Source organism: Pseudomonas sp. MWU347 (assembly GCF_017947305.1).
GTDB lineage: Bacteria > Pseudomonadota > Gammaproteobacteria > Pseudomonadales > Pseudomonadaceae > Aquipseudomonas > Aquipseudomonas putida_A.
The window spans coordinates 115344-230686 of record NZ_JAFGZB010000001.1; the positions used below are offsets into that span (position 1 = coordinate 115344).

The 115343-nt window shown below is 61.0% G+C and carries 99 protein-coding genes, 1 pseudogene and 1 riboswitch (2 of these 101 cut by a window edge); of the genes and pseudogenes, 43 read left to right on the plus strand and 57 right to left on the minus strand.

What is annotated here, in order from left to right:
• The 7 genes from purU to KCG87_RS00540 all read right to left on the minus strand — a co-directional run.
• Positions 1–730, minus strand: the 5' portion of a protein-coding gene (gene purU / locus KCG87_RS00510; protein ID WP_003228959.1) for a formyltetrahydrofolate deformylase. 128 nt of this gene lie to the left of the window's left edge; only the first 730 of its 858 coding nucleotides appear in the window; its start codon is at positions 728–730; its stop codon lies off the left edge, out of view.
• Positions 731–946: 216 nt separating this feature from the next.
• A complete protein-coding gene (soxG, locus tag KCG87_RS00515) occupies positions 947–1579 on the minus strand; it encodes a sarcosine oxidase subunit gamma family protein (protein WP_008086919.1) in 633 nt (210 codons plus the stop codon).
• Between the two features lie 160 nt (positions 1580–1739).
• Positions 1740–4757, minus strand: a complete 3018-nt coding sequence (locus KCG87_RS00520; RefSeq protein WP_210556481.1) for a sarcosine oxidase subunit alpha — start codon at positions 4755–4757, stop codon at positions 1740–1742.
• Complete coding sequence (locus KCG87_RS00525) at positions 4754–5083, minus strand: sarcosine oxidase subunit delta (RefSeq protein WP_007962600.1); 330 nt, start codon at positions 5081–5083, stop codon at positions 4754–4756. Before KCG87_RS00525 ends, KCG87_RS00520 begins: the two co-directional genes overlap by 4 nt.
• Before the next feature lie 14 nt (positions 5084–5097).
• Entirely contained in the window at positions 5098–6348 is a 1251-nt protein-coding gene (locus KCG87_RS00530; protein ID WP_003206307.1) for a sarcosine oxidase subunit beta, read from the minus strand.
• 20 nt (positions 6349–6368) lie between these two features.
• Positions 6369–7622 carry a serine hydroxymethyltransferase gene (gene glyA, locus KCG87_RS00535; RefSeq protein ID WP_027610662.1) on the minus strand — a complete coding sequence of 418 codons (1254 nt, stop codon included), beginning with the start codon at positions 7620–7622 and terminating at the stop codon, positions 6369–6371.
• Positions 7623–7907: 285 nt separating this feature from the next.
• Entirely contained in the window at positions 7908–8618 is a 711-nt protein-coding gene (locus tag KCG87_RS00540) for a TraX family protein (protein ID WP_210556479.1), read from the minus strand.
• A gap of 126 nt (positions 8619–8744) precedes the next feature.
• Here KCG87_RS00540 and KCG87_RS00545 point away from each other — a divergent pair, with 126 nt between their 5' ends.
• Entirely contained in the window at positions 8745–9785 is a 1041-nt protein-coding gene (locus KCG87_RS00545) for a low specificity L-threonine aldolase (RefSeq protein ID WP_016772826.1), read from the plus strand.
• A 165-nt stretch (positions 9786–9950) separates the two neighbouring features.
• Positions 9951–10775, plus strand: a complete 825-nt coding sequence (locus KCG87_RS00550; RefSeq protein WP_210556478.1) for an NAD(P)-dependent oxidoreductase — start codon at positions 9951–9953, stop codon at positions 10773–10775.
• 210 nt (positions 10776–10985) lie between these two features.
• Here KCG87_RS00550 and gbcB read toward each other — a convergent pair whose 3' ends face one another.
• A complete protein-coding gene (gene gbcB / locus KCG87_RS00555; protein ID WP_095187122.1) occupies positions 10986–12086 on the minus strand; it encodes a glycine-betaine demethylase subunit GbcB in 1101 nt (366 codons plus the stop codon).
• A 281-nt stretch (positions 12087–12367) separates the two neighbouring features.
• Between gbcB and gbcA the strand changes: the two genes are divergently transcribed.
• Positions 12368–13663, plus strand: a complete 1296-nt coding sequence (gene gbcA, locus KCG87_RS00560) for a glycine-betaine demethylase subunit GbcA (protein WP_027610658.1) — start codon at positions 12368–12370, stop codon at positions 13661–13663.
• A 96-nt stretch (positions 13664–13759) separates the two neighbouring features.
• Here the strand turns inward: gbcA and KCG87_RS00565 are convergent, their stop codons facing one another.
• From KCG87_RS00565 to KCG87_RS00605, 9 genes are all read right to left on the minus strand, one after another.
• Positions 13760–15004 (minus strand): metallophosphoesterase, encoded by a 1245-nt coding sequence (locus KCG87_RS00565; RefSeq protein WP_210556477.1) that lies wholly within the window; start codon positions 15002–15004, stop codon positions 13760–13762.
• Between the two features lie 25 nt (positions 15005–15029).
• The gene (locus tag KCG87_RS00570) at positions 15030–16898 is read right to left on the minus strand and encodes a hypothetical protein (protein ID WP_210556476.1); all 1869 of its coding nucleotides are present in this window, start codon (positions 16896–16898) and stop codon (positions 15030–15032) included.
• 208 nt (positions 16899–17106) lie between these two features.
• A complete protein-coding gene (locus KCG87_RS00575; protein ID WP_210556475.1) occupies positions 17107–20559 on the minus strand; it encodes an alpha/beta fold hydrolase in 3453 nt (1150 codons plus the stop codon).
• A 1125-nt stretch (positions 20560–21684) separates the two neighbouring features.
• A complete protein-coding gene (locus KCG87_RS00580; RefSeq protein ID WP_210556474.1) occupies positions 21685–22455 on the minus strand; it encodes an electron transfer flavoprotein subunit beta in 771 nt (256 codons plus the stop codon).
• Positions 22456–22465: 10 nt separating this feature from the next.
• Complete coding sequence (locus KCG87_RS00585) at positions 22466–23686, minus strand: electron transfer flavoprotein subunit alpha/FixB family protein (protein ID WP_134787510.1); 1221 nt, start codon at positions 23684–23686, stop codon at positions 22466–22468.
• On the minus strand, positions 23686–25635 hold the full coding sequence (gene dgcB, locus KCG87_RS00590; protein ID WP_210556473.1) for a (Fe-S)-binding protein: 1950 nt from the start codon (positions 25633–25635) through the stop codon (positions 23686–23688). The genes KCG87_RS00585 and dgcB overlap by 1 nt, the downstream gene beginning before the upstream one ends.
• Before the next feature lie 154 nt (positions 25636–25789).
• On the minus strand, positions 25790–27850 hold the full coding sequence (gene dgcA / locus KCG87_RS00595; RefSeq protein WP_007962624.1) for a dimethylglycine demethylation protein DgcA: 2061 nt from the start codon (positions 27848–27850) through the stop codon (positions 25790–25792).
• A 15-nt stretch (positions 27851–27865) separates the two neighbouring features.
• The gene (locus tag KCG87_RS00600) at positions 27866–28396 is read right to left on the minus strand and encodes a DUF5943 domain-containing protein (RefSeq protein WP_008083165.1); all 531 of its coding nucleotides are present in this window, start codon (positions 28394–28396) and stop codon (positions 27866–27868) included.
• A 106-nt stretch (positions 28397–28502) separates the two neighbouring features.
• Positions 28503–29480, minus strand: coding sequence for a dipeptidase (locus KCG87_RS00605; protein WP_007962626.1), 978 nt, complete (start codon positions 29478–29480; stop codon positions 28503–28505).
• 234 nt (positions 29481–29714) lie between these two features.
• On the opposite strand from KCG87_RS00605, the gene KCG87_RS00610 reads away from it, so the two are divergent.
• From KCG87_RS00610 to KCG87_RS00625, 4 genes are all read left to right on the plus strand, one after another.
• Complete coding sequence (locus KCG87_RS00610; protein ID WP_027610649.1) at positions 29715–30116, plus strand: lysozyme inhibitor LprI family protein; 402 nt, start codon at positions 29715–29717, stop codon at positions 30114–30116.
• Positions 30117–30328: 212 nt separating this feature from the next.
• Positions 30329–30583 carry a type II toxin-antitoxin system RelE/ParE family toxin gene (locus tag KCG87_RS00615; RefSeq protein ID WP_210556471.1) on the plus strand — a complete coding sequence of 85 codons (255 nt, stop codon included), beginning with the start codon at positions 30329–30331 and terminating at the stop codon, positions 30581–30583.
• Positions 30567–30890 carry a helix-turn-helix transcriptional regulator gene (locus KCG87_RS00620; protein ID WP_096795712.1) on the plus strand — a complete coding sequence of 108 codons (324 nt, stop codon included), beginning with the start codon at positions 30567–30569 and terminating at the stop codon, positions 30888–30890. Before KCG87_RS00615 ends, KCG87_RS00620 begins: the two co-directional genes overlap by 17 nt.
• A gap of 28 nt (positions 30891–30918) precedes the next feature.
• Entirely contained in the window at positions 30919–31335 is a 417-nt protein-coding gene (locus tag KCG87_RS00625; RefSeq protein WP_098965993.1) for a DUF3010 family protein, read from the plus strand.
• 139 nt (positions 31336–31474) lie between these two features.
• Here KCG87_RS00625 and KCG87_RS00630 read toward each other — a convergent pair whose 3' ends face one another.
• Positions 31475–32419 (minus strand): GlxA family transcriptional regulator, encoded by a 945-nt coding sequence (locus tag KCG87_RS00630; RefSeq protein ID WP_095121415.1) that lies wholly within the window; start codon positions 32417–32419, stop codon positions 31475–31477.
• A gap of 192 nt (positions 32420–32611) precedes the next feature.
• Here KCG87_RS00630 and KCG87_RS00635 point away from each other — a divergent pair, with 192 nt between their 5' ends.
• The 6 genes from KCG87_RS00635 to KCG87_RS00660 all read left to right on the plus strand — a co-directional run bounded on the left by KCG87_RS00635 (position 32612) and on the right by KCG87_RS00660 (position 38171).
• Positions 32612–33556 (plus strand): choline ABC transporter substrate-binding protein, encoded by a 945-nt coding sequence (locus KCG87_RS00635; RefSeq protein ID WP_098965995.1) that lies wholly within the window; start codon positions 32612–32614, stop codon positions 33554–33556.
• Positions 33557–33674: 118 nt separating this feature from the next.
• Complete coding sequence (locus tag KCG87_RS00640) at positions 33675–34562, plus strand: 3-keto-5-aminohexanoate cleavage protein (RefSeq protein ID WP_139055228.1); 888 nt, start codon at positions 33675–33677, stop codon at positions 34560–34562.
• Between the two features lie 142 nt (positions 34563–34704).
• Positions 34705–35670: an L-carnitine dehydrogenase gene (locus KCG87_RS00645; protein ID WP_210556469.1), complete on the plus strand. Its 966-nt coding sequence runs from the start codon at positions 34705–34707 to the stop codon at positions 35668–35670.
• Between the two features lie 204 nt (positions 35671–35874).
• Positions 35875–36351 carry a thioesterase family protein gene (locus KCG87_RS00650; RefSeq protein WP_098966000.1) on the plus strand — a complete coding sequence of 159 codons (477 nt, stop codon included), beginning with the start codon at positions 35875–35877 and terminating at the stop codon, positions 36349–36351.
• Between the two features lie 23 nt (positions 36352–36374).
• Complete coding sequence (locus KCG87_RS00655; protein WP_210556467.1) at positions 36375–37538, plus strand: gamma-butyrobetaine dioxygenase; 1164 nt, start codon at positions 36375–36377, stop codon at positions 37536–37538.
• A 369-nt stretch (positions 37539–37907) separates the two neighbouring features.
• On the plus strand, positions 37908–38171 hold the full coding sequence (locus tag KCG87_RS00660) for a hypothetical protein (RefSeq protein ID WP_003228989.1): 264 nt from the start codon (positions 37908–37910) through the stop codon (positions 38169–38171).
• Positions 38172–38285: 114 nt separating this feature from the next.
• Here the strand turns inward: KCG87_RS00660 and KCG87_RS00665 are convergent, their stop codons facing one another.
• Both KCG87_RS00665 and KCG87_RS00670 read right to left on the minus strand, forming a co-directional pair.
• Entirely contained in the window at positions 38286–39389 is a 1104-nt protein-coding gene (locus tag KCG87_RS00665) for a GlxA family transcriptional regulator (protein ID WP_007949927.1), read from the minus strand.
• Between the two features lie 550 nt (positions 39390–39939).
• The gene (locus KCG87_RS00670; protein WP_007962642.1) at positions 39940–41316 is read right to left on the minus strand and encodes an L-serine ammonia-lyase; all 1377 of its coding nucleotides are present in this window, start codon (positions 41314–41316) and stop codon (positions 39940–39942) included.
• A gap of 436 nt (positions 41317–41752) precedes the next feature.
• On the opposite strand from KCG87_RS00670, the gene KCG87_RS00675 reads away from it, so the two are divergent.
• The 3 genes from KCG87_RS00675 (at position 41753) to choV (ending at position 44787) form a co-directional block, all read left to right on the plus strand.
• Complete coding sequence (locus tag KCG87_RS00675; protein WP_027610641.1) at positions 41753–42700, plus strand: choline ABC transporter substrate-binding protein; 948 nt, start codon at positions 41753–41755, stop codon at positions 42698–42700.
• Between the two features lie 66 nt (positions 42701–42766).
• Positions 42767–43612, plus strand: a complete 846-nt coding sequence (choW, locus tag KCG87_RS00680) for a choline ABC transporter permease subunit (RefSeq protein ID WP_007962645.1) — start codon at positions 42767–42769, stop codon at positions 43610–43612.
• Positions 43609–44787, plus strand: coding sequence for a choline ABC transporter ATP-binding protein (gene choV / locus KCG87_RS00685; RefSeq protein ID WP_007962646.1), 1179 nt, complete (start codon positions 43609–43611; stop codon positions 44785–44787). The genes choW and choV overlap by 4 nt, the downstream gene beginning before the upstream one ends.
• Positions 44788–44986: 199 nt before the next feature.
• On the opposite strand, the gene betT is transcribed toward choV, so the two are convergent.
• The gene (betT, locus tag KCG87_RS00690) at positions 44987–46984 is read right to left on the minus strand and encodes a choline BCCT transporter BetT (RefSeq protein ID WP_210556465.1); all 1998 of its coding nucleotides are present in this window, start codon (positions 46982–46984) and stop codon (positions 44987–44989) included.
• Between the two features lie 428 nt (positions 46985–47412).
• On the opposite strand from betT, the gene betI reads away from it, so the two are divergent.
• The 9 genes from betI to yccS all read left to right on the plus strand — a co-directional run bounded on the left by betI (position 47413) and on the right by yccS (position 61653).
• Positions 47413–48006, plus strand: coding sequence for a transcriptional regulator BetI (betI, locus tag KCG87_RS00695; protein ID WP_025108530.1), 594 nt, complete (start codon positions 47413–47415; stop codon positions 48004–48006).
• Between the two features lie 89 nt (positions 48007–48095).
• Positions 48096–49568, plus strand: coding sequence for a betaine-aldehyde dehydrogenase (gene betB, locus KCG87_RS00700; RefSeq protein WP_027610639.1), 1473 nt, complete (start codon positions 48096–48098; stop codon positions 49566–49568).
• Between the two features lie 236 nt (positions 49569–49804).
• On the plus strand, positions 49805–51508 hold the full coding sequence (gene betA, locus KCG87_RS00705; RefSeq protein WP_210556463.1) for a choline dehydrogenase: 1704 nt from the start codon (positions 49805–49807) through the stop codon (positions 51506–51508).
• Positions 51509–51794: 286 nt separating this feature from the next.
• Positions 51795–53237, plus strand: coding sequence for a TldD/PmbA family protein (locus KCG87_RS00710; protein ID WP_135296734.1), 1443 nt, complete (start codon positions 51795–51797; stop codon positions 53235–53237).
• Positions 53237–54574 carry a TldD/PmbA family protein gene (locus KCG87_RS00715; protein ID WP_134787519.1) on the plus strand — a complete coding sequence of 446 codons (1338 nt, stop codon included), beginning with the start codon at positions 53237–53239 and terminating at the stop codon, positions 54572–54574. The genes KCG87_RS00710 and KCG87_RS00715 overlap by 1 nt, the downstream gene beginning before the upstream one ends.
• Before the next feature lie 202 nt (positions 54575–54776).
• The gene (gene mdtD / locus KCG87_RS00720; RefSeq protein WP_210556460.1) at positions 54777–56216 is read left to right on the plus strand and encodes a multidrug transporter subunit MdtD; all 1440 of its coding nucleotides are present in this window, start codon (positions 54777–54779) and stop codon (positions 56214–56216) included.
• 299 nt (positions 56217–56515) lie between these two features.
• On the plus strand, positions 56516–57901 hold the full coding sequence (gene dbpA / locus KCG87_RS00725) for an ATP-dependent RNA helicase DbpA (protein WP_007962660.1): 1386 nt from the start codon (positions 56516–56518) through the stop codon (positions 57899–57901).
• A gap of 152 nt (positions 57902–58053) precedes the next feature.
• Positions 58054–59232 carry an NAD(P)/FAD-dependent oxidoreductase gene (locus KCG87_RS00730; RefSeq protein WP_210556458.1) on the plus strand — a complete coding sequence of 393 codons (1179 nt, stop codon included), beginning with the start codon at positions 58054–58056 and terminating at the stop codon, positions 59230–59232.
• 228 nt (positions 59233–59460) lie between these two features.
• The gene (gene yccS, locus KCG87_RS00735) at positions 59461–61653 is read left to right on the plus strand and encodes a YccS family putative transporter (protein WP_210556457.1); all 2193 of its coding nucleotides are present in this window, start codon (positions 59461–59463) and stop codon (positions 61651–61653) included.
• A gap of 112 nt (positions 61654–61765) precedes the next feature.
• Here the strand turns inward: yccS and KCG87_RS00740 are convergent, their stop codons facing one another.
• Positions 61766–62503 carry a transporter substrate-binding domain-containing protein gene (locus KCG87_RS00740; RefSeq protein WP_027610632.1) on the minus strand — a complete coding sequence of 246 codons (738 nt, stop codon included), beginning with the start codon at positions 62501–62503 and terminating at the stop codon, positions 61766–61768.
• Positions 62504–62759: 256 nt separating this feature from the next.
• Between KCG87_RS00740 and KCG87_RS00745 the strand changes: the two genes are divergently transcribed.
• Positions 62760–63212 (plus strand): GNAT family N-acetyltransferase, encoded by a 453-nt coding sequence (locus KCG87_RS00745; RefSeq protein ID WP_210556455.1) that lies wholly within the window; start codon positions 62760–62762, stop codon positions 63210–63212.
• 115 nt (positions 63213–63327) lie between these two features.
• Here the strand turns inward: KCG87_RS00745 and KCG87_RS00750 are convergent, their stop codons facing one another.
• The 3 genes from KCG87_RS00750 to KCG87_RS00760 are packed head-to-tail and all read right to left on the minus strand — an operon-like array spanning position 63328 to position 66331.
• On the minus strand, positions 63328–63624 hold the full coding sequence (locus KCG87_RS00750; RefSeq protein WP_096795726.1) for a winged helix-turn-helix domain-containing protein: 297 nt from the start codon (positions 63622–63624) through the stop codon (positions 63328–63330).
• A 51-nt stretch (positions 63625–63675) separates the two neighbouring features.
• Positions 63676–64164 (minus strand): M48 family metallopeptidase, encoded by a 489-nt coding sequence (locus KCG87_RS00755; protein WP_202369047.1) that lies wholly within the window; start codon positions 64162–64164, stop codon positions 63676–63678.
• 43 nt (positions 64165–64207) lie between these two features.
• Positions 64208–66331, minus strand: coding sequence for an EAL domain-containing protein (locus tag KCG87_RS00760; protein ID WP_210556453.1), 2124 nt, complete (start codon positions 66329–66331; stop codon positions 64208–64210).
• Between the two features lie 334 nt (positions 66332–66665).
• Here KCG87_RS00760 and KCG87_RS00765 point away from each other — a divergent pair, with 334 nt between their 5' ends.
• Complete coding sequence (locus tag KCG87_RS00765; RefSeq protein WP_210556452.1) at positions 66666–67340, plus strand: polysaccharide lyase family 7 protein; 675 nt, start codon at positions 66666–66668, stop codon at positions 67338–67340.
• A gap of 219 nt (positions 67341–67559) precedes the next feature.
• Here KCG87_RS00765 and KCG87_RS00770 read toward each other — a convergent pair whose 3' ends face one another.
• From KCG87_RS00770 to tkt, 7 genes are all read right to left on the minus strand, one after another.
• Positions 67560–68006 (minus strand): hypothetical protein, encoded by a 447-nt coding sequence (locus KCG87_RS00770; protein WP_127646195.1) that lies wholly within the window; start codon positions 68004–68006, stop codon positions 67560–67562.
• Positions 68007–68400: 394 nt separating this feature from the next.
• The gene (fba, locus tag KCG87_RS00775) at positions 68401–69465 is read right to left on the minus strand and encodes a class II fructose-bisphosphate aldolase (RefSeq protein WP_003229012.1); all 1065 of its coding nucleotides are present in this window, start codon (positions 69463–69465) and stop codon (positions 68401–68403) included.
• A gap of 265 nt (positions 69466–69730) precedes the next feature.
• Entirely contained in the window at positions 69731–70063 is a 333-nt protein-coding gene (locus KCG87_RS00780; protein WP_210556450.1) for an MliC family protein, read from the minus strand.
• 57 nt (positions 70064–70120) lie between these two features.
• Positions 70121–70342 carry a hypothetical protein gene (locus tag KCG87_RS00785; RefSeq protein WP_007961876.1) on the minus strand — a complete coding sequence of 74 codons (222 nt, stop codon included), beginning with the start codon at positions 70340–70342 and terminating at the stop codon, positions 70121–70123.
• A gap of 34 nt (positions 70343–70376) precedes the next feature.
• Complete coding sequence (locus KCG87_RS00790) at positions 70377–71540, minus strand: phosphoglycerate kinase (protein WP_027610625.1); 1164 nt, start codon at positions 71538–71540, stop codon at positions 70377–70379.
• A gap of 26 nt (positions 71541–71566) precedes the next feature.
• Positions 71567–72625 carry an erythrose-4-phosphate dehydrogenase gene (gene epd / locus KCG87_RS00795; protein WP_135296740.1) on the minus strand — a complete coding sequence of 353 codons (1059 nt, stop codon included), beginning with the start codon at positions 72623–72625 and terminating at the stop codon, positions 71567–71569.
• Between the two features lie 180 nt (positions 72626–72805).
• Complete coding sequence (gene tkt / locus KCG87_RS00800) at positions 72806–74803, minus strand: transketolase (RefSeq protein ID WP_210556448.1); 1998 nt, start codon at positions 74801–74803, stop codon at positions 72806–72808.
• Positions 74804–75061: 258 nt separating this feature from the next.
• Here tkt and KCG87_RS00805 point away from each other — a divergent pair, with 258 nt between their 5' ends.
• The 4 genes from KCG87_RS00805 (at position 75062) to KCG87_RS00820 (ending at position 79667) form a co-directional block, all read left to right on the plus strand.
• The gene (locus tag KCG87_RS00805; protein WP_134784847.1) at positions 75062–76057 is read left to right on the plus strand and encodes a metalloregulator ArsR/SmtB family transcription factor; all 996 of its coding nucleotides are present in this window, start codon (positions 75062–75064) and stop codon (positions 76055–76057) included.
• Between the two features lie 18 nt (positions 76058–76075).
• Positions 76076–77266 carry a methionine adenosyltransferase gene (metK, locus tag KCG87_RS00810; RefSeq protein WP_027610621.1) on the plus strand — a complete coding sequence of 397 codons (1191 nt, stop codon included), beginning with the start codon at positions 76076–76078 and terminating at the stop codon, positions 77264–77266.
• 234 nt (positions 77267–77500) lie between these two features.
• Positions 77501–79177 carry an NAD-dependent DNA ligase LigB gene (ligB, locus tag KCG87_RS00815; RefSeq protein ID WP_210556446.1) on the plus strand — a complete coding sequence of 559 codons (1677 nt, stop codon included), beginning with the start codon at positions 77501–77503 and terminating at the stop codon, positions 79175–79177.
• Between the two features lie 94 nt (positions 79178–79271).
• A complete protein-coding gene (locus KCG87_RS00820) occupies positions 79272–79667 on the plus strand; it encodes a DUF1090 domain-containing protein (protein WP_134784849.1) in 396 nt (131 codons plus the stop codon).
• A gap of 126 nt (positions 79668–79793) precedes the next feature.
• Here KCG87_RS00820 and KCG87_RS00825 read toward each other — a convergent pair whose 3' ends face one another.
• Complete coding sequence (locus KCG87_RS00825; RefSeq protein ID WP_210556444.1) at positions 79794–80243, minus strand: cytochrome c; 450 nt, start codon at positions 80241–80243, stop codon at positions 79794–79796.
• Positions 80244–80371: 128 nt separating this feature from the next.
• Here KCG87_RS00825 and KCG87_RS00830 point away from each other — a divergent pair, with 128 nt between their 5' ends.
• Positions 80372–81556, plus strand: coding sequence for an MltA domain-containing protein (locus KCG87_RS00830; protein ID WP_210556443.1), 1185 nt, complete (start codon positions 80372–80374; stop codon positions 81554–81556).
• Between the two features lie 140 nt (positions 81557–81696).
• Here the strand turns inward: KCG87_RS00830 and KCG87_RS00835 are convergent, their stop codons facing one another.
• Both KCG87_RS00835 and KCG87_RS00840 read right to left on the minus strand, forming a co-directional pair.
• Positions 81697–82080, minus strand: coding sequence for an MAPEG family protein (locus tag KCG87_RS00835; RefSeq protein WP_027610617.1), 384 nt, complete (start codon positions 82078–82080; stop codon positions 81697–81699).
• A gap of 39 nt (positions 82081–82119) precedes the next feature.
• The gene (locus KCG87_RS00840) at positions 82120–82953 is read right to left on the minus strand and encodes an EamA family transporter (protein WP_134784851.1); all 834 of its coding nucleotides are present in this window, start codon (positions 82951–82953) and stop codon (positions 82120–82122) included.
• 156 nt (positions 82954–83109) lie between these two features.
• Here KCG87_RS00840 and KCG87_RS00845 point away from each other — a divergent pair, with 156 nt between their 5' ends.
• Positions 83110–84372, plus strand: a complete 1263-nt coding sequence (locus tag KCG87_RS00845) for a sodium:proton antiporter (protein ID WP_098966029.1) — start codon at positions 83110–83112, stop codon at positions 84370–84372.
• A 30-nt stretch (positions 84373–84402) separates the two neighbouring features.
• On the opposite strand, the gene KCG87_RS00850 is transcribed toward KCG87_RS00845, so the two are convergent.
• Positions 84403–85266, minus strand: coding sequence for a LysR family transcriptional regulator (locus KCG87_RS00850; RefSeq protein WP_134784852.1), 864 nt, complete (start codon positions 85264–85266; stop codon positions 84403–84405).
• Positions 85267–85357: 91 nt separating this feature from the next.
• Here KCG87_RS00850 and KCG87_RS00855 point away from each other — a divergent pair, with 91 nt between their 5' ends.
• Positions 85358–85771, plus strand: a complete 414-nt coding sequence (locus KCG87_RS00855) for a VOC family protein (RefSeq protein ID WP_134784853.1) — start codon at positions 85358–85360, stop codon at positions 85769–85771.
• Positions 85772–85810: 39 nt separating this feature from the next.
• On the plus strand, positions 85811–87100 hold the full coding sequence (locus KCG87_RS00860; protein ID WP_246881621.1) for a cation:dicarboxylase symporter family transporter: 1290 nt from the start codon (positions 85811–85813) through the stop codon (positions 87098–87100).
• Between the two features lie 2 nt (positions 87101–87102).
• On the opposite strand, the gene KCG87_RS00865 is transcribed toward KCG87_RS00860, so the two are convergent.
• Together KCG87_RS00865 and KCG87_RS00870 are read right to left on the minus strand one after the other, a co-directional pair.
• Positions 87103–87999 carry a formate/nitrite transporter family protein gene (locus KCG87_RS00865; RefSeq protein ID WP_097089006.1) on the minus strand — a complete coding sequence of 299 codons (897 nt, stop codon included), beginning with the start codon at positions 87997–87999 and terminating at the stop codon, positions 87103–87105.
• A gap of 175 nt (positions 88000–88174) precedes the next feature.
• Positions 88175–88582, minus strand: a complete 408-nt coding sequence (locus tag KCG87_RS00870; protein ID WP_095137509.1) for a hotdog domain-containing protein — start codon at positions 88580–88582, stop codon at positions 88175–88177.
• Positions 88583–88778: 196 nt separating this feature from the next.
• Positions 88779–88877, plus strand: a riboswitch (S-adenosyl-L-homocysteine riboswitch).
• Positions 88878–88900: 23 nt separating this feature from the next.
• On the opposite strand from KCG87_RS00870, the gene ahcY reads away from it, so the two are divergent.
• The 4 genes from ahcY (at position 88901) to KCG87_RS00890 (ending at position 94362) form a co-directional block, all read left to right on the plus strand.
• Positions 88901–90310: an adenosylhomocysteinase gene (gene ahcY, locus KCG87_RS00875; RefSeq protein ID WP_096795737.1), complete on the plus strand. Its 1410-nt coding sequence runs from the start codon at positions 88901–88903 to the stop codon at positions 90308–90310.
• 160 nt (positions 90311–90470) lie between these two features.
• Positions 90471–91316: a methylenetetrahydrofolate reductase [NAD(P)H] gene (gene metF, locus KCG87_RS00880; protein WP_003229047.1), complete on the plus strand. Its 846-nt coding sequence runs from the start codon at positions 90471–90473 to the stop codon at positions 91314–91316.
• Between the two features lie 146 nt (positions 91317–91462).
• Positions 91463–92275, plus strand: a complete 813-nt coding sequence (locus tag KCG87_RS00885; protein WP_098966033.1) for a transporter substrate-binding domain-containing protein — start codon at positions 91463–91465, stop codon at positions 92273–92275.
• A gap of 221 nt (positions 92276–92496) precedes the next feature.
• Complete coding sequence (locus KCG87_RS00890) at positions 92497–94362, plus strand: DEAD/DEAH box helicase (protein WP_108591838.1); 1866 nt, start codon at positions 92497–92499, stop codon at positions 94360–94362.
• Between the two features lie 267 nt (positions 94363–94629).
• Here KCG87_RS00890 and KCG87_RS00895 read toward each other — a convergent pair whose 3' ends face one another.
• From KCG87_RS00895 to KCG87_RS00905, 3 genes are all read right to left on the minus strand, one after another.
• Positions 94630–95223, minus strand: a complete 594-nt coding sequence (locus KCG87_RS00895) for a YceI family protein (RefSeq protein WP_096795740.1) — start codon at positions 95221–95223, stop codon at positions 94630–94632.
• Between the two features lie 31 nt (positions 95224–95254).
• Positions 95255–95806 (minus strand): cytochrome b, encoded by a 552-nt coding sequence (locus tag KCG87_RS00900; RefSeq protein ID WP_047596555.1) that lies wholly within the window; start codon positions 95804–95806, stop codon positions 95255–95257.
• Positions 95807–96151: 345 nt separating this feature from the next.
• Positions 96152–97939 (minus strand): flavin monoamine oxidase family protein, encoded by a 1788-nt coding sequence (locus KCG87_RS00905; RefSeq protein WP_098966037.1) that lies wholly within the window; start codon positions 97937–97939, stop codon positions 96152–96154.
• Positions 97940–98163: 224 nt separating this feature from the next.
• Here KCG87_RS00905 and KCG87_RS00910 point away from each other — a divergent pair, with 224 nt between their 5' ends.
• Positions 98164–99570, plus strand: a complete 1407-nt coding sequence (locus tag KCG87_RS00910; protein WP_135296747.1) for an adenosylmethionine--8-amino-7-oxononanoate transaminase — start codon at positions 98164–98166, stop codon at positions 99568–99570.
• A 143-nt stretch (positions 99571–99713) separates the two neighbouring features.
• The gene (locus KCG87_RS00915; RefSeq protein ID WP_096795744.1) at positions 99714–100433 is read left to right on the plus strand and encodes a 16S rRNA (uracil(1498)-N(3))-methyltransferase; all 720 of its coding nucleotides are present in this window, start codon (positions 99714–99716) and stop codon (positions 100431–100433) included.
• 121 nt (positions 100434–100554) lie between these two features.
• Here KCG87_RS00915 and KCG87_RS00920 read toward each other — a convergent pair whose 3' ends face one another.
• Complete coding sequence (locus KCG87_RS00920) at positions 100555–101457, minus strand: transporter substrate-binding domain-containing protein (RefSeq protein WP_210556442.1); 903 nt, start codon at positions 101455–101457, stop codon at positions 100555–100557.
• 41 nt (positions 101458–101498) lie between these two features.
• Entirely contained in the window at positions 101499–102740 is a 1242-nt protein-coding gene (locus tag KCG87_RS00925) for a D-amino acid dehydrogenase (protein WP_135296749.1), read from the minus strand.
• A 108-nt stretch (positions 102741–102848) separates the two neighbouring features.
• On the opposite strand from KCG87_RS00925, the gene KCG87_RS00930 reads away from it, so the two are divergent.
• Positions 102849–103766 carry a LysR family transcriptional regulator gene (locus KCG87_RS00930; protein WP_027610598.1) on the plus strand — a complete coding sequence of 306 codons (918 nt, stop codon included), beginning with the start codon at positions 102849–102851 and terminating at the stop codon, positions 103764–103766.
• Positions 103767–103768: 2 nt separating this feature from the next.
• Here the strand turns inward: KCG87_RS00930 and KCG87_RS27600 are convergent.
• Both KCG87_RS27600 and KCG87_RS00935 read right to left on the minus strand, forming a co-directional pair.
• Positions 103769–103873: pseudogene (locus tag KCG87_RS27600) on the minus strand (metal ABC transporter ATP-binding protein); the annotation flags it as partial.
• Between the two features lie 5 nt (positions 103874–103878).
• Positions 103879–104496: a hemolysin III family protein gene (locus tag KCG87_RS00935; RefSeq protein WP_007964065.1), complete on the minus strand. Its 618-nt coding sequence runs from the start codon at positions 104494–104496 to the stop codon at positions 103879–103881.
• A gap of 142 nt (positions 104497–104638) precedes the next feature.
• On the opposite strand from KCG87_RS00935, the gene KCG87_RS00940 reads away from it, so the two are divergent.
• Entirely contained in the window at positions 104639–105553 is a 915-nt protein-coding gene (locus KCG87_RS00940) for a LysR substrate-binding domain-containing protein (RefSeq protein WP_134784861.1), read from the plus strand.
• A 111-nt stretch (positions 105554–105664) separates the two neighbouring features.
• On the opposite strand, the gene madM is transcribed toward KCG87_RS00940, so the two are convergent.
• The 12 genes from madM to KCG87_RS01000 all read right to left on the minus strand — a co-directional run.
• Positions 105665–106429, minus strand: coding sequence for a malonate transporter subunit MadM (gene madM, locus KCG87_RS00945; protein WP_123588956.1), 765 nt, complete (start codon positions 106427–106429; stop codon positions 105665–105667).
• 1 nt (position 106430) lies between these two features.
• A complete protein-coding gene (madL, locus tag KCG87_RS00950; RefSeq protein WP_210556441.1) occupies positions 106431–106847 on the minus strand; it encodes a malonate transporter subunit MadL in 417 nt (138 codons plus the stop codon).
• A 66-nt stretch (positions 106848–106913) separates the two neighbouring features.
• Entirely contained in the window at positions 106914–107834 is a 921-nt protein-coding gene (gene mdcH, locus KCG87_RS00955; RefSeq protein ID WP_210556440.1) for a malonate decarboxylase subunit epsilon, read from the minus strand.
• Positions 107831–108451: a malonate decarboxylase holo-ACP synthase gene (locus KCG87_RS00960; protein ID WP_134784864.1), complete on the minus strand. Its 621-nt coding sequence runs from the start codon at positions 108449–108451 to the stop codon at positions 107831–107833. The genes mdcH and KCG87_RS00960 overlap by 4 nt, the downstream gene beginning before the upstream one ends.
• Positions 108445–109230 (minus strand): biotin-independent malonate decarboxylase subunit gamma, encoded by a 786-nt coding sequence (gene mdcE / locus KCG87_RS00965; protein WP_210556439.1) that lies wholly within the window; start codon positions 109228–109230, stop codon positions 108445–108447. Before mdcE ends, KCG87_RS00960 begins: the two co-directional genes overlap by 7 nt.
• Positions 109227–110078 (minus strand): biotin-independent malonate decarboxylase subunit beta, encoded by an 852-nt coding sequence (locus KCG87_RS00970; protein WP_210556438.1) that lies wholly within the window; start codon positions 110076–110078, stop codon positions 109227–109229. Before KCG87_RS00970 ends, mdcE begins: the two co-directional genes overlap by 4 nt.
• Entirely contained in the window at positions 110071–110370 is a 300-nt protein-coding gene (locus tag KCG87_RS00975; RefSeq protein WP_103522464.1) for a malonate decarboxylase subunit delta, read from the minus strand. Before KCG87_RS00975 ends, KCG87_RS00970 begins: the two co-directional genes overlap by 8 nt.
• Positions 110370–111242 (minus strand): triphosphoribosyl-dephospho-CoA synthase, encoded by an 873-nt coding sequence (locus KCG87_RS00980; RefSeq protein ID WP_210556437.1) that lies wholly within the window; start codon positions 111240–111242, stop codon positions 110370–110372. Before KCG87_RS00980 ends, KCG87_RS00975 begins: the two co-directional genes overlap by 1 nt.
• On the minus strand, positions 111242–112912 hold the full coding sequence (gene mdcA / locus KCG87_RS00985; RefSeq protein ID WP_210556435.1) for a malonate decarboxylase subunit alpha: 1671 nt from the start codon (positions 112910–112912) through the stop codon (positions 111242–111244). Before mdcA ends, KCG87_RS00980 begins: the two co-directional genes overlap by 1 nt.
• Positions 112913–113207: 295 nt before the next feature.
• Entirely contained in the window at positions 113208–113573 is a 366-nt protein-coding gene (locus KCG87_RS00990; RefSeq protein WP_134784869.1) for a hypothetical protein, read from the minus strand.
• Between the two features lie 531 nt (positions 113574–114104).
• On the minus strand, positions 114105–114575 hold the full coding sequence (locus KCG87_RS00995) for a chemotaxis protein CheW (RefSeq protein WP_003229084.1): 471 nt from the start codon (positions 114573–114575) through the stop codon (positions 114105–114107).
• A protein-coding gene (locus tag KCG87_RS01000; protein ID WP_210556596.1) for an Hpt domain-containing protein crosses the window boundary here: on the minus strand, positions 114568–115343 show its final stretch. It continues 5125 nt past the right edge of the window; the window shows 776 of its 5901 coding nt (coding positions 5126–5901); its start codon lies beyond the right edge, outside the window — the gene reads right to left on this strand; its stop codon occupies positions 114568–114570. Before KCG87_RS01000 ends, KCG87_RS00995 begins: the two co-directional genes overlap by 8 nt.

Here is a 115343-nt window from a genome sequence, read left to right on the forward strand (position 1 = left end):
GATCCACCGCCTCGACGCCCTGGGCAATGATCGGCCCTTCATCGAGGTCGTTGTTGATGTAATGCGCCGTCGCGCCGACCAGCTTCACGCCCTTGTTGTAGGCCTGGTGATACGGCTTGGCACCCTTGAACCCCGGCAGCAGCGAGTGGTGAATGTTGATCGCCTTGCCATCGAGCTTGCGGCACAGCTCCGGTGACAGCACCTGCATGTAGCGGGCGAGGATCACCAGTTCGGCGCCGGACTCTTCGATCACCTGCCACACCTGACGCTCCTGCGCCGGTTTGTCGTTGGGGTCGAGGGGGAAATGGTAGTAGGGAATCTGGTGCCAGTCGGCCAGCGGCTTGAGGTCCGGATGGTTGGACACCACCGCCGCCACGTCCATCGACAACTGGCCGATGCGCTGGCGGTAAAGCAAATCGTTGAGGCAGTGATCGGCCTTGGAAACCATGATCACCACTTTTGGCCGGTAGTTCGGCGCGGTCAGCTCGAAGACCATGCCGAACGCCTGACCGCGCTCGGCAAGGCCGGCGCGGAAGGATTGTTCGTCGAAACCGTCAGGCTGACGGAATTCCACGCGAATGAAGAAACGGCCCGAGAGCCGGTCATCGAACGAATGGTGCTCGGTGACGTAGCAACCCTGCTCGAACAGAAAACGCGTCACCGCGTCCACCGTGCCTAGCACGCTGGGGCAGTCGGCGGTCAGAATCCATGTGTCTGGGGCGCGGCTCATGGTGCGGTGACTCCTGTTCTTTTGTGCGCGGTGTCTGGGGGATTTTTGCCCCTCACCCTAGCCCTCTCCCGGAGGTAGAGGGGACTGACCGAGGTGTTCTTTCGAGCTACGCCGACCTGAAATATCGCGGCGAACTCAGGCTCGAAAACCACACAAATCTGCTCCCTTTCCCCCTCTCCCCCCTGGGGGAGAGGGCTGGGGTGAGGGGGTAAGCTTTTAGGCTTGTACGCTCAACCCGTATTCAGCCGACGCATCCTGCAACCACAACCACCAGTAGTCCGAGAAGCTGCGGCGGATCAGCAGTTCCCAGGTGTCTTCGGCGGTGTGGCGAATCATCAGCTGCGACTTGGCGAACACCGTGCCCACCGCTTTGCCGACCGGGAAGTTGTTCGGGTGCACGTCGTAGCTGGTGGATTTCATCAGCACCTGACGCACGTTCGGCCCGCTCAGTTCGAGCACTTGCTGGCCGCCGCTGACGTTGACGATCGCGATGTGCAGGTCGCCCAGCGCTTCGCGCAGTTTCTGCTCGGCGGCGAATTCTTCACCGCTTGGCACGATCAGCAGCCACTCGTCCGGGCCCATCCATTGCAGGCTGGTTTCGCCTTTGACGATCACGCTCAGGGCGCCCGGCAACTCAATGCCGAGGGCCTTGTGCACGCCGGCTGCGAACGCTGCATCGTGGCCATCGCCACGAATGGTCAGGTGACCGAGGAGTTTCTTTTCACGCACGATGACGCCGGCGTTCTTGCGACCCTTGCCGACCAGGCTGGCGAGGTCGGCATGGTGCAGCGACGACTCGGCCTTGGCCCCGGTGGTCGGGCGTTGTTGGTATACGTTGGCTGTGGTCATAAAGCACCTTCCTTAATTCTGACTTGAACCCTTTGCAAGCAGATCTACCGCTATCGCGAGCAGGCTCACTCCTACAAGGGGTACGCGATCACCTGTAGGAGTGAGCCTGCTCGCGATGAAGTCACCGCGGTGCGACTGGCACTCCACAGGAGCCGAACCCTCAAATATTCTGCCGATCACCCTTCGGATCGAAGAACACCGAAGACACAATCTCCGCCTCGATCACGCTGCCATCGGCCAGCGGCGCGAACACCCGCTCGCCCATGCGCTTCAGACCGCCCTTGACCACGCCCATGGCAAACGAATAGCCGAGGGAGTTGTGCGCGTAGCTGGAGGTCACGTGGCCGACCATGGTCATCGGGATCGCCTGCTTGGTGTTCAACACCAGTTGCGCACCTTCCGGCAGCCAGACGTTCGGGTCGATCGGCTTCAGGCCCACCAGTTGTTTACGCTGATCCTTCACGCAGTCTTCTCGGTTCATGCCGCGCTGGCCGATCCACGAGAACGGTTTGGTGCGACCGACGCACCAGCCCATGTTCAGGTCGTCCGGGGTCATCGAGCCGTCAGTGTCCTGACCGACAATGATGAAACCCTTCTCGGCGCGCAGCACGTGCATGGTTTCAGTGCCGTACGGCGTCAGGTTGTACTGCTTGCCAGCCTCGACGATTTTCTCCAGCACGCCCATCGCGTAGTCGGCCTGCACGTTGACTTCGTACGACAGCTCACCGGTGAACGAGATACGGAACACCCGCGCCGGCACACCGCCGACCAGACCTTCTTTCCAGGTCATGAACGGGAAGGCTTCGTTGCTCAGATCGATGTCGGTCACGGCGCTGAGCAGCTTGCGGCTGTTCGGCCCGGACAGGGTCATGGTCGCCCAATGGTCGGTGACGGAAGTGAAGTACACCTTCATCTCCGGCCATTCGGTCTGGTGGTACAGCTCCAGCCATTGTAGGACGCGCGCGGCGCCGCCCGTGGTGGTGGTCATGACGAAATGGTTGTCGGCCAGACACGCCGTCACGCCGTCGTCGAAGACCATGCCGTCCTCTTTGCACATCAGGCCGTAACGGGCCTTGCCCACGTCGAGCTTGGTCCAGGCGTTGGTGTAAACGCGGTTGAGGAACTCGCGGGCATCCGGGCCTTGAATATCGATCTTGCCGAGGGTCGAGGCGTCGAGCAGGCCGACGCTGTCGCGCACGGCTTTGCATTCGCGCTTCACCGCGGCGTGCATGTCTTCACCGTTTTTTGGGAAGTACCACGGACGTTTCCACTGGCCGACGTCTTCAAACTCGGCGCCGTTTTTCAGGTGCCATTGATGCAGTGCGGTGTAGCGCACCGGTTCGAAAATGTGCCCACAGTGACGACCGGCTACCGCGCCGAACGTTACCGGCGTGTAGTTCGGGCGGAACATCGTGGTGCCCATCTGCGGGATGGTCACGTTCAGCGAGCGGGCGGCGATGGCCAGACCGTTGACGTTGCCGAGCTTGCCCTGATCGGTGCCGAAGCCCAGCGCGGTGTAGCGTTTGACGTGCTCGACCGACTCGAAACCTTCGCGGGTCGCCAGTTCGATGGCGGCGGCGGTGACGTCGTTCTGCAGGTCGACGAATTGTTTCGGCGCACGCGAGGTGCCCTTCTCGTGCGGCACCTGGAACAGCGCCAGGGTCGCCTCTTCGAGACGGCTCAGAGCCTTGGGCAGCGTGCCTTCGACCACCCCGAAACCGGCTTCACTGGCAGCGCGTGCGCCACCTTCGAAACCATCGGCCAGCGAATCTCCGAGGCCGTAAACGCCGTTGATGCCGCCGACGCACACACGCTTCTGCGGTGCTTCGCCCGGTACGAAACCGAGGATGTCTTCACGCCAGATCGGCTTGCCACCGAGGTGCGAAGCCAGGTGCACGACAGGGCTGTAACCGCCGGAACTGGCGATCACGTCGCAGTCGAGCCATTCGCCCGGGCTGGTCACGGTGTGCGCTTTGACGTCAATCGCGGCGATGCGGGCAGCGGTGACGCGCTTGCTGCCACGGGCCTCGATCACGGCGCTGCCGGTGAGGATGCGAATGCCTTTGGCGCGGGCTTCTTCCACCAGCGCACCACGCGGATTGCTCCGTGCATCGGCGATGGCCACCACTTGCAGGCTGGCGTCGAGCCAATCCAGCGCCACGCGATAGGCGTGATCGTTGTTGGTGGTCAGCACCAGCTTCTTGCCCGGTGCCACACCGTAACGGCGCACGTAAGTCGAGACCGCACCGGCGAGCATGTTGCCCGGCACGTCGTTGTTGCCGTAGACCAGCGGACGCTCGTGGGCGCCGGTCGCCAGTACTACACGCTTGGCGCGAACCCGGTGGATGCGCTGACGCACCTGACCGATTGGCGCACGGTCACCGAGGTGATCGGTGAGGCGTTCGTGAATGGTCAGGAAGTTGTGGTCGTGGTAGCCGTTGACCGTGGCGCGCGGCAACAGCAGCACGTCCGGGGTGTTTTTCAATTCAGCGATAACGCTGGCCACCCACTCGATCGCCGGTTTGCCATCGAGGCTTTCGCGGGAATCGAGCAGACTGCCGCCGAACTCTTCCTGCTCATCGGCGAGGATCACCCGCGCACCGCTGCGTGCAGCCGCCAGGGCCGCGGCGAGCCCGGCAGGGCCGGCGCCGACGATCAGCACGTCGCAGTGCTGGTTCATGTAGTCGTAGGTGTCCGGATCGACTTCGGTCGGCGAACGGCCAAGCCCTGCAGCCTTGCGAATGTACTTCTCGTAGGTCATCCAGAACGATTGCGGGTACATGAAGGTTTTGTAGTAGAAACCCGGCGGCATCAGCTTGCCGCCGACCTTGCCGAGAATCCCCATCATGTCGTTGTTGACGCTCGGCCAGCCGTTGGTGCTGGTGGCGACCAGGCCTTGATACAGCGCCTGTTGCGTGGCGCGCACGTTGGGAATCTGCGTGGCTTCGGTGGCACCGATCTGCAGCACGGCGTTCGGCTCTTCGGCACCGGCGGCGAAGATCCCGCGTGGACGCGAATACTTGAAGCTGCGGCCGATGATGTCGACGCCGTTGGCGATCAGTGCCGAGGCCAACGAGTCGCCCTCGAAGCCTTTGTAGCTCTGACCGTTGAAGGTGAAGCTCAGCACTTTGTTGCGGTCGATCCGTCCACCGTTGGACAGGCGATTGGTCTGGCTCATACCTTCTCTCCCAGCGCCGTCGTGGCTGTTTTCGCCGTATCAGCCTTGTCGGTGAATTGCGGCTTGGTGCCGATCTTGTAGGTTTCGAGAATCTCGTAGGTCACGGTGTCGCGGGTGACGTTGAAGTACTGGCGGCAACCGGCGACGTGATCCCACAGTTCGTGGTGCAGACCACGCGGGTTGTCGCGGAAGAACATGTAATCGCCCCACTCTTCATCGGTGCAGGCGGCAGGATCCAGCGGACGCGGGATGTGCGCCTGACCGGATGCATGGAATTCCTCTTCGGAGCGCAGTTCGCCGCAGTGAGGACAGAAGATATGCAACATGGGGATTTCTCCTGTTAGTGGGCGACGGCAGCAGCGCCGTGTTCGTCGATGAGTGCGCCGTTGTGGAAACGGTCGATGGAAAACGGTGCAGCCAATGGGTGCATTTCACCCTTAGCCAGGCTGGCGGCAAACACGTTGCCCGAGCCAGGTGTGGCCTTGAAGCCACCGGTGCCCCAACCGCAGTTGAAGAACATGTTCGGCACCGGGGTTTTCGAAATGATCGGGCAGGCGTCCGGGGTGGTGTCGACGATGCCGCCCCACTGACGGTTCATGCGCACCCGCGACAGCACCGGGAACATCTCGACGATGGCCTGGATGGTGTGCTCGATCACCGGGTACGAACCGCGCTGACCATAGCCGTTGTAGCCGTCGATACCGGCGCCGATCACCAGGTCGCCCTTGTCGGACTGGCTGATGTAACCGTGCACGGCGTTGGACATGATCACGCTGTCGATAATCGGTTTGATCGGCTCGGACACCAGCGCTTGCAGCGGGTGGGATTCGATCGGCAGACGGAAACCGGCGAGCTTGGCCATGTGCCCGGAGTTACCGGCGGTGACCACACCGACACGCTTGGCGCCGATGAAACCCTTGTTGGTTTCAACGCCGATGCACACGCCGTTTTCCTTGCGGAAACCGATCACTTCGGTCTGCTGGATCAGATCCACGCCCAAGGCGTCGGCGGCACGGGCAAAGCCCCAGGCCACGGCGTCGTGACGAGCGACGCCACCACGACGCTGAACGGTCGCGCCCATCACCGGGTAGCGGGTGTTTTTCGAGCAGTCGAGGTACGGAATCTCGTCGGCCACTTGCTTGGCATTGAGCAGTTCGCCATCGACGCCGTTGAGGCGGTTGGCACTGACCCGACGCTCGGAATCACGGATGTCCTGCAGGGTGTGGCAAAGGTTGTAGACACCGCGCTGGGAGAACATCACGTTGTAGTTCAGATCCTGCGACAGACCTTCCCACAGTTTCATCGCGTGTTCGTACAGGTGCGCCGACTCGTCCCACAGGTAGTTCGAGCGAACGATGGTGGTGTTGCGCGCGGTGTTACCGCCGCCCAGCCAGCCCTTCTCGACCACGGCGACGTTGGTGATGCCGTGCTCTTTCGCCAGGTAGTAGGCGGTCGCCAGACCGTGCCCGCCGCCGCCGACGATGACCACGTCGTAGACCTTCTTCGGCGTCGGCGTGCGCCACATGCGCTGCCAGTTCTCGTGGTGGCTGAGGGAGTGTTTGAAGAGGCCGAAGCCCGAATAGCGTTGCATAGTCATTTACTCCAAACCGCTCAGCGATAAACCGGGTAGTCGGCGCACAGTGCCGCGACGTTCTTGGCCACATTCGCTTCAACGTCGGCGTCACCGAGGTTGTCGAGGATGTCGCAGATCCAGCCGGCCAGCACTTCGCACTGGGCGACCTTGAAGCCGCGGGTGGTGACGGCCGGGGTGCCGATACGCAGGCCCGAGGTCACGAATGGCGACTGCGGGTCGTTCGGCACGGCGTTCTTGTTGACGGTGATGTGCGCACGGCCGAGGGCAGCGTCAGCATCTTTGCCGGTCAGGCCCTGACGGATCAGGCTGACCAGGAACAGGTGGTTGTCGGTGCCGCCGGACACTACATCGTAGCCACGTTTGATAAACACGCTGGCCATCGCCTTGGCGTTGTCGATCACTTGCTGCTGATAGGCCTTGAAGCCGGGCTCCAGCGCTTCCTTGAAACACACGGCTTTACCGGCGATGACGTGCATCAGCGGGCCGCCCTGGGCCCCGGGGAATACTGCGGCGTTGAGCTTCTTCTCGATCTCTTCGTTGGACTTGGCCAGGATCAGCCCGCCACGCGGACCGCGCAGGGTTTTGTGGGTGGTGGTGGTGACCACGTCGGCGTACGGCAGCGGGTTCGGGTACAGGCCAGCAGCGACCAGACCGGCAACGTGGGCCATGTCGACGAACAGCAGCGCACCGACCTTGTCGGCGATCTGACGGAAGCGCGGGAAGTCCAGGGTCTTGGAGTAGGCGGAGAACCCGGCAACGATCATCTTCGGCTTGCACTCGACGGCCAGACGCTCGACTTCGTCGTAATCGATCAGCCCGGTATCGGTGTTGATGCCGTACTGCACCGCGTTGTACAGCTTGCCCGAGGACGACACTTTGGCGCCGTGGGTCAGGTGACCGCCGTGGGCCAGGCTCATGCCGAGAATGGTGTCGCCCGGCTGGATCAGCGCCAGGTACACGGCGCTGTTGGCGGAGGAGCCGGAGTGCGGCTGGACGTTGGCGTAATCGGCGCCGAACAGCTGCTTGGCGCGTTCGATGGCCAGCGCTTCGACTTTATCCACATGCTCGCAGCCGCCGTAGTAGCGCTTGCCCGGATAACCTTCGGCGTATTTGTTGGTCAGGCCGCTGCCCTGCGCTTGCATGACGCGTTTGCTGGTGTAGTTCTCCGACGCGATCAGCTCAATGTGATCTTCCTGACGTTGCTCCTCGGCATTCATCGCCGCCAGCAGTGCATCGTCGTAACCCTGGATCTGGTCTTGCTTGCTGAACATCGCGTCTCTCCCAGCGGCGGCAGTGCGCCATTCGTCTCGGTAAGGCACTGGCAATCAAGGCAGTGCCCTTTGATGCGATGGTATGACCGGTGCAGACAGCTCAAATGCCTGCGGACGCCACGCAAAGGTGCGTTTACGACATGGCCGGAAATGGTTGGTCGGACACATCATCCAAAACTGCGGAGATCCCCTGTGGGAGCGGGCTTGCTCGCGAAGAGGTCGTGTCAGTCGACATCAATACCGCCTGACACACCGCTTTCGCGAGCAAGCCCGCTCCCACAGGGGTCAGGTGTATGCCGTGCGGATGGCGAGCAACAGGAGGAAATGCAGGGGGTAGAGTGCGTACGCCCAGCGGCGCATGGGCAGGGGATGGGTAGACCCGAAGTGTCGCAACAGGAACATGCCGAGCAATGGCGCACCCAGACACGCCGCGATGCCGATTACCGCGACGGCGTTACCGAATACGGCAGCCTCATACAGCACCTGCCACTGATTCCCCGCCAGACACACCAGCCCCGGCAGCAGGCCGAAATACCAGGGACGACGGATCACCCACAGCAGCGTCAGCGGCAACAACACGCCAAATAGACCAAACATCAGCCATTGCGAAAACAGCGCCGCCAGCAGCAAGGCGCTCACGCCCAAAAGCCGCGACAACAACGTGCGATCCTGCCAGCCCCGCGCCACCAGCAACCCCAGCGCCAGCGTAGGCATCACGTTCAAGGTGTCGGGATCAGGAATGTACAAGCGGTAGGGAATTTCGCTGACCGCACTGAACAGCAGCAGCCAGCCCAGATAGCGCCACTCGGCCTTCTGCGCACCGGCCCTGGCAAGATTCGCCGCCATCGCCAGGCAGAACCACGGGAACGCCAGACGTCCCGGCACATACAGCCAATCGGCGCTGATCCCGACATATCGCAGGTGATCGAGCAGCATGCTCAGCAGCGCCAGCCACTTGAGCAGATCCAGCGCGCCGTCGCGTTTAGTCACGTGCATAATCGGGTAACAAACTGGTAATTTTCTGACAGCGACATCCCGTGTGCTCCCCGGAAGATCTTCGGTAAAGTGCGCACCCTCATTGACCACGAGCCTTCACAAGAGTCTCGACCACGGAAGCCGGCCATGACCGACAAGAGCCAACAATTCGCCAGCGACAACTACTCCGGTATCTGCCCTGAAGCCTGGGCCGCCATGGAACAGGCCAACCACGGCCACCAGCGCGCTTATGGCGACGATGAATGGACCGCACGTGCGGCCGACCATTTCCGCAAGCTGTTCGAAACCGACTGCGAAGTGTTTTTCGCCTTCAACGGCACCGCCGCCAACTCGCTGGCGCTGTCGTCACTGTGCCAGAGTTACCACAGCGTGATCTGCTCGGAAACCGCCCACGTCGAAACCGACGAATGCGGCGCGCCGGAATTCTTCTCCAACGGCTCGAAACTGCTGATCGCTGGCACCGAAAACGGCAAGATCACCCCGCAGTCGATCCGCGAAGTCGCGCTCAAGCGCCAGGACATCCACTACCCCAAACCGCGCGTCGTGACCCTGACCCAGGCCACTGAAGTCGGCAGCGTCTACACCCCGGAAGAAGTCCGCGCCATCAGCGCCACCTGCAAAGAGCTGGGCCTGCACCTGCACATGGACGGCGCGCGTTTCTCCAACGCCTGCGCGTTCCTTGGCTGCTCGCCGGCCGACCTGACCTGGAAGGCTGGCGTCGATGTGCTGTGCTTCGGCGGTACGAAAAACGGCATGGCAGTGGGTGAAGCGATCCTGTTCTTCAACCACAAACTGGCCGAAGACTTCGATTACCGCTGCAAGCAGGCCGGGCAACTGGCGTCGAAAATGCGCTTCCTTTCGGCACCGTGGGTCGGCATCCTCGAAAACGACGCCTGGCTCAAATACGCTCGCCACGCCAACCACTGCGCGCAACTGCTGGCCGAGCTGGTCAGCGACATTCCGGGCGTGGAACTGATGTTCCCGGTACAGGCCAACGGCGTGTTCCTGCAACTCTCGGAACCGGCCATCGCCGCGCTGACCGCGAAAAACTGGCGCTTCTACACCTTCATCGGCAAGGGCGGCGCACGCTTCATGTGCTCGTGGGACACCGAAGAAGAACGCGTACGCGAACTGGCTCGTGACATCCGCGAAGTGATGTCCGCCTGATTCCCCTGTAGGAGCTGCCGCAGGCTGCGATCTTTTGATCTTGATCTTAAAAAACAAAATCAAAAGATCGCAGCCTGCGGCAGCTCCTACAGGGATGGCGATGACTCTTGGTCTACATTGTCTGTCGAGCCCTCCGCTCACATAACAATAAGCAGGAGCATCGGCATGTCGCTACAAGGCAAAACCCTGTTCATCACCGGCGCCAGCCGTGGCATCGGGCGTGAGATTGCTCTGCGGGCCGCGAAGGACGGGGCCAATATCGTGATTGCGGCCAAAAGCGCCGAAGCCCACCCCAAACTGCCTGGCACCATCCACAGCGTAGCCAAGGAAGTCGAAGCCGCTGGCGGCAAGGCATTGGCCCTGCAAGTCGATGTGCGTGATGAAGACGCGGTGCGCACTGCGCTGGCCCAGGCCAACGAGCATTTCGGCGGCATCGATGCGCTGGTCAATAACGCCGGGGCGATCAAGTTGACTGGCGTGCAGCACATCGAACTCAAGCGTTTCGACCTGATGCACCAGATCAACACCCGCGCGGTACTGCTGTGCAGCCAGGCCGCCCTGCCCTATCTGAAGAAATCCGCCGGACACATCCTCAACTTGTCGCCACCGCTGAACATGGCGAACAAGTGGTTCGCCCAGTTCAGCCCCTACACCGTGACCAAGTACGGCATGAGCATGCTGACGATCGGGATGAGCGAGGAGTTCGCCAGTTACGGCATCAGCGTCAATTCACTGTGGCCGCAGACCATGATTGCCACCGCCGCCATCGAATTCCAGTTGGGCAACCGCGAGTCGTTCAAGCATGCGCGCACGCCGGCGATCATGGCGGATGCGGCGCATGTGATCCTGAGCAGCAGCGGGCGGAAGATCAGCGGGCGGTTGTTGATTGATGAGGAGATTTTGCGGGAGAGCGGCGTTAGCGAGTTTGAGCATTACCGGTTCGAACCGGGGAGTGATGCGGCGTTGATGACGGATTTGTTTATCGACTGAAAAGCCCCTCACCCTAACCCTCTCCCGGAGGGAGAGGGGACTGATTGGGGGATATTTGAGAATTACCCCGACCTGAATCTGCTTTACCGAATCCATAATCGATAAGGTCTTTCAGGGTCGATGTATAGCGCCAGACACCTCGGTCGGCCCCCTCTCCCTCTGGGAGAGGGCTGGGGTGAGGGGCAAGCCGTACGCAAAATTCGCCCCAGCTCAGAATTCGATTCTGACGTCGCCCTTCGGCACGCTGCAGCACGACAAGATAAACCCTTCCGCCTCGTCGTCCTCGGTAATCCCGCCGTTGTGCTCCATCTCTACTTCGCCCCCAAGCTTCATCACCTTGCACGTGCCGCAGATACCCATGCCGCAAGCTTTCGGGATCATCAGGCCAAGCTTGGCCGCCGCCGCGTGCACGGTTTCGCCCGGGGCCACGCGGATGCTCTTGCCGGAGGCGGTGAATTCGACCTGATGTAGATCCGCCGCATCGATTTCCGGCGCATCGGCGGCCTGCTCGGCTTGCTCCACCGCATCGGCACGAGCTTCCGGTGGCGTGGCGCCGAAGGACTCCTCGTGATAACGCGACATGTCGTAACCGGCCACTTCCAGCAGGCGCTTGACCGCGTTCATGTACGGCGTCGGGCCGCAGCAGAACACTTCGCGCTCGAGGAAGTCGGGCACCATCAGTTCGAGCATCTTGTGATTCAGATAGCCACGATAACCGGCCCACGGCTCGCCCAATCCATGTTTCTCGCAGATCAGGTGCAGGCTGAAGTTGTCGATCCGCGACGCCATGTGTTCCAGCTCGCGGTGATAAATGATGTCTTTCGGCGAGCGCGCGCTGTGGATAAAGGTCATGTCGACGTTGGCGTTGGTGTCGTAGAACCAGCGCGCCATCGACATGCACGGGGTGATCCCCACGCCACCGCTGAGATACAGCACTTTCGGGCTCGGGAAGTCGATGGCGTTGAACAGTCCGACCGGGCCGTGCACCGCCAGCTCCTGGCCTTCATGCAGGGTGTCGTGCAGCCAGTTGGATACCTTGCCCCCCGGCACACGCTTGATGGTCACCGAGAAGCTGTACGGCACCGACGGCGAACTGGAAATGGTGTACGAGCGCATGATCGGCTGGCCGTCGATTTCCAGCTCCAGGGTCACGAACTGCCCGGGCTTGAAGAAGAACAGGATCGGCTGGTCGGCCATGAAACAGAAGGTGCGCACGTCCCAGGTTTCCTGGATGACTTTGACGCAACGGACGATGTGTCGGCCATTGGCCCAGGTCTGGGTGGTGACCGGATTCAGGAAGCTGTTGGACATGCTGTTCTCCACGGCCGACTGTCGGCCTTCATGTGGCGATTCTGCGTATAGCGTGAACCGTCCGTTTACCTATCCGCGACATCGGCATACTTATCGCGACCAGCCCCCAACCGCCGGGGGTTGCGCGTCGGGAACAGATTGCACCATGTCGCCCATGGATAAGGTTCCGGCCAGCGCCGGCCCCACACTCGCCCCACACCAAGACGAATTCTTTACACCTTGCGTAGCAACCCTGATCAGCCACTTTCGCGGCCACGCAGATGGCCTTGAGGAATACATCGATGGACGTCACCGCAAAAATCAGCCTGGGCGATCCGCTGGAACCCGCACGCAAGGCCACCGCACAGATGCTGCAGGAGCGCGAGCGCACTTTCTCGCTGCCGCAGCCGTTCTACAGCGACGAACGCCTGTTCGATATCGACATGCAGGAGATCTTCCAGAAAGAGTGGTTGATCGCCGGCATGACCTGCGAGATCCCGGCCAAGGGCAACTACCTGACCCTGCAGGTCGGCAAGAACCCGATCATCGTCATTCGTGGCGCCGACGGTGTGGTGCATGCCTTTCATAACGTCTGCCGCCACCGTGGCTCGCGTCTGTGCACCAGCGAAAAGGGCAAGGTCGCCAAACTGGTCTGCCACTACCACCAGTGGACCTACGAACTGGACGGGCGCCTGCTGTTCGCCGGCACCGAGATGGGCGCCGACTTCGACATGAAGCAGTACGGCCTCAAACCGGTGAACGTGAAGACTGCCGGCGGCTACATTTTCATCAGCCTGGCGGAGAATCCGCCGGCCATCGATGACTTCCTGTCGACGCTGAACCACTACATGGAACCGTACGACATGGAGAACACCAAGGTGGCGATCACCACCACCTTGATGGAAAAGGCCAATTGGAAACTGGTGCTGGAAAACAACCGCGAGTGCTACCACTGCAACGCGTCGCACCCGGAACTGCTGAAAACCCTGCTGGAATGGGACGACGTCACCGACCCGCGTGCCGATCAGGCGTTCAAGGATCACGTCGCCGCCTCCGCCGCGGCGTGGGAAGCCGAGAAAATTCCTTATGCACACGCCAGTTTCGGCCTGCGCAACCGTATCGTGCGCATGCCGCTGCTCAAGGGCACCGTGTCGATGACCCTGGACGGCAAACAGGGCTGCGCCAAACTGATGGGCCGGATCAAGAACCCGGATCTCGGTTCGATGCGCATCCTGCACCTGCCGCATTCGTGGAACCACTGCATGGGCGACCACATCATCGTCTTCACCGTATGGCCGATCAGCGCCCAGGAAACCATGGTCACCACCAAATGGCTGGTGCACAAGGATGCGGTCGAAGGCGTGGATTACGACGTCGAGCGCATGCGCCAGGTGTGGGACGCGACCAACGATCAAGACCGGCGTCTGGCCGAAGAGAACCAGCGCGGGATCAACTCCACCGCCTATCAGCCTGGGCCGTACTCGAAGACCTATGAGTTTGGCGTGGTCAACTTCGTGGATTGGTACAGCGAGCGGATGCTCAACAACCTTGGGGCCGAGCCTGCGCCGTACCTCAAGGGCGTCCCGGTTCAGGGCTAAAAGCAAAAGCATCGCGAGCAGGCTCACTCCTACAGGGGAATGCATTCCAATTGTAGGAGTGAGCCTGCTCGCGATGACGTCATCACATTCACCGCCTCACTTGGATGACCACCTCACACTGCCATCCTCACCAATAAACTCCTCAAAAATATCCTCCCCCACCAGCCTGATTTTCGCGTAGCCATTCAACACCCGCAGCGGATACGCCGGGTCGTTGGCATCCTGCGTCTCCGACCACAATACCCGCGAATGCCCGTCCAGCTCGCTGGCGTTGCCGTATGGAATCGCCCCATGCCCGGCGCAGCGCGCATGCAAACCGCCCTGTTGTGCGTAGACGATGCCGTTGTGCAGATGTCCCCAGTACCAATAATCCGGCTCGCGCCCCAGTGCATCGCACACCGGTTGATACAGCGCGGTCTTGTTGTGCCCGGAAATGTCGAAGCCCTGGTGATGGCTGAGCACCATGATTTTTTTGCGTTTCGGCAGGCCTTTCATCCAGACGATCTGCGGCTCATTCAGCGTGCCATCCATGTACAAGTTCATCGCATCCGAGGCGTAGGCCGAATCGAGGCCGACCACCAGCCAGTCGTCATTGATCAAGGCGAAATAACTGGTGCCCTGCTGCCCCGGAAAGCGCTTGGCCAGTTCCTTGAAATAGCCGTGGGCGCCGCTGTACATCTCGTGGTTGGAGTTGAGGGTGAACGAGCCGTGGCTGCCCATCGGCCAACCGGCCATGTCGACGTCTTCCTGCGAATGGCTGCCGGCGTAGTAAACATCGCCCAGATGGATGGTGAAATCCGCTTGCGCCAGTTGCATCTGGTTGGCGACTGAAACTGCCGGCGCATGACTGTCGAAGGGGCCGGTGCCCCAGTCGCCGGCAATCGCCAAAGTCACGTCGCGCTCCATCTGCACCACCGCCGGGTCAGTGCCGAAGGTCGCGTGATGGCGCAGGTTTTCAATCCACTTGAGCAATGCCTCGCTCCACAGCAGATCAAGCAATTCCCACTTGCGACAGCCGAGCAGGCTGCCGTCCTGCAACACCCGGGTTGCCAGTTGATCCGGCGATTGCGGCAACGGTGTGGCATTGCCGATACGCAGGATCGACAACCCGTGGGACAACTCCCACGGCACCGCCGGCTCGTCGCCCGGCAACTCACCGTTTTTCAGCACGTACTGCGCCTGATCGTGACCGCGCTGCAGCAGCTTGATGATCGCCTGAAACTCCTGCGGTTCCAGCTCGCTGATGAGCTTCATCCAGGCCATTTCCATGCGCGTGAACAAGCCGTGAATGCGCAGTTTGACCTTGTCGTACTCGTGTTCCCAATGACTGACCAGTGACATGGCGTAATCCTCTATCCGTAAGGGTTCACAGGGTTTTCATGAATTCGATCAACGCACGTTTGTCGTCGTCCGACAGCGTGGTGCCATACAGGTGACCGCTGTTGTGGTTGCCCTCCAGTCGGGTGTCGTATTTGAAATCCGCCGAGGCTTTGGCCTGAGCGCCCGTGGTGACGAAACCGACGTTGACCGGGTCGTAGACGTCGGAGCCGGTGATGAACACCACCGGACGTTTTTCCGGCGGTTGCAGCAGATCCCACAGGGTCGGCACCGAACCGTTGTGCAGGTACGGCGCGCGCAGCCAGATGCCGTCAGTCGGCGTGTTGCTGTAGCTCTGGGTCTTGCGATACGCGCCGAAGTCGAACGGCGGTTTCTTGAAGGTGTGGAACGCCGTCACCAGACCGGTGGTGAACGAGTCGAGCCGATGCGGATCGGTGCCCAGTTGATCGATGTTGGTGGTCACTTGCCCGGTGTCGGCGCGCCCGAAGTCGTGGCAAGCGGCGCAATTGGCATCCCAGATCGGCTTGCCTTGCGCGACTTTCGCCTGATCCAGCGCCCACGGCCATGCCGGCGCCTTGTGCCCGAGCAGCCAGTTGGTCACCCGGTTGAAGCTCGGTGGCAGCACCGATTCCGGGGTCGCGCCCACGGCCATGGCGGCGGCGTAGTTGCGCTCATGGATCTTGTTGTTATTGCCGTCCCAGTGCAGGTACATCGACTCCCGCGGCTTCTGGTTCCACACTTGCGGCAGGTCGACGGTGCCGATGGTCGAGTCATCCGGGAAGCCGAACACCACCATTTTCGTCGGGTTGAAGGTGTCGGTGCGGCCCGGCCCCTGAGCGGGCCGCAACTTCTGCCAGGCATAGGCCTGCTTCTGTTTGAGCAGCGCGCTCTTGGCCATCGGGATGATCAGGTAGCGGTTGTAGAGCTTCTCGAAAAAGCCCAATTGGAACTTGCTGTTGATCGCCGCCATCACCGCGCCGGTGGTGAATTTCGGATCGCTGGCGCAATCGTAGGCGAACCACTGGAAGGCTTGCAGTTGCAGGGTGTTGGCCGGTGCGCTCGGCACGTTGACCGCGACGTCGCTGGCATTGGCCCGGTAGGAGCCGGTGTGGCACAGCGCGCAGTTCGGCTCTACGGTCGGGTAACCGATCTGCCGCTTGGCCATGCCGATCGGCAGGTCCTTGCCGTTCTCATAGAGAAAGCCGAAGACTTCCCAGCCGCCGGGTTTGGGCAGTTTTTCCGGGCACATCTGCGGCAGCACGGCGAACAGGTAATACGGGATCCGCGCCTCGATACCGAGGCCGATGGCGGCGTATTTGTAGTGGTCTTCGTCGGAGGCGTATTCCTGCTCCGGCACCACCCGCAGCATCTGGTACCAGGTCTGGTAACCGATGAAACCGAGCAGCGCCAGCACGACCAAGGTACCGACCTTGAAGGCATGACTCTGCCATTGCCGCGCCCAGGCCGCGCGCCACTCGCGCCAGCCGTCGCACAGCAGCGCCCATGGCCGGTTCGCGGGCGTGGTGCCGAGGTACAGCAGAATGCCGAGGATCAGGAAGAAGCTCAGATCGCCCATCAGCATCGGCACGAACACCGAACCCTGAATGCTCGTATTGATCAGGTAAATCCAGAACACCACGGCGATCAGCCGCGTCAGCACGCACAGCCAGGAATGCACCACATAGCGCGGCGCGTTGAAGCCCGACGGCATGTAAAACACGCTGATGCCCACCAGCAGCATCCCGGCGTTTTCCAGCCACGGGTCGGAGAGTTGCGGCGGCAGACCGACCACCGATGTCAGCAACCCCGGCGCGAACAGCGCCGGGATCGCGAACACCATGTTCATCGCAATGCCGATCCAGATGAAGCGTTGAAACCAGCGGATGTAGCTGTCCATATCATCCATTTCCTTCTGACCACCAACCAGCGATGTCCCCTGTGGTGAGGGGATTTATCCCCGATGGGTCGCGAAGCGGCCCCAAACCCTGCCGGCGCGGTCTGTCAGGATGATCGCGCACTCAGGTTTTACGACTGCTGCGCAGCCGATCGGGGATAAATCCCCTCGCCACAGAGAATCTCCTCAACACAGAAATCAGTAATCGATCTCAGCCGAGGGCCGTTTTCTCCAGGTGCTCAAGGATGAGCGGATACACATCCACCACCGCGTTCTTGCCGAACATGCAGTCGATGTGGCCGTAACCCGGCACTACGTGCCGGCTGTAGCGCTCCGGCCCGTGGACTTCGCAGACTCGCTGGTAGGTCTTGAGCGTGCTTTCCGGCAGATAGCACTGGTTCTCCGCGCCGCTGATAAAGCAGATCGGCATCGTCAGCCGCTGGAAGTGCGGCATGTACACATCGTTGCCTTTGAAATCCACCAGATGCCCTTTGCGCACGATCAGCGCCAGGTGCTCGAAGGTCTCGATGTTCGATTCGCCGAACAGTTCGTGCAGGTTGTCGTGCAGGGTTTCGTTGAGCGTGTCGTGGCGATACAGCGAGGCGTACATGAAGGTGATGCGGTGGCACACCGGGTTGGTGCAATAGCCCTGCGCCTCGATCCGCGCGTAGCCGTTGAGGGCCTTGTCGTAGAGGCGGTTGAACCAGTTCTCCTTGCTGTCGGCGTAAGCCGTCATCGATTTGATGCCGATCGCATCGAGCATTCCCGGCAAGTGCAGACCAGCCTTCAATCCGGTGGCTGTGGCGACCACGGTGTCAGCGGCAATCTGCGAGCAGACCACCGAACGCACACCCTGCAGCCCTGCCAGCAACGACATGAAGAACGTCGTCGCGCCGTAGCAATGCACCACGCACTGCACGTCCTTGGCCTTGGTCGCTTGTTGAATCTGCGCGATGGCAGCCTTGAAGTCGTACTGGGCGATCTGGTCGCCATTCCACTCTTTCTTGCTCGCCGGCAGCAGAATGCTCACCCGGAAATCCAGCAGCCACACGTCGTAGTCGTGCTTGCACAGGTACTCCAGCAGGTTGGTCTGGATGGTGTCGGTGGAAAAGATATTCGAGCCGACGCCCAGGCCATGCACCAGCATCACCGGGCCTTTGCTACCGGCCTGATAACGGGTCAGGCGCAGCTCGACGCCGTCCTCGGTGGGGAAGAAATGCACTGCCGGGGTCGGCGCATCCAGTGGCCGTTTCAGCCGTGGCGGCGCGTCGGGGTTGAAGTAGATATCGCCAGCGAAGACCCCGCCGTAACTCTCCCAGAGAATCCCGGCGAAGAACTTGCCGAAACGCGCCAGGCCTTCGATGCGCTCGCGCTCGTTACGCGCGTTGAGCACTTTCATGGTGGTCATCTGCTTGGCGAAATCGGTCGGATGAATGTGCATCACCCCGGAGCCGATCACCTCGCCCGACTTGTCCGGCCCGCGGTACAGCGTCACGTACAGGGTGCTGGTGTCGTGCCAGATGTTCAGCACGCCGTTGTCTTCCGGCACGGTTTTGAAGGCGCTGAAGAAATAGTCGTTGCCGTCCTCGGCGGTCAGTTTCATGTCGTATTTCATGTGCCGTGTGTCGACCTGCTGCTCGAATTGTTCGAACAGATTGAACACGCCGTTGCTGGCGGTCAGCGGTTGCGGCGACAGCGCCGGGGCATTGACCGTACCGACAATGGTCGCGGCGTGCTCCGGTTCCTTGATCATCCGGTTGAGGTCGTTAGCGGTGATGGTCAGGGTAAAGTCGATCGGCGAATTATCTGCCTCACCGCGTTTGGCCGCCGCTTCGTAGACTTTCAGATCGGTGCTTTGCGCGGCGGTGAAGGCGCGGGAGAAATAGCCTTTCATGGTTTCGGTGAACTGCACGCCGAGAGTCGGTGGTGCCACCTGTTTGCGCGGTGCCGACGGCAGCGTGTAGTCGATCTGCCAACCACGGTCGGCGGCCAGCAGGCCCATGTTGCGTTCACTCACAGCGGAGATGGTCAGCAGCGGATTGACCGCCAGCGAAGTCGGAATCACCGCGCCATCGGTCACGTAGAGGCTGGCGTAGACATCAGTGCCGTTGGCGCCGCTGAACACCTGGCCCTTGTGATTGACCACGCCTTGCGCGGCGTCCTCGCCCATCACGCAACCGCCCAGCGGATGCACCGAGACGATGCTGTGCTTGAGCAGTTGGGTCCAGATCGGATTCTCGACCCAGACCCCGCCCAGTGCCTTGGTACTCTGGTACAAACGTTCGTTGCCAAGCTTGAAGTTTTCCTGCTCGCCGACACCCGGCCAGTCGATGCGCAACTGGTCCTTGTTGTCGAGAATCATCCGGCCCTGGCCGCTGTCGTGGCTCATAATCAGGTAGGTCTGCATATTGTGCAGCGCGCCGTAATACGGCCCGCGCAGGAAACTCTCGGCCTCGCGCTCCTTGTAGCCGAGCTTGCCGCTGAAACTGTCGTCGGTGGCCACGCCGATCATTTCGGCGAACCCGGCCATCGCCGGCACCATCGGCCGGCCGAGGGCGCCGGGGATCGAGCCTTCCTCGATGACCATGCGGCTGCGCCAGTCACCTTCGGTGCGCATGTCGATGATCGAGGTGATGCACGGGCCGACCGGGTGCAGTTCCTTGGCCGAATGCGCACCGAAACCGATGCCGTTGATGGTCTGCTCGCAGTTGTGGCCGAAACCGAGGATGTCGCCGTTACCGCTCATGTTCTCGCCGAGCTGACCGGACATCACCAGACCCTTGTCCCGCGAACGCAGCAGAATTTCGGTAGAGCCGAGGGTGCCGGCGGAGACCACGACGATATCGGCCTTCACGAACAGCGTCGGCGCGTCGAATTTCTCGCGCCCGCTGTCGAGGTACTGGAAGTGCACGATCCAGCCATCGCCGTCGCGCTCCAGATGCCGCACCTCAGCCTGGCAGAAAATCTCCGCGCCATGGTTCCAGGCATCCGGCAGATAGTTCATCAGCGTGGTGTTCTTGGCCTTGTTGTTACAGCCCGAGACGCAGTCGCCGCACTGGTTGCACGGCAGTTGCTCGACGCCGACGTGGTTGAGGTTGTTCGGCAGTTTGTCGAAGGTCACGTTGATCGGTGGCTTGTAGAAATGCGCGCCTTGCTTGAGGTAGTCCGCAGACTTTTTGTTGGCGTCGAGCTTGGGCAGGTTCGGCGCGTTGTTCGGGTACGGATTGGGCTTGAGCATTTCCCGGGCGCGGGCGTAACCGTCCTTGAGCAGCGTATCGCGATGATCGCGTACCGCCTGCGGCCAGCGTGGATCCTCGAACACCCCGGGTTCCGGCTCCAGGGCAACGTTGGCGTTGATCAGCGATGTACCGCCGAGGCCGCAGCCGACCACCACGTTCTGCTGGGCGTTGACGTGCAGATCGAACAGCCCGGTGCGCGAGCCGATGTGGCCGTCCGGGTCATGCACCTGCAACTCTTCGGTCGCGGCGATCATGGTGTTGGGGTATTCACCGGGCTGGATTTCCCGCCCGCGTTCGAGCAGGCACACCTGCTTACCGGCCCGGGACAGGCGCGACGCAGCAATGCCGCCGCCATAACCGGAGCCGATGACGATCACGTCGTAGTGTTCCTTGATCTCGCTGATGGGCGTTGCGATGCGTGTCATGAGGGTGTTCCTCTCTCAGGCAGATGGGGCAACTCTGCGGTTGCCTGCAATCAATGGGCGAACGGGCACCTGGCCTCCGGGTCGAGCCCGGCGACAGCACAGCGGTTAAAGCAGGAGGTCGCTACAGACGAGCGCGTTGATTGGCCGCACGACGTAACGTGCGCTTGCGTGGCGAGGGGGGATGGCGGTGTGGGCGGCTATCCATCATGCGTTCTCCCAGAACCTGATGTGGATAAGTGACGGCTGTCCTTGTGCCATTGCAGTGAAGACAGCGCAGGAATCGAAGTCAAGGCAACGCTTTAGAACTGTATGAAATCTGATCAATTGCGGTTTGGACTATGCCCGGCGGGGCCTGCAGGGTTTGGCGAACAAGTTATCCACATAGCCATGCACAGCAAATGGGGGTAACTGTGGATGAATGGAAAAATAACTGCCTGATTTGTGAAGAAAAATCGTGACTTATCCAGAAGGATGGTTTGCAGGAGTGATTGGCTGTTTTTTGATCAAATATCTACACGTCACGTTTCACATGGCCTGTAGAGGATGGCGAACACGTTATCCACAGAAGCACCAACAGAGTTCGGGGGTAAATTTGTGGCTGCTGTGGAAAAGTGCTGAGGACTGTGGGAAATCGGGCGTAGCGCAGGGATTATCAGCCTGAAACGCTTCATCGATCATTTATTGATCAAATCCCTGCAAGCCACGGTTTATATACCTTGCAGCGAACAGCGAACATCTTGTCCACAGAAGCGCCAACAGAGATTGGGGGCAACTCTTGAAGTTATTCAGGAGAAAAAGCCCGGTAAAACCGTGACTTAGGCTGGTTGTTTTTTGAGCTGGGGCCTGGAGGGCTTGATTGGCGTGGGGTACAGGGATGGGCGAACACGTTATCCACAGATCCGCCAACAGGGATTGTGGGTAAACACTACCCCTCACCCCAGCCCTCTCCCAAAGGGAGAGGGAGCCGACCGCATCGCCTGTTCAAACTCCACCGACCTGAACGAACATTGTGATCTCAGGCTTGGCCAGACCAAGGTCACTGCGCAATCGCAGGTCGATGTAATTAGCCAATACCACTCGGTCGGTCCCCTCTCCCTCCGGGAGAGGGCTAGGGTGAGGGGCTTTTCAGCGAACAACCCCTTCTTCGATCAGTAGTTTGAGGATCGCTTCAGCGCCGGCCTGCGCGGTGACACCCTTGAGCACTTGTCCACCGCCGCCACTGGCTTTGGCGGTGGCAGCTTTCATGCGGTCCGCACCGCTCTTGGCCTTGATCACCTTCAAACGTTTCGGCCGTGGCTTGGCCGGCTGCAACGTGGCAACCGCCAGCAGTTCATCGTCGAGCACCTCCACGTCTTCGGCATTCAACACCCCGCGTCGCGCCGGGCCGTAGGCACTCTGTCGAGGTTTGGGCGCGGCGTTATCCACAGTCGCCAGAAACGGCAGCTTCACCTTCAACCGCCGTCGCTGCCCACGCGGCAAGGCTTGCAGCACCAGCGCCGAACCATCATTGATCGACTCGACCTGCGCCAGCCCCACCACCAGCGGCCAGCCCAGCCCCTCGGCCAGCAGGAACGGCAACATGCCCGAACCTTCGCCGGTTTCCGCCTGACTGCCGGTCAGCACCACTTGGGCGCCGGCCTCGCGCAGATACGCGGTCAGCCCCGGCAAGGCGTCGGCGCCAGCGGGTTGTTCCAGCACATGCAGCTGTCCCAGGCCCATGCCCAGATAGGCGCGCAGCGCCGGTTCCGCAACGTCCCCGGCATGCAGCACTTGCAGGTTATCCCCAGCCAGTTGCAGGCCCAGTTCCACGGCGCGGGCGTCCTGTTCGGCGCGGCGTGGCCGGCCCGACGTCGGGTGGGCACCGATGGAAACCAGACTGATGATCTTTGTGCTCATAACCCGTTCCTTAAGCCGCATCGCGCTTGGCTTCGTTGCGGTAAGCCGCTACCGCCGCGATCAACGCCTGAAGAATTTCCGCGCTCTCGCCAATCACCGAAAGATCGGCGCGTTTGATCATGTCGCAACCGGGGTCGAGGTTGATCGCCACCACCTTGTCGCAGGCACCGATGCCTTGCAGGTGCTGGATCGCCCCGGAGATACCCACAGCCACATAAACCCGTGCGGTGACCCAAGTGCCGGACGCACCGACCTGCCGATCACGCGCCATGAAGCCATCGTCCACCGCGACCCGCGAGGCGCCTTCGGTGGCACCGAGGGCGGCAGCGGTTTCGTGGAACAGCGCCCAGTCCTTGACCCCGTTGCCGCCGGAGAAAATGAACTCGGCTTCGGCCATCGGAATCGCCGCCGGGTCCACCGCGACCGCGCCAAGATCCTCGATCCGCGACAGGCTGCGCGCCACCGTTGTGGATAACTCCACCGGCAGTGCCTCATGACGGGTTTCGCTGACCGGTTCGGCGCATTCGGCTGCGGCCAGAATCAAGCGTGCAACCGGACGCGCCAGGTCTTGCAGGCCTGCGCCAGCGCGACCGATGCATTCCTGATCCTTGACCTGCCAGACCCGCGTTGCCGGGCGTTCGCCCAGTGCCGCGGCAAAACGCCGACCGAGTTCACCACCACCGCTGCGGCTGTCCGGCAGCAGCCAGTGGCGCGGATTGAACTGGTTATCCACAGCCCGCAGGCCTTGCACCCGTTGCTCCGGTGCATAACCGCTGAATTGGTCGCCCTCCAGTACCAGCAAGCGATCCACGCCGGCCGTGGCGAAGGCGCTCTCTTTGTGTTCGCCAAACACCACCGCCAGCACCGCACCGTCGTTGCCGGCCAGTTGATGAGCCAGGCCCAACAGGTCACGGTCGTGGCTGCTCAGGCGGCCGCCGACCATGTCCGGCACCACGCTGATATAGAACGCCGGGGCTGGCACCTGATGCAGCGGCAACTGCACTTCAACCGTGGCCGAGCGTTTGACCGCCCCGCCCTGTTGCGCGCCGCTGCGATCGATACGCTTGATGCCGTTGGGGCCGATGAATCCGATGCCGTGCAGGTTCTTGCGGATGACGCCATTGGGGCCCATCCAGCTGTGTTGCGCCGGTTGCATCGCCGCGTGCAGCGGATGCAGACGGTTACGCGCAATCCATTCGGCGCGCGGGTCGCGGCGGATAATGTCGCTCATCAGTGGGCCTCCGCAGGTTCACGTTTGGCCGGTGCAGTCGGCTTGTTCGGCGCGGCGTCTTCGAGCAGCGCGTCGGCCACCAGTTCGGCGATGTCCTTGATCAGCGGACGCGGTTCGACCACGCCCTCGAGCATCGCAGTGCACTGTGGACAACCTACTGCCACCAGCTCGGCGCCGGTCTCGCGGATGTCATCCATGCGCATGTCGGGGATCCGCTGCTTGCCGGGAATGTCGGTGATCGGCGCGCCGCCACCGCCGCCGCAGCAGCGCGAGCGGAAGCCGGAACGTTGCATCTCTTTGACCTCGATGCCGAGGGCGCGCAGCACTTCGCGCGGTGCCTCGTACTCGCCGTTGTAGCGACCGAGGTAGCACGGGTCGTGGTAGGTCACGCTGTTGCCTTTGTGCTGACCGAGGTTCAGCGCACCGGCCTGGATGATTTCCGCCATGTAGGTGCTGTGGTGCTGCACCAGGTAGTTGCCGTCGAACGCGCCGTACTCGTTTTTCAGCACATGGAAGCTATGCGGATCGCAGGTGACGATGCGGTTGAAGCTGTATTTGGCCAGGGTCTGGATATTGCGTTTGGCGAGCAGCTGGAAGGTTGCTTCGTCGCCTAAACGCCGGGCCACGTCACCGCTGTCACGTTCTTCGAGGCCGAGTACGGCGAAGTCGACCTTCGCGGCTTTCAGCACTTTGACGAACGCACGCAAGGTGCGCTGGTTACGCATGTCGAAGGCACCGTCGCCGACCCAGAACAGCACGTCGGTGGATTTCTTCTCGCTGAGCAGATTGAGGTTCAGATCCGCCGCCCAGTTCATCCGCCCGCCCGGAGCGAAACCGCCGGGGTTGTCAGTGGCGATCAGGTTTTCCAGGACCTCGGCACCCTTGTTCGGGGTCGCGCCTTTTTCCAGCGTCAGATGGCGGCGCATGTCGACGATGGCGTCGACGTGCTCGATCATCATCGGGCATTCCTCGACGCAGGCGCGGCAGGTGGTGCACGACCACAGGGTTTCGGCATCGACCAGACCATTGACGATAGGTTGATGCGGATTGCCGCTGTGCTCACCGATTGGCTTGCCCGGATAAGGGCTACCGGCAAACTTCGCGTCAGTGCCGCCAGCCAGGCCGACGACCATGTCCTGAATCAGCTTTTTCGGGTTCAGCGGCTGGCCGGCAGCGAAGGCCGGGCACGCCGCTTCGCACTTGCCGCACTGCACGCAGGCGTCAAAACCGAGCAACTGGTTCCAGGTGAAATCCTTGGGTTTTTCCACGCCGAGCGGCGCGCTTGGATCATTCAGATCCAGCGGTTTCAAACCGGTGGAACGACCGCCGCCAAAGCGCTCGGCGCGGCGGTGCCAGGCCAGGTGCAGGGCGCCGGCGAAGGCGTGCTTCATCGGCCCGCCCCAAGTCATGCCGAAGAACAGCTCCGACACGCCCCACAAAACGCCGAGCCCGAGAATGGCCGCGAGCAGCCAGCCGCCGAAGTTTTCCGGGAGGATCCCGGCCACCGGCAGGGTCACCAGGAAGAACGAGGCGGAGAAAGCCAGCAGGCTTTTCGGCAGGCGCATCCACGGGCCTTTCGACAACCGTGCCGGCGGGTTGAGCCGGCGCCGGTAAACGAAGAGCGCACCGACGAACATCACCGCCGTCATCAGCAGCAGCGCATAGCCGAGGATACGGTTATGCAGGCCGAAACCGTGCACCAGAATCGCCAGCACGATCGACGCCACCGCACCGCCCGCCGTGGCGACGTGGGTGTTGGCGATGTATTTGTCCCGCGCCACCACGTGGTGCAAGTCGACCATATAACGCTTGGGCATGGCGAACAGGCCGCCGATCAGATCGACCTTCGAGGCCCGGCCCCGACGCCACATAGCCACCCGCCGCAACGCCCCCAGCACCGCAAGGGCCAGAGCTGCGAACAACAGGATTGGAAGAAGGGTGTTCAACATGGTGAAGCTCCCACCAGTACAGCCTGGAGAAACACGGTCTGCATTACTGTGGGAGCGGGCTTGCTCGCGAAAGCGCTGGATCAGTCAACTCATGCAGAACTGACAGAATGCATTCGCGAGCAAGCCCGCTCCCACAGGGGTCATGTGCAAGTCCTTAGAAGTCTTTGCACAACCGCAGGGCGTCGTAGATGGCGGCGTGGGTATTACGCTGCGCCACGCAGTCGCCGATGCGGAACAGCAAGTAGCCGTCACCGGTGCTGCTCAACGATGGCTGCGGCTGGATCGCGAACAGCGCTTCCACGTCGATCTGGCCCTTGTTGCGCGAACCCTCTTTGAGCGCGTAGTAGATTTCCTCATCCGGACGCACGCCGTTTTCCACCACCACCTGATCGACCACCCGCTCCTCTTTGGCGCCGGTGTATTCGTTCTCAAGCACCGCCACCAGCTTATCGCCTTCGCGGTAGACCTTTTCCAGCATCATGTCGCCGGTCATGATCACTTCTTTCGGGTACATGCTGCGGTAGTAGGTCGGGAACGATGTACCGCCGATGGCCACACCCGGCTTGATGTCGTCGGTAACGATCTCGACCTGGCTGCCCTTGTCGGCGAGGAAGTCGGCAACCGACATCCCGGTGAATTCGCAAATGGTGTCGTAGACCAGCACGTTCTTGCCCGGCGCGACCTTGCCGTCGAGCACGTCCCAGCTGCTGACCACCAACCCTTCGGCGGCGCCCCAGTGTTCGTTCTGCTCAAGGAACGGATGCCCACCGACTGCCAGCACCACCACGTCCGGACGCAAGTCCATGATGGTGTCGGCATCTGCAGCAGTGCCAAGACGCAGGTCGACTTTCAGCCGCGCCAGCTCCAGCTGGAACCAGCGGGTGATGCCAGCGATCTGGTCACGTTGCGGCGCTTTCGACGCGGTAGTGATCTGCCCGCCGATGAATTCTTTCTTCTCGAACAGGGTCACGTCGTGGCCACGCTCGGCAGAGACGCGTGCTGCTTCCATCCCGGCCGGACCGGCACCAACGATCACCACTTTGCGTTTGACGCCTGTGGACTTTTCGATGATGTGCGGCACGCCCATGTATTCACGGGAGGTCGCGGCGTTCTGGATGCACAGCACGTCCAGACCTTGATACTGACGGTCGATGCAGTAGTTGGCGCCGACGCACTGTTTGATCTGGTCGATCTGGCCCATCTTGATCTTGGCAATCAGGTGCGGGTCGGCGATGTGCGCACGGGTCATGCCGACCATGTCGACGTAACCGCCTTCAAGGATGCGCGTGGCCTGGTTCGGGTCCTTGATGTTCTGCGCGTGCAGCACCGGCACCTTGACCACTTCCTTGATCCCGGCCGCCAGATGCAGGAACGGCTCCGGCGGATAGCTCATGTTCGGAATCACGTTGGCCAGGGTGTTGTGGGTGTCGCAACCCGAGCCGACGACGCCGATGAAATCGAGCATCCCGGTGTCGTCGTAATACTTGGCGATCTGCTTCATGTCCTCGTGGGACAAACCGTCCGGGTGGAACTCGTCACCGCAGATACGCATGCCCACGCAGAAGTCGTCACCGACCTCGGCGCGCACGGCTTTCAGCACTTCCAGACCGAACTTCATCCGGCCTTCGAAGCTGCCACCCCATTCATCGGTACGCTTGTTGACGCGCGGGCTCCAGAACTGGTCGATCATGTGCTGGTGCACGGCCGACAGCTCGACGCCGTCCAGACCACCGGCTTTGGCGCGGCGCGCCGCCTGGGCGTAATTGCCGATCACCCGCCAGATCTCTTCCGGCTCGATAGTCTTGCAGGTCGCACGGTGCACCGGTTCACGGATACCCGACGGCGACATCAGGGTCGGCCAGTGGAAACCGTCCCAACGTGAGCGTCGGCCCATGTGGGTAATCTGGATCATGATCTTGGCGCCGTGCTTGTGCATGGCGTCGGCCAGGTTCTGGAAGTGCGGAATGATCCGGTCGGTGGACAGATTGACCGAACTCCACCATTGCTGCGGACTGTCGATGGCGACCACCGACGAACCGCCGCAGATCGCCAGGCCAATGCCGCCCTTGGCTTTCTCTTCGTAGTATTTGACGTAGCGCTCGGTGGTCATGCCACCGTCAGTCGCGTAGACCTCGGCGTGCGCGGTGCTGAGCACGCGGTTGCGGATGGTCAGTTTGCCGATCTGGATCGGCTGGAACATTGCTTCGAAAGCCATGGCGGGTTCCTCGACTTACAACGGCTTGACGGTGAACAGGCCGTCGTCGTGGCCTTCTTCGGAGCCACCGTAGACTTGCTCGGCAACCGTACGAATCTTGCTGCCACGAGCCTCAAGAATCTGATCCATGGCCCCGGCAAACCAGCCAGTGAACATGTAATCGACCTTGCGCCCGACCTTGCCGTACACATAGACGAACGCCGAGTGTTCGAGCTTGACGCTGGCGGTGCCTTTGTCGAGGTCGATGTCCTGGATCTTGAACAGGCCCCAGCCGCGTTGCGACAGGCGCTTCATGTAGTGTTCGAACACCGCGACGCCTTCCAGGCCGTGGCATTCGGCTTCTTTTTCGCACCAGTGCCAGGCGGACTTGTAGCCGGCCTTGTAGAGGATCTCGGCATAGGCTTCGGCGCCCAGCACTTCCTCGATACCCATGTGGTTGTTGACGAAGAAATGACGCGGCACGTAGAGCATCGGCAGGGCGTCGGAGGTCCAGACACCGGTCTCGCTGTCGACTTCGATTGGCAATTGCGGGGCGATCTTGGCCATGGAAACTTAACTCCAGAAAAATTTAGATTCAGTGTTGGCCGCAGCCCTCACCCCAGCCCTCTCCCCGAGGGAGAGGGGGCAGCTCGGCGGCGGTCTTGAGTAAGCGTTACTCGCCCCAGACGTCTTTGAGGACGTTGACCCAGTTCTCGCCCATGATCTTGCGCACCACACGCTCGGAGTGGCCGCGCTTGAGCAGGGTTTCGGTCAGGTTCGGGAACTCGCCGACGGTGCGGATGCCCAGCGGGTTGATGATCTTGCCGAAGCTGGTCAGACGACGGGCGTAGCCCTTGTCGTGGGTCAGGTATTCGAAGAAGTCCTGGCCGTGACCCTGGGTGAAGTCGGTGCCGATGCCGATGGCGTCTTCGCCGACAATGTTCATGGTGTATTCGATGGCTTCGGCGTAATCGTCGATGGTTGAATCGATGCCCTTGGCGAGGAACGGCGCGAACATGGTCACGCCGACAAAACCGCCGTGGTCAGCAATGAACTTCAGTTCAGCATCGGACTTGTTGCGTGGGTGCTCTTTCAGACCCGACGGCAGGCAGTGGGAATAGCAGACCGGTTTTTTCGATTCGAGGATGACTTCTTCGGACGTCTTGGAGCCGACGTGGGACAGGTCGCACATGACGCCGACGCGGTTCATCTCGGCGACGATTTCGCGACCGAAGCCCGACAGGCCGCCGTCACGCTCGTAGCAACCGGTGCCGACCAGGTTCTGGGTGTTGTAGCACATCTGCACGATGCCGACGCCGAGCTGCTTGAACACCTCGACATAGCCGATCTGGTCTTCGAACGCGTGGGCGTTCTGGAAGCCGAAAAGGATGCCGGTCTTGCCCTGCTCCTTGGCGCGGCGGATGTCGGCGGTGGTGCGCACCGGCATCACCAGGTCACTGTTTTCGCGGATCAGCTTCTGGCTGGCGGCAATATTGTTCACGGTCGCCTGAAAGCCTTCCCACACCGACACAGTGCAGTTGGCCGCCGTCAGACCGCCCTTGCGCATGTCTTCGAACAGCTCGCGGTTCCATTTGGCAATGATCAGACCGTCGATAACGATGCTGTCGGCGTGTAATTCGGCTGGGCTCATCAGGCGTCCCCTTATTGGCGATTCATGCGCCGAATCGTCTGCCGGCGCTTTGGGGCCAGCATATGCCTCGGTGCCGGGGCGACCGGGTGCAAAAACGACAGGGGAATTGCCGAAAGCGTCAATCCGCGACAAAGGGTCGCCAGGCGTCCCGATCAGCTACCTGTTCAAGCCCGCCAGCTTGAGCCAGAATCTGGCGCATCTTGGATACACCACTGGATTAGAGCGGCGACAACCATGAAATCGATCTTCCTGGCTTTGGCACTGATGGCGACCGGCGTACACGCCGCCGAAGAGACCGACAACAACCCGTGCGACGCGGTGGAAAACGACGTCCAGACCCTGGAATGCTCGACCTACAGCCGCAGCACCGCCGAAGACCTGCTCAAGGACAATTACGCCAGCCTCAACGAGCGCATGCAGGCCACATACGGCAAAAACGCCGCGCAACTGGCCGACATCACCGCCAAACTGAAAACCGCCCAGCAACAATGGCTGAAAACCCGCGACGCCGATTGCGCCGTGGAAGCCTTCCCGGCCACCGAAGGCAGCAAAGCGTTCAAGATTGCGCAGAATGACTGTGTGGCGCGGATGAGTGACGAACGGTCGGAGTTTTTGGAGTCGATTGGGCAGGAATGATCCTGAATGTTCCGCTGAAAGCTGGAACTGCCTCCAGCTTTCAGCCGCACTATCCCCTCTTCCTACAAAGTACTCCGACCTCGCCTACACAAATTTCTTGAACGCCCGAAGCTGCGGGCCTTTCACGCAACATGCTGTCAACGATTGTTGATTGGCCTCCGAAGAAACATAAGCAAAGATTCGCGAATCTTATAAAAGACTTATATTCTTCCATGAACAGCATCCACTGGACACGAAAGGCCGTTAAGCAACTCTTGAAATTGCACTCTGTGCATCAGGTAAAGGTTCGAGATGCCGTTACGTCGCTCGCCGACATGCCTGATGTGGGCAATGTCAAAGCACTGATTGGCCATGACTACGCCTACCGCCTGCGCGTCGGCAATTATCGAGTCGTGTTTGACTGGGATGGCGCAATCAAAGTGATCAGTATTCAAGAGGTCAAGAAACGCGATGAACGCACCTACTGACATCCAAATCATCAACGACGCTGAAGGCAACCCAGCCTTCGTCGTCATCCCTTACGCGCAGTACATTGCGCAGAAAAAGCAGCCCGACCTGATTCCCCATGAAGTCGTCAGTCGGATGGTCGACGGGGCGACACCGATCCGTGCCTGGCGTGAATATCTCAACTTGACTCAGGAAGAAGTCGCCAAACGCATGGGTATTTCACAACCGGCGTTTGCTCAGCAGGAAACAGTCGCCAAGCCTCGCAAGGCCACACGCGAGAAAATTGCCGCAGCGTTCGGCATCACCGCCAATCAGCTTGAGTTGTAGGCTGCCCTCTTTATTCAAAGGAATTCCCATGAACATCTGCGGCATCGAAATCAAAGGCAGCGAAGCGATCATCGCCGTGGCCTCCCTCGACGGTTCGGCCTTGAGCCACGTGGCACTGAGCACCAAGAAAATCGCCCTCGACGATGATGACGAGCCTGCCAACGTCAAACGCTTCGCGGCGCAGGTCGCTTCGTTTGTGCGCGAGCATTCGATTGACCGGATTGCGATCAAGAAGCGCAGCAAGAAGGGCGAGTTTGCCGGTGGGCCGACCACGTTCAAGATCGAGGGTGTGTTTCAGTTGCTGGATGGGTGCGAGGTGACGCTATTGTCGCCGCAGACGATCAATGCGCAGGCCAAGAAGCACAATTTCGAGCTGCCGGTGACGTTGAACAAGTATCAGCATGAGGCTTATAAAGCGGCGTGTTCGGCGTTGGTGAAGAAGTAACCTTTTCTTCAGACACTGAAGATCAAACATGTGGGAGCGGGCTTGCTCGCGAATGCGGTGGATCAGTCAACTCATGTTTCGACTGACACTCCGCTTTCGCGAGCAAGCCCGCTCCCACATTGGTTTTGTGTGCATCCATTCAAGCTTGGGCGGTACGGCGGTCTTCGCGGGGACAGCGAGCGAACCTCGCTCGATAACTGCGGGTGAAATACGACGGCGATTCAAACCCGCAGGCGATACTGACTTCGAGCACGCTCATATCGGTCTGGCGCAACAGCTGCCGGGCTTTTTCCAATCGCAGGCGCAGATAAAAATTGCTCGGTGTGTCGTTCAGATGCAGCCGAAACAGGCGCTCCAGCTGTCGCCGCGTCACCTTGATCGATTCTGCCAGTTGCAGTGTGGTCAGCGGTGGTTCGCTGTGCTGCTCCATCTCGCCAATCACTTGCACCAGTTTCTTGTTGCTGATGCCGTAACGCGTGGCGACTTCCATGCGCTGGTGGTCTTTGCGCGGACGAATCCGCCCCAATACAAACTGCTCGCTGACCTGAATCGCCAGTTGCGGGCCGTGGGCCTGGGCGATCAGGTCGAGCATCAAATCGATCGACGCCGTGCCACCCGCCGAGGTGATGCGCCGCCGGTCGATCTCGAACAGTTCCTGGGTGACGCTGAGCTGTGGATAAGATTCCTTGAACGCATCGATGGCTTCCCAGTGCAGGGTCAGGCGATGGCCGTCGAGCAGGCCGGCTTCGGCGAGGACGAAACTGCCGGTGTCGATGGCACCGAGGGTCACGCCTTCGTTGTCCAGGCGACGCAGCCAGTGTTCAAGGGTTGGCGTGGCGAACTTCAGCGGTTCGAATCCGGCCACCACTAACAGCGTCGCACCTTTCTTCAGCGGCTCCAGCGCCGCGTCGGCGTTGACCGACATGCCATTGCTCGCCAGCACTGCCCCGCCATCGGCGCTGAGCACGTGCCAGCGGTACAGCTCGCCACGAAAACGGTTGGCTACCCGCAGCGGTTCGATCGCGGAGATAAAGCCGATGGCGGAAAACCCCGGCATCAGCAGAAAGTAAAAATCCTGGGACATGTGCGCACTCGGTTAGCGGGTAGCGTGGATCGTTGATACGCCGATTGTCGTCAGCGTTCAAGCGCACAGGTCGCTACAGTGCAAATGCCAGTCGCCGCAGTGCGCTTTCACGGGGCCGTTGCTGCGTAACTTGGCATCACCGGCACGCCAGATGCCGGAACTCACAATAAACGACCTGCCGAGGAACCCGACATGAAACGACTGATCAGCAGCTGTGTTCTTGCACTCAGCGGTACCGCTTTCTTGAGCGCCAGCGTCATGGCGGCCGAACCCGCCTCGTGCCAGAACGTGCGCATGGGCGTGGTCAACTGGACCGACGTGATCGCCACCAGTGCCATGACCCAGGTCCTGCTCGACGGCCTCGGCTACAGCACCAAACAAACCAGCGCCTCCCAGCAAATCATCTTCGCCGGGATCCGCGATCAGCGTCTGGACCTGTTCCTCGGCTACTGGAACCCGCTGATGACCCAGACCATCACCCCGTTCGTCGATGCCAACCAGGTCAAAGTCCTGCCGGCACCAAGCCTGAAGGACGCCCGCGCCACCCTCGCGGTGCCGACCTATCTGGCGGACAAGGGCCTGAAAACCTTCGCCGACATCGCCAAGTTCGAGAAGGAACTGGGCGGCAAGATCTACGGCATCGAACCGGGCTCGGGCGCCAACACGCAGATCAAGGCGATGATCACCAAGAACCAGTTCGGTCTCGGCAAATTCCAGCTGGTCGAGTCCAGCGAAGCCGGGATGCTCGCCGCCGTTGACCGCGCCGTACGCCGCAAGGAGGCCGTGGTGTTCTTCGGCTGGGCGCCGCACCCGATGAACGTCAACGTCAAGATGACTTACCTCACTGGCAGCGAAGACGCCCTCGGCCCGAACGAAGGCATGGCCACAGTGTGGACTGTCACCGCGCCGAAATACGCCGAACAGTGCCCGAACGTCGGTCGCCTGCTGAGCAACCTGACGTTCACCGCCGAAGACGAGAGCCGGATGATGCAACCGCTGCTCGATCACAAGGACGCCTTCGAGTCGGCCAAGCAATGGCTCAAGGATCACCCCGAAGACAAGCAGCGCTGGCTGGAAGGTGTAACCACGTTCGACGGCAAACCGGCCGCTGAAAACCTGCAACTGACCAGTAAATAACCCCCGTTTGAAAAGCCCCTCACCCTAACCCTCTCCCCGGGGAGAGGGGACTGACCGACGCTTCGCAGCCCCGAAAAGGGCTGCGAACAGACCCATCACGCCTGAAGGAAACCGCACCATGAACCACGACGTCATCATCACCTGCGCACTCACCGGTGCTGGCGACACGACCGCCAAGAGCCCCCACGTGCCGGTCACTCCGAAACAGATTGCAGCGGCGGCCGTAGAAGCGGCCAAGGCCGGCGCCACCGTTGTGCATTGCCATGTGCGCGACCCGCAGACCGGCAAGTTCAGCCGTGACGTGGCGCTGTACCGCGAAGTGATGGAGCGCATCCGTGAGGCCGACGTCGACATCATCGTCAACCTCACCGCCGGCATGGGCGGCGACCTCGAAATCGGCGCTGGCGAGCACCCGATGGAGTTCGGCCCGAACACCGACTTGGTCGGCCCGCTGACCCGTCTGGCCCACGTTGAAGAGTTGCTGCCGGAAATCTGCACCCTCGATTGCGGCACGCTGAACTTCGGCGACGGCGACACCATTTACGTCTCGACCCCGGCGCAACTGCGCGCCGGCGCCAGGCGCATCACCGAGCTGGGAGTGAAGGCCGAACTGGAAATTTTCGACACCGGCCACCTGTGGTTCGCCAAGCAGATGATCAAGGAAGGCTTGCTCGACAACCCGCTGTTCCAGCTGTGCCTGGGCATCCCGTGGGGTGCGCCGGCCGACACCACCACCATGAAAGCCATGGTCGACAACCTGCCGGCCGATGCGGTGTGGGCCGGGTTCGGCATCGGCCGCATGCAGATGCCGATGGCCGCGCAAGCGGTGCTGCTCGGCGGCAACGTGCGGGTTGGTCTGGAAGACAACCTGTGGCTGGACAAGGGGGTGCTGGCGACCAACGGTCAACTGGTCGAACGCGCCAGCGAGATACTCAGCCGCCTCGGCGCTCGCGTGCTGACCCCGGCTGAGGGCCGCAAAAAGATGGGCCTGACCCAGCGCGGCTAAATCATCACTCATTTCCCCCCTGTGGGAGCGGGCTTGCTCGCGAAGGCGGTGGCTCTGCCCATAAAGATGCGTGGGATGTACCGGCCTCTTCGCGAGCAAGCCCGCTCCCACAGGGTTCTGCGAATTCTTTCAGGAAATCACCATGAGCTTTATCACCGACATCAAAACCTTCGCCGCCCTCGGCAGCGGTGTCATCGGCAGCGGCTGGGTCGCGCGTGCCCTCGCCCATGGCCTCGACGTGGTGGCCTGGGATCCGGCGCCTGGCGCTGAAGCCGCGCTGCGCAAACGCGTGGCCAATGCCTGGGGCGCGTTGGAGAAAAACGGTCTGGCGCCCGGTGCTTCGCAGGATCGTCTGCGTTTTGTCGCGACCATCGAAGAATGCGTGCGCGATGCCGATTTCATTCAGGAAAGCGCCCCGGAACGCCTCAAGCTGAAACTCGATCTGCACAGCAAAATCAGCGCAGCGGCCAAGCCTAATGCCTTGATCGGATCGAGCACTTCCGGCCTGTTGCCGAGCGAGTTCTACGAGAGCTCGACCCACCCGGAACGCTGCGTGGTCGGCCATCCGTTCAATCCGGTTTACCTGTTGCCGCTGGTGGAAGTGGTCGGTGGCAAGAACACCGCACCGGAAGCTATACAAGCGGCAATGAAAGTCTACGAATCACTCGGCATGCGTCCGCTGCATGTGCGCAAGGAAGTACCGGGATTCATCGCTGACCGTCTGCTCGAAGCGCTGTGGCGTGAGGCGCTGCACCTGGTCAACGACGGCGTGGCGACGACTGGCGAGATCGACGACGCGATCCGCTTTGGCGCCGGTCTGCGCTGGTCATTCATGGGTACCTTCCTGACCTACACCCTCGCGGGTGGCGATGCCGGAATGCGTCACTTCATGTCGCAGTTCGGCCCGGCGTTGCAGTTGCCGTGGACCTATCTGCCGGCACCGGAACTGACCGACAAGCTGATCGACGATGTGGTCGATGGCACCAGCGACCAGCTCGGCCGCCACAGCATTTCAGCACTGGAGCGCTATCGTGATGACTGCCTGCTGGCGGTGCTGGAGGCGGTGAAGACCACCAAAGAAAAGCATGGAATGAGTTTCAGCGAGTGATCCCCTCACCCTAACCCTCTCCCGGGGGGAGAGGGGACTGACCGAGGTGAATAGGCGAGCTACACCGACTTGAAATACCGAGCCGAACACAGGCTTTGAAAAGCCCCCGATCTGCTCCCTTTCCCCCTCTCCCCTATGGGGAGAGGGCTGGGGTGAGGGGTGGCTTTTGATCTTGATGACCCTTCAACTGCCGGAACCAACATCATGCCCACTCTCACCACCTACCAAACCACCATCATCCCCGACTGGGTCGACTACAACGGCCATCTGCGCGACGCCTTCTACCTGCTGATTTTCAGCTACGCCACCGACGCGCTGATGGACCGTCTCGGCATGGACAGCAACAACCGCGAAGCCAGCGGCCACTCGCTGTTTACCCTTGAACTGCACCTGAATTACCTGCACGAAGTGAAGCTCGACGCCGAGGTCGAGGTGCGCACGCAGATCATCGGTCACGACAGCAAACGCCTGCACCTCTATCACAGCCTGCACCTGGCCGGCGACGACAAGGAACTGGCCGGTAACGAGCAGATGCTGTTGCACGTCGATCTCGCCGGCCCACGTTCCGCGCCGTTCACCCCGGACACCTTGAGCCGCCTGCAAGCCATCGCCGCCGAGCAAGTCGATCTGCCCGTCCCGGCTTACATCGGCCGCGTCATCGCTCTGCCACCCGCCCGTTAATCCCTCCCACGCAAGGAGCCGCCATGCACACCGCTGCTGCTGTTGCCGATTTCCGTACTTATCCGTTGACCAGCGCGCTGAGCAGCGTGCAGAACCTGGCGGATCGCGTGTCGATTGCCTGGGCCGACGGCCGCGTCAGCCCGTTCCATCACGTCTGGTTGCGAGATAACTGCCCGTGCGAGCAGTGCGTCTACAACGTCACCCGTGAGCAGGTATTCGAGATCGTCGATGCCGCGCCGGATCTGGCCCCAGCCAACGCGCACATCGACAGCGACGGCTGTCTGCAGATCGACTGGCAGGATGGCCATCGCAGTCGCTTCGATCCGGGCTGGCTGCGTGCGCACGCCTATGACGACGAGTCCCGCGCCGAACGTCTGGCCGCCAAACCCAAGGCTTACCTGTGGCGCAGCGATTTGCAGCTACCGGTATTCGACTATTCAGCGCTGATGAACGACAACGGCGCGCTGCTGCAATGGCTGATCGCGGTGCGCGACATCGGCCTGACGCAAGTACGCGGCGTGCCCACCGAACCCGGTTCGCTGAAGCTGATCGCGCAGCGCATTTCGTTCATCCGCGAGAGCAACTTCGGCGTGCTGTTCAACGTGCAGTCCAAGACCGATGCCGACAGCAACGCCTACACCGCTTTCAACCTGCCGTTGCACACCGACTTGCCGACTCGCGAACTGCAACCGGGTCTGCAATTTCTGCATTGCCTGGTGAATGATGCCGAGGGTGGCGAGAGTATTTTTGTCGACGGTTTTGCGATTGCCGACGCGTTGCGTCAGGAAGCACCGGAGCTGTTTCAGGCGCTGTGCGAGATCCCCGTGGAATTCCGCAACAAGGATCGCCACAGCGACTATCGCTGCCTGGCGCCGATCATTGCGCTGGACGCGTTGGGCCGGGTCGCGGAGGTTCGCATGGCGAACTTTCTGCGCGGAGCGTTCGATACATCGGTGGAGCAAATGCCGCTGCTGTACCGGGCCTATCGGCGCTTGATTGCGATGACCCGCGAGCCACGATTTCGGCTGATGCAGCGACTCAATCCGGGGGAGCTGTGGTGCTTCGATAACCGCCGCACGCTGCATGCGCGCAATGCGTTTGATCCAGCGACCGGGGCGCGGCATTTCCAGGGTTGCTACATCGATCGGGATGAGTTGTTGTCGCGGATTCTGGTGTTGCAAAGGTAAACCGCGTCATCGTTCTTCGCGAGCAAGCCCGCTCCCACACTGGAATGCATTTCAAATGTGGGAGCGGGCTTGCTCGCGAAGGCGTCAGCGCCAACCACACCCCTCTCCCGGATTCACAGGCAAAAAAAGCCCCGATACAAGCCGTGACAGGATCGGGGCAGAGGGTACTGTTGAGGAGCTGCCAGTCGAGGGTGACCAAACCGTCTGTAGCGAGCTGAGGTCAGTGTGCCGACTCCCCTTGGCACTGAGTTAGCCGAAAACGACCTGTTCATAGCCGTCGCGGCCACTGCGACAAATCGCCCTTGCCGTGCCTCCACATGCCCACCAGAATCGAGTCACGACCTCCGTTGCCGAAGAAGGAAGCGCGCCATGATGTATGCCGATTTGATCGATCAGGAAGACTTGTTGGGCCAGCTCAAGGCATTGGGTTTCGAAGTGCCGTCGGGCGCTACCGCTGAGCAAGCCTGCGAATACGCCGTGCGGGGTCTGGACGACGTTCGGGCGAACACGTTGCGTACGATGGTCAAGCAGATGTACACCAGCAGCGCGACTATTTTGCCGGCAGTGCGTGAGGCTTTTGATAAACAGTTACTGCCGGCACTGGCGCAGTACCAGCAGACCCGCAGCGCCTGACAGGCCGCCATCGCTGGCAAGCCAGCTCCCACAGGAATTTTCGGTGTGACCAGAATATCTGTATCACCACACAATCTGTGGGAGCTGGCTTGCCAGCGATAGGGGCGACTCGGTCTACAGCCTTACGCTGGCAAACGTCGACTCATTACGCGCCTGACTCAACGCCGACATCGGTCCCGATAGCGGCGACATCACGATCGCCTGCGGCAGCGGCAGCATCGCCACTTGCTGGGTGGTGTTGGAGCCTACGCGTTCGTCACGCGGCGGAATGCCGAAGTATTCGCGGTAGCACTTGGAGAAGTGCGGCGTCGAGACGAAACCACACACCGACGCGACTTCGATGATCGACATCGGCGTTTGCTTGAGCAATTGCCGCGCGCGGATCAGGCGCAGCTTCAAGTAGTAGCGCGACGGCGAGCAGTGCAGGTATTTCTGGAACAGCCGCTCCAGCTGTCGACGCGACACGGCGACGTACACCGCCAGTTCGTCGAGGTCGATCGGCTCTTCCAGATTGGCTTCCATCAGCGCGACGATTTCCTGCAGCTTCGGCTGGTTGGTGCCGAGCATATGCTTGAGCGGCACACGCTGATGATCCTGCTCGTTGCGGATGCGTTCGTAGACGAACATTTCCGAGATCGCGGCGGACAGTTCGCGACCGTGATCGCGGCTGATCAGGTGCAACATCATGTCCAGTGGCGCGGTGCCGCCGGAACTGGTGAAACGGTTACGGTCGAGGGTGAACAGACGGGTGCTCATCGCCACGCGCGGGAATGCTTCCTGCATCGCCGCCAGACATTCCCAGTGCACACTGCAATCGAAACCGTCGAGCAGACCGGCGCAAGCCAAAGCCCAACTGCCGGTGCACACTGCGCCCAGACGCTTGGACTGACGCGCCTGGCTCTGCAGCCATGACACGTGTTCACGGGTCACGGTGCGTTGAATGCCGATCCCGCCGCAGACGATCACGGTGTCCAGGGGCGGAGCTTTGTGCATGGAGGCATCGGGGGTGATTTGCAGACCGTCACTGGCCCACACCTGACCGCCATCGACGGTCAGTGTGCTCCAGCGATACAGCTCACGACCGGACAATTGGTTGGCCATGCGCAGGGGCTCGACTGCGGAGGCCAGAGAAATCAGCGTGAAATTGTCCAGCAGCAGAAAGCCGATGGATTGAGGCGCACGGTTCTGGGGTTGGGCCCCGGAGTTGAACGACGTCATCGCGGTATCTCCTCACACAAAGCGGGTGATGGCCTCAGGCGGAGGCTCTTGTTATTGCCGGCGTTCTCGCGTGGGAGACGGGCTTTGTTATGACAGAGCAATTGCCATGCCTAAAATTGAATGGCTGTTCAATAACTCCTGAAAACGACGTCGCGACGTGTCTATTCAAGACGTCGGACACACGGTGTTTCGAAGTGCCATCAGCGGCGCCGAGAGCCCTGCCCCGCTGCCTGTGAGCAGATCGGTAGCACTTGTGGGAACGGGCTTGCGCGCAGTTGTTTCAGAGTGTCACCGCAAGCACGGGTGACGGACGGCAGGGAGTGCGAATGGCGCACTGCGAGTGGGAAAAGCTCTTATCTGATTGCGACGCGCTAAAAGGTGGCGCCTGCGGTTATGTGTGTTCCGTTAGCGAGCAGTTTTGACTGGTCTGGCCTCTTCGCGAGCAAGCCCGCTCCCACAATGGATCTACAGTGAACACAGAATTTGTGAACACCCGGCTCCAATGTGGGAGCGAGCTTGCTCGCGAAGAATTCAACTCGGTCTTGCTGACTCAGCACTCAACCGCGCTAACGGCCAAACCACCCCGCGAGGTCTCTTTATATTTGTCATGCATATCGGCGCCGGTATCGCGCATGGTGCGGATCACCCGGTCCAGCGAGATAAAGTGCTGACCATCGCCGCGCAAGGCCATCTGCGCTGCGTTGATCGCCTTCACAGCGGCAATTGCGTTGCGCTCGATGCACGGCACCTGCACCAGGCCGCCGACCGGATCGCAGGTCAGGCCGAGGTTATGTTCCAGGCCGATTTCCGCCGCGTTGCACAGTTGCTCCGGAGTGGCACCGAGGATCTCCGCCAGCCCCGCCGCCGCCATCGCGCAGGCCGAGCCGACCTCGCCCTGGCAGCCGACTTCGGCACCGGAGATCGAGGCGTTCTTCTTGCACAGAATCCCCACCGCCGCCGCGCCCAGGAAGTAGTCGACCACGTTGGCGTCGGTGACCGCTTCGCTGAACTTCATAAAGTAGTGCAACACTGCCGGAATGATCCCCGCCGCGCCATTGGTCGGCGCCGTGACCATGCGCCCACCCGCCGCGTTTTCTTCATTGACCGCGAGGGCAAACAGGTTGACCCACTCCATGGCACTGAGGGTCGAGCCGATCACGTTGGGCTTGTTCAATTCCTGCAGGCTGCGATGCAACTTGGCTGCACGGCGACGCACATTGAGACCGCCGGGAAGGATGCCTTCGTGCTTGAGGCCCTGCTCGACGCAATCCTGCATCGCCCGCCACAGCTTCATCAACCCGGCACGGATTTCTTCTTCGCTGCGCCAGACCTTTTCGTTGGCCATCATCAGCTCGGCGACGCGCAGGTTGTTCTTTTGGCACAGCTGCAGCAGTTCTACTGCGCTGGAAAAGTCATAAGGCAATTCGGTGCGATCCAGATCGACCACACCGCTGGATGCCTGCGCCTGATCCACGACAAAACCGCCACCGACCGAATAGTAAGTGTCGCGATGAATCTCCCCATGATCGCCTTCGGCAACCAGGGTCATGGCGTTGGGATGGAACGGCAGGTTCTCGTCGATCAGGCGCATGTCGCGAGCCCAGACAAACGGCACCGACAGACGACCATCCAATAACAGCGTGTGAGTTTCGCGCAGCGCCTGAATGCGCGGGCCGATCTGCGACGGGTCGATTGCGTCCGGCCACTCGCCCATCAAGCCCATGATCACTGCATTGTCGCTGCCGTGGCCGATACCGGTGGCCGACAGCGAGCCGAACAGTTGCACTTCTATACGCCGTACCTGCTCCAGCAGGTGCCGGTCGCGTAGCGCTTCGACAAACAGGGCGGCGGCGCGCATCGGGCCGACGGTGTGGGAACTGGACGGGCCGATGCCGATTTTGAACAGGTCGAAAACGCTGATAGCCATTGCTGCAGAGCTCCTGAGGATGCCGTTCCCGGGCGTTAAGCGCCCGCTGGCGGAGCTGCTACGCTCAAGCTGCGATCCGCCGGAATGCCCGCATCATCAGGCTTTTGTCAGGTCGCTCGGCGTCTGACACCGACGCACTCATGCCCACCAACGCCGTGCCGGTTTCCTCCCGTGTTTTCGCCGTTTTTATGCGGTTCAGATGGCCAAACGGGGCGGAAAAAAGCTGTAAACGACGTCACTGACACTGGATGCGACCATCCCTGTACTGGATACGACCCACCCTGTAGGCGTCAGATTTTCACTGGTACATGATCGTTATGACTCGATTGCAAGGCGCCGTGGTAGAGCTGTCTCCAGAACGCCATCCAACCGCAACCTATAAGTGCGGTGGTCCACAGTCGGAACACTGCCAAAAAAAACACCAAGGAGTCCATCCATGAAAGGTTCCCCGTCGTTGTTGTTGGCCGCCATGCTGAGTCTGCCGTTACTGGCTCAAGCCGCAGAACCGGCGCAGTGCAGTACCGTTAACTTCTCCGATGTCGGCTGGACCGACATCACCGCCACCACCGCCACCACTTCGGTGGTGCTCGACGCCCTCGGCTACAAGACCAAGACCACCATGATCTCCGTGCCCGTGACCTACAAGTCGCTGGCCGACGGCAAGAATATGGACGTGTTCCTCGGTAACTGGATGCCGACCATGGAAAACGACATCAAGGCCTACCGCGATGCCGGCACCGTCGAAGTGGTGCGCACCAATCTCAAAGGTGCCAAGTACACCCTCGCCGTACCGCAAGCCCTGTACGACAAGGGACTGCATGACTTCGCCGACATCGCCAAATTCAAGAAAGAGCTCGATGGCAAGATCTACGGCATCGAGCCTGGCAACGACGGCAACCGCCTGATCCAGAGCATGATCGACAAGGACGCTTTCGGTTTGAAAACCGCCGGCTTCAAGGTCGTCGAATCGTCCGAAGCGGGCATGCTCTCGCAGGTCGACCGCGCGCAGAAACGCGACACCGCCGTGGTCTTCCTCGGCTGGGCGCCGCACCCGATGAACAAGCGCTTCAAGATTCAATACCTGACCGGCGGCGATGACTTCTTCGGCCCCGATTTCGGTGCTGCCACCGTGGCGACCAACACCCGCAAGGGCTACACCACCGAATGCAGCAACGTCGGTCAGTTGCTGAAGAACCTGGAGTTCACCGTCGACATGGAAAGTACCCTGATGGGCAACATCCTCGACGACAAGATGAAGCCTGAAGCGGCCGCCAAGGCCTGGCTGAAAAAGAACCCTCAGGTGCTCGATACCTGGCTCGCTGGCGTGACCACCATTGACGGTAAACCAGGCCTGGAGGCCGTGAAAGCCAAGCTCGCACAGTAATTGCCTTACGCCGGGCGAGTTCGCTCGCCCGGGCTGTTTATTCCTTGCATGCGGACGTTCACTACCATGCTGATTGATCAGAAAATCCCTTTAGGCCAGTACATCGCGGGCTTCGTTGAATGGTTGACGCAACACGGCGCCAGCACCTTCGACGCAATCGCCGTGACACTGGAAACGATGATCCACGGCGTGACGTTTGCGCTGACCTGGTTCAATCCCTTTGTCTTGATCGGCCTCATCGCCCTGCTCGCGCATTTCATCCAGCGCAAATGGGGGCTGACTGTTTTTGTGATTGCCTCGTTCCTGCTGATCCTCAACCTGGGGTACTGGCAGGAAACCATGGAAACCCTCGCCCAGGTCATGTTCGCGACCCTGGTCTGCGTGGTCATCGGCGTGCCGTTGGGCATCGTCGCCGCCCACAAGCCGATGTTCTACACTTTAATGCGTCCGGTACTCGATCTGATGCAGACCGTACCGACCTTCGTTTACCTCATTCCTACCCTGACCCTCTTCGGGTTGGGTGTGGTGCCGGGCCTGATCTCCACGGTGGTGTTCGCCATCGCTGCGCCGATCCGCCTGACCTACCTGGGCATCCGCGATGTCCCGCAAGAACTGATGGACGCCGGCAAGGCCTTCGGCTGCTCGCGTCGCCAATTGCTCTCACGGATCGAACTGCCTCACGCCATGCCGAGCATCGCTGCCGGCATCACCCAGTGCATCATGCTGTCGCTGTCGATGGTGGTGATCGCGGCACTGGTAGGCGCCGACGGACTCGGCAAACCGGTGGTCAACGCACTGAACACTGCTGATATCGCCCTGGGCTTCGAAGCGGGCCTGGCGATCGTACTGCTGGCGATCATGCTCGACCGTATCTGCAAACAACCCGACGCCAAAGTAGGGGGTGACGCATGAGCATAATTCGCTTCGATAACGTTGACGTGATCTTCACCAAGGATCCGCGCGAAGCACTGAAACTTCTCGATCAAGGTTTGACCCGCAGCGAGATCCTGAAAAAGACCGGGCAGATCGTCGGCGTGGAAAAGGCCAGTCTGGACATCAACAAGGGCGAGATCTGCGTACTGATGGGCCTGTCCGGCTCCGGCAAGTCAAGCCTGCTGCGCTGCATCAACGGCCTCAACACCGTGAGTCGCGGCAAGCTGTTCGTCGAGCACGAAGGCAAGCAGATCGACATCGCTTCCTGCACCCCGGCCGAACTGAAAATGATGCGCACCAAACGCATCGCCATGGTGTTCCAGAAGTTCGCCCTGATGCCGTGGCTGACGGTGCGCGAGAACATCAGCTTCGGTCTGGAAATGCAGGGCCGACCGGAAAAGGAACGGCGCAAGCTGGTCGACGACAAGCTCGAACTGGTCGGCCTGACTCAATGGCGCAACAAGAAGCCCGATGAACTCTCCGGCGGCATGCAGCAGCGTGTGGGCCTGGCCCGGGCGCTGGCGATGGATGCCGATATTCTGCTGATGGACGAACCGTTCTCGGCACTCGACCCGCTGATCCGTCAGGGCCTGCAGGATGAACTGCTGGAATTGCAACGCAAGCTGAGCAAGACCATCGTTTTTGTGAGTCACGATCTCGACGAGGCACTCAAACTGGGTAGCCGCATCGCGATCATGAAGGACGGCCGGATCATCCAGTACAGCGTGCCGGAAGAGATCGTACTGAACCCCGCGGACGACTATGTGCGCACCTTCGTGGCCCACACCAATCCGCTCAACGTCCTGTGTGGCCGCAGCCTGATGCGCACGCTGGACAACTGCAAACGCATCAACGGTTCGGTATGCCTCGACCCGGGTGGCGATTCGTGGCTGGACCTGGCCGAAGGCAACACGATCAAGGGTGCGCGGCAGAACGGTTCGGTACTGAACCTGCAGAACTGGGCACCGGGGCAAGCAGTGGAAGCGCTGGAGCGCAAGCCGACACTGGTGGACTCGAACATCGGCATGCGCGATGCGCTGCAGATTCGCTACCAGACCGGCAACAAACTGGTGCTGCACGACAACAACCATGTGGTGGGGATTCTGGGCGACAGCGAGCTGTATCACGCGTTGCTGGGCAAGAACCTGGGGTAAGAACCACAGACACAAAAACGCCGCGAGAGGATCGCGGCGTTTTTGTTTATCGGAATACAGGGCGTTCAGCGTTGGAGCTGATGGCCCCTTCGCGAGCAAGCCCGCTCCCACAGTTAAAATGCATTCCAATGTGGGAGCGGGCTTGCTCGCGAAGAATGCGGCACGGTGCTTCAGACAGAAACACCGCACCACCTACAACTTAGCTATACACCCGGCCAAGGAGCTGCCGATGGCTTTCAAACTGATCGAGCACATCGCGTGTGATCTGATCCTGCGTGAAGCCCATCAGGTCGTAGTCCTGGCTGCCGTTGTGCAAATACACCTCGGCGCGGTAGTAACGCTGGCGAGCTTCATCGGACTGGGCCGATTCGGTCGGGGTCGCCAGATAGCCGTCCAGGCTCACTTCGTAGACGAAAGGGTTACCCTCTTCCATCTCGACGCGCACGCCCATGCAGCGCTTGGATTTGCCCAGCAGCGTCTGCACTTCCAGACCCTGCGCACGCATTTGTGCGGCAGCGTCTTCCAGCGCCGGGCTGACCTGCTTGTCCATGAAACGCTGCACCACCGATTGGCTCGGTTGCAGATCCAGCTGCGTCAGACGCTCGCTGAAACCACGACGACCGCGCTCAGCCAGTTGCGCCTGCTCCTGTTCGATCTGCACGTCCTGACGCATCGCCTTGTGCAAGCCGAACATGAAGAACACCAGCACCACCGAGAACGGCAGACCGGCCAGCACCACCATGGTTTGCATGGCTTCGAAGTTACCGGCGAACAGCAGACCGATGGTCACCAGCGTGATCACCACCGACCAGAAGATCCGCAGCCAGTGCGGCGCATCTTCATCAACGTTGCCGCCCTTGCAGGACAGATTCGCCATCATCACCGCGCCGGAGTCGGCCGGGGTCAGGAACAGCACGAAACCGACGAAGATCGACACACCGATGACGACTTTCGACGCCGGGTAGTGTTCCAGCAACTGGTAGATCGCCATCGACGGTTGTTCCAGCGCCGTCTTGCCGAGTTCGACCGCCCCCTGGTTCATCACCAGATCCAGTGCCGAGTTACCGAAGATCGACAGCCACGCCAGGGTGAAGCCCAACGGGATCAGCAGTACGCCAGCGACCAGCTCACGCACGGTACGACCACGGGAAATACGCGCGATGAACATGCCGACGAATGGCGCCCAGGAAATCCACCAGGCCCAGTAGAACAGGGTCCACAGGCCCAGCCAGCGGTCGGACTTGGCGCTGTCGCCTTCATAGACGTACAGGTCGAAGGTCTTCAGTACCACGCCGTTGAGGTAGTCACCGATGTTCTGCACGAAGCCGTTGAGCAGGTGCAGGGTCGGGCCGAACAGCAGGACAAAAATCAGCAGACCGCTGAACAGCACGATGTTCAGGTTGGACAGACGACGGATGCCGTTTTCCACACCGGACACGGCAGCGATGGTCGCCACGGTGCTCATCACGATGATCACGATCAAAAGGTTGGTGTTGCTGTGTTCCATGCCGAACAGGTTTTCCAGGCCGGAGGACACTTGCAGCGAACCGATCCCCAGATTGGTCACCAGACCCAGCAGGGTCACGAACATGCCGAAGCCGTCCACTGCATGACCGGCCGCGCCTTTGACCCAACGCTCGCCGACCAGCGGATACAGCGCCGAACGCAGGGCCAATGGCTGGTTATGACGGTAAGCGAAGTACGCCACGGCCAGACCGACCAGCGCATAAATCGCCCAGCCGTGCAGGCCCCAGTGCAGGAACGTCAGTTGCACCGCCTGACGCGCGGCCAGGTTGGTGGCCGCTGCGCCTTCCGGCGGATTGAAGTAATGGTCCAGCGGCTCGGAGGCACCGAAGTACAGCAGCGAAATACCGATACCCGACGAGAACAGCATCCCCGCCCAGGCGCCGTAGCTGAAATCCGGAGTGTCGTCCTTGCTGCCCAGTTTGAGTTTGCCGTAGGAGGAAAACGCCAGGCCCACCACAAACACCAGGTAGGCGGCGATCACCACCATGTAGTACCAGCCGAAGCTGCGCGACAACCAGGCCTGAGCGATACCCAACAATCTGCCGGCCTCTTGCGGGGCGATGATCAGAATGGCGGTCAACAACAGAATCAACGCGGTAGAGGTGTAAAACACCCAACCGTTGACCGTCACCTTCTCGGGCGGGGTCTTTATAAGAGAGGCAGAACTCATGGCACAAATGCTCCAGGCAGTGCGAGAGAAGAACACAAGGCAACACGGAACCCGACCAATCGGTTAGTTGGCAGCCGACCGGCGGGTGATATAAAGACACCCCGAAAAAAGCCCGAACCTGCCGAAATGGCGTTGCGAATCGCTTTCGTGGCCAAAGCTGTGCGGACGTTCATCCGAAACCTGGCCCCGAGCGTCTTGCCCATTCAACACGTCCATCGAATAGCGAACCGCGCCATGCCCCACGCAGGTTTCAAGCATTTTCGGATGTCGTTTTATCGCCATTTACAAGCAGAAAAAATCTGTAGGCAGCGACGATTTGTCGCAGATCTTATTCTTTGTTGATTGAACGTTCAATCAAAACAAAATAGACTGGCCCTCAATCCGATAGGCGTTTATCGCCCTTCGGAAGGCCTAAGGAGATGTGCAAGATGCCCAAGGTCGGTATGCAACCCATCCGCCGCCAACAACTGATCGAAGCCACGTTGCAGGCGGTCGATCAGGTCGGTATGGGGGACGCCAGCATTGCGCTGATCGCCCGTTTGGCCGGTGTCTCGAATGGCATCATCAGTCACTATTTTCAGGACAAGAACGGCCTGATTGCCGCCACGATGCGGTATCTGATGAATGTCCTCAGCGAGAACGTCACCGCGCGCCGTCAGGCGCTGGCAGACAGCAGCCCACGGGCGCATCTGCAGGTGATCATCGAAGGCAACTTCGACGCCAGCCAGGTCAATGGCCCGGCAATGAAAACCTGGCTGGCCTTCTGGGCCACCAGCATGCACCAGCCGTCTTTGCACAGGTTGCAGCGGATCAACGATCACCGTCTGTATTCCAACCTGTGCTGCGAGTTCCGCCGTGTGTTGCCGCTCGAAGATGCGCGCAGCGCCGCGCGTGGACTGGCAGCGTTGATCGACGGCTTGTGGTTGCGCGGCGCGCTGTCGGGAGACGCTTTCGACACGGCGCAGGCGCAACAGATCGCGTACGAATACATGGATTTCCAATTGGCCAAGCAGGTGAGTTAGAGCACACAGAAAACGCTCGGCCCCTGAACCGCCATCGCAGCACCACCGCGATGGTCAACGCCAACCACTAATGCACTTGCGAGGACACTATGGCCCGTTTCGAACTGCAAAAACTCTACATCGATGGCGCGTACTCCGACGCTGGCAGCGATGCCACTTTCGAAGCCATCAACCCGGCGAACGGTGAAGTCCTCGCCCAAGTGCAACGTGCGACCAAGGAAGACGTCGAGCGTGCTGTGGTCAGCGCTGAAAAGGGCCAGAAAATCTGGGCCGCGATGACCGCCATGGAGCGTTCGCGCATCCTGCGTCGCGCCGTCGACATCCTGCGCGAGCGCAACGATGAGCTGGCTGCTCTGGAAACCCTGGACACCGGTAAAGCCTTCTCCGAAACCAAATACGTCGACATCGTCACCGGCGCCGACGTGCTGGAATACTACGCAGGCCTGGTGCCGGCGATCGAAGGCGAGCAGATTCCGCTGCGCGACACTTCCTTCGTCTACACCCGTCGCGAGCCACTGGGCGTTGTCGCCGGTATCGGCGCGTGGAACTACCCGATCCAGATCGCTTTGTGGAAATCCGCACCGGCCCTGGCCGCCGGTAACGCAATGATCTTCAAGCCAAGCGAAGTCACCTCGCTGACCACCCTGAAACTGGCCGAGATCTACACCGAAGCCGGCCTGCCAAACGGCGTGTTCAACGTACTGACCGGCAGCGGCCGTGAAGTCGGCACCTGGCTGACCGAGCACCCGCGCATCGAGAAAGTCTCCTTCACCGGCGGCACCGACACCGGCAAGAAAGTCATGGCCAGCGCTTCGGCTTCGTCGCTGAAAGACGTGACCATGGAACTGGGCGGCAAGTCGCCGCTGATCATCTGCGACGACGCCGACCTCGATCGCGCCGCTGACACCGCGATGATGGCCAACTTCTACAGCTCCGGTCAGGTTTGCACCAACGGTACTCGCGTATTCGTACCGAGCCACCTGAAAGCCGCTTTCGAAGCCAAGATCGTCGAGCGCGTCGCGCGCATCCGCATCGGCAACCCGGAAGACGAAAACACCAACTTCGGCCCACTGGTCAGCTTCGCCCACATGGAAAGCGTGCTCGGTTACATCGCCAAGGGTAAAGAAGAAGGTGCCCGCGTGCTGTGCGGCGGCGAGCGTCTGACCGACGGTGAATTCGCCAAAGGCGCCTTCGTCGCGCCGACCGTGTTCACCGACTGCACCGACGAAATGACCATCGTTCGTGAAGAAATCTTTGGCCCGGTGATGGCGATCCTCTCCTACGAGACCGAAGAAGAAGTGATCCGCCGCGCCAACGACACCGACTTCGGCCTGGCCGCCGGTATCGTCACCAAAGACCTGAACCGCGCGCACCGCGTGATCCATCAACTGGAAGCCGGTATCTGCTGGATCAACGCCTGGGGCGAGTCCGACGCGAAGATGCCGGTTGGCGGTTACAAGCAGTCGGGCGTGGGCCGTGAAAACGGCATCAGCTCGCTGACCAACTACACACGCATCAAATCGGTACAGGTCGAGCTGGGCGATTACGTCTCGGTGTTCTGATCTGACGCAGAGTCTAGATGGGGCCTTTGTGGTGAGGGGATTTATCCCCGACGGGCTGCGAAGCAGCCCCCATCCAGACCCTGCAACTCTCCAGACAGAACTCATTCGCTGGCTTTACGACTGCTGCGCAGCCGGTCGGGGATAAATCCCCTCACCACAGGGGATTTTCTCCTCAGCACAGGTTTTGCAGTGTTCCGGCGATCTTGACCTGACCACATCTAAAGAGGGTGCATTCAATGTCCCAAGAATTCGATTACATCATCATCGGTGCCGGCTCGGCCGGTAACACCCTGGCGACCCGTCTGACTGAAGACGAAGGCGTCACCGTGCTGCTGCTCGAAGCAGGCGGCCCGGACTACCGTTTCGACTTCCGCACGCAAATGCCGGCTGCACTGGCATTCCCGCTGCAAGGTCGTCGCTACAACTGGGCGTACGAAACCGATCCGGAGCCACACATGGACGGCCGCCGGATGGAGTGCGGTCGCGGCAAAGGCCTTGGCGGCTCCTCGCTGATCAACGGCATGTGCTACATCCGTGGCAACGCGATGGACTACGACGGCTGGGCGAAGCTGCCAGGTCTGGAAGACTGGTCGTACCTCGACTGCCTGCCGTACTTCCGTAAAGCGGAAACCCGCGATATCGGCCCGAACGACTACCACGGTGGCGACGGCCCGGTCAGCGTGACCACGCCGAAGGCGGGCAACAACCCGCTGTTCCACGCCATGGTTGAAGCCGGCGTGCAGGCCGGTTACCCGCGCACCGAAGACTTGAACGGCTACCAGCAGGAAGGCTTCGGCCCGATGGACCGCACCGTGACGCCGAACGGCCGTCGTGCTTCCACCGCCCGTGGCTACCTCGACGTCGCCAAAAAGCGCTCGACCCTGACCATCGTCACCCACGCCCTGACCGACAAGATTCTGTTCGAAGGCAAGCGTGCGGTCGGCGTGCGGTACCTGGTCGGTTCGGCAGAAGAGCGTGTTGAAGCCAAAGCGCGCAAGGAAGTCCTGCTGTGCTCCGGCGCCATCGCTTCGCCGCAGATTCTGCAGCGCTCCGGTGTCGGCCCGGCAAAACTGCTGGAAAGCCTCGACATCCCGGTGGTGCATGACCTGCCGGGCGTCGGTGAAAACCTGCAGGATCACCTTGAGTTGTACCTGCAATACGCTTGCACCCAACCGGTCTCCCTGTACCCGTCGCTGCTCTGGTACAACCAGCCGGCCATCGGTGCCGAGTGGCTGTTCAACGGCACCGGCATCGGCGCCAGCAACCAGTTCGAAGCTGGCGGTTTCATCCGTTCGCGTCCGGAATTCGAGTGGCCGAACATCCAGTACCACTTCCTGCCGGTAGCGATTAACTACAACGGCAGCAACGGTGTGAAAGAGCACGGCTTCCAGGCACACATGGGTTCCATGCGTTCGCCGAGCCGTGGTCGCATCCAGTTGAAGTCCAAGGATCCGCGTCAGCACCCGAGCATCCTGTTCAACTACATGGCCACCGAGCAGGACTGGCAGGAGTTCCGTGACGGCATCCGCCTGACCCGCGAAATCATGCAACAGCCTGCGCTGGACGCTTTCCGTGGCCGCGAAATCAGCCCGGGCATCGACGTGCAAACCGATGAGCAGCTGGACAAGTTCATCCGCGAGCACGCCGAAACCGCGTTCCACCCGTCCTGCTCGTGCAAGATGGGCACCGACGAGATGGCCGTAGTGGATGGCGAAGGTCGCGTGCACGGCATGCAGAGCCTGCGTGTGGTCGATGCCTCGATCATGCCGATCATCACCACAGGTAACCTCAACGCGCCGACGATCATGATCGCCGAGAAAATCGCCGACAAGATCCGTGGCCGCAAGCCTCTGCCGCGTAGCAATGCTGCCTACTACGTGGCTGGCGGTGCGCCAGTGAAGGGCAAGCCGGTGCGTGATATCACGCCTGTTGCTCAGTAATTCCATTACACCGCGTCACGGCTAATCGCGAGCAGGCTCACTCCTACAAGGATCTCCAGTGAACACGCATTATGTGAACACTGGAGATTAACTTGTAGGAGTGAGCCTGCTCGCGAAGGGGCCCTCACATTCAGCACAAATTCCCCTGCTGCACAGTAAATCCTCCTACATCCCCTCTTCACTTGATCCTACCCCCACGCAGGCCTACTCTAGACCTCGCGCAATCGTTTCACCCCTCCCCGCCGAATCGCTTCACCCCGCAACTCCATAACAAGGAGGTTCCCGAATGTTCGATTTTCACCCCCAGCTCAAGCAGCGCTTCGCTGCCTTGCGCACGGGCGCCGAGTTTTTTTCCCTGCGGTATGTACGCGAGTCCGGCCAGTACCTGTCGGTGCGCAAGAACGTCGCCGAGCCGCCAAGCCTGAGCCGCGACGAAGGCGCGATGCTCACTGTGCGCGTCAACGGCGTCGAGGCTTACGCGGCGACCAACGACCTGTCGCAGCAAGGCCTGCAAGCCGCCCTTGAGCGCGCCGAACAGCAGGCCCGGCGACTGAAGCCGCACGCCTTGCTCGACCTGCGCAACCAGCCGGTGTCGAGCGATCGCGCTGATTACTTTTCGCCCAATCTTGAGCAACCCTTCCCGTCCCTGAGCGAATGCTTCGAGCTGCTCGGCGCGGAATCCGCCTCGGTGCCAAAGGATGAGCGCCTGGTGAACTGGGAAGCGAGCATCGGCATCACCCACGTCGAGCAGATCTACCTGAGCAGCGCCGGTGCCGAATTGCGCCAGGCCCAGCGCTTCGTCTATCCGAGCCTGGATGTCACCGCCTACGACGGCCACGACAGCCAGACCCGCTCCCTCGGCCGCGAGAACTTCGGCCAGCAGGGCGGCGCGGACGTGATCAGCCGTTGCGGCCTGGTCGGCGCCGGCCCGAAAGTGGCCGATCAGGCCCTGCAACTGCTGCTCGCGCCGAACACCCCGCAAGGGCCGCGCGATCTGTTGCTGATGCCTGACCAGATGATGCTGCAGATCCACGAGTCGATCGGGCACCCGCTGGAGCTCGACCGCATCCTCGGTGACGAGCGCAATTACGCCGGCACCAGCTTCGTCAAAACCAGCGACTTCGGCAGCCTGCAATACGGCTCGAAGCTGCTCAACGTGACCTTCGACCCGGACATTCCCGAAGAGCTGGCCAGCTACGGCCACGATGACGACGGGACCAAGGCCAGCAAACAATTCCTGATTCGCGAAGGCTTGCTGCTGCGGCCACTGGGGGGCGCGCTGTCGCAGTTCCGCGCCGGTCTCGACGGCGTTGCCAACAGCCGCGCCTGCGGCTGGAACCGGCCGCCGATCGACCGCATGGCCAACCTCAACATCGAGCCGGGCGATCAGTCGCTGACGCAACTGATCAGCGGCATCGAGCATGGCATTCTGATGAGCACCAACCGTTCGTGGTCGATTGACGACGCGCGCAACAAATTCCAGTTCGGTTGCGAGTGGGGTCAGTTGATCGAGAACGGTGAACTTAAAGGTGTGGTGAAAAATCCGAACTACCGGGGCATATCCGCGCACTTCTGGAAGAGTCTGCGCGCGGTCGGCGATGCCGGCACCCGTAGGGTGCTGGGCACGCCAAACTGCGGCAAGGGCGAGCCGAACCAGGTGATCCGCGTCGGCCACGCTTCACCGGCCTGCGTATTCAGCAACGTTGATGTGTTTGGGGGAGACGCCTGATGAGCATTTCGAAGAGTCAGTCCGACGCCTTCAAGGTCATGGTCAATTGGCTGCGCGACAGCGTGCGCGAGCCGGAACAATTCACCCTCAGCTATGCCGCCGAATCCTCGGCGTTCGTGCGTTTCAATCACGCCAAGGTGCGTCAGGCCGGCCAGGTGCAGCAAGCCGACGTCGGGCTGAAGCTGATCAACGACGGGCGTCACGCCGATCTGCACATCACCCTGTCCGGTGATCAGGAAGCCGATCTGCAACGCCTCGCCGAAGGCCTGCAACAACTGCGCGAAACCCTGCCGCTGCTGCCACAGGATCCGTACCTGCTGCTCAACCACAACGGCTGGCAGAGCAACAACGTGCAGGAACATCCGCTGCCGGACACCGAGCAGGTAGTCGAGGAAATCTGCACCGCTGCTGAAGGTCTGGATCTGGTCGGATTCTATGCTGCCGGCCCGATCAGCCGCGGTTTCGCCAGTTCCTCGGGGGCGTTCGGCTGGCATCAGGCCAACAGCTTCAACTTCGACTTCAGCCTGTTCCACGACAACGGCGAAGCAGTGAAAGCCAGCTACGCCGGGCACGAGTGGAGCAGCGAAGGCTTCACCCGACGCTTCCAGCAGGCCCGCGAGCAACTGGCGTTCCTTGGTCGACCGTTACGCACCCTCGCACCGGGGCAATACCGCGCGTACCTGGCGCCGGCCGCGCTGGAAGAAATCATGGGCATGCTCAGCTGGGGCGGCTTCTCGGCGCAGTCGATTGCCAGCAAAAGCAGCCCGCTGCAGAAGCTGTATGTCGGCGATCAGACGTTCAGTCCGCTGGTCTCGCTGGATGAGCAAGTCAGCGGTTCGTTGAGCCCGGCATTCTCCGGCGAGGGTTATCCGCGCAGCGATCTGCGGCTGATTGTCGAAGGCAAGGCCGGCGATCAACTGGTCGGTTCGCGCAGTGCCGCCGAGTACGGCCTGACCGCCAACGGCGCCAGCGGCGGTGAAATGCCAAGTGCGCTGAACATGGCCGCCGGTGATCTGTCACAGGCAGAGATCCTCAAGCAGTTGGGCACCGGGCTGTACATCAGCAATCTGTGGTACCTGAACTACTCGGATCAACCGGCGGCGCGCCTGACCGGCATGACCCGCTTCGCAACTTTCTGGGTCGAGAACGGCGAGATTCAGGCGCCGGTCAGCACCATGCGCTTCGACGACAGCGCCTACAGTCTGCTGGGTTCGCAGCTGGAAGCATTGACCGCCGAGCGTGAGTTGCTGCTGTCGGCGAGCACGTATAGCCAGCGCAATACCTCGTCGGCGTTGTTGCCGGGGGCGCTGGTGAGCCGACTGACCTTGACCCTGTAAACGCAAACCTCCAGCACACCTTGGGATCAAGTACTGGAGTGAACCCTGTGGCGAGGGGATTTATCCCCGATGGGTCGCGTAGCGGCCCCGCTTTTAAAATCAAATGCAGGGGACTGCTGCGCAGTCCATCGGGGATAAATCCCCTCACCACAGAGTTTCATGCACAACAAGCCATTTGGATTAACCACCCACAAGAGGTTCCATGCCCACACGCCCGCCTCTCGACGCCATCACCGCCCGCTGGTTGCCGTGGGTCGTCGCCATTGCGTTCTTCATGCAGTCCCTCGACGGGACCATCCTCAACACCGCCCTGCCGGCCATGGCCCGGGATCTGGCCGAAGACCCGTTGCGCATGCAAGGTGTGGTCATCGCCTACATGCTCACCGTGGCCTTGCTGATTCCGGCCTCGGGCTGGATCGCCGACCGCTTCGGCACCAAGAAAATTTTCTTCGGCGCGATCCTGCTGTTCAGTTTCGGCTCGCTGCTCTGCGCCTTGTCCAGCAGCCTGAGCATGCTGGTCGGCGCGCGGGTGATCCAGGGTCTGGGCGGCGCGTTGATGCTGCCGGTCGGACGGCTGGTGGTGCTGCGCGCCTACCCGCGTTCGGAACTGGTGCGGATCATGGGCTTCATCACCATTCCCGGCCTGCTCGGCCCGCTGATCGGCCCGACCATGGGCGGCTGGATGGTGCAATACCTGACGTGGCACTGGATTTTCCTGATCAACCTGCCGGTCGGTATTCTCGGCTGCTACGCGGTGTGGAAATTCATCCCCGACCTGCGCGGTACTGAACGCACGCGCTTCGATAGCCTCGGTTTCCTGCTGTTTGGCGCGGCGATGATCCTGATCACCATCGCCATGGAAGGTCTGGGCGAATTGCACTTGCCGCACCTGCGGGTGATGCTGCTGCTGTTCGGCGGTCTGGCCTGTCTGGCGGCGTACTGGCTGCGCGCCGGGCGTGTCGAGAATCCGCTGTTCGCCCCTTCGCTGTTCAAGACCAGGACTTTCGCGGTCGGAATTATCGGCAACCTGTTCGCCCGTCTGGGCAGCGGCGCCCTGCCGTTTCTGGTGCCGTTGCTGCTGCAGGTGGCGCTGGGTTATTCGCCATCGCAAGCCGGGATGAGCATGCTGCCGCTGGCTGCAGCGGCGATGTTTGCCAAGTGGATGGCGCGGCCGCTGATCGAACGCCTCGGCTATCGCATTGTGCTCACCGGCAACACTCTGGCGCTGGGGATCATGCTGGCGAGCATGGGCCTGGTCAGCGAGCAGACACCTTACTGGCTGCTGCTGTGCCTGCTGGCGGTTCTCGGCGCGATCAACTCGCTGCAATTCACCGCGATGAACACCGTGACCCTGATCGACCTCGACGACGCCAGCGCCAGCAGCGGCAACAGCTTGCTGTCGGTGGTGGCGCAATTGTCGCTGAGTCTGGGCGTGGCCTGTGCCGGTGCGTTGCTCGGCGGGTTTACGGCGGAGATCGGCAACGACGGCGTCGAGACCGTGCTGGGTGCGTTCCAGCTGACGTTTGTCACAGTCGGAGTGATGGCGATGCTGGCGGCAACGATCTTCTCGCAACTGTCGAAAGAGGACGGCCGCCGGGTCAAACGCCCGGATGAACATCCGGATGAGCACATCGAACACTAGACAGTGTCATGTTTTGTGAATGCTTTTGTGGTGAGGGGATTTATCCCCGATGGGCTGCGCAGCAGCCCCATAATCTGCCGCCTCAGTACATCAGGCTGATCGCATTCAACCTTTTCAGGGGGTGCTGCGCACCCCATCGGGGATAAATCCCCTCGCCACAAAGGCTCCCTCGCCACAGGTTTATCTTCATTCAAGGAAAGCCTGGGGGAATGAAATCAGGCACTGTTCGTCCAGAACTTTCGAGGAAAGTGGCACGGGGCTGCTACACTGCGCGACATTTTGTTTTGCAGGCCAGTCCCGTGACCACCATCGCCACCGCTTTTAATACTCTGCCGCTGTCCGCCGCCATGCTGGCTAACCTCGAATCCCTCGGTTATGCCCAGATGACGCCGATCCAGGCGCAGAGCTTGCCGGTGATCCTCAAGGGGATGGACCTGATCGCCCAGGCCAAGACCGGCAGCGGCAAGACCGCCGCGTTCGGCATCGGCCTGCTCAACCCGATCAATCCGCGTTACTTCGGTTGCCAGGCGCTGGTGATCTGCCCGACCCGTGAGCTGGCCGACCAGGTCGCCAAGGAAGTCCGGCGTCTGGCCCGTGCCGAAGACAACATCAAGGTCCTGACCCTGTGCGGCGGCGTGTCGTTCGGCCCGCAGATCGCTTCGCTGGAGCACGGCGCGCACATCATCGTCGGCACCCCGGGGCGTATCCAGCAACACCTGCGCAAGGGTTCGCTGGTGCTCGACGGCCTGAACACGCTGATCCTCGACGAAGCCGACCGCATGCTCGACATGGGCTTCTACGACGCCATCGAAGACATCATCGAAAAGACCCCGGCACGCCGCCAGACCCTGCTGTTCTCCGCCACGTACCCGGTGGGCATCAAGCAACTGGCGTCGAAATTCATGCGCGATCCGCAAACGGTGAAAGCCGAGGCGTTCCACGACGACACGCAGATCGAGCAGCGTTTCTACGAGATTTCCCCGGAAGAGCGCATGAGCGCAGTGACCAAAGTCCTGCACCACTTCCGCCCGGCTTCCTGCGTGGCGTTCTGCTTCACCAAGCAGCAAGTGCAGGAAACCGTTGACCACCTGACCTCCAAAGGCATTTCCGCCGTCGGCCTGCACGGCGATCTGGAACAGCGTGACCGCGATCAGGTGCTGGCGATGTTCGCCAACCGCAGTACTTCGGTTCTGGTCGCCACCGATGTCGCCGCTCGTGGTCTGGACATCGACGCGTTGGACATGGTGATCAACGTCGAGCTGGCCCGCGACTCGGAAATCCACATTCACCGCGTCGGCCGTACCGGTCGTGCCGGCGAGAAAGGTATTGCGGTCAGCCTCGTCGCGCCGTCCGAAGCGCATCGCGCGCAAGCCATCGAACAGCTGCAGAAAGCTCCGCTGAACTGGGATCAGGTGGACAACCTCAAGTCCCAGGGCGGCGCCCCGCTGCAGCCACCGATGAGCACGCTGTGCATCGCTGGCGGGCGCAAGGACAAGGTGCGTCCGGGCGACATTCTCGGCGCACTGACTGGCGACGCCGGCATCCCCGGCGCGCAGGTCGGCAAGATCGCGATCTTCGACTTCCAGTCGTATGTCGCCGTTGAACGCACCGTGGTCATGCAGGCGCTGCAGCGCTTGAACAACGGCAAGATCAAGGGCCGTTCGCTGCGCGTGCGGGTTTTGTAAACGATCTTCGCCCCAAAGAAGATCTCCTGTGGGAGCGGGCTTGCTCGCGAATGCAATCTGTCAGTCGACATCATGTTGAATGACACACCGCTTTCGCGAGCAAGCCCGCTCCCACAGTTTGTTTTGTAGCGACCCACCAAGAGGACACCGTTTTGCGCTCTACCGAAGTCGTGATCATTGGCGCTGGCGCCGCAGGGTTGATGTGTGCACTGACCGCCGCCGGGCGTGGGCGTCAGGTGCTGCTGCTCGACCACGCGAACAAGGCCGGCAAGAAAATCCTGATGTCCGGTGGTGGCCGCTGCAATTTCACCAACATGTACACCGAACCCGCCAATTTCCTCTCGGGTAATCCGCATTTCTGCAAATCGGCACTGGCGCGCTACACCCAGTGGGATTTCATCGGCATGGTCGCCAAGCACGGCGTGCCCTACCACGAGAAGAAACTCGGTCAGCTGTTCTGCGATAACAAATCCAGCGACATCCTCGGCATGCTGCTCGACGAGTGCGATCAGGTCGGCGTCGAGCTGCACCTGGACACCTCGATCCAGACCATCGAGAAAGTCGAAAACGGCTACCTGCTCGACACCACCCTCGGCCAGCTCCAGTGCCAGTCGCTGGTGATCGCCACCGGCGGGCTGTCGATCCCGACGCTGGGCGCTACCGGTTTCGGTTATCAGGTCGCCAAACAGTTCGGCCATGAACTGCTGCCGACCCGCGCCGGACTGGTGCCGTTCACCATCACTGATCAGCTCAAGGAACTGTGCACCGAGCTGTCCGGTACTTCGGTGGATTGTCTGGTCAGCTGCAACGACCAGAGCTTTCGCGAGAACATTCTGTTCACTCACCGTGGTCTCAGTGGCCCGGCGATTCTGCAGATCTCGTCGTTCTGGGAGCCGGGCGACACCGTGGAGATCAACCTGTTGCCGGATCACGACACCGCGGCATGGCTGCAGCAGCAAGTGGCCGAACGCCCGAACAGCGAGCTGAAAACTTTGCTTGGTGAGATCTTCACCAAGAAGATGGCCAATCTGCTGGCGGACAACTGGTTCGTGTCCAAACCGATGAAGCAGTACACCCACGCCGAACTGGCGCAGATCGCCGACAAGCTCGGCAGCTGGAAAGTCGTCCCGGCCGGCACCGAAGGCTATCGCACCGCCGAGGTCACGCTGGGCGGCGTCGATACCCGCGAAGTGTCGTCCAAGACCATGGAGTCGCTGAAAAGCCCGGGGCTGTATTTTGTCGGCGAAGTGCTCGACGTCACCGGGCATCTGGGCGGTTTCAACTTCCAGTGGGCCTGGGCCTCCGGCTACGCGGCTGCGCAGTACGTCTGATCCAACACAAATCAAAAAACTGTGGGAGCGGGCTTGCTCGCGAATGCGCTGGATCAGTCGACATACATGTTGAATGACACACCGCTTTCGGGAGCAAGCCCCCTCCCACAGTTGTTATGTGTGATGCAGTAAGGAACACTTTTTGCTGTCAGATGTGATCGGCGCCATTGCGTCGGCGTCATTACTGGCTCAATTTAGCGGCATCGCCTCGGAAGGCCTTCGCACTTCATGTCCTCGACCTCGTTTCGTCAGTCTTTGCGGCGCCTGTGGGCGCTGGATAAATTCAGCTACAGCGTGCGGGTGTTCATCGCCCTGACCGGCAGCATGGCGCTGTGTTGGTATCAGGATGAAATGGGCCTGTTGATCCCGTTGTTCCTCGGGATCATCGCCAGCGCCCTGGCCGAGACCGACGACAGTTGGCAGGGGCGCCTCAACGCCCTCGCCGTGACGCTGGTGTGTTTCAGTATCGCCGCGCTGTCGGTGGAACTGCTCTTCCCCTACCCCATCGTGTTCGCCATCGCCTTGGCCTTGGCCAGCTTCGGCCTGACCATGCTCGGCGCACTCGGCGAGCGTTATGGCGCGATTGCCTCGGCGACGTTGATCCTGTCGGTCTACACCATGATCGGCGTGGATCAGCGCGGCGGCGCGGTCACCGATTTCTGGCACGAACCGATGCTGCTGGTGGCGGGTGCCGCGTGGTACGGCCTGCTGTCGGTGCTGTGGCAGGCGATGTTTTCCAACCAGCCGGTGCAGCAGAGTCTGGCGCGGCTGTTCCGTGAACTGGGTTTCTACCTGAAGCTGAAAGCCTCGCTGTTCGAGCCGATCCGCCAACTGGACGTCGAAGGCCGACGGCTGGAACTGGCGCAGCAAAACGGTCGCGTGGTCGCCGCGCTGAACAGTGCCAAGGAAATCATTCTGCACCGGGTCGGCAACGGTCGCCCGGGGTCGAAAGTCAGCCGCTATCTGAAGCTGTATTTCCTCGCCCAGGACATTCACGAACGCGCCAGCTCCTCGCACTATCCGTACAACGCGCTGGCCGATGCGTTCTTCCACAGCGACGTGCTGTTCCGCTGCCAGCGTTTATTGCGCCAGCAGGGCAAGGCCTGCCGCGCGCTGGCCGAATCGATCCAGATGCGCCAGCCGTTCGTCTACGACGCCAGTTTTGCCGAAGCCCTGACTGACCTCGATGCCTCCCTTGAACACCTGCGCATCCAGAGCAATCCGGCGTGGCGCGGCCTCCTGCGCTCGCTGCGTGCCCTGGCCGCCAACCTCGGCACCCTCGACCGTTTGCTCAGCGATGCGAGCAACCCCGACGCCTTGGCGGACGCCACCGACAGCAGCCTGCTCGACCGCTCGCCGCGCAACCTCAAGGACGTGTGGGTTCGCCTGCGTACGCAACTGACACCGACGTCCTTGCTGTTCCGTCACGCCCTGCGCCTGCCGCTGGCGTTGAGTATCGGCTACGGCATGGTGCATCTGATTCACCCGTCGCAGGGTTACTGGATCATCCTCACCACGCTGTTCGTCTGCCAGCCGAACTACGGCGCGACCCGGCGCAAGCTCGGTCAGCGGATTCTCGGCACCGCCATCGGCCTGACCGTGGCGTGGGCGCTGTTCGATCTGTTCCCCAGCCCGCTGGTGCAGTCGTGCTTCGCGATCGCCGCCGGGGTGGTGTTCTTTACCAACCGCACCACGCGCTACACGGTGGCGACCGCCGCGATCACCATCATGGTGCTGTTCTGCTTCAACCAGATCGGCGATGGCTACGGGCTGTTCCTGCCGCGCCTGTTCGATACCCTACTCGGCAGCCTGATCGCCGGCCTGACGGTGTTCCTGTTCCTGCCGGACTGGCAGGGTCGGCGCCTGAATAAAGTGCTGGCCAACACCCTGACCTGCAACAGCATCTATCTGCGCCAGATCATGCAGCAATACGCCGCCGGCAAGAGCGACGACCTCGCCTATCGCCTGGCCCGACGCAACGCGCACAACGCTGATGCGGCGCTGTCGACAACGCTGGCGAACATGCTCATGGAGCCGGGGCATTTCCGTAAGGAAGCGGACGTCGGTTTCCGTTTTCTGGTGCTGTCGCACACCCTGCTCAGCTACCTCTCCGGGTTGGGCGCGCATCGCGAAACGCAGCTACCGGCAGACGTGCGTGAACAACTGATAGACGGCGCCGGAGTGAAACTGGCCGCGAGCATCGACGACATTGCCCAGGGCCTGGCGAACAAGCAACCGGTGGCGATTCAGAGTGACGAAGAAGAAGCGCTGGCCAATGAGCTGGAGCAGATGCCGGACGAGATCGATGAAGGACAGCGACTGGTGCAGACGCAACTGGCGTTGATCTGCCGGCAGCTGGGGCCGTTGCGCACGTTGGCGGCGCATTTGATCAAAGACACCAGTGAGGTCAGCGGCGGCTGATCAGACGCCATCGCGAGCAGGCTCACTCCTACAAGGGAACGCATTTCAAACTGTAGGAGTGAGCCTGCTCGCGATAGGGCCATCAGCCACTTAACAAATTCTGGATCAGCTCTCACATCCCATGCTGGCGCAGCAACTTGTCATAACTGCCATCTGCCTTCATCGCCGCAATCGCCTTGTCAAACCCGGCCACAATCTGCTCATGCTGCGGATTCTTCAGGCTTACCAGAATATGCAGGCTGTTCTCGCTCAGCGGCTTGGGCAGAAACTCCACGGCGTTGCGCACTTTGGCTGATTCGCGGGCCAGGTAATAGCGCGCGACGTATTCATCTTCCAGGGTCAGCTTGACCCGGTCCGCCGCCAGCATGCGCACGGCCATGGCGAAGTTATGCACAGGGACTTTCTCCAGTGCGGTATCGGCATCGAAGGCCTGCGAGTAGGCATAACCGCGCACCACCGCCACCGGGTAGGTGTGCAGTTGTTCCAGGCTGCCGTACTCCAGCGGCGTGTCCTTGCGCTTGAGAAAGCGGATGCGGTTGAGCAGGTATTCGCCAGAGAACTGGCCGATTTTGGTCCGTTCGTCGTTGTACCAGGCGTTGACCAGCACGTCGTATCGTCCTTCGCCCACCCCCAGCAGTGCCCGCGCCCACGGCACCTGCTCGTAGTCGCTGGCATAACCGGCCCGCGCCAGCGCGGTGCTGACGATGTCGGTGGCCAGACCACCGTTGACCAGCGTGTCGTCGGTAAAGGGCGGCCAGATATCAAACACCAGTCGCAACTTCTCCGCTGAGGCGGTTTGGGCCAGCAAGAGCAATCCGATCAAAGCAAAGGCTCGATGCAGTCGCGGCATGCTTGAAAATCCTTAGCGGGCGGGCTGCCCAGCGTGTTTTCAGTCAAAACCCCAAGGCCCCTTACCGGCGAAACCCAGGCCCTAACAGTAGCTCATTGAAGCCAGTGCACAGCGCTTTCCAGCAGATTACACAAAGCAGCCGCTATCGCGAGAAAGGAATGATGGCATTTTGACCTTTGTCACAGACTGTTCCGCCATACAGACATCCGGCGCCAGTGCCCTTAGTATCGGGCGACGGAGTTCAAGGAGTCGGAAGATGACAATCGAGTGGGTCTGCAAGCATCACAGTGATCTGGGCAAAGAAGAGTTGTACGCACTGCTGAAGCTACGCTCGGAAGTGTTCGTGGTCGAACAGAAATGCGCCTACCCGGACCTCGACGGCCATGATCTGGGCGGCGACACCCATCACCTCATGGGTTGGGAAGGTGATCAGTTGATGGCCTATCTGCGCCTGCTTGATCCCGAGTCCCAGAGCGGTGACGTGGTGATTGGCCGCGTGATCATCGCGCCGCAGGGCCGCGGCAAAGGGCTGGGGCATGTGATGATGGAACACGCGCTGAAACAGGCCGGGAAGCATTGGCCGCATGTGCCGATCTATCTATCGGCGCAGGCGCATTTGCAGGGGTATTACGGCAGGTACGGGTTTGTGGTGGCGGGTGAGGAGTATCTGGAGGATGACATTCCGCACATAGGCATGCGTCGTCCTTGAGGGCCCCTTCGCGAGCAAGCCCGCTCCCACATTTGATTGCATTCCATCTGAAGGAACTCGATCGACTGTGGGAGCGGGCTTGCTCGCGAAGGCGTCAGCTCAAACACTGCAAAACTCAGGGATACTCCAGCACAGTCTTGATCTGCCGCAGATTACGCTCGATCCACCCGCGATCGATCGCTCCCCACTCGCGAATCCGATAGCGCCCGGCATGATTGCGCGCGCCCTCTTCCTGCTCAAATTCACAGACGATGTCCAGATCCGCCAGCGCGGCGATCGTGTCCTGCGCCGTGCGCCGGGGCATGCCGGTCACTTCGGTCAGCGCCGGGACGCTTGGGGCCAGGCCGCTGTCGATCAGGTAGGCCACGTACAGGCGCCGGTAAAAGCTGCTTTTGGTCTTGCTGACGTCCATGCATGGGCTCCGTTAATTAAAAGATCAAAAGATCGCAGCCTTCGGCAGCTCCTACAAATCGCGCCACGTCAGGTATACCCGCAGATCGAACTCGATCTGGTGATACCCCGGCAGCATGTGTTCGCACAATTTATAGAAGGCCTTGTTGTGATCCGATTCCTTGAAGTGCGCCAGTTCGTGCACGACGATCATCTTCAGGAACTCGGGGGCTGCCTCCTTGAACAACGAGGCGATGCGAATCTCTTTCTTGGCCTTGAGCTTGCCACCCTGCACCCTTGAGACTGTGGTGTGCAGGCCCAGCGCACGGTGCGTCAGGTCGAGGCGATTGTCGAACAGCACCTTGTCGATGGCCGGTGCGTTGCGCAGATATTCCTGCTTCAGGTCCAGCGCGAAGCTGTACAGTGCCTTGTCGCTCTGCACATCGTGACGCCCCGGATAGCGTTGGCTCAGGTAGTCACCCAGACGCTGTTCGGCGATCAGTTGGCGCACCTGATCCTGCAATTGCGCGGGATAGGCCTGGAGGTATTTCAACGCAGTCATGGGCACGGCAATACGGTTCGAAAAGAGCGCCAGTGTAACGAATTCAAACCGGCAGCGCGCCCCAGTCAAAGGGCTCGGCGAAGCTGGCGGCGTCTTCGGAGGTCAGCGGACGCGCCACCAGGAAACCCTGCACGTATTCGCAGCCATGCGCTTGCAGCCATTGATACTGTTCGATGGTTTCCACGCCTTCGGCGATCACCAGCAAGCCGTACTGTTTACACAGATTGATCACGTTGCTGACCAGCGCCGCGTCGCGCGTCGAATCCGGCAGCCGCGCAATCAGGTGTCGATCAAGCTTGAGCGTGTCCAGCTCCAGATCACGCAGATGCGCCAGCGAGCACGGCCCTGAACCGAAATCATCCAGCGCCACCCGCACCCCGAGATTGCGTAGCAGGCGCAGCTGTTTGCGGGTCTCGTCGGGGTTGTGCATCAGTGCGTCTTCGGTGATTTCCACCTCCAGTTGCCGTGGCTGCAACGAATGCCGCTCCAGCACCTGACGCAACTCGGTAACCAGGTTCGGCAGACCGAACTGGGTGTTGCTCAAACTCACACCGAGCACCAGGTCTTCGGCAAACAGGGTTTCCCAGGCTTTGCGCTGGCCGGCGCCGCGATGATAGATCCAGCTGCCGAGCCGACTGATCAGCCGTGCCTCTTCCAGCAACGGCAGGAACAGCCCCGGCGGCACATCGCCGACGCTCGGATGCTGCCAGCGCAGCAGCGCCTCGAAACCGCGGATCTGCCCGCTGTCGATCGCCACTTGCGGCTGATACACCAGATTGAAATCACGGTTCTCGATGGCGTTGCGCACGCTCTCTTCAAGCATCAGCCGAGAGCGGGCGCGGCCGTTCATTTCGTGATCATAAAAACGATACTGCTGACGCCCGGCGCGCTTGGCTTCGTACATGGCGATGTCGGAGGCGCGCAGCAAGCCGTCGAGGTTCGAGCCGCAGTCCGGGTAAGTGGCGATGCCGATACTCGCGCCGAGGGCGATGTCCAGCCCTTCGATCTGCTGACAGATCGACACCCGCTCGATGAGTTTCTCGGCAATCTTCGCCGCTTGCTCGGGGAACTCCAGATCGAGCAACGCCGTGAACTCGTCACCGCCCATGCGCGCGAGAATATCGAACGGCCTTAAGCACGCCTTCAACTGCTCGGAGACCCAGCGCAGCACCCGGTCGCCGGCATCGTGGCCAAGGGAATCGTTGACCCGTTTAAAGCCATCGAGATCCAGATACAGCAGCACCCAACTGCTGTCGCTGCGTTCACCGCGCAGCAGCAGGTTTTCCACTGTCTGATAAAAGCCCCGGCGATTGAGCAGACCGGTCAACGGATCGGTGACCGCCTGAAATTCCAGCTGCTGATGCAGGTGACGCACCACTGACATGTCCAGCACCGTCACCACCATCGCCCGCTGCTCGGCTGGCAACGGCGCACAGGACAACGCCACCGGCACTTGCTGCCCCGGCGCCGTGCGCAACAGCGCGTCGTGCAGACGCAAAGTCTCACCGCGTTTATAACCGGCCAACAATTCGGAATTGGCCCACAGCGGGATGTGCGGTTTCTGCAGGAAATCGAGAAACTCCTTGCCCTCCAGCTCCTTCACCGGCGCATTCAGCAGCCGCGAAATCGCCGGGTTAGCGAAGCGGATCAAACCGTCCTCGCCGAGCACCAGAATCCCTTCCGCCGCATTATCCAGCACCGAGGCATTGAAGGCCCGCGCGACCTCCAGATCATGACTCAGGCGCTGCAAGGCGCGGCGGTTGCGCTGGTGTTCGAGCAATGCCTGGACTTTGGGCTTGAGGATCTGCGGATCGAACGGTTTGAACAGGTAATCCACCGCGCCACTGGCGTAGCCCTTGATCACCGCGTCCTGGGACTGTTCGTTGGCGGTAAGGAAAATGATCGGCGTGAGACGTGTGCGCTGGCTGCCGCGCATCAGCCGCGCGACTTCAAAACCGTCCATTCCTGGCATCTGCACGTCCAGCAGCACCAGATCGACGTCGTGTTCGAGCAGCAGATTGAGTGCCTCGAAGCCGGAGGCGGCGGTCATGACGTGCCAATCCTGACGCTGCAGCAACGCGCGCATGCTGATCAGGTTTTCAGGGTAATCATCAACGATCAAAAGGACAGAGCTGCCTTCACCTGGCTGGGGTTGCGCGCATTCCATGCTGCTTCTCTTGTCGGGACATCTCTTGTCGGACTATCGGCCGGTTCTTGGGAAAACCGTACAGTTACTGAGCCATCACTCTAGTCGCGGATCTGTGAAAGCAGAAGCTGTCACGCCGCCATCATTTAGCCAAAGCGGCGACTTACCGACTAACGGTCACCCCTGCAGCCCCCGAAAACCGGCACAGATGGCATTTCGACAGGATGTTGACGCCAATCATCTGCCAAACGGGCGTTAACAAAAAACTCCTCTACGCTTATAACTGCCGCCCGAAAAGGCGCGGGCTAGAGCTTCTGGCACTCGCGTTCAGGATGAATTGAGTGGAAGAACCGACATGATCGATCTCGCAACCTGGAACCTCAGCGTTCCCGTCGGCAGTCCGCCGTACACCGTCGAAACCTCCAAACTGGTGAATGGCTTCAAGGATCAATACTTCCATTCCGACACCGGCACGCTGTTTTTCTGGTCACCGGTAACCGGGTCAAAAACCGAAAACGCCATCTACCCGCGCACCGAACTGCGCGAAACCTTCAGCAACGGCACCCTGCGCAACTGGTACTACCCGGACGCCGACAACACCCTGCGCGCAACCCTCGCGGTGAACAAGGTGCCCAGCTCCGGCAAGATCGTCATCGGCCAGATCCACGCGTATGAAAGCCAGAAACCGATGGTCAAGCTCGAATACCAGTACAAGACCAAGACCAAGACCGAAACCGGCAACCTCGTCATCAAGGTGCGCATGCACCCCGATGACGACGAAAGCCGCGTCATCACCCTCGCCACCGGCATCAAACTCGACCGCGAATTCAACTACCTGATCCACCTCAGCCCCGGCGGCGCACTGGGCGTGAGCGCGGCGGGTTACCAGTGGGATTCACAGATCAGCGCGACGTGGCGCAACAAGCCGCTGTACTTCAAGGCCGGGGTGTATGTGCAGGACAACACCGGGTATACCAGTGAGGGTGGGCAGGTGACGTTTACCAAGCTGGATATTGATCACGACAAGTGACATCGGCGGCCCCGATACTTACACAAAACCCTGTGGGAGCGGGCTTGCTCGCGAATACGGTGGGTCAGCAACAATAATGTTGAATGACGTTCCGCATTCGCGAGCAAGCCCGCTCCCACAGGGCACCAACTGCGTGATGAGAGCAAAGGGGTGTCTAGTCTTGAAACGGTTTAAACCTATTTCAGGACTAGACACCTGGTTCTCTTTTCCCGCCCTTTCCTACGAAGCAGAAGTAGGGAAATTTACAAAAAACTCACCATCCGAAACTGCGAACCCCTTATTCCCTGGTTCCTTATGAAACCTAAATTTTCCTTTAATAACTCCAGAGCTATTTTTTTCCAGTACGAATAATCCAGATTGAGGCCTCCATGCAGGGGCATATCGCGCGTCGCATACAAAATCAATTACATTGGGGAAGTCTGGAAAATAGTGATATGTACCTGGAATAAGATCCTTGGAGAATAAAAATAAAATATTTTCTGAATGATGTTCAGTATGGCTACTTGTATGCACATAAATGTTGTCAGAGTAATCTCCATAAAGATGGGTAGATTTATACTCAGTTTTCTCTTCGCCACTTTCGCCATCCTTGCCGTACAAGATACAGCTGACCTCGCCACTGAGCTCATGCTTTTTAAATTTCTCACGGACATCAATGCTTGACATATCAATCTCTCCATTACATAGAAGGAACAAAATCAGTAAAGGGAGGGATAAATATATTTATCGTTACTTCCTTTCTGATTGCATTGAGACGATAGGCTGCAATGAATTTTAAATCACCTGTCAGAAATGACAGTTCTTTATGCGATTTCGAAATAAGCAAAATAATTTACGCAGTCGTTAACGAAATTTATTTTTCTCTCAAAAATAACTATGCATTCGCCCACATCTCGTGCGGGGAAAATGTCACACATATCGGGCTTATCGAGAGAAAATTTAAAAATCTTTTTTAACGACATTTTTAGCCGCCAGCCGTTAACTTGTTCACAATGAAAAACTCACACAAAAAAACCCGCCACTCGGCGGGTTTTTCATTTACGCGATCAAACGCCCAGGCTTAGTTCACCTTGGCGTTCAACTCACCCTTCAGATAACGCTGGAACATCGCTTCCAGCGAGATCGGCTTGATCTTCGAAGCGTTACCGGCAGTACCGAACGCTTCATAACGTGCGATACACACATCACGCATTGCCGTCACAGTCGCGCCGAAGAATTTACGTGGGTCGAACTCGCTCGGGTTGGTGGCCATCAGGCGACGCATGGCGCCGGTGGATGCCAGTCGCAGGTCGGTGTCGATGTTGACCTTGCGCACGCCATACTTGATGCCTTCGACGATTTCTTCAACCGGTACGCCGTAGGTTTCTTTGATGTCGCCGCCGTACTGGTTGATGATCGCCAGCCACTCTTGTGGCACGGACGAGGAACCGTGCATCACCAGGTGGGTGTTCGGGATGCGCTTGTGGATTTCCTTGATGCGGTCGATCGCCAGCACGTCGCCGGTAGGTGGCTTGGTGAACTTGTAGGCGCCGTGGCTGGTGCCGATGGCGATGGCCAGGGCATCGACCTGGGTCTTCTTGACGAAGTCAGCGGCTTCTTCCGGGTCGGTCAGCATCTGGCTGTGATCCAGAACGCCTTCAGCGCCGATGCCGTCTTCTTCACCGGCCATACCGGTTTCCAGCGAACCCAGGCAGCCCAGTTCGCCTTCTACCGAAACGCCGCAGGCGTGAGCCATGGCGACGGTTTGTTGGGTAACGCGGACGTTGTATTCGTAGTCGGTCGGGGTCTTGCCGTCTTCGCCCAGGGAGCCGTCCATCATCACCGAGCTGAAGCCCAGTTGAATGGAGCGCTGGCAGACGTCAGGGCTGGTGCCGTGGTCCTGGTGCATGCACACCGGGATGTGCGGGAATTCTTCGATCGCGGCCAGGATCAGGTGACGCAGGAATGGCGCGCCGGCGTATTTGCGAGCGCCGGCCGAAGCCTGAACGATCACCGGGGAGTCAGTCTTGTCAGCGGCTTCCATGATGGCGCGCATCTGCTCAAGGTTGTTGACGTTGAAGGCTGGAACGCCGTAGCCGAACTCGGCTGCGTGGTCCAGCATCTGGCGCATGCTGATAAGTGCCATTGTGTGTGTCTCTCCCGGTTGAGGGTCGTTAATCGTGCCAGCCTGCCGGAGCGGCGGCGGCTATTCAAGTGATTGCAGATCGGGGGTCGAAGCCCGGCCTGGTGATTCGGTGTTACCAAAATCTTGTGAACAACAGAGAACCCCTGTGGGAGCGAGCTTGCTCGCGAATGCGGATTAACATTCAACATTGATGCAAGCTGATCCACCGCCTTCGCGAGCAAGCCCGCTCCCACATTTTGGATCTATGTAAATCAATTCAATCGTCTTACTCGGCCTTGCAGCCGCGGCCGATCAGGTCATTGGTGGCTACCCAGTACACCAGGCCTTCGTCACCCTTGACGTGAAACGCCAGCATGCCGTCGCTGTACAGCACGCCCGAGGCGCCCGGCTCTTCTTTCAGGCGATAGACCTGATCACCGCCGCCCAGTCGAACATCGACTTCCTTCTGGCTGGCATCGGCGTAACGCCACAGCACTTTGGCCTGGCTGTCGCAGGTCCAGGTGGTCCAGCTGTCCGCAGGTGCGGACGACTGAAACAGGTTCATCTGCGCGCAACCGCCCAACAATGCCAACGCCGCAATGGCGATCAAGACTTTCATCCGTGTTCCTCGACTGACAGCCAACGCCGCCAGCCCTGAGTTAAAGAGTCAGACCGGTCAAGGACAACCATGTTCCTTGGCCGGGGTTTGCGTCTCGTATTTGTCCAGACCGTCCGGCCCCGAGCGCTTGTTCAGCACCGGGTTGGTTTCGGCCTGCCAGTCGGCCTGATAGCAGCCTTTCTGTGCCGCATCCGGCGCAGGTGTCGCCTCGGCCTTCGGGTTACTCCCGCAGGCCGCCAGCGTACCGGTCAGCAACAACAGCGCTAACGACTTGACCATCTGAACACTCCTTTGCCTGGCCAAACGGGCGGCCTCAGGCCTTGGCCCGACTTTCCAGGACTTCAACGGCTGGCAGCACCTTGCCTTCGACGAATTCGAGGAACGCGCCACCACCGGTGGAAATGTAGGAGATTTGCTCGGCCACGCCATATTTATCGATGGCCGCCAGGGTGTCGCCACCGCCGGCGATGGAGAACGCGGCGCTGTCGGCGATGGCTTGGGCCAGCACTTTGGTGCCGTTGCCGAACTGGTCGAATTCGAACACGCCGACCGGGCCGTTCCACAGAATGGTTTTCGACGATTTCAGCAGTTCGGCGAAGTTGGCTGCGGTTTGCGGGCCGATGTCCAGAATCATGTCGTCAGCGGCAACGTCAGCAATCAGCTTGACGGTGGCTTCGGCGCTTTCAGCGAATTCCTTGGCAACCACCACGTCCACCGGCAGCGGCACACTGACCTTGGCGGCGATGGCACGCGCGGTGTCCAGCAGGTCCGGCTCGTACAGCGACTTGCCGACCGGGTGACCGGCGGCAGCCAGGAAAGTGTTGGCGATGCCGCCACCGACGATCAGCTGATCGCAGATCTGGCTCAGGCTGTTGAGTACGTCGAGTTTGGTCGACACCTTGGAGCCGGCAACGATCGCAGCCATTGGCTTGGCCGGTGCGCCCAGCGCCTTGCCCAGTGCGTCCAGCTCAGCGGCCAGCAACGGGCCGGCAGCGGCGACTTTGGCGAACTTGGCCACGCCGTGGGTCGAACCCTCTGCGCGGTGCGCGGTGCCGAAGGCGTCCATCACGAACACGTCGCACAGGGCGGCGTATTGCTGGGCCAGCTCGTCAGCGTTCTTTTTCTCGCCCTTGTTGAAGCGCACGTTTTCGAACAGCACGATGTCGCCGGCCTTGACGTCAACGCCGCCCAGGTAATCGGCCACCAGCGGCACGTCGCGGCCCAGGGCCTTGCTCAGGTAGTCAGCGACTGGCTTGAGGCTGTTCTCGGCGGAGAACTCGCCTTCGGTCGGACGGCCCAGGTGTGAGCACACCATCACCGCCGCACCTTTTTCCAGGGCCAGCTTGATGGTCGGCAGCGAAGCCAGGATACGCGCATCGCTGGTGACAACACCGTCCTTGACTGGGACGTTGAGGTCTTCGCGAATCAATACGCGCTTACCTTGCAGATCGAGGTCGGACATCTTCAACACGGTCATGGGTCGCACTTCCTGAGTAGCTGTTCTTAGAGAGCAGGTTTTTTTGAAATCGCTGTTTGCAGATAGTGGTCTGCAACGTCCAGCATTCGGTTGGCAAAACCCCATTCGTTGTCGAACCAGGCCAGGATGTTCACCAGTTTGGGGCCGGAAACACGGGTCTGACTGGCATCGACGATGGCCGAATGTGGGTCATGGTTGAAATCACAACTGGCGTGCGGCAACTCGGTGTAGGCCAGCAGCCCCTTGAGCGGGCCGTTGGTGGCGGCTTCGCGCAGGATCCGGTTGACCTCGTTGGCATCGGTCGCGGTGGCGGTCTGCATCGTGATGTCGAGGCAGGACACGTTGACCGTCGGCACGCGTACGGCTTTGGCCTGAATTCGCCCGGCAAGTTCCGGCAGCAGGCGCTCGATGCCACGCGCCAGACCAGTGGACACCGGGATCACCGACTGGAACGCCGAACGGGTGCGGCGCAGGTCTTCGTGGTGATAGGCGTCGATCACCGGTTGGTCGTTCATCGCCGAGTGAATCGTGGTGATCGACACGTAATCCAGGCCGATCGCCTTGTCCAGCAGACGCAACAGCGGCACGCCGCAGTTGGTGGTACAGGAGGCGTTGGACACCAGCAGTTCATCGCCGGTCAGGCAATCCTGATTGACGCCGAAGACGATGGTGGCGTCGACATCCGCCTCGCTGGCCATCGGTTGCGAGAACAGCACGCGTGGCGCGCCGGCATTGAGGAAACGCTGGCCGTCTTCACGGGTGTGGTAAGCGCCGGAGCACTCCAGCACCAGGTCGACGCCCAGCGCCGCCCAGTCAATGCCTTCGGGGGTGGCACTGCGCAGGACCTTCACGCAGTCGCCATTAATATGCAGACAATCGCCTTCTACTCGCACTTCGCCGGGAAAGCGGCCGTGGGTGGAGTCGAAACGTGTCAGGTATTCGATGCTGGCCATGTCCGCCAGATCGTTGATCGCGACAATTTCAAACCCGGCCTTCTCGCCACGCTCAAACAACGCACGCAAGACGCAACGACCAATCCGGCCGTAGCCGTTGAGTGCAACTTTGTAGGGACGCGGTTGAGGCATGGGGTTCTCGATTACCGTTTGATTCCGTTATTGCAGTGGTGTCTGAACCACCGATTTCGCGAGCAAGCCCGCTCCCACATTGGATCAGGGTTGTGAACACTGTGTGTGTCACACAACAAATCCCCCTGTGGGAGCGGGCTTGCTCGCGAAGGCGTCAGTCCAGACGACGCAACTTCTGGATCAGTCTTCCAGCAGTTCTTCAGCCTGACCCAGGATGTTTTCCAGGGTGAAGCCGAACTCTTCGAACAGTGCCGAAGCCGGAGCCGATTCGCCGTAGGTGGTCATGCCGATCACGCGACCTTCCAGACCCACGTACTTGAACCAGAAGTCGGCGTGAGCCGCTTCGATCGCGATACGTGCGCTGACCTGCAACGGCAGAACCGATTGCTTGTAGCCGGCGTCCTGCGCATCGAACACGCTGGTGCACGGCATGGAAACCACGCGCACCTTGCGGCCTTGCTCGGTCAGTTTTTCGTAGGCCTGAACGGCCAGACCGACTTCCGAACCGGTGGAAATCAGGATCAGCTCAGGCTCGCCTGCGCAGTCCTTCAACACGTAGCCACCGCGGCTGATGTCGGCGATCTGGCCGGCATCGCGTTCCTGGTGCTGCAGGTTCTGACGCGAGAAGATCAGCGCCGATGGGCCGTCCTTACGCTCCAGCGCGTTTTTCCAGGCCACTGCCGATTCAACGGCATCGGCTGGACGCCAGGTGTCGAGGTTCGGTGTGGTCCGCAGGCTGGTCAGTTGCTCGATCGGCTGGTGCGTCGGGCCGTCTTCGCCCAGACCGATGGAGTCGTGGGTGTAGACGTGGATCACACGCTTCTTCATCAGCGCCGACATGCGTACCGCGTTGCGCGCATATTCCATGAACATCAGGAAGGTCGCGCCGTAAGGCACCAGGCCACCGTGCAGGGACACGCCGTTCATGATCGCGGTCATGCCGAATTCGCGCACGCCGTAGTACATGTAGTTGCCGCTGGCGTCTTCAGCGCTGACGCCTTTGCAACCTTTCCACAGGGTCAGGTTGGAACCGGCCAGGTCAGCCGAACCGCCGAGCAGTTCCGGCAGCAGCGGGCCGAACGCGTTCAGGGTGTTCTGGCTGGCTTTACGGCTGGCGATGGTTTCGCCTTTGGCCGCCACTTCAGCAATGTAGGCCGAGGCTTTTTCCGCGAAGTCAGCCGGCAGTTCGCCGCTCAGACGACGGATCAGCTCGTTGGCTTCGGTCGGGAACGCCGCGGAGTAGGCAGCGAAACGCTGATCCCACTCGGCTTCGGCAGCGCGACCTTTTTCCTTGGCATCCCACTCGGCATAAATGTCTGCAGGGATTTCGAACGGGCCGTAGTTCCAGTTCAGCGCCTGACGGGTCAGAGCGATTTCCGCGTCACCCAGTGGGGCGCCGTGGCAGTCTTCCTTGCCCTGCTTGTTCGGCGAACCGAAACCGATGGTGGTCTTGCAGCAGATCAGGGTCGGCAGCGGGCTCTTGCGCGCGGTTTCGATGGCGGTCTTGATCTCTTCCGGATCGTGACCGTCGACGTTGCGGATCACCTGCCAATTGTAGGATTCGAAACGCTTCGGGGTGTCATCGGTGAACCAGCCTTCGACTTCACCGTCGATGGAGATGCCGTTGTCATCGTAGAAGGCGATCAGCTTGCCCAGGCCCAGCGTACCGGCCAGGGAAGCGACTTCGTGGGAAATGCCTTCCATCATGCAGCCATCACCGAGGAACACGTAGGTGTGGTGATCAACGATGTTGTGGCCAGGACGGTTGAACTGCGCGCCCAGGACTTTTTCTGCCAGGGCGAAGCCGACGGCGTTGGCCAGACCCTGACCCAGCGGGCCGGTGGTGGTCTCGACGCCCGGGGTGTAACCGAATTCCGGGTGACCCGGGGTGCGGCTGTGCAGTTGACGGAACTGCTTGAGATCGTCGATCGACAGGTCGTAACCGGTCAGGTGCAGCAGCGAGTAGATCAACATCGAGCCGTGGCCGTTGGACAGCACGAAGCGGTCACGGTCGGCGAACGACGGGTTGCTCGGGTTGTGCTTGAGGTAGTCGCGCCAAAGTACTTCGGCGATATCTGCCATACCCATAGGGGCACCGGGATGGCCGCTGTTGGCTTTTTGCACGGCATCCATGCTGAGGGCACGAATGGCGTTGGCACGCTCACGACGGCTAGGCATCGCTGATCTCCTGGGTGTGAATAGATTGAAACGGAAAAAAGGAGGGCATTTTCCCTCACCGGAGCGCCTCGGGGCAATGACAGATAGTCATCCGAGGGCGTTTTTCCCGTGCTGGACGGCGGTTTCGTCTGGTGAAACCTTTCCGCTGTTCGTTTGTAGAGTTAACCAGCCAGTGAGAAGTGCCATCTATCGAGCAATATCAAAACTTTTTGATATTGCCCTTGCAGCGATTTCCCACCGTCACTAGACTGCTGCCCCATGAACTTACGCGTGCCTTCCATTCGCCATGACGATTGCGACGAGCTGGCGGCCCTGTGCAAGGCCGGTGGCGATCCGCTGCGTCTGAATGTATTGCGCGCGCTGGCCAACGACTCGTTCGGCGTACTGGAGCTGGCGCAGATTTTCGGTATCGGTCAGTCCGGCATGAGCCACCACCTAAAAGTGCTGGCCCAGGCCGATCTGGTGGCGACACGCCGTGAAGGTAACGCGATTTTCTATCGCCGCGCCCTGCCCCACACCGAATTGCTGGGCGGCAAGTTGCACGCCGCATTGTTAGAAGAAGTCGACAATCTGGCGCTGCCGGACGATGTGCAGGCACGCATCACGCAAGTCCATGGCCAACGTGAAGCGGCCAGCCAGGACTTTTTCGCCCGGGTCGCGGAGAAATTCCGCGCCCAGCAAGACTTGATCGCAGGCCTGCCGCAGTACCGTGACAGTGTGCTGGCCCTGCTCGACAAACTGAACTTCAATGGTGCTGCCACGGCCATTGAAGTCGGCCCCGGCGATGGTGCTTTCCTGCCGGAACTGGCCCGCCGCTTTGGCACTGTAACCGCGCTGGACAACAGCCCGGCGATGCTCGAACTGGCGCGTCAGGTATGTGAACGTGAACGGCTGGCTAACGTCAGCCTGCAATTGGCCGATGCATTGAATGGCACCAGCCTTCAGGCCGATTGCGTGGTACTGAACATGGTGTTGCACCATTTCGCCGCGCCGGCCGAAGCGCTCAAGCACATGGCCGGCCTGCTGCAACCGGGCGGTAGCCTGCTCGTGACAGAGTTATGTAGCCACAACCAGAGTTGGGCCAGGGAGGCCTGCGGTGATCTGTGGTTGGGGTTTGAACAGGACGATTTGGCCCGTTGGGCCACCGCTGCGGGACTCGTTCCCGGGGACAGCCTCTATGTAGGCTTACGTAATGGTTTCCAGATCCAGGTTCGCCACTTTCAGCGACCGGCTGGCGACACTCACCATCGGTAAATTCAGGAAAACATCGAGATGAGCGAATACTCCCTCTTCACCTCCGAGTCCGTGTCTGAAGGACATCCGGACAAAATCGCCGACCAGATTTCCGATGCGGTGCTGGACGCCATTATCGCCCAGGACAAACACGCACGCGTTGCCGTGGAAACCCTGGTCAAGACTGGCGTTGCCATCGTGGCCGGTGAAGTGACCACCAGCGCCTGGGTTGACCTGGAGCAGATCGTTCGTGACGTGATCTGCGACATCGGCTACACCAGTTCCGAAGTCGGCTTCGACGGCGCGACCTGCGGCGTGATGAACATCATCGGCAAGCAGTCCCCTGACATCAACCAGGGTGTTGACCGTGCCAAGCCTGAAGATCAGGGCGCCGGCGACCAGGGCCTGATGTTCGGCTACGCCAGCAACGAAACCGACGTGCTGATGCCAGCGCCGATCACCTTCTCGCACCAGCTGGTGCAGCGCCAGGCCGAAGCCCGCAAATCGGGTCTGCTGCCGTGGCTGCGTCCGGACGCCAAGTCGCAAGTGACGTGCCGTTACGAAGGCGGCAAGGTTGTCGGTATCGACGCCGTTGTTCTGTCGACCCAGCACAACCCTGAAGTGTCGTACAAAGACCTGCGCGAAGGCGTGATGGAGCTGATCGTCAAGCACGTGCTGCCTGCCGAACTGCTGAGCAAAGACACCCAGTTCCACATCAACCCGACCGGCCAGTTCATCATTGGCGGCCCGGTAGGTGACTGCGGTCTGACCGGTCGCAAGATCATCGTCGACAGCTACGGCGGCATGGCCCGTCACGGCGGTGGCGCGTTCTCCGGTAAAGATCCATCGAAGGTTGACCGTTCGGCGGCCTACGCTGGCCGTTATGTTGCCAAGAACATCGTCGCTGCCGGCCTGGCCGAGCGTTGCGAGATTCAGGTGTCCTACGCCATCGGTGTCGCTCAGCCGACTTCGATCTCGCTGAACACCTTCGGTACCGGCAAGATCAGCGATGACAAGATCATCAAACTGGTGCGTGAAGTGTTCGACCTGCGTCCATACGCAATCACCACCATGCTGGATCTGCTGCACCCGATGTACCAGGAAACTGCAGCCTACGGCCACTTCGGTCGTGCTCCGCAGACCAAGACGGTTGGCGAAGACACCTTCTCCACCTTCACCTGGGAAAAAACCGACCGCGCCGACGCTCTGCGTTCTGCCGCTGGTCTGTAAGCCCTCCCGGCTGCACAAAAAGCCTCGCACGGTTCGCGCCGTGCGGGGCTTTTTCATGCCTGGAATCCCCTTCCAACATCTATAAAGAACCCTGTGGGAGCGGGCTTGCCCGCGAAGAGGCCGGCCCATGCGCCCCCTGCATGGGCACGGAAACACGATGCAAAACACCCACCCGGTGCCTCTCTGAATCCTCGCCTAGCCTTAAAGCATTCCCCCTGAGCAAGGACGCTCAAAATGCTTGCCACGCGGCGCCTGTTTTCAGTTCTTTTGCTGAGTTTCACCCCTCTGATCGCCCATGCAGCCTGCCCCGACTGGCCATTCGGCAAAGCGCAAGTTGAAATCTCGGCTCTGCAACAGCAGATCGACCAATGGGACGACGCCTATCACCGCGAAGGCCGCTCGCTGATTGCCGACGAACTCTACGATCAATCGCGCGTGCGGCTCATCGAATGGCGCCAGTGCTTCCAGCAGCCCGCAGCGCCCGAACCGTTGCGCAGCGCGTCTGGTTCCATCGCGCATCCGATCGCCCACACCGGTCTGGACAAGCTCCACCAAGCGGCTGCCGTTCAAGCATGGTTAAAGGATCGTCAGGATGTCTGGGTGCAACCCAAGGTAGATGGCGTGGCGGTCACGCTGATTTACCGTCGCGGCCTGTTGCAGCAAGCGATCAGTCGCGGCGACGGTATCAGCGGCCAGGACTGGACGGCATCGGCGCAGAGGATCGCCGCCATTCCGCAACAATTGACCCAACCGCGGGACCTGTTGGTGCAGGGCGAACTCTACTGGCGCCTGAATCAACATGTGCAGGCCAGCGCCGGCAGCGCCAACGCCCGCGCCACCGTTGCCGGACTGATGAGCCGTAAATCCTTGAGCACAGAACAGGCGTCCGGGATCGGCCTGTTTGCCTGGGACTGGCCGCAGGGGCCGGCGAATCTGCCCGAAAGAACAGCGGCACTGGCGACATTGGGTTTCGCCACGACGGCGCCATTCAGTCAGGCCATCGCCAACCTTGAAGAGGCGCAGCAGTGGCGTGAGCACTGGTATCGATCGCCCCTGCCCTTCGCCACCGACGGCATTGTCTTGCGCCAGAGCCAGCGCCCACCGGCTGAGCGCTGGCAGGCGAGCGCGCCCTACTGGGCTATCGCCTGGAAATACCCGTTTGCCCGAGCGCTGGCCGAGGTGCGCAAAGTGAATTTCAAAGTCGGCCGCAGCGGACGCATCACGCCAGTATTGGAGTTGTCGCCGGTGATGCTCGATGACCGCGAGATCAGACGCGTCAGTGCCGGTTCACTCAAGCGCTGGCAGGCGCTGGATATCCGCCCCGGCGATCAAGTGGCAATCAGCCTGGCCGGGTTGACGATTCCACGACTCGACAGTGTGGTGTTGCGTACCTCCGAACGGGCCGCCCTCGACATTCCCGACACGCGCGACTTCCACGCCTTGAGCTGCTGGCAACCGACACCCGGTTGCGAAAGCCAGTTTCTCGCGCGCCTGACCTGGCTCAGTGGCAAGCAGGGGCTGGCGCTGCAGAATGTCGGGCGCGGCACCTGGGAGAAACTTCTGGAAACAGGCCGCCTGAACAACCTGCTGGATTGGTTGACCCTCGACGAGCCAGAGCTTGCTAACATTGCCGGCTTCGGCGAACGCAGCAGCACACGTCTGATCAACAGTTTTCACAGCGCCCGCCAACGGCCGTTCACCCAGTGGCTCAAAGCATTGGGTTTACCGCCGACGGGGCAGGCACAACTGGCCGACTCGTGGCAGGCGCTGGCACAACGCGACACCGAACAATGGCAGGCAGAAGCCGGAATCGGCCCGGGCCGCGCGGCGCAATTGAGCGCATTCTTCCGCGACCCGCAGGTGCTGGCCTTGAGTGACACATTACGCGCCGCCGGAATCGACGGTTTCTGATCACGCAATCCCCGGCAGCCGGGAACCCAAGGGCCGTCAGACGCTCAAACAGCGCAGTGCCCCCGACCCGACTGCCTTTGCACATGGAGCTTTTATGAAATTTCTTGCACCGCTTGCCTTGCTGACTCTCTGTGGCGCTCTGGCCGCGCCAGTGATGGCTGACGAAGATGCACCGGGCCTGACCGGTTGCGCCGCGAAGAAGCAGGGCATCATCAATCAGCTCGAGCAGGCGAAATCCCGGGGCAACACCGATCAGCAGGCCGGTCTGCAAACCGCTCTGGATGAAGTGACGAAGAACTGCACCGATGCCGGCCTGAAGAAAGAACGCGAAAACAAGGTGCTGGAAGCCAAGCACGAAGTGAGCAAGCGTCAGGCGGATCTCGACAAGGCGATGAAGAAAGGCGATCCGGAGAAGATCAACAAGCGCAAGGACAAGCTCGCCGAGTCGCGCAAAGAGCTGCAGGATGCGCTGGACCAGATCGACAAGTAACCGTTAATGCGGGGAATTTGATGCCCTCTTCGCGAGCAAGCCCGCTCCCACATTTGATTTGTGAACGACACAGATCCAGTGTGGGAGCGGGCTTGCTCGCGAAGGCGTCAGCTCAAACAACAGAAATCAATGATCGCGAAACTCTTTATGGCAAGCGCTGCAGGCATCTTCAACTTTCTGCACCGCAGGCCCGAGGTTACTGGCCTTGTACGGCTGAACCTTGCTGGCGATCACCAGTTCACCGGTGGCCGCCTCAAGGTTACGGGCCAAATCCTGAAAGCGGGCCTGACGCAGCCAGACATCATCCTTGGCGCTGGTGTGATCTTCTTCACGAACCTGCGGGAAATGCTTCCACGGTTCATGCGACAACGCATCAAGCTTCACCGCGCCTTCGGCGAATTTCGGCCCGTCGAACGGAATACGTCCACGCAACATGCCGCCCAGGTCTTCGCCGGTCTTGAGCATCTGCTTGAAGATCGCCTTGCGTTGCCCCAGCGGAGAATTCGGATCGACGCCGCCACAGGCGGACAAGGTCAGACAGGCCAGCAATACAACAGAAATTCTTTTAAGAGTCATGGTGGCTTCAGGTCACGGAATTCGGCGGCCAGTATCCTCGCGTCGCCGACAAACACCAATAGCCCTATTAAAAATACGGGTTGCCGGAGCGCATGGAGCACTTGGGCAACCGGCACAGGAATCACTCCATGAACAGCCGTTTCAAGGCCTGGCGTCACCCACTGATCGCAACCCTGCCACTGCTGGCAATCCTTGCCGGCTGCACCGGTGGCGACACTGCCAAACCGAAAACCCATGCCTTGGCCACTTATTCCAGCGCCACTTGGGAAGCCTTGCCGGCGGTGTCCGACAGCGATCTGGTCGCCGGTTTCGGTTCATGGCGCAGCGCCTGCACCCGACTCAAGGCTGATCCGATCTGGGGCGGCACCTGCGCGGCAGCCGCCAACGTGCCGCAAAGCGCCAACGAGATTCGCGCCTTCCTCAAGCAGAACCTCGACGTGTTCGGACTGCGCGCCGAGCATGACAACCCCAACGGTCTGATCACCGGTTACTACGAACCGGTCTACCCCGGCAGCCTGACGCCCACCGAGGTGGCGAACGTGCCGGTGTACGGCGTGCCGGAAGACATGATCATCGTCTCGCTGGACAGCATTTACCCGGAACTCAAGGGCAAGCGCCTGCGTGGCCGTCTCGAAGGCCGAGTGCTCAAGCCGTATGACGACGCGGCGACCATCGAGTCCAAAGGCGTCAAAGCGCCGGTAGTGGCATATCTGACCGATCCAATGAACCTGCAGTTTTTGCAGATCCAGGGTTCCGGGCGGATTCAGACGCCGGATGGCAAACAACTGCGCATCGCCTACGCCGACCAGAACGGCCATCCGTACCGGCCGATCGGGCGCTGGCTGGTGGAACAGGGCGAGTTGAAGAAAGAAGACGTGACCATGGGCGCGATCAGCAACTGGGCCAAGGCCAATCCGTCGCGCATCCCGGAACTGCTGGGCAGCAACCCGAGCTACGTGTTCTTCACCCGCAACCCGGACAGCAACGAAGGCCCACGCGGCTCGCTCAATGTGCCGCTGACCGCCGGCTACAGCGCAGCGGTGGATCGCAAGGTGATTCCGTTGGGCAGCCTGCTGTGGCTGTCGACCACCCGCCCGGACGGCAGCGCTTTGGTTCGCCCGGTCGCGGCGCAGGACACCGGTGGCGCGATTGCCGGCGAGGTGCGTGCGGATCTGTTCTGGGGCACCGGCGATGCTGCCGGGCAACTGGCCGGCGACATGAAGCAGCAGGGGCAGATCTGGATGCTCTGGCCTAAAGGCGCGGCGTTGCCGCAAGTGCCCCAGGTCGCCGATACGGTTAAGGACAAACCTTAAGCGCCTCGGCGCCAGAGCTACCGCCTTCGCGGGCAAGCCCGCTCCCACAGGGTTCTTTGGTGTACACAGGATTTGTGCTCGCCATTGATACCTGTGGGAGCGGGCTTGCTCGCGAAGAGGGCGGCAGCAGCACCCGAGAATCAGACCGACACAAAGAAGAACGCAGCAATCAGCCCCATCCCGACAAACCACACCAGCGACCGCAAGATCGCCCAATCCGCCAGGTAGCAGATGATGTACAGCAGGCGACTGGTGATAAACAGCACCGCCAGCACATTCACTGTCACCAGCTGCGCCGTGCCCACCAGATGCGCAACAATCACTGCGGCAGCAAATGCCGGCATCACCTCGAAGCTGTTCAACTGCGCCGCATGCGCCCGTCGGGCGACGCCGCCCACGCTATCGAGAAAATCCCGAGGATCATGATTGTCACTGAGCCTGAAACCGCCCGAGACCTTGGCCACAATCGTGCACACATACGGCAGGAAAATCGCGATCAATACACACCACAGAGCCACCGTCATAACGCCGTCCTTCTTCGAGTGATAGAGAGTTGCGGGCAGTCAGAACTTCATCACCAGCATGCCGATCAATACCAGCCCACAGGCTAAGAGCCGCGGCCTGCCGAAAGGTTCTTTCAGGTAGCGCATGCCGAACAGCACCACCAGGATCACGCTGATCTCACGCAAGGCCGCCGCCTCGGCAATCGAGCCCAACTGCATCGCCCACAGCACCAGAGCGTAGCTGAACAACACGCAGAACCCGACCGCCAGGCCCAGCTTCCACTGCTCGCGCCAGAACACCAGAAATGCCGGGCGTTTCGCCACCCACGCCAGCAACGGAAACGGCCAGGCGCTGAACAGCGTGACCCAGACCAGGTAATCCAGTGGATGCGACCAGCGCCGCAAGGCCTGACCATCGATGTAGGTGTAGCAACCGATGCACAAGCCGATCAGCGCCACCACCGGTAGCATCGACCAAGGGAGATGTTTGCCACCACCGCCCTGCCAGAGCAGGCAGGCCATGCCCAGCGGAATCAGCATGATCCCGAGGATCTGCTGCGTGGTGAGCACTTCGCCGGCGAAGATCAGGGTCAGCGCCAGCACCACCAACGGCGACAAGCCACGCATCAGCGGGTAGACCAACCCGAGGTCGCCGACCCGATAAGCTTGAATCAGCAGATAGCGATACAACAGCTCGAACGCCGCCGAAGCCAGAATCCACGGCCAGATTTCCACCGGCGGCAGGCTGATGAATGGAAATGCCAGCGCCACGAACAGCAGCGCCACCGTGTCCATGCACGCCACCACCAGCAACCGTTCGGCACTGAACTTGATCAGGGTATTCCACGTCGCATGCAACAGCGCCGCCATTAACACCAGAACTGTCGCCGCCACGTTCCACTCCTTGATTTTTTTGTTGACCCTACACCAATGTCTGCGGCTGACCAACCGAGGGGGGCATGATTGTGTCCCCACCCCGAAACAGCCCATCCAACCTTTGCACCGAAGAATCGGGGCGCTGTCTTTCCACCCCCATCCAATGGAGCCCGGATGCTAGAACTTGTCGCCGCTTTTATCTGCCTCACCACCCTTCTCACCTTCGTCAATTACCGCTTCATCGGCCTGCCGCCGACCATCGGCGTGATGGTCACCGCGCTGATGTTCTCCCTATTGCTGCAAGGCCTGAGCGTGCTCGGCTATCCCGGCCTCGAAGAGCGCGTGCAGCAACTGATCGGCCAGATCGACTTCGGCGATCTGCTGATGAACTGGATGCTGTCGTTCCTGCTGTTCGCCGGCGCCCTGCACGTCAACCTCAACGACCTGCGCAGCTACCGCTGGCCGATCGGCCTGTTGGCCACTTTCGGTGTGCTGATTGCCACCGCCGTGATCGGCAGCCTCGCCTATTACATTTTTGCCCTGTTCGGCTGGCACGTGAGCTTCCTCTACTGCCTGCTGTTCGGCGCGCTGATTTCGCCGACCGACCCGATCGCAGTGCTCGGCGTACTGCGTACCGCCAATGCCTCGAAGCCGCTGAAAACCACCATCGTCGGCGAGTCGCTGTTCAATGACGGCACTGCGGTGGTGGTGTTCACCGTGCTGCTGGGCATCGCCCAACTGGGTGAGACGCCGACCCTCAGCGCCACGGCCATGCTGTTCGTGCACGAAGCCATTGGCGGTGTGCTGTTCGGCGGGCTGATCGGTTATGGGGTGTACCGGATGATCAAGAGCGTCCAGCAGCATCAGATCACGGTGATGCTGACCCTGGCGCTGGTGATCGGCGGTTCGGCGATGGCCACCGAGCTGCACGTCTCGGCGCCGATCGCGATGGTGGTGGCCGGTCTGATCATCGGTAACCTGGGGCGCAACCTGGCGATGAACGACATGACCCGCAAGTACCTCGACGGCTTCTGGGAGTTGCTCGATGACATGCTTAACGCCCTGCTGTTCGCACTGATCGGCATGGAGCTGTTGTTGCTGCCGTTCAACTGGGCGCACGTGGCGGCGGCCAGTTTGCTGGCGCTGGCGATCCTGCTGTCGCGCCTGCTCACCGTGGCCCCGGCCATCGTTCTGCTGCGGCGTTGGCGCACGGTGCCGCGCGGCACCATCCGCATTCTGACCTGGGGCGGTTTGCGCGGCGGGGTGTCGGTAGCACTGGCGCTGGCCCTGCCGCTGGGCCCGGAGCGCGATCTGCTGCTGAGCATCACCTACATCGTGGTGCTGTCGTCGATCCTGTTGCAGGGCCTGACCATCGGCAAGCTGGTCAAGCACGCCACCCGTGACGAGCCGGCCACAGCGGCCGAACCCGCACACTGACGTATCACCGCAGCGCCGTCGTGAAGCCCTTCACGACGGACCGCACAGCAAGTCAAGCAGATGTCGCATCGCCAATGGGCGGTGCGGCATCGAGCCATGCATCACCACCAATTCGCGCGCATGACGCTGCCCGTCCTCGACCGGTAACACGTACATCCCTTCCAGCCTCATCCCGGCCCACTGCGGCACCAGCGATACCCCCATCCCCTGCGCGACCAGCATGACGATCGTTTCCAGCGCATCCAGTTCGCACAGCACGTTGGGCTCGATGGCCTGTTCATCGAGGTAGCGCTGAGCAATCTGCCCACCCCACGAGCGTGCGTCATAACGAATGAACGGATGAACGCGCAACAGCGTTTCCAGCGACTGCCCGGCGTACGCGGCTGGAGCCACCAGAATCAGCGGCTCTACCTTGAGCACGACCAGGGCCAATGCCTTGGGCGGCTGGAATGGAGGCCTGACCAGAATCGCTGCGTCCAACTCCCCTGCAAGCACCTTCTCGTAAAGACTTTTCGAGTCACCCGGGGTGATCTTCAGCTTCAAATCAGGTGCTGTAAGCGCCAATCGCTCGATCAAGGTGGGTAACACGCCGGTCAGCGCTGTGGAAATTGCACCGATTGTCAGTTCACCGGCCACCCCATCGGGATGCAGATCGCTCTGTAGATCCTGGGCCAATTCGATGATCGCCCTGATCTTCGGCAGAATCAGCAGGCACTGGTCCGAGGGCCGGGCAGCGTGCGCGGTACGCAGCAGTAACGTGCAACCCAGCAATCTCTCGAGCGCCTGGACGCGCTGACTGATAGCCGCCGCAGTGCGACTCTCGCGCCGTGCCGCTGCCGCAATCGAACCGGTCTCGACCACCGCCACCAGACTTTTCAGAAACCGTACATCCATAAGTTTTCCTTTCGCTCAGAACAAGGCGAAGTCGTTATGCCCCGCCGCACGGTCTGTTTACCCTGAGCGCTCCTTCACTTGGGGACATCGCATGAACAGACCTTTTCACGCTGCATACCATGTTTGCGACCTGGAACAGGCGCGGACTTTTTATCGAGATGTGTTGGGCTGCACCGAAGGCCGCAGTACCGAGACATGGGTCGACTTCGACTTTTTCGGCAATCAGCTCTCGCTTCATGTGGGCACGCCCTTCACCACGACCCGTACCGGCCAGGTTGGCGATCACAAAGTATTGATGCCGCACATTGGCGTCGTCCTGCCGCTGGAGGAGTGGCTGGAGCTGGCCGATCGTTTGAGCCGCCTCGGCACAACGTTTGAAATCGCTCCGGTGATCCGCTTCGCCGGCGAACCCGGCGAGCAGCGCACGATGTTCTTTCTCGATCCCAGCGGCAATCCGATCGAAGTCAAGGGTTTCAAGGACTTCGACGGCCTCTTCGCACACTGAGCTTCACCCCAACAAACACAACAACAAAAGGGGCACATCATGACTACCAGGAAACCCACCAGTCTGGTCACCCGCATCATGCTCGGGCTGGCAGCCGGAATAATCGTCGGCATCCTTCTCAACCAGTTTCCCGAACACAAGATCTGGTTCATCGACAATCTGCTGCAACCGGCCGGTGACCTGTTCATCAGGCTGATGAAAATGATCGTCGTACCGTTGGTCTTTGCGTGCATGGTCGTCGGCATCGCCGGGGCAGGCAGCACCAAGGCGCTGGGGCGGGTCGGGATAAAGACGCTGGTTTATTTCTTTACCATCACCAGCATTGCCATCGTCTTCGGACTGATCGTCGGCAATGTTTTTCAGCCCGGCGCCGGCGCAGACTTCAGCAGCACCCTGCAATCACCGGCCATTGGTCTGGCGAATACGGGGGACACACAGAACCTGGGCCGAACTCTGGTGAACATCGTGCCGGACAACATCGTCCTGGCCATGTCTCAGGGCAAGCTGCTCTCCGTGCTGTTTTTCGCGATCCTGTTCGGCTGTGCCCTGTCGATGCTGCCCGAGCCGCAGAAGGCGCCATTGATCGCCGTGATTCAGGCGGTATCGGACACCATGTTCAAGGTCACGCATCTGGTCATGCACTATTCACCCATCGGCATCTTCGGCCTGATCGGGGTCACCGTGGCCAGCTTCGGCCTTAGTGCATTACTGCCGCTGGCGAAGCTGATCGGCATCACTTACGTCGCGGTGTTGCTCTTCGCGTTGGGCGTGCTGGGGCTGGTGGCGCGGATGGCCGGCATTCGCTTTTTCCACCTGATTCGGGAAATACGCAGTGAATTGATACTGGCTTACAGCAGTGCTGCGTCGGCCACGGTGATGCCACAACTGATCGAGAAAATGGAGAAGTATGGCGCTCCGCGCCCGATCACCAGCATGGTCATTCCACTGGGGTACTCGTTCAACCTTGATGGCGCCTCGCTGTTCGCGGGACTGGGCACGCTGTTTATCGCCCAGGCGTACGGGATTGATCTGAGTCTGGCGGATCAGGCCATGCTGGTGCTGATCATGGTGTTGACGTCAAAGGGCGCGGCGGGAGTGCCGGGTTTCATGTTCATCATCCTCACAGCGACCCTGACCACCGCCGGTTTGCCAGTGGAAGGCGTGGCAATCATCGCCGGCGTCTACCGCTTGATGGACATGCCGGTCACCGCGCTCAACGTGTTGGGCAATGCACTGGCACCGCTGGTCATAGCGCGCTGGGAGGGACAGCTCAAGGCACCTGAAAGCGAACCGACGACAGAACCGGTCAGCCCGCCGTTCAAGGCCTGAAACTATCGGGGCTTGCTGTCGGATTCATCTTCGCGGGGTTTGCCGGAGTTCGGTTTATCCGTCTTGGGCGCCCCGCTTTCGCTGCGGATCTGCGCATGGCTGATCAGGGCGAAGATGAAACTGCCGCCGATGATATTCCCCGCCAGCGTGGGCCCGGCAAACACCATCCAGAAATCACTCCACGGCAGCTCGCCGGCAAACACCAGATACGACACTTCCGCCGAACCGACCACGATGTGGGTGAAGTCGCCCAGCGCCATCAGGTAGGTGATAAGGATGATGATCCACATCTTCGCGCTCTCCATGGACGGGATCATCCAGACCATGGTGGCGATCATCCAGCCGGAAACGATGCCCTTGGCAAACATCTGACTGGCGTGGTTTTCCATGACCTTGCGGCCGATTTCAAGGAAGGCGTGATCAGTCTTGGTGTCGAAGATCGGCAGCTCGAGCATCACGTACGCCACCAGAATCGTCCCGCACAAATTGCCGAACAGGACCACGCCCCACAGGCGGATCAGCCGGCCGAAGTTTTTCAGGGTCGGTTTGGTCATCACCGGTAGAACGGCGGTCAGGGTGTTTTCGGTGAACAATTGCTGGCGGGCGAGAATCACCGCGAGGAAACCGGCGCAGTAGCCGAAACTGGCGATGACCTTGAACTCGTCACCTTCGGGCAGTCGCGAATTGAGCAGGCCCATACCCATCAGCGACAGGCCCATGGTCAACCCGGCGGCCAGCGCCGACCACCACAATGCAGCGATGCTGCGCTCCAGTTCCTGATCGCCCTGAGTGCGGATGATTTCATGCAGAACCGCCGCGCGGGGCGGCTGGTTTTTCTCGACTTCGTGTTGTTCGTCGGTCGAGAGGTTGGGGGTCTTGCCGTCTGTTGGTGTGGTCATGGCGTGGGAACCGTGGGGGCTGGTGTTTACCTACGACCCCGGCGGTTCATGGCTGTTCAGTGGCCAGATGATTCTTCGCTGACTGAACAACCGCCTTCGCGAGCAAGCCCGCTCCCACAGGTACAACGCAATCCATGTGGGAACGGGCTTGCTCGCGAAGGGCGCGCCGCCGATGTTAGTTGCTGACCAGTTCATCTTCCTTGAACTGGTCTTTGACGTACTTGATCTCGGTCCGCCCGTGCGGCGCCGGCAGGCCGTCTTCGCCGAGGTTGACGAAGACCATCTTCTCGACCGTGAGGATACTCTTGCGGGTGATCTTGTTGCGCACTTCACAGGTCAGGGTGATCGAGGTACGACCGAACTCGGTGGCGGTGATGCCCAGCTCGATGATGTCGCCCTGGCGCGAGGCGCTGACGAAGTTGATTTCGGAAATGTACTTGGTCACCACGCGCTGATTGCCCAACTGGACGATCGCGTAAATCGCCGCTTCTTCGTCGATCCAGCGCAGCAGGCTGCCGCCGAACAGGGTGCCGTTGGGGTTCAGGTCTTCGGGTTTTACCCATTTGCGGGTGTGGAAATTCATGTTCACTCCTGAGCGTTTGCCGAAAGATGGCGCCATCTTGGCAGACCGGGCGGTCAGGCTCCATGAGCCTTCTACTATGGTCGCTATTAGCGATCTTCATCTGGCCGACAGAAACCCTTTGGAAGATCAGTCTAGACGGCTATAATCGCCCCCGTTTCAAAACGGTAACGTTCACCTGCTACCGTTTTCCCGCCACCTGTCCGAGGGGCGCTGCAGCAGGATCAACCTGTCAGGCTCGGATGGGGCGTTGACTGGCCACGGCCGGACACTAAACGCACAACGGCGCCCATTCGCATACATTACGAATGGAGGCTCTTCATGAGCGCTGTTATCACGCCTGCAGATTTTAACGATTACAAAGTTGCCGACATGTCCCTGGCTGCCTGGGGCCGTCGCGAAACCATCATCGCCGAGTCGGAAATGCCGGCCCTTATGGGTCTGCGCCGCAAGTACGCCTCCGAGCAGCCGCTCAAGGGCGCGAAAATCCTCGGCTGCATCCACATGACCATTCAGACTGCCGTGCTGATCGAAACCCTGGTTGCCCTGGGTGCCGAAGTACGCTGGTCGTCCTGCAACATCTTCTCGACTCAGGATCAGGCCGCTGCGTCCATTGCCGCTGCCGGCATCCCGGTTTTCGCCTGGAAAGGCGAGACTGAAGAAGAGTACGAGTGGTGCCTGGAGCAGACCATCCTGAAAGATGGCCAGCCATGGGACGCCAACATGATCCTCGACGACGGCGGCGACCTGACTCAGCTGCTGCACGACAAGTACCCACAAGTACTGGATCGCGTTCACGGCGTGACCGAAGAAACCACCACCGGTGTTCACCGCCTGCTGGACATGCTGGCCAAGGGCGAGCTGAAGATCCCGGCGATCAACGTCAACGACTCGGTGACCAAGTCCAAGAACGACAACAAGTACGGCTGCCGTCACAGCCTGAACGATGCGATCAAGCGCGGCACCGACCACCTGCTGTCCGGCAAGCAAGCGCTGGTCATCGGTTACGGTGACGTGGGTAAGGGTTCGGCCCAGTCCCTGCGTCAGGAAGGCATGATCGTCAAGGTCTCCGAAGTTGACCCGATCTGCGCCATGCAGGCCTGCATGGACGGTTTCGAACTGGTTTCGCCGTTCATCGACGGTATCAACGACGGCACCGAAGCGAGCATCGACAAAGCGCTGCTGGGCAAGATCGACCTGATCGTGACCACCACCGGTAACGTCAATGTTTGCGACGCGAACATGCTCAAAGCCCTGAAGAAGCGCGCTGTTGTCTGCAACATCGGCCACTTCGACAACGAAATCGACACCGCTTTCATGCGCAAGAACTGGGCATGGGAAGAAGTGAAGCCACAGGTACACAAGATCCACCGTACCGGCCCGGGCGCTTTCGACGCGCAGAACGACGACTACCTGATCCTGCTGGCCGAAGGCCGTCTGGTGAACCTGGGCAACGCCACCGGTCACCCGAGCCGCATCATGGACGGTTCGTTCGCCAACCAGGTACTGGCGCAGATCTTCCTGTTCGGCCAGAAGTACGCCGACCTGTCGCCAGCCGAGAAAGCCGAGCGTCTGACCGTTGAAGTACTGCCGAAGAAACTCGACGAAGAAGTGGCCCTGGAAATGGTGCGCGGCTTCGGTGGCGTGGTCACTCAACTGACCAAGCAACAGGCTGACTACATCGGCGTGACCGTCGAAGGCCCGTTCAAGCCGCACGCTTACCGCTACTGATTGACGCGGCGGCCTGCTCTCCCTGTGGGAGCGGGCTTGCTCGCGAAAGCGGTCTGTCATTCAGCATTGATGTTGCCTGACCCGCCGCTTTCGCGAGCAAGCCCGCTCCCACATGGGCGGTGCAAGCCTCACAGGCTTCGTGTTTCCAAGGGTATTTCCCATGTCCCAAGACCGTCGCTACAGCTTCGAGTTCTTCCCGACCAAGACCGATGCTGGGCATGAAAAACTGCTCAACGTTGCCCGTCAGTTGGCAACGTACAACCCCGACTTCTTTTCCTGCACCTACGGCGCTGGCGGTTCGACCCGTGATCGCACCCTCAACACCGTTCTGCAACTGGAAAGCGAAGTCAAAGTACCGGCCGCACCGCACCTGTCGTGCGTCGGCGACAGCAAGGACGACCTGCGCGGCCTGCTGAACGAGTACAAGGCGGCCGGCATCAAGCGCATCGTTGCGCTGCGCGGTGACCTGCCGTCCGGCATGGGCATGACCAGCGGCGAGCTGCGTCACGCCAACGAACTGGTTGAATTCATTCGTGAAGAAACCGGTGATCATTTCCACATCGAAGTTGCCGCTTACCCGGAGATGCATCCGCAAGCGCGCAATTACGAAGACGATCTCGCCAACTTCGTGCGCAAGGCCCGCGCCGGCGCCGACAGCGCGATCACCCAGTACTTCTTCAACGCCGACAGCTACTTCTACTTCGTCGACCGTTTGCAGGCGCTGGGCGTGGATATTCCAGTCGTACCGGGGATCATGCCGATCACCAACTACAGCAAGCTGGCGCGTTTCTCCGATGCCTGCGGTGCGGAAATTCCGCGCTGGATCCGCAAGCAACTGGAAGCCTACGGCGATGACAGCCAGAGCATTCAGCGCTTCGGCGAGCAAGTTGTCAGCGAAATGTGCGAACGCCTGTTGCAGGGCGGCGCACCGGGGCTGCACTTCTATTCCATGAACCAGGCTGAACCTAGTCTGGCGATCTGGAATAACCTGAAGTTGCCGCGCTAAGCATTAAAAGAAAGATCAAAAGATCGCAGCCTTCGGCAGCTCCTACAGGGGTGTCGTTGCTGCGATTTTTTGCTTTTGAATCCCCGAATTAGAGCTTGTGCAGGCACTTTCTGGCTCTTTCGCGTTTCTCGTCGTAATCTCAAGCCATGCCTTTTTTCGCGCAGTTACTCACCGTGCTGGTTTTTGCTTGCCTGAGCTTTGCCGCTCGGGGCGAGAAGCTGCGTATTGTCACCGAGCCGTGGGCACCTTACGTCTACGAAGAGAATGGCAGGAACCTCGGGCTGGATTACGAAACCACCGCCATCGTGTTCAAGCGTCTGGGAATCGAAGTCGAATGGCAGTTCCTGCCGTGGAAACGCTGCCTGTCGATGCTCGAGACCGGCCAGGCCGACGGCGCACTGGACATCTTTCACAGCGACGAGCGCGATGCCACCCTGCTCTACCCCATCGAACCGCTGTCGGACGTCGAGTTCGTGATGTTCTACGCCAACGACCGTCCCCATCCGTTCCGCCAGCTCGAAGACCTCAAAGGCCTGACCATCGGCACTTCGCCGGGCTATCTGTACAGTCCGGACTTCAGCCAGTCGACACTGTTCACCCGCGAGCCGGCACCAACCCACGAGGCCAACTTCGGCAAACTGTTGCGCGGACGTATCGACTTGCTGATCACCGATCGCCGCGTGGGCCAGCATTTGCTCGATCAACTGAATATTCGCGATCAAATCACCGAAAATCCCACGGTCATCAGCCGTCAGAGCCAATATCTGGCCGTTCGACGCAATGCCGGGATGGATCTGCTGGTGGCGCGTTTCGGTGCCGAACTCAAGCGTTTCAAGCGCGAACCGGCCTACGCCGAGCTCAGCGCACGCTACGGCGCCGCCCCGGTCGACGCCGTGCCGCTGGGCAACGCCTCGGCCAGCCGCAAAACCGTTGAGCAGCAGGAAAGCAGCGCGCAGTGATTGCTCTGTTATACTCCGGCGTTCCCGCCAGGCTCACGCCCGGACGCCCGGAACCGTAACAGGCCTCTCGACCCGCTACAGCGCAGCTTTCAGCCCGCGCGAGCGCTCCTGACGTGCCTTCGGAACCGCAGCAGGACCGGACGGGATCGCGTCCTCTTAAACGCGATTCGCGCCAGGCAAGACTCCCATTGGGCCAAGCCCTAACTAAAACAGGATTACTCATGTCCTTTGCTTCCCTCGGTCTCTCCGAGGCTTTAGTCCGTGCCATCGAAGATGCGGGCTATACCGAGCCTACTCCGGTGCAACAGCGGGCCATTCCCGCCGTGTTGCAAGGTCGCGACCTGATGGTTGCGGCACAGACAGGTACCGGTAAAACCGGCGGTTTCGCCCTTCCGATCCTGGAGCGGTTGTTCCCCAACGGTCACCCGGACAAATCCCAGCGTCATGGCCCGCGCCAACCGCGCGTACTGGTCCTGACCCCGACCCGCGAACTCGCGGCCCAGGTTCACGAGAGCTTCAAGATCTACGCCCGTGACCTGAAATTCGTCAGCGCCTGCATCTTCGGCGGCGTCGGCATGAACCCGCAGGTCCAGGCCATGTCCCGTGGCGTTGACGTGCTCGTCGCATGCCCGGGTCGTCTGCTCGACCTCGCAGGCCAGGGCAGTGTCGATCTGTCCCACGTCGAAATCCTCGTCCTCGACGAAGCCGACCGCATGCTCGACATGGGCTTCGTTCACGACGTGAAGAAAGTCCTCGCACGCCTGCCGGCCAAGCGTCAGAACCTGCTGTTCTCGGCGACGTTCTCCAAAGACATCACCGATCTTGCCGGCAAACTGCTGCACAACCCGGAACGCATCGAAGTCACCCCGCCGAACACCACGGTCGAGCGCATCGAGCAACGCGTGTTCCGTCTGCCGGCCAGCCACAAGCGTGCCCTGCTGGCGCACCTGATCACCGCCGGCGCCTGGGAACAGGTACTGGTGTTCACCCGCACCAAGCACGGCGCCAACCGTCTGGCCGAGTACCTGGACAAACACGGCCTGCCGGCTGTGGCGATCCACGGCAACAAGAGCCAGAACGCCCGCACCAAAGCCCTGGCCGACTTCAAGGCCGGTGAAGTGCGCATCCTGGTCGCGACCGACATCGCCGCGCGCGGTCTGGACATCGATCAGTTGCCACACGTGGTCAACTTCGAGCTGCCAAACGTCGATGAAGACTACGTGCACCGTATCGGCCGTACTGGCCGCGCCGGTCGTTCGGGCGAGGCGATCTCGCTGGTGGCCCCGGACGAAGAAAAACTGCTGAAAAGCATCGAACGCATGACCAAGCAGAAAATCGCCGATGGCGACCTGATGGGCTTCGATGCCAGCACCATCGAGGCCGAGAAGCCTGAAGTGCGCGAGCGCCCGGACATGCGCAACCCGCGCAACTCCCGTGGCCCGCGCGGCGACGGTCCGAATGGCGGCGGCGGTGGCGGCGGTCGTAAAGACAAAGGCAAAGACAAGGGCAAGGAAAAACCCGCCGGCGAACGCGGCGAGCGCCCTGCCCGTCAGCAGAAACCACGCGAAGGCACCCCGGCCCGCGAACAGCGTCCGAGCCAGCCACCACGCGCGGCGGCTGATCGTGCACCGGACGAGTTCCTCGACGACGATATCGATAACTTCGGTAACCGCGTTGATTACGTGCCGAAAGCTGCTCCTGCCGGTGGCCGTGGTCGCCGTCCAGGCGCGCCAGCTCAGGGCGCAGGCGCAGGCGCTCCACGCGGCGGTCAGTCGCAAGGTCGCCAGAACGGCCCGCGTAACAGCAACGGTTCGAGCACCGGCACCCCACCGGGCAAACGCAACGGCCCGCGCAACGGTGCTCCGCGTGATGGCCAGGGCCGTCGTGACGAGTCCTCGCGCAACCGCCGCCCGGCTCGCGACGATCAGCAACGCGCCGAACCGGCCGTGCAGAACCCGCGCAGCACCGGGCCGAAGATCATGCACAAGGAGTCCAAGGCAGACCGCTTCCCGACACCTGAGCAGCTCGATCAACTGCCGACCCGTCCGCGCGGTGAAAAACCAGCCTTGCTGACCCGCAATCGCTGAGTTATCGCGGCAATGAAACATGCCCCGGCTCGCAAGAGCCGGGGCATTTTTCATGAGCAAGCCAATATCCCTGAATCACCACATCACCTGTGGGAGCGGGCTTGCTCGCGAATGCGGTATGTCTGTAACGGAAGTATCGACTGGCCCGCCGCATTCGCGAGCAAGCCCGCTCCCACAGTGGATCTGCGGTGATATCAGTGCATGTGACGGACAATAAAAAACGCCCCCGGCCTTACGACCGGGGGCGTTTTTGTATGGCGGCGAAAATTACTTCGCTTTCACACCTTCGAACGAGATGTACAGGTCGACCTTGTCGGACTGTGGACCCAGATCCATCATCTTGCCGAAATCAGAGCGCTTGATGCTGGTGGTACCTTCGAAGCCGGCACGGTAGCCGCCCCATGGATCCTTGCCTTCGCCCAGGAACACAGCCTTGACCACGATTGGCTTGGTCACGCCGTGCAGGGTCAGGTCGCCGGTCACGTCGGCAGTGTCTTTGCCATCGGCGTTCTTGCCGGTGGATTTGACGCTGGTGGAGACGAACTTGGCGTCAGCGTATTTGCCCACGTCCAGGAAGTCTTTGCTGGAGATGTGCTTGTCGCGCTCGGCGTGGTTGGTGAACACGCTGGCGGTTTTCACATTGAATTCGATTTTGCTGTCTTCAGGCTTGGCGGCGTCGAAGCTGAACTTGCCGTCGATGTCCTTGAAGGTACCGGTGATGTAGCTGTAGCCCAGGTGGCTGATCTTGAAGTCGACGAAAGCGTGCTGGCCTTCCTTGTCGACGGTGTAATCAGCAGCCATCACGTTCGCGGACAGTACGGCCGAACCGATTGCCAGAGCGGCCAGAGTCTTTTTCAACATGCTTTCTTTTCCTTTGAGTCGAGGTTGAATTTCAGGCTTTGCGACCGAGCATTCGAGTGAGGGTCGCATCACGATCGATAAAGTGGTGCTTCAATGCTGCCAACGCATGGAGACCGGAAAAAATTACCAGCGCCCATGCCAGCCAGAGATGAATCACCCCAGCGGTGTCTGCCTGATCCGGTAACCCGGAAACCAGTGCAGGAACTTCAAACAGGCCAAACACCGGGATCCCGACACCGTCTGCGGTGGAAATCAGGTAACCGGCAAGCATCACAGCGAACAGCCCGACGTACAGAAACCCGTGGCCGAATTTGGCGCCGATGCGGGTCATGCGGCTGTAGCTTTGCAGCGTCGGTGGTGGTGGGCTGATAAAGCGCCACAACACCCGCAACACCATCACACCCAGCAGCACCAGACCGATGCTCTTGTGCAGATCCGGCGCGTCTTTGCGCCAGCTGCTGTAGTAATCCAGCCCCACCATCCACAGACCCAGCGCGAACAGTCCGAAGACCGCCAGCGCCACGCCCCAGTGCATGAAGATGCTGACCCAACCATAGCGTGAAGCAGAGTTACGTAGCTGCATTGCCCAAATCCTGTGAGAACTGCGAACCAAGACTAGCGAGTTATCTATCGAATTAAAGCGGAAAATTTTGCTTTGAAATATCGAGAAATACGATCAAGAGTCTTGAACATGGTAGTTAAGGAAAGATTAAAGGGGAAAGAGTGGGGCAGAAGGCTGGGTACAGATCCAAAGTCAGTGCTGCCTGAACCGGCCTCTTCGCGAGCAAGCTGGCTCCCACAGGGGATCGCATTCCAGCTGAGGGATCACGGTCGAATAATGTGGGAGCGAGCTTGCTCGCGAAGGCGGTTTGGCAGGCCAAAAAAAAGCGCGGCATGAGAGCCGCGCTTTTTCATTCACCGCAAAGCCTTACTGCGCTTTGCTATCGGTGTTTGCCGCCGGAGCCGGGGTTGTAGCCGGCTTGGCCGCAGGCTTCTTCGCCGGCTCAGCCTTTTTCGCCGCCGGTTTGGCCGGGGCCTTTTTCGCCTCGGTTTTCGCTGCAGGCTTTTTCGCTGCAGGCTTGGCTGGCGCTTTCTTCGCCGGTTCGGCTTTCACCGGAGCGGCGGGTTTCGGCGCTTCCACCGGAGCTGGCGCAGGGGCTGGAGCCGGTGCAGGCGCTGGAGTCACTGGCGCTGGAGCCGGTTCAGGCGCCTTCACAGGTTCTGGCTTCTTCTCGTCATCCGAACCGCCAAACAGGTTGCTGAAGAAGTTGCCCTTCTTCGCCGCCACGGCACCCGCCGCGCCTGCCGCTGCTGCGGCTGGAACCACTTTGACCGGCTCAAACGACTTGCCGGCTGCCAGGTCTTCCACCTGACTGGCCGCACGCTGACCAGTGCGCAGCGCGCCTTCCAGAGTGCCCGGATACAGGGTGTCGGTGTGTTCGCCGGCAAACGCTACGCGTTGCAGTGGGCGCTCCCACATGCGCCAGAACTTGCTGATCTGGCCCGGGCCGTAAGCCAGGTAGGCGCCGCCCATCGACGGGTCGGTGCTGTAGCGACGGATTTCATAGCCGGTGAACGAGCCACGGGCCTGTGGATAAAACGCGTGCAGACGGATCAGCACCTGATCGACCATCTGCTTGTCGCCGAACGCCTGCATCACGCGGGCATTGTCGCCGGACAGGTTGATCACCACGTTGGCGCCACCTTTCAGCGCCGGTTCGATCCAGAGCATGCCCAGACCTGCGTTGCTGTAGATCTCACCGGACATGCGCGCCTTGCTTTCCCACACTGGCGTCTTGAACTTGAGCATGATCTGGTCGCGCCAGCCGTAGTTGGTGCCCTTGATCGCGGCCAGGTGCTGAGCGTCCAGCGCCGGGGTGAGCGCAATCTTGTTCAGCGCACGCAGCGGCACGGCCAGCACCACGTAGTCAGCCTGATAGCCAACACTGCCGACCTTGACGGTCACGCCGTCCTTGTCCTGAGTGATAGCGGAAACCGGCGAGTTGGTCTTGATGGTCTTGATCTGCTTGACGAACGCCTGGGCCAGTACCTGGCTGCCGCCGACCAGACGCGAGGCGCGCAGGTCACGGTCGGAGACGCCGCGATAAACGCGGTTCTGCTGGGCGAAATACAGCAGCGACAGACGCGAAGGCTCGTCGTAGTGGGTGCGGATGTCCTGGTTGATCAGCTGACGCGCGGTGGCCGGCAGGTTCTGCTTGTCGAGCCAGCTCGACACGTTGATCTGGTCCAGTGCATGCAGGGTATTGGTCGCGGCCGGGTTCTGCGGGTCGTCGATCGAGCGCGCCAGATCGTCGAGGGTTTTCTGGTAGCGCTTCAGGGCATCGGCGGTGGCCGGCTGCTTGGTCGCCAGATCGGCAGCGGAGAAATATTCACCGTCGATCAGATAACCCGGTGTACGCACGAATTCAGGGGCTGGCGTGGTGCTCAGCTTGAAGGTCGAGACGTATTTGTTCAGCACCGGCTGGGTCTTGTCGTTGCCGATCCACTCGCTGGTGGCCATGCCCGAGCGACCGCCCAGGCTCGGCTTGGCTTCCAGCAGCGTGACCTGCCAGCCCTTGTTCTGCAGCTCGTAAGCCGCGGTCAGGCCCGACAGGCCGCCGCCGATCACGATTGCGGTTTTATCCTTGGCCAGCGCCGTAACGCTGAACAGCCCCAACATCACCAGCGCACAGGCGCGCAGCCAACCGACAGACATTCAGCGAACTCCGGAAATACACGTAGGAAAAAAGCAGTTTTGCGGGTCAGACGACCCAAAGAACCGCGAAGAATACGTCAGCCATCAAAACGCCGCCAGCGACGTCTATCGGCCCATACAAAGTAGCTCAATCGACGCAATGGGTTGTCCCGACGCGATGCATTGCATAGGCTTGCGCGATTGTTTGCCCGCGCCTGACGCGAGCCGCCTCGAGGAGACTGTAAATGGGCCTGAATAACCAGTGGATGCAACGCGACCTCGCGGTGCTGTGGCATCCCTGCACCCAGATGAAAGACCACGAACAGCTGCCGCTGATCCCGATCAAGCGCGGCGAAGGCGTCTGGCTCGAAGACTTCGAAGGCAAGCGCTACCTCGATGCCGTCAGCTCCTGGTGGGTCAACGTGTTCGGCCACGCCAACCCGCGCATCAACCAGCGCATCAAGGATCAGGTCGATCAGCTGGAGCACGTGATTCTGGCCGGTTTCAGCCATCAACCGGTGATCGAACTGTCCGAGCGTCTGGTGAAGATGACCCCGGAAGGCCTGAACCGGGTGTTCTACGCCGATAATGGTTCGTCCTGCATCGAAGTCGCGCTGAAAATGAGCTTTCACTACTGGCTCAACCGCGGCCAGCCGAACAAGAAACGCTTCGTCACCCTGACCAACAGCTACCACGGCGAAACCATGGCAGCGATGGCAGTCGGCGACGTGCCGCTGTTCACCGAAACCTACAAAGCGCTGCTGATGGACACCATCAAGGTGCCAAGCCCGGATTGCTATCTGCGCCCCGAAGGCATGAGCTGGGAACAACATTCGCGCAACATGTTCACTGCCATGGAACAAACCTTGGCAGAACATCATGACAGCGTGGCGGCAGTCATCGTCGAGCCGTTGATTCAGGGCGCCGGCGGCATGCGCATGTATCACCCGGTCTATCTCAAACTGCTGCGCGAAGCCTGCGACCGCTACGGCGTGCACCTGATCCACGACGAAATCGCCGTCGGCTTCGGCCGTACCGGCACCATGTTTGCCTGTGAGCAGGCCGGCATCCGCCCGGACTTCCTCTGCCTGTCCAAGGCCCTGACCGGCGGCTACCTGCCACTGGCGGCGTGCCTGACCACCGACGAGGTCTACAGCGCGTTCTACGACGACTACCCGACCCTGCGCGCCTTCCTGCATTCGCACAGCTACACCGGCAACCCGCTGGCCTGTGCGGCGGCGCTGGCGACGCTGGATATCTTCGAGCAGGACAACGTCATCGAGAACAACCAGGCACTGGCCCGGCGCATGGCCTCGGCCACTGCGCATCTGGTCGATCACCCGAATGTCTCGGAAGTGCGGCAGACCGGCATGGTGCTGGCGATCGAAATGGTCAAGGATAAAGCCACCAAAGAGGCCTACCCTTGGCAGGAACGCCGTGGCCTGAAGGTGTTCCAGCATGCGCTGGAGCGTGGCGCATTACTGCGTCCGCTGGGCAGCGTGGTGTATTTCCTGCCGCCGTACGTGATTACCCCGGAGCAGATCGACTTCCTCGCCGAAGTCGCCAGCGAAGGCATCGACATCGCCACCCGGGACAGCGTCAGCGTCGCGGTGCCGAAGGATTTCCACCCGGGGTTCCGTGATCCGGGCTGATTAAAAATTTGTGGCGCCTGAACTGCCGCTTTCGCGAGCAAGCTCGCTCCCACAGGGAAATGCATTCCAAATGTGGGAGCGAGCTTGCTCGCGAATGAAGTCGACACCGATCCAACTGATTCACATCTTTCCAGAGACCCGAAATGAGACTGTCCCGCTTCTTTATCGACGCCCCCCTGAGCACCGGCGAACACGAGCTGCCGGAAGCCCAGGCGCATTACATCAGCCGCGTGCTGCGCATGGCCGAGGGCGATGCGGTGCAGTTGTTCGACGGCTCCGGCCATGAGTTTCGAGGCTCGCTGGTGGAGGTCGGCAAGAAACGCGTCGTCGTGCAGATCGACGAGCAGTTAGCCGGGCAGATTGAATCGCCGCTGCAGATCCACCTCGGCCAGGGCCTGTCGCGTGGCGAACGGATGGACTGGGCGATCCAGAAAGCCACCGAGTTGGGCGTGACGGAAATCACCCCGATCTTCAGCGACCGCTGCGAAGTGCGCCTGAAGGACGAACGCGCCGACAAACGCCTGCTGCACTGGCGTCAGGTGGCGATCAGCGCCTGCGAGCAGTGCGGTCGCTCGCGGGTGCCGGTGATTCATCCGCCGGTGTTGTTGGCCGACTGGCTGAAGCAAACCCAGGCCGAGTTGAAACTGGTGCTGCACCCGGTGGCGGAGCCGTTGGTCAGCCATGCCAAACCGGCGACCCTGGCGTTCCTGATCGGGCCAGAGGGTGGTTTGTCGGATGCCGAGGTCGAGCAGGCCAAGGGCAACGGTTTCCATGCTGCACGGCTTGGGCCGCGAGTGTTGCGCACTGAAACTGCGCCGGTGGTTGCACTGGCGGTGGCTCAGCAGCTTTGGGGGGACTTCTAAGGCCTCTTCGCGAGCAAGCCCGCTCCCACATTGGATTTCCAGTGAGCACAAATTTTGTGTACACCCGAGAACTACTGTGGGAGCGGGCTTGCTCGCGAAAAGCTTCCCCTCGGTCTGACTGTCACTCCACCGGATCACTGACTGGCCTGGCAATGATCGCCTTCAACTCGCTGGTCATCGGAAACTCCAGGTTCAACCCCTTTGGCGGGATCGGCTGTTCGAACCACTTACGGTAGATCCCGTTGATCTCCCCCGAGCTGTACAGATCGGCCAGCGCGCCGTTCACCAGCGCGAGGAATGGCGGATCATCCTTGCGCACCATGCAGCTGTAGATTTCCCGCGATTGTTCCTCCCCCACCACGACCCAGTTGTGCGGATCCCGCGCCTTGGCCCGCTCGCCGTAGAGCAATGCGTCGTCCATGTAGAAGGCCGCTGCCCGTCCCGACTGCAGCATCTGGAACGCCTCGCCGTGATCCTTGGCGCTGATCACAAACATGTTCAGTTTGTGGTCGAGGTTGTAGCTCTTCAGATAGCGCTCGTTGGTGGTGCCGGCGGTGGTCACCACGTTCTTGCCGCGCAGGTCATCGAAGCTGTGAATGCCGCTGTCCTTTGCGGTCAGCAACTGCCCTTTTACGTAGATGAAACCGTAGGAGAACGCGACCTGTTTCTGCCGCTCGGCCGTCACCCCGGTGGAGCCGCACTCAAGATCAACCGTGCCGTTCTGCACCAGCGGAATCCGCGTCTGCGATGTCACCAGGTTGTACTTCACCTTCAGCTCCGGCAACGCCAGTTGCTGCTTGATCCGCTCGACAATCTTGCCTGCCAGCTCCACCGAATACCCCATCGGCTGCCCGGTGTGATCGCCCACATACGAGAACGGCACCGACGCATCGCGATAGCCCAGGGTGATGCTGTTGGCGCTGGCGATCTTGCCAAGCGCGCCGGTCAGCGGCACTTCATTGGCCTGTGCCTGGGCGCCGATGAACAGCGCCAGTGTGCAGCCGAGCAACGTGATTTTTTGCATTGTTATTCTCCGTTGTGGTTGGGGTGTTTTAGCAGAATCCGTCACGCCGCACGGGGATTGAAGCCGTGCAGATCAATGGATGTACGCTGCTGGCCGATCAGTTCGCTGAGCAACTGCCCGCTGCCGCAGGCCAGGGTGAAACCGAGCGCGCCGTGGCCGAGGTTGAGCCACAGATTGCGATACGCCGTGGCGCCCAACAACGGTACGCCGGTGGGGGTGGCCGGGCGCATGCCCGCCCACTCCACAGCCGCGTCGTAATTGCCGGCATCGGGAAAGGTGTCGCGGGCCTGGCGCTTGATCAGTGCCAACCGCTCGGGATCTACCGCCGGGTCGAAACCGACGATGTCGACCATCGCCGCCACGCGTAACTGTTCGCCGATGCGCGCGTAGACGATCTTGCGGTCGTAGTCGGTGATGCTCACGTCCGGCGCCCGATGCCCGTTGCCGATCGGCACGGTCAGGCTGTAACCCTTCAGCGGATACAGCGGCACGTGCAGGCCGGGCAGCGCCAGCAAAGAGCTTCGGTGCCCGGCGGCGATCACCAGTTGGTCGACCGGCAGGGTTTCGTCGCCAAGCTCAATGGCGGTGACGGCGCCGTGGCTGTGACGAATGCCGGTGACTGCCTGACCGAGACGAAACTCACAACGGCCCGACGCCTTCAATCGCACCGCCAACTGCTGGCAGAAGGCGTGACAGTCGCCGACTTCTTCATCCGGCGTGTAGATCGCGCCCACAAACGGCGCCTTGGTCAAGGCCGGTTCCAGCTGCGCACATTCGGTGGCGGACAACACCTGTTGTTGCTGCGGATCGGCCAGGCCCTTGCGCGCATGGTCGAAACTGACGGCATTGCGAAAAGTCACCAGTTTGCCGTTGCGCCGCCAGTTGAAACCGGTAAGTCCGTCATCCTCGCGCCAGCGCTTCAGCGTGCTCTGGCTGAACAGCGCCAGACGCAACAGATGCGCCGCGTTTTCGCGGTTGACCGAGGTGCGGCAGGCGGCGAGAAACGACGCCATCCAGCGCCATTGCGCCGGGTCCAGACGCGGGCGCAGCTTGAGCGGTGAGTCGCCGCGCAGCATCCAGCCGATCGCCTGCAACGGCACGCCGGCATCGGCCAGCGGCGCCACATAGCGGTAGGACAACTGGCCGCCGTTGGCGAAGCTGGTTTCGCTGCCCAGCGACTGCCGCGCCTCGACCACTGTCACTTCGAAACCATCGCGCACCAGCGCATAGGCCGTTGCCAACCCGATCACGCCGCCGCCGATGATGCACACACGCTGAGCCATGTCCGTCCCTATTTCTATGTGAAGACAAGGCTGAGGTTAGGGTGAGGTGACAGGCGCCGAACAATGAATAAAGATGCCAGACCTATAAACAAAGGTTATGGACTCGCCATGCGCCTTCGCCACATCGAGATTTTCCAGGCCATCCGCCAGACCGGCTCGGTCAGCGCCGCTGCGCAATTGCTGCACGTCTCGCAACCGGCGGTGACCAAAGTGCTGCAGCACGCCGAGCAGCAGTTGGGCTTTCCGTTGTTTCTGCGGGTGCGCGGTAAATTGCAGGCGACCCCGGAAGCGCTGGAGCTGGAGCGCGAAGTCGACAAGGTCACGGAAAGTCTGCAGGGCGTGCGGCGCCTGGCACAGAGCCTGCGCCGCGAACCCGGCCACAGCCTGCGGATCGGCGCGACTCCGGCGCTGGCGCTGTCGCTGCTGCCGCCGGCGATCCGGCAATGGACGGCGCAATTCCCGGACATCGCCTGCGAACTGTCCAGTGCCCACAGCCGCGAGTTGATGCAGAACCTGCTGATGCGCGAAGTGGACGTGGCCCTGACCCTGCAACTGCCGGATCACCCGGGGCTGAAAGCGCAGCCGCTGGCGGCGGGGGTGCTGGTGGCGTTGGCGCCAAAGGACTTCTGGCCGCCGGCAGACGTCGGCAAACCGCTGCCACTGATGGCGCTTGCGGATGTGCCGCTGATTGGTTTATCCAGCGCCGATCCATTGGCGGCAAGGCTCGACAGCTATCTGGAAGCGGTGGAGCCACCGCCACGGGTGCGGATTGCCGTGCAGACTTATTCGCTGGCACGGGCGATGGTCGAGTCCGGCGCCGGCGTCGCGGTGATCGATCCGTTCACCGCACTGGGCGCCTCTGTGGCAACCACCACCCTCCGCCCCCTCGCCCCGCCACTGCCGATCACTTTGTACGCCGTGACCCGCGCCAGCGAGCCACCACCGCATACGCTCAACGATCTGCTGCAGATTTTCAGTCAGCGAGCTGAACAACAACTCAATAACCTGCACTCGGCACAAGTCTGATGTGGGAGCGGGCTTGCTCGCGAATGCGGTGTGTCATTCAACAGAGATGTTGTCTGAATCGACGCATTCGCGAGCAAGCCCGCTCCCACAGGGAGATTGGGGACAATTCCAGTTAGAGGACATAAAACAGAATCGCCACAAAGTGCAGCAGACTCCCGGCGATCACGAACAGATGCCAGATCCCGTGCGCATGCCGTAACCGGTGATCCAGGGCAAAAAAGATAATGCCCACGGTGTACAACACCCCGCCCGACGCCAGCCAGGCAAACCCTGCCGTGCCCAAAGCAGCAATCAACGGTTTGACCGCCACCAGCACGATCCAGCCCATCACCGCGTAGATCACGATCGACAGGATCCGCGCTTCCGAGCGTGGTTTGATCTCCTGCAGGATGCCGATCAGCGCCAGCCCCCAGACAATCCCGAACAACGTCCAGCCCCACGGCCCGCGCAGCGTCACCAGACAGAATGGTGTGTAGCTGCCGGCGATCAGCAGGTAGATCGAAAAGTGATCGACCTTCTTCATGATCGCTTTCTTGCGCCCGCGCACGCTGTGGTACACGGTCGAGGCGCTGTAGAGCACCAGCAAGGTAAAGGCGTAGATCGCCACGCTGACGATCTTCCACGGACTGCCGTCGAGGCTGGCAATCACCAGCATCCACACGCCGCCGATAAATGCGGCCACGGCCCCGACCAGATGCGTCCAGGCGTTGAGTTTTTCCCCGTGATACATGTGTCGCTCACCTCGTTATTCGTTACCGCAGCGCGCAAGGCTCGGGCCTTGAGCGTAAAAGCGCAATGTTTCTGTTCAACGCGGACCTGCGCACGCCACGGTAATTGGGCACAATCGGTCGATACCAAAAAGAGTCCGCGCCATGCTGATCGACGAAGAATTGACCCTGAAAAAACTCGAGGTGTTCCTCGCCTTCATGCGCACCGGCAACCTGGCGCGCGCCGCTGTCGAGTTGCAGACCAGCAATGTCAGCGTGCACCGGGCGATCCATTCGCTGGAAAGCGCCCTGCGCTGCCCGCTGTTCAAGCACGAAGGGCGCAACCTGACGCCACTGGAAAGCGCCTACGTGCTCGAAGAACGCGCGCAGAAGCTGATCCAGGACGTGGTCGAGAGTGTGCGCCTGACCCGCGAGGCCGCCGGTTTCTCCGCTGAACGCTTCAAACTCGGCTCGCTGTATTCGCTGACGGTGAAAACCGTACCGCAACTGATCATGGGCCTGAAGATCCGCCGCAGCGAACTCAACATCGACCTGATCCTCGGCTCGAACATCGACCTGCTGTACAAGCTGAAGAACATGGAAGTCGACGCGATTCTGGTGTCGCTGGACGACACGGTCAGCGACCCGGACTGCGAGCAGATCCCGTTGTTCTCCGATGACATTTTCCTCGCCACGCCGGCAGATTCAAGATTCGCTCAACGCAGTGAAGTCGATCTGGCAGAGGTGCGCGATGAAACCTTCATCACCCTGACCCAAGGCTTCGCCACCCATCAGGACGGCATTCGGGTGTTCAAGCAGGCGGGGTTCGAGCCGAAGGTGGCGATGCAGGTCAACGACATCTTCACCCTGCTGAGCATGGTCAGCTCGGGGGTGGGTTATGCGTTGCTGCCAGGAAGGATTGCGGCGGTGTACGAGAACCGGGTGAAGCTGATTCCGTTGCAGGAGAAGTATCGGTTGCAGCAGCACATTGGTGTGGTGTTTCTCAAGGCCAAGGAGCGCGATCCGAATCTGCTGGCGTTGCTGGCGGAATGTCGGATGTATGCCAATCGCCAGACTTGAGACCGAGTCGCGCCCTTCGCGAGCAAGCCCGCTCCCACAGGGGAACGCATTCCAAATGTGGGAGCGGGCTTGCTCGCGAAAGCGTCAGGTCAGACAACTGAAATTCCGGATCTAGCCCACAATCCCGCGAACAATGAAGAACAACAGCGACGGCCCCAGCAAACAGCCAAGCCCAGTATGGAACGTAGCGGTCAACGCCCCATAAGGCACCAACCGCCGATCCGTCGCCGCCAGCCCCGCGGTAACCCCACTCACCGTCCCGGCCAGACCACCGAACACCATCGCCGAACGCGGGTTATCCAGGCCCATCCAGCGCGCCGCGACCGGCGTGCCGACCATCACCAGAATCGCCTTGATCAACCCGGTAGCAATCGACAGCGCCATCACATCCGAGGTCGCGCCAATCGCCGCACCAGTCACCGGTCCGACGATGTAGGTCACCGCGCCCGCGCCGATGGTGGTCATGCTTACCGCATCGCGATAGCCGAAGGCCCAAGCCATACACGCGCCGACAATGAACGGCAGGATCGTACCGAGCAGCAGCGCGATCACGCCAATCAACCCGGCCTTCTTCGCCTCGGTCGCCTGCACTTCGAACGCCGTGGCGACAATCGCGAAATCCCGCAGCATCGCCCCACCCATCAGGCCGATGCCGGAGAACAGCGTCAGATCCGCCAGGCCTTTCTGGCCACCGGTCATGGTGCCGCCGACCCAGGCCAGTACCAGACCGATGACGATGGCAATCGCCGAGCCGTGAATGCGCCCGAAGGTCAGGCGTTTCGAGAGAATCACCGAGACCCACATGATCACGCCGACGAAAGCGAACGCGGTGATCAGGCCATTGTGTTCCAGACCGTTTTCAATGAGTGCCCACATGTCAGCGACCTCCTACCGGGGTGCCGACCGGAGTGACTTCCGCCGGTTCGTCGGGCAACGGTTCGCCCTTGTGGGTGCGGCTGATCAAGGCAATCGTGCAACCACACACCACCACCGAACCGATTGCCGCGAGCACCGCCACCGGGCCGCCGTGCAGGGCGGTGACGACGTTCTGTTGCGCAGCCATCGCCACCACCACCGGAATGTACATTGCGCCCCAGAAGCCGACGCCCATCTCGCAATCCTTGGTCATGCCGCCGCGTTTCTGCATCCACAACCGCGCGCAGATCAACAGGATCATGGCGATGCCGACCCCGCCGACGTTGGATTTGACGCCCAGCAACACGCCGAGCATGTCGCCCATGATCACCCCTGCCAGCGTACAGATCGCCAACAGCGCCACACCGTAAATAATCATTGTTGTAGTCCTCAAAGTGCATCGTCGAATGTTGTTTTTGTTGTTCGAAGCCTGAGTCGCGGCGGTTTATGGTCGGCGGCCACCCTCCTCTCGCAACAGCGCCTGCAAGGTGTCCAGACGCGCTCTGTCAAAGGCAGTGACCGTGCCCGATTCAAACACCCGGCGCGCCAGCCCGGTCAGCACCGCACCGGGCGGCAGTTCGATTTGTAAACGTACGCCGCGCTCGTAAGCGCTTTGCACGGTGCCGCGCCAGTCCACCACGCGGCACATGTTGAAAGCGAGGTCATCACGCAAGGCATCTGGCTTGACCAGCGGACGCGCGCGACTGCCACTCAGGTAAGCGATTTTCGGAGTCTTCAGTTCAACTTTGGCGAAAGCCTCGGCGAGGGTTTGCGCAGGTTTTTCCAGTAACGGGCAGTGCGACGGCACGCTCACCGCCAGGCGTTTCGCCAGACCGGCGCCACGACTGCGCGCCAGTTCGGCCACCGCTTGCATCGCCGCGTCGCTGCCGGCAATCACCACCTGGTTATCGGCGTTGATGTTGGCCAGGTACACCGGCGACTCCGCGCTGTGCACCTGCGCCAGCAGCGTTTCGACGGTGGATAATTGCAGACCGATGATTGCGGTCATGCCAAAGCCTTGTGGATAAGCCTGCTGCATCAATTCACCGCGCAGGCTGACCAGATGCAGCGCATCGCTGAAGCTCAATGCCCCGGCGACCACCGCTGCCGGGTAGGCACCGATGGACAGACCGGCGACGTAATCCGCTTCCAATTCGTCCTGCAGCAACTGCCGCGAGGCAGCGACCCCGGCGATCAACAGGCACAGCTGAACCGCCCGGGTGCTGCGCAGCGCATCGGCAGAATCGAGTAATGCGACATCTTCACCGAGCACGTCGCTGGCCTCGGTCAAGGTTTCCCGAGGCAAACGCAGGAGCATGCCCGGTTGCTGCGCGCCCTGGCCGGGGAACACCAACAGGCTGCTCACGCTGCCTGCTCCTGCGGGTTCCACGGATCAGTGACCAGACAGGCTTGATGGGCGTTTTTCAGCAGCACCCGTGCAGACCCGCCGGCCCATTCGCGCAACGCGACTGCACCGAACGGCGTCTGCAATTGCATGTCGACCCGGCACACGGCTTGATCAAAAACCGCGACCAGTTTGCGTGCCTGATTACGCGTGATCAGTTGCGGTGTCCGCAGAATCAGATCGAGGTCACTGGCCGCGTGCATCGCGGTAAAACCACTGGCCAACTCAAACCCGACACTGCCGCTGACACCCCAGACCCAACCGCAGTCATCGAGCATTGGCCGCAGTTGTTTGAGGGCCTGCATCACTGGCAGATCGCGCTCGCAATCGACATGACTAAGCGCTTCGGGGCTGACCCGACAGGCAATCGAATCGAGCGCCATAAACGCCGCCAGCCGCTGCTCACGCAACACACCGCGAATGCCCACCGCGACCCAAGCTTCAGCGCTCACCGCTCGCCGCACGACCACCGGTTGCCCGGCAGCCAGCGATTCGACTGCCCACTGTGGCGCATCCGCCGGCAGCTGCGCCGGGGTCATGCCCCACAGCAGATCGTGGGCCAGTGGCAGGTTCACCACTGCGCCCTCAGCAATTCACGCACGCGGCTGGACGCTTCACGATTTTTCGCGCCGAGACGCTTGCGCAAGTCAGTGCTGGAGATATCGACGATGGCCTGTTTCAGGCATTCGGTCACCCGCGCCAGATCCTCCGCCGTCGGCTGCTCGATCTGCTGCACCGAGAGGGTTTCCCAGAGCAATCCGAGGCTGGCGTAGCTGTCGATGTCATAGGCCATTGGCGGCACGCTGGCGGACAGTGCTTCCAGTTCCTCGACACTGCGCAGCGTCACTCGCGCCGCCGAGGCCTTGCCCATCGCATGCACCATTACTCCTGGATCGCGCAGGGCAATCAAGCGGTTGGCCTGATAACCGTGGGCAAGAAATGCCCCGGACATGGCCTTGCCCACCAGCAGTGCAATCACCGGATGCCCGGCCAGACGCGCGCGGGCATAACTGTCCGCCGCCCCGGCCAGGGCCTGATGAATGCCGAGGGCTTCTTCGCGACGACCGTAAGCCTGGCTCGGGACGTCGACGATGGCGATGATCGGGCGCTTCTGCGCTTTGTCGCGATCTGCCGTGATCGCGTCATCCACTGCCTTGGCCAGGCCCCAGCCTTCGAGCAATCCGACTTCGCCGTTGCGAGCCCGTGGGAAACGGTTGTCCGGGTCAGCGACCACCGCGATAAACCGCCCAAGTTCGCCGTCGGCGACCTTCAACGATGGCGGCAAACCTTCGACCGCTTTCGCACCAGCACTCAGGGCGTTGAACCAGTTCAAACCGCGCACGGAATAACCACTCATGAGCGCTCTCCTTGATACAGATCGCGAACCACCGAAGGCTCGATTTGCTTGGCGGTGTCCAAACGGTTCAGGCGTTGCAGAAACCAATCGGCGCGCTGACTGCGCGGCTTAGCGGGCAAACCCTGCTGCAGCAATACACCAACCTGCTGACGAATCTTCGCCACATCATCGGCGACATAACGATCCACCAGACCACTGGCAAACCGCTGCTCACCACCGGTCAGGCTCCAGATGAAGGGCCGGTCGCGGGAGTCGTATTCTTCGATCCCGGCTTCCTGCTCGATCACTTGGGGGCCGTTGAGGCCGAGGCGCGCTTCCTGGGTCACCAGCAAATAACTGCACAGCGCAGCGGCAATCGACATGCCGCCGAAACAACCGACGCTGCCCGCGACCACACCGACCACCGGTTGGTACTGCTGCAAATCGACAATCGCCGCATGAATATCGGCAATCGCCGCCAGCCCGAGGTTGGCTTCCTGCAAACGCACGCCACCGGTTTCCAGCAGCAACACAGCGCGAGTCGGGATGCCCTTGCGGTTGTCTTCGGCGGCCAGTTCCAGCGCGCCGGCAATCTTCGCCCCGCCGACTTCGCCGAGGCTGCCGCCCTGGAACGCGCCTTCGATGGCGGCGATCACCACCGGCAAACCGTCGACGCTGCCCTTGGCGATCACCACGCCGTCATCGGCTTGCGGCACCACGCCCTGGCGTTCGAGCCACGGCGACATGACCCGTTGAAACGGGTCGAGCAATTCACGGAAGGTCCCGGCATCGAGCAAGGCTTTCGCCCGTTGCCGCGCACCGAGTTCGACGAAGCTGTGTTTGTTGAGCAACGCTGCGCTGTCAGTCATGGCCGAGCTCCTCGAAACCTTGTTCCAGACGCAAACGCACCACCCCCGGCGTGGCGCCGAAATCGTGAATATCGATGGCCATCGCCGGTGGCGTGGTGCCGTCGAACATCCGCGCAAACAGATGCTGCCAGCGCTGCTGCGCACCGTTGACCGAGGTCTGCACATTGATCGTCAGCTTGCCGGCCAGCCCCGGTTCGATCAGCACTTCCAGATCGCCCGAGCCGACACAACCGACCAGCGCGCGCCCGCGCGGCGGCTGCCCGGCGGGGAATTCAAAGGATAAGGTTTCCATCAAAACGCTCCCTGAAGGATGCCGTCGCGCTCGATTCGATCGAGCAGCAGCGTGGCGGCGAGCAAGTCGGCGGCGCCACCGGGCGAGGCATTCAATGCGATGAGTTGTTGATCCAGTTCGTGCAGGCGCCGACGCCCGCCGAGGCTGGCGCTACCGCCAGCGTCGAGCACCGCTTGCGCGCCTTGTTGCATGGCGTGCAGGCCTTGTTCACCGGCGCGGTAGAGCACGCAGGTGTCGGCCAGATCGGTCATGATCGCCAGCAGCGCATCGAGCCGGGCGTTCTGTTCGCCATGGCCGTTGGCGCGGCTGCGCTTGAGTTGCGGCAGGCCGCGTTGCAGCACAGACGGAAAGCCGAGTTGCGCTTCTTCCCGAGCGCCGCGTGCGCCGTAACGCAGGGCGACTTGTGCGCCGTGGCTCAGCGGTTTTGGTGCGTAGCGGTCATCGAGTAATGCCAGACGTGCGGCGCGCAAGGTGACAGCGTTGGCGCTGGAGGATTTCGGTTCCAGCGCAGCGGCGGTCACCAGTAATCCAAGTGCCCAAATTGCCCCGCGATGGGTATTCACCCCGTTGGTGGTCGCGAGCATCGCTTGCTCGCCTTCGCGACCGATGCGGCCAATCGCTTCGCGTAACGTTGAATCGACTGCGCCGATTTCAACTGCGGCTTCAGCCATTTCCTTGAACGCCGGCCACAACGACAATGCCGAAGCGTGCATCAGGCCCAAGTGCAAATCGGTGTGCGCGCCATTGCCACGTCGGTCGACCAGCGCCGGTTTTGGCGACAGATCGGCTTCGTCGATCAGCGCATCCACCGCCAGATCGGCCAGGCGCTCGCTCAGGCTCAGGGGTTTCGCTTGCAAATTGAGTGCGTGCATCACCAGCTCCTGAACTTGGCGGGCGGGTTGTACAGGCCGCCGGACCACTCGACCAAATCGGCCACGCTTTTCGCCGCCAGCAGTTCGCGGGTGGCGTCGGTGCGGCGGATGCCGAGGTCTTCGGGCAAGGCGATCAGGCCTTCGCGGCGCATGCGTTCGGTGTCTTTCGGGTTATGCCGCAGGCCGATGGCGGTGACGCCGGCCACCGCGGCGATCATCGCCTGACGTTCTTCCAGCGAGCGCGCCTTGTACAGGTAGGCGATGCCTTCCTCGGTGAGCAGGTGGGTTACGTCGTCGCCGTAAATCATGATCGGCGCCAGCGGCATGCCGCTTTTCTTCGCCACTTCCACCGCGTCGAGGGTTTCGACGAAGGTCGGTTTGCCGCCCTCCTGGAACGTCTCGACCATTTGCACCACGAGTTTCTTGCCGCGTTCGAGCATCGGTTGCTGCGCGTCGTCGTGGCGCATGTCGAGCCACGCCGGGGTGCCGTGACGACGGCCGCGTGGGTCGTGCCCCATGTTCGGTGCGCCGCCGAAACCGGCGAGGCGACCACGGGTCACGGTGGAGGAATGGCCATCGCCATCGACTTGCAGGGTTGCACCGATGAACAGGTCCACCGCGTACTGCCCGGCCAGTTGGCAGAACATCCGGTTGGAACGCAGCGAACCGTCACGCCCGGTGAAGAACACGTCCGGCCGCGCGGCGATGTAATTTTCCATGCCCAGTTCGGTGCCGAAGCAATGCACGCTTTCGACCCAGCCGCTTTCGATCGCCGGGATCAACGTCGGGTGCGGGTTGAGCGTCCAGTTGCGGCAGATCTTGCCTTTGAGGCCGAGGGATTCGCCGTAGGTCGGCAGGATCAATTCGATCGCGGCGGTGTTGAAACCGATGCCGTGGTTGAGCGACTGCACGTTATGTTTTTCGTAGATCCCGCGAATCGCCATCATCGCCATCAACACGTGCACCGGTTTGATGTGCCGTGGGTCGCGGGTGAACAGCGGTTCGATATAGAACGGTTTGTCGGCCACCACCACGAAATCCACCCACGAGGCCGGGATGTCGACGCGCGGCAGTTCGCTGACGTCATCCACCAACTGGTTGACCTGAACGATGACGATGCCGTCGCTGAACGCCGCCGGTTCGATCAGTGCCGGGGTGTCTTCGGTGCTGGGGCCGGTGTAGATGTTGCCGGCGCGGTCGGCCATGAACCCGGCCGAGAGCACGACGTTGGGGATCAAGTCCACCACCAGCCGCGCGTAGAGTTCGATGTAGGTGTGAATCGCGCCGATTTCCAGCAGGCCGTCTTCGAGCAACTGGCTGATGCGCAGGCTCTGGGTGCCGGCGAAGGAGAAATCGAGCTTGCGGGCGATGCCGCGTTCGAACAGGTCCAGGTGCTCGGAGCGCCCGACACTGGGCATGATCATGTGCAGGTCGTGGAGCTTTTGCGGATCGGCCTTGGCCAGCGAGCGGGAAAGGAAATCCGCCTGCTTCTGGTTGTTGCCCTCCAGCACCACACGGTCACCGGGATGGATCAACGCTTCGAGTGCGGCGACGATCTTGTCGCCGGGCAACACCACACCGTCGGCCAGCCCGCGCACCTTGTCGAGACGCCGCTGCTTCTCGTCACGCCGCCGCGTCCAGCGCGAGTCGGGGGAAATTGTTGTTGTCATGCTCACTCCACGGGGTTCGCTGTCGTGGAGCTACGTTAGGCGTGTGGGGTGGGGGCATCAATCAAGCGCGGTGGTGAATCATTACGCTCAGGGTAACGATCAAGAGCGCCCTCACCCTAGCCCTCTCCCGGAGGGAGAGGGGACTGACCGAGGTGTCTGGCGCCATACATCGACCTGCCCCACCGAGTCGATTATGGATTCACAGCGGTACTTTCCGGTTGGCGAAAATTGTGAGCATCCTGCGGTCGGCCCCCTCTCCCTCCGGGAGAGGGCTGGGGTGAGGGTCGGCTTTTAATCACTCCGTCGGCACCAACCTATCCAACACCCGATTCACCGCCATCTCCGCCACCATCACCACCTGAGCAATACCCTGCAACGTCTTGCGGTGCGTGCCTTGCACCAGCGCCGCATGGTTGTTGAGCATGACCGTAGCGGAGCCGAGGGATTCGCTGGCGTCGGCCAGCAGGGATTCGCTGTCGGCGTCGGGGTTGGCCATATACAGCGTGTTGGGGGTGTAGGGCGTGGCCATGAGGTCGGGTTTTGGCGGGCCGAGGTAATGGTCGAGCGCGCGTTCGGCGGCTTCGTGGAATTTCTTTGATTCGGGGGCTTCGTAAGGGGATGCCGCATCTGTTGGCGGCGGACTTGGTGTTGGTTTAATCATTTTCAGGTTCCGAAATAAAGCTGGAACCGCTTCTCTGCTAAAAGAAGGGGTGGCAGCTGAACGCAGGTTAGCAGACCGGGGAACCTAAGGAAGCCGGCGCGCCGAAGCGCCCTGCGCACAGCCGCCATCGAATGCAGGCACTGAGCCTGACGATGATGTATGTGCACCCTTAGATTAACCACGGGCTGCTAAACCCGATCACTGGGAATCAGTGACGGGATCAAGTTACGCAGCCTGCCGAGGGCGCACAAGCCGGCGGATTCTGGTGCATGCGTAGGCAGCGGCGCAAGGATTTGTAGGCTGCTGACCGTAACCTTGGGTGTCCTTAAACAGCGGGGCTGAAGTGTGTTTATTGCGCTGTAGAGATTGAGGATTTGTCTGTCGGATTGAGGTGAGGCGACTGGCGCCTTCGCGAGCAAGCCCGCTCCCACAGGGGATTTATGGCGTACATAAAATCTGCATCCACTGAAGACCCACTGTGGGAGCGGGCTTGCTCGCGAAGAGGCCAGTCATGCCACTGAAGACTCCGGATCAGTGGATAAGTCCGGCATCCACCAACAACTGCTCCAACCCCAACAAATCCGGCACCTTCGCCACCTGCTCCCCGACCTGCACCGCCGCCTGCTCCAGCGCACACAACGGCACATCGACATAACTCAACTGACTGTCGAGCTTGTACGAACGCGGGATCCCCTGCACCAGCAGCGCAATGAATTTCAGCTGCGGCAACCCACCGAGAGCATTGAGGATGACGATCCGCGCGCGTTCGCCGATGACGATTTTCTGCCCGCAGGCCGACTCGAAACTCAGCAGCGGAATCTGCCGTTCACGCCAGCTCACCCGCCCCAGGTACCACGGCGGTGTGTCGAGGTCGAAGGCGCTGGCCTGATAGTCGATCAGCTCGGCGACGGCGACGTTGGGCAGGATCAGGTTGCGATCGGCCAACGGCAGCAGCAGGCCGGTGAGTTGGCTGGTGCGCGCGTTGTGGCGGCGCTCATGCATGTTTCTTGCTCCAGTGGGCAATGCTTTCGAGCAGCACCGATTCCTGATACGGCTTGCCGAGGTAGTCGTTGACGCCGATGGCCATCGCGCGGTCGCGGTGTTTCTGCCCGGTGCGCGAGGTGATCATGATGATCGGCAGGTGTTGCAGGCGTTCGTCGTGGCGCACTTGAGTGGCGACTTCGAAGCCGTCCATGCGCGGCATTTCGATGTCGAGCAGCATCAGGTCGGGCATGTGTTCTTCGAGCAGCAACATGGCGTCGACACCGTCCTTGGCGGTCAGCACGTTCATGCCGTGGCGTTCGAGCAAACGGCTGGTGACCTTGCGCACGGTCACCGAGTCATCGACCACCAGCACCAGCAGTGGCTTCTGCGGTTCGCTGTCGATTTCCGTCTGCGCCGGGCGCTGCGCAACCCGCGCCTGCATCGCGCGGATCGGTGCGAGTAGATCAAGAATCAGCACCACCCGGCCATCGCCGAGAATCGTCGCCCCGGACACGCCCTGCACTGCCGCGAACTGCGGGCCGAGGCTCTTGACCACGATCTCGCGGGTGCCAGCCATCGCATCGACCTGCACCGCGATGTGCCGGTCATTGCACTGCACCAGCAGCACCGGCAGCGGCAGGCTCTGGCCGAGCAGTTTCGGGCGTGGCGCGGTTTTCAGCAGCTCGCCCAGATAGCACAGTTCGTAACGCTGGCCGGCGTAGTGGTAGCTCGGCGGATCGTTGCGGTAGTGCGCTTCCAGATCATTCGGCAACACGCGGACGATGC

Coding starts and splice junctions, on each gene's coding strand:
- soxG (WP_008086919.1), bottom strand. CDS start 1,579: ATGACCACAGCCAACGTATACCAACAACGCCCGACCACCGGGGCCAAG.
- KCG87_RS00520 (WP_210556481.1), bottom strand. CDS start 4,757: ATGAGCCAGACCAATCGCCTGTCCAACGGTGGACGGATCGACCGCAAC.
- KCG87_RS00525 (WP_007962600.1), bottom strand. CDS start 5,083: ATGTTGCATATCTTCTGTCCTCACTGCGGCGAACTGCGCTCCGAAGAG.
- KCG87_RS00530 (WP_003206307.1), bottom strand. CDS start 6,348: ATGCAACGCTATTCGGGCTTCGGCCTCTTCAAACACTCCCTCAGCCAC.
- glyA (WP_027610662.1), bottom strand. CDS start 7,622: ATGTTCAGCAAGCAAGACCAGATCCAGGGTTACGACGATGCACTGCTG.
- KCG87_RS00540 (WP_210556479.1), bottom strand. CDS start 8,618: ATGCACGTGACTAAACGCGACGGCGCGCTGGATCTGCTCAAGTGGCTG.
- KCG87_RS00545 (WP_016772826.1), top strand. CDS start 8,745: ATGACCGACAAGAGCCAACAATTCGCCAGCGACAACTACTCCGGTATC.
- KCG87_RS00550 (WP_210556478.1), top strand. CDS start 9,951: ATGTCGCTACAAGGCAAAACCCTGTTCATCACCGGCGCCAGCCGTGGC.
- gbcB (WP_095187122.1), bottom strand. CDS start 12,086: ATGTCCAACAGCTTCCTGAATCCGGTCACCACCCAGACCTGGGCCAAT.
- gbcA (WP_027610658.1), top strand. CDS start 12,368: ATGGACGTCACCGCAAAAATCAGCCTGGGCGATCCGCTGGAACCCGCA.
- KCG87_RS00565 (WP_210556477.1), bottom strand. CDS start 15,004: ATGTCACTGGTCAGTCATTGGGAACACGAGTACGACAAGGTCAAACTG.
- KCG87_RS00570 (WP_210556476.1), bottom strand. CDS start 16,898: ATGGACAGCTACATCCGCTGGTTTCAACGCTTCATCTGGATCGGCATT.
- KCG87_RS00575 (WP_210556475.1), bottom strand. CDS start 20,559: ATGACACGCATCGCAACGCCCATCAGCGAGATCAAGGAACACTACGAC.
- KCG87_RS00580 (WP_210556474.1), bottom strand. CDS start 22,455: ATGAGCACAAAGATCATCAGTCTGGTTTCCATCGGTGCCCACCCGACG.
- KCG87_RS00585 (WP_134787510.1), bottom strand. CDS start 23,686: ATGAGCGACATTATCCGCCGCGACCCGCGCGCCGAATGGATTGCGCGT.
- dgcB (WP_210556473.1), bottom strand. CDS start 25,635: ATGTTGAACACCCTTCTTCCAATCCTGTTGTTCGCAGCTCTGGCCCTT.
- dgcA (WP_007962624.1), bottom strand. CDS start 27,850: ATGGCTTTCGAAGCAATGTTCCAGCCGATCCAGATCGGCAAACTGACC.
- KCG87_RS00600 (WP_008083165.1), bottom strand. CDS start 28,396: ATGGCCAAGATCGCCCCGCAATTGCCAATCGAAGTCGACAGCGAGACC.
- KCG87_RS00605 (WP_007962626.1), bottom strand. CDS start 29,480: ATGAGCCCAGCCGAATTACACGCCGACAGCATCGTTATCGACGGTCTG.
- KCG87_RS00610 (WP_027610649.1), top strand. CDS start 29,715: ATGAAATCGATCTTCCTGGCTTTGGCACTGATGGCGACCGGCGTACAC.
- KCG87_RS00615 (WP_210556471.1), top strand. CDS start 30,329: ATGAACAGCATCCACTGGACACGAAAGGCCGTTAAGCAACTCTTGAAA.
- KCG87_RS00620 (WP_096795712.1), top strand. CDS start 30,567: ATGAACGCACCTACTGACATCCAAATCATCAACGACGCTGAAGGCAAC.
- KCG87_RS00625 (WP_098965993.1), top strand. CDS start 30,919: ATGAACATCTGCGGCATCGAAATCAAAGGCAGCGAAGCGATCATCGCC.
- KCG87_RS00630 (WP_095121415.1), bottom strand. CDS start 32,419: ATGTCCCAGGATTTTTACTTTCTGCTGATGCCGGGGTTTTCCGCCATC.
- KCG87_RS00635 (WP_098965995.1), top strand. CDS start 32,612: ATGAAACGACTGATCAGCAGCTGTGTTCTTGCACTCAGCGGTACCGCT.
- KCG87_RS00640 (WP_139055228.1), top strand. CDS start 33,675: ATGAACCACGACGTCATCATCACCTGCGCACTCACCGGTGCTGGCGAC.
- KCG87_RS00645 (WP_210556469.1), top strand. CDS start 34,705: ATGAGCTTTATCACCGACATCAAAACCTTCGCCGCCCTCGGCAGCGGT.
- KCG87_RS00650 (WP_098966000.1), top strand. CDS start 35,875: ATGCCCACTCTCACCACCTACCAAACCACCATCATCCCCGACTGGGTC.
- KCG87_RS00655 (WP_210556467.1), top strand. CDS start 36,375: ATGCACACCGCTGCTGCTGTTGCCGATTTCCGTACTTATCCGTTGACC.
- KCG87_RS00660 (WP_003228989.1), top strand. CDS start 37,908: ATGATGTATGCCGATTTGATCGATCAGGAAGACTTGTTGGGCCAGCTC.
- KCG87_RS00665 (WP_007949927.1), bottom strand. CDS start 39,389: ATGACGTCGTTCAACTCCGGGGCCCAACCCCAGAACCGTGCGCCTCAA.
- KCG87_RS00670 (WP_007962642.1), bottom strand. CDS start 41,316: ATGGCTATCAGCGTTTTCGACCTGTTCAAAATCGGCATCGGCCCGTCC.
- KCG87_RS00675 (WP_027610641.1), top strand. CDS start 41,753: ATGAAAGGTTCCCCGTCGTTGTTGTTGGCCGCCATGCTGAGTCTGCCG.
- choW (WP_007962645.1), top strand. CDS start 42,767: ATGCTGATTGATCAGAAAATCCCTTTAGGCCAGTACATCGCGGGCTTC.
- choV (WP_007962646.1), top strand. CDS start 43,609: ATGAGCATAATTCGCTTCGATAACGTTGACGTGATCTTCACCAAGGAT.
- betT (WP_210556465.1), bottom strand. CDS start 46,984: ATGAGTTCTGCCTCTCTTATAAAGACCCCGCCCGAGAAGGTGACGGTC.
- betI (WP_025108530.1), top strand. CDS start 47,413: ATGCCCAAGGTCGGTATGCAACCCATCCGCCGCCAACAACTGATCGAA.
- betB (WP_027610639.1), top strand. CDS start 48,096: ATGGCCCGTTTCGAACTGCAAAAACTCTACATCGATGGCGCGTACTCC.
- betA (WP_210556463.1), top strand. CDS start 49,805: ATGTCCCAAGAATTCGATTACATCATCATCGGTGCCGGCTCGGCCGGT.
- KCG87_RS00710 (WP_135296734.1), top strand. CDS start 51,795: ATGTTCGATTTTCACCCCCAGCTCAAGCAGCGCTTCGCTGCCTTGCGC.
- KCG87_RS00715 (WP_134787519.1), top strand. CDS start 53,237: ATGAGCATTTCGAAGAGTCAGTCCGACGCCTTCAAGGTCATGGTCAAT.
- mdtD (WP_210556460.1), top strand. CDS start 54,777: ATGCCCACACGCCCGCCTCTCGACGCCATCACCGCCCGCTGGTTGCCG.
- yccS (WP_210556457.1), top strand. CDS start 59,461: ATGTCCTCGACCTCGTTTCGTCAGTCTTTGCGGCGCCTGTGGGCGCTG.
- KCG87_RS00740 (WP_027610632.1), bottom strand. CDS start 62,503: ATGCCGCGACTGCATCGAGCCTTTGCTTTGATCGGATTGCTCTTGCTG.
- KCG87_RS00745 (WP_210556455.1), top strand. CDS start 62,760: ATGACAATCGAGTGGGTCTGCAAGCATCACAGTGATCTGGGCAAAGAA.
- KCG87_RS00750 (WP_096795726.1), bottom strand. CDS start 63,624: ATGGACGTCAGCAAGACCAAAAGCAGCTTTTACCGGCGCCTGTACGTG.
- KCG87_RS00755 (WP_202369047.1), bottom strand. CDS start 64,164: ATGACTGCGTTGAAATACCTCCAGGCCTATCCCGCGCAATTGCAGGAT.
- KCG87_RS00760 (WP_210556453.1), bottom strand. CDS start 66,331: ATGGAATGCGCGCAACCCCAGCCAGGTGAAGGCAGCTCTGTCCTTTTG.
- KCG87_RS00765 (WP_210556452.1), top strand. CDS start 66,666: ATGATCGATCTCGCAACCTGGAACCTCAGCGTTCCCGTCGGCAGTCCG.
- KCG87_RS00770 (WP_127646195.1), bottom strand. CDS start 68,006: ATGTCAAGCATTGATGTCCGTGAGAAATTTAAAAAGCATGAGCTCAGT.
- fba (WP_003229012.1), bottom strand. CDS start 69,465: ATGGCACTTATCAGCATGCGCCAGATGCTGGACCACGCAGCCGAGTTC.
- KCG87_RS00780 (WP_210556450.1), bottom strand. CDS start 70,063: ATGAAAGTCTTGATCGCCATTGCGGCGTTGGCATTGTTGGGCGGTTGC.
- KCG87_RS00785 (WP_007961876.1), bottom strand. CDS start 70,342: ATGGTCAAGTCGTTAGCGCTGTTGTTGCTGACCGGTACGCTGGCGGCC.
- KCG87_RS00790 (WP_027610625.1), bottom strand. CDS start 71,540: ATGACCGTGTTGAAGATGTCCGACCTCGATCTGCAAGGTAAGCGCGTA.
- epd (WP_135296740.1), bottom strand. CDS start 72,625: ATGCCTCAACCGCGTCCCTACAAAGTTGCACTCAACGGCTACGGCCGG.
- tkt (WP_210556448.1), bottom strand. CDS start 74,803: ATGCCTAGCCGTCGTGAGCGTGCCAACGCCATTCGTGCCCTCAGCATG.
- KCG87_RS00805 (WP_134784847.1), top strand. CDS start 75,062: ATGAACTTACGCGTGCCTTCCATTCGCCATGACGATTGCGACGAGCTG.
- metK (WP_027610621.1), top strand. CDS start 76,076: ATGAGCGAATACTCCCTCTTCACCTCCGAGTCCGTGTCTGAAGGACAT.
- ligB (WP_210556446.1), top strand. CDS start 77,501: ATGCTTGCCACGCGGCGCCTGTTTTCAGTTCTTTTGCTGAGTTTCACC.
- KCG87_RS00820 (WP_134784849.1), top strand. CDS start 79,272: ATGAAATTTCTTGCACCGCTTGCCTTGCTGACTCTCTGTGGCGCTCTG.
- KCG87_RS00825 (WP_210556444.1), bottom strand. CDS start 80,243: ATGACTCTTAAAAGAATTTCTGTTGTATTGCTGGCCTGTCTGACCTTG.
- KCG87_RS00830 (WP_210556443.1), top strand. CDS start 80,372: ATGAACAGCCGTTTCAAGGCCTGGCGTCACCCACTGATCGCAACCCTG.
- KCG87_RS00835 (WP_027610617.1), bottom strand. CDS start 82,080: ATGACGGTGGCTCTGTGGTGTGTATTGATCGCGATTTTCCTGCCGTAT.
- KCG87_RS00845 (WP_098966029.1), top strand. CDS start 83,110: ATGCTAGAACTTGTCGCCGCTTTTATCTGCCTCACCACCCTTCTCACC.
- KCG87_RS00850 (WP_134784852.1), bottom strand. CDS start 85,266: ATGGATGTACGGTTTCTGAAAAGTCTGGTGGCGGTGGTCGAGACCGGT.
- KCG87_RS00855 (WP_134784853.1), top strand. CDS start 85,358: ATGAACAGACCTTTTCACGCTGCATACCATGTTTGCGACCTGGAACAG.
- KCG87_RS00860 (WP_246881621.1), top strand. CDS start 85,811: ATGACTACCAGGAAACCCACCAGTCTGGTCACCCGCATCATGCTCGGG.
- KCG87_RS00865 (WP_097089006.1), bottom strand. CDS start 87,999: ATGACCACACCAACAGACGGCAAGACCCCCAACCTCTCGACCGACGAA.
- KCG87_RS00870 (WP_095137509.1), bottom strand. CDS start 88,582: ATGAATTTCCACACCCGCAAATGGGTAAAACCCGAAGACCTGAACCCC.
- ahcY (WP_096795737.1), top strand. CDS start 88,901: ATGAGCGCTGTTATCACGCCTGCAGATTTTAACGATTACAAAGTTGCC.
- metF (WP_003229047.1), top strand. CDS start 90,471: ATGTCCCAAGACCGTCGCTACAGCTTCGAGTTCTTCCCGACCAAGACC.
- KCG87_RS00885 (WP_098966033.1), top strand. CDS start 91,463: ATGCCTTTTTTCGCGCAGTTACTCACCGTGCTGGTTTTTGCTTGCCTG.
- KCG87_RS00890 (WP_108591838.1), top strand. CDS start 92,497: ATGTCCTTTGCTTCCCTCGGTCTCTCCGAGGCTTTAGTCCGTGCCATC.
- KCG87_RS00895 (WP_096795740.1), bottom strand. CDS start 95,223: ATGTTGAAAAAGACTCTGGCCGCTCTGGCAATCGGTTCGGCCGTACTG.
- KCG87_RS00900 (WP_047596555.1), bottom strand. CDS start 95,806: ATGCAGCTACGTAACTCTGCTTCACGCTATGGTTGGGTCAGCATCTTC.
- KCG87_RS00905 (WP_098966037.1), bottom strand. CDS start 97,939: ATGTCTGTCGGTTGGCTGCGCGCCTGTGCGCTGGTGATGTTGGGGCTG.
- KCG87_RS00910 (WP_135296747.1), top strand. CDS start 98,164: ATGGGCCTGAATAACCAGTGGATGCAACGCGACCTCGCGGTGCTGTGG.
- KCG87_RS00915 (WP_096795744.1), top strand. CDS start 99,714: ATGAGACTGTCCCGCTTCTTTATCGACGCCCCCCTGAGCACCGGCGAA.
- KCG87_RS00920 (WP_210556442.1), bottom strand. CDS start 101,457: ATGCAAAAAATCACGTTGCTCGGCTGCACACTGGCGCTGTTCATCGGC.
- KCG87_RS00925 (WP_135296749.1), bottom strand. CDS start 102,740: ATGGCTCAGCGTGTGTGCATCATCGGCGGCGGCGTGATCGGGTTGGCA.
- KCG87_RS00930 (WP_027610598.1), top strand. CDS start 102,849: ATGCGCCTTCGCCACATCGAGATTTTCCAGGCCATCCGCCAGACCGGC.
- KCG87_RS00935 (WP_007964065.1), bottom strand. CDS start 104,496: ATGTATCACGGGGAAAAACTCAACGCCTGGACGCATCTGGTCGGGGCC.
- KCG87_RS00940 (WP_134784861.1), top strand. CDS start 104,639: ATGCTGATCGACGAAGAATTGACCCTGAAAAAACTCGAGGTGTTCCTC.
- madM (WP_123588956.1), bottom strand. CDS start 106,429: ATGTGGGCACTCATTGAAAACGGTCTGGAACACAATGGCCTGATCACC.
- madL (WP_210556441.1), bottom strand. CDS start 106,847: ATGATTATTTACGGTGTGGCGCTGTTGGCGATCTGTACGCTGGCAGGG.
- mdcE (WP_210556439.1), bottom strand. CDS start 109,230: ATGAGTGGTTATTCCGTGCGCGGTTTGAACTGGTTCAACGCCCTGAGT.
- KCG87_RS00970 (WP_210556438.1), bottom strand. CDS start 110,078: ATGACTGACAGCGCAGCGTTGCTCAACAAACACAGCTTCGTCGAACTC.
- KCG87_RS00975 (WP_103522464.1), bottom strand. CDS start 110,370: ATGGAAACCTTATCCTTTGAATTCCCCGCCGGGCAGCCGCCGCGCGGG.
- KCG87_RS00980 (WP_210556437.1), bottom strand. CDS start 111,242: ATGCACGCACTCAATTTGCAAGCGAAACCCCTGAGCCTGAGCGAGCGC.
- mdcA (WP_210556435.1), bottom strand. CDS start 112,912: ATGACAACAACAATTTCCCCCGACTCGCGCTGGACGCGGCGGCGTGAC.
- KCG87_RS00990 (WP_134784869.1), bottom strand. CDS start 113,573: ATGATTAAACCAACACCAAGTCCGCCGCCAACAGATGCGGCATCCCCT.
- KCG87_RS00995 (WP_003229084.1), bottom strand. CDS start 114,575: ATGCATGAGCGCCGCCACAACGCGCGCACCAGCCAACTCACCGGCCTG.